The organism is Pseudomonas sp. ADAK13, from assembly GCF_012935715.1.
Classification (GTDB): Bacteria; Pseudomonadota; Gammaproteobacteria; order Pseudomonadales; family Pseudomonadaceae; genus Aquipseudomonas.
In genome coordinates, this window is record NZ_CP052860.1 from 115,343 (window position 1) to 230,685 (window position 115,343).

A 115,343-nucleotide genomic window follows, 5' to 3' on the forward strand; every position below is an offset into this window, starting at 1 on the left:
CTGGCCCGCGACCTGTCGGCGGCGTTGACCGTGGAGCAGATCAGCGAAGTCGCGCTGCGCACCTTCAGTGGCGTGTTCGAGGCGCGGGTCGGCCTGGCCCTGCCGGACGCCGCCGATGGCGTGCACAGCGTGGGCGCAGGCGGCTTACCGATCGACGACAGCATCGCCCAGTGGACCTACGACCACGGCCAGTCCGCCGGCCAGGGCACCGACACCTTATCCGCCGCCAAAGGCTGCTACCTGCCGCTCAAGGCACCGATGCGCGTGCGCGGCGTGCTGGTGCTGGAACTGGCACAAAGCGAACGCCTCAACGAGCCCGAAGAACGCCGCCTGCTGGAAGCCTGCATGAGCCAGTTGGCGATTGCCCTGGAGCGTGTGCACTTCGTCGAAGTAGCCCAAAGCACCCTGGTGCAGATGGAAGGCGAGAAGATGCGCAACACCCTGCTCGCGGCGATTTCCCACGACTTGCGCACACCGCTGACCACCCTGATCGGCGCCGCCGACACCGCCCTGCCCCATGCGCCGCCAGGACCGCTGACCGAGCTGCTGCAGGGCATTCATGAGCAGGCCACTTCCATGCAACGCCTGATCGAAAACCTGCTGGACATGGCCCGCATGCAAGAGCGTGGCGTGCGGCTCAACCGGCAATGGCACTTGCTGGAAGAAATCGTCGGCAGCGCCTTGCGCCAATTGCGCGAACCGCTGGCCCGGCATGTGCTGCACACCACATTGGACCCGCAGTTGCCGCTGGTGGAAGTCGACGCGCTGTTGATCGAACGGGTGCTGGTCAACCTGCTGGACAACGCTGCCAAGTACACCCCGCCCGGCACCGTCATTACCGTGGCCGCCCGCGCAGTGTCGGACAGCATCCTGCTGGAAGTCAGCGAGACCGGCCCGGGCAGCGCGCCGGCCAATCTGTTCGAACCGTTTGCCCGTGGCCAGCAGGAGTCTTCCGTCGCCGGCATCGGCCTGGGGCTGGCCCTGGCCAAGCGCATCGTCGAAGCCCACGGCGGGCGCATCGAAGCCAAGCCTGGCCGCGAGCGCGGCATGCATTTCGTCATCACTTTACCGGCGGGCACCCCGCCCTCAATGGACGCCCTATGAGCACTGCACGCATTCTGATTGTTGAAGACGAGGCCAATATCCGCCGCTTTGTCGGCATCGCCCTGCAGGATGAGGGCTTCCAGGTGTTCGAGGCCGACAGCGTCAAGCGCGCGTTGATCCACGCCTCCAGCCGTCAGCCAGACCTGGTGATCGTCGACCTCGGCCTGCCGGACGGCGACGGCAAACAGTTGATCAGCGAGCTGCGGGGTTGGCTGGCGGTGCCGATCCTGGTGCTGTCGGCGCGGGATCGCGAGGAGGAAAAAGTCGCAGCCCTGGATGCCGGCGCCGATGACTACCTGACCAAACCTTTCGGCGTGCCCGAGTTGCTGGCGCGCATCCGTGCGCAACTGCGTCGACACGGGCAAACCGGCACGGTGGCGGCCACCAGCAAGGTGGCATTTGGCGAGATTGAAGTAGACCTGGCGACCCATGAAGTGTGGCGCCAGGGCCTGCCGGTGCACCTGACGCCCATCGAATACCGCCTGCTCTGCGCGATGATTCGCGGGCAAAGCCGGGTACTCACCCATCGCCAATTACTGCTCGAAGTGTGGGGCCTGGATTACGTGGACCGCGCCCACTATTTGCGGGTGCATATGGCCCATCTGCGGCAAAAGCTGGAGGCGGACCCGGCCCAGCCGCAGTACTTCATTACCGAGTTGCAGGTGGGCTACCGGCTGGTGGGGTTGTGAACAGATGGGCGGCGGCGAAGTCGACAAACACGCGGATCTTCGGTGACAGGTGCCGGCTGGAAGGCCACAGCGCCCAGAACTGGCCCTGGTCATCGGAATGGCCGTCGAGCACAGTTTCCAGCTGGCCTTGGGCGAGGGCCTCGCGGGCCAGGAAGTCCGGCACGTAGGCAATGCCATGGCCATCCATCGCGGCCCTGAGCATGGCCTCCATGTTGTTCAAGGTCAGCGCGGTGGGCAGGCGCAATTGGGTGATGGCCGGGTTGGCGGACAAGGTCCAGTCCATGATTTTTCCGGTGGTGGCGAAGCGGTAACGCAGACACGGGTGGTGCTCCAGGTCGCCCAGGGAGTGCGGCCGACCGTTGGCGCGCAGGTACTCGGGCGACGCACACAACACAAACCTGAACGGCCCCAGCCTGCGGGCCATCAGGGTCGAATCCGCCAGGCCGCCGCTGCGGATGACCACGTCGAAGCCCTCCTCGATCACGTCCACCAGGTGGTCGTTGAAATCCAGCTCCAGTTCGATCTCCGGGTAGGCTTTGCGGAACGCCATCATGTGGGGAAAAAGAAAGCGATAGCCGATGGTGGGCAGGCTGACCCGCAACTTGCCCCGGGGCGCCTGCATGGCATGGGAGAGCATGGCGCGGGCGTCTTGCAGGTCGTCGAGAATTTTCCGGCAGCGCTCATAGAACAGTTGGCCTTCGGCGGTCAGGCTGACCTTGCGCGTGCTGCGGTGCAACAGCCGCACATTCAACGACGCCTCCAGCTTGACGACGTTCTTGCCCACCGCCGAGGCGGAAATCCCCATCGCGCGGGCCGCACCGGTGAAGCTCAGGGCTTCGGCCGTTTTTACAAAGGCGATCACGCCGCTCAGGTTATCCATCACGCCATTACATCCATAGGGTCCGTTATGAACGGAATGTAAGCCCGTTTATCCACAATTGCATCCTGATTAGAGTCTTTACATCTTCAGACCTGCGGGAATAACCCATGAACATCACACCCGAACCTGTGCCCGCCCCTGGCCGATATTCCATCCTGGCCGCGATTTGCCTGGCCGCCCTCGTATTGCCCATGAGCTTCACCGGCGGCGCCGTCGCCACGCCGTTTATCGGCCAGGCGTTTGCCGCCCAGCCCAGCCAACTGGCGTGGATCACCAACGCCTTCATGCTGAGTTTCGGCAGCCTGCTGATGGCCGCCGGCACCCTCGCTGATCTGTATGGGAGAAAGCGCCTTTTCTTGTGGGGCATGACACTGTTCACCGTGGTCTCCGTGCTACTGGCAATGGTACCGGGGATTTTCTGGCTGGATATATTGCGTGGCGTGCAGGGCGTCGCGGCGGCCACGGCGCTGGCCAGTGGCTGTGCCGCGCTGGCCCAGGAGTTTGACGGCCACGCGCGCACCCGAGCCTTCAGCTTGCTGGGCACCACGTTCGGTGCAGGCCTGGCGTTTGGGCCGTTGCTCTCGGGGTTGATGATCGAGCACTGGGGCTGGCGCGCGATTTTCCTCGGCACCGCCCTGCTCGCCGGCCTCTCGCTGCTGTTTGCCGCGCCCAAAATGCGTGAAAGCCGCGACCCGCAGGCGCTGCGGTTGGATACCACCGGCGTACTGACGTTTTCGGCCATGCTGGTGGCCCTGACCACGGCGGTGATCCTCGCCCCGGAACACGGTTGGACGTCGCCGCTGGTTGATGCCCTGCTGGTGGCAGCGGCAGTATTTCTGCTGGTGTTTATCCTCGTCGAAAATCGCTCAAGCCAACCGATGCTGGACCTGCGGCTGTTTCGCTTCCCACGCTTTCTTGGCGTGCAGTTGCTGCCGATCGGCACCTGTTACTGCTACATCGTGCTGATCGTGTTGCTGCCCCTGCGTTTTATCGGTGTGGAAGGCGCCAGCGCGCTGGATGCGGGTTTGATGATGCTGGCGCTGTCGGCACCGATGCTGGTGGTGCCGATGATCGCCGCCACCCTGACGCGCTGGCTGTCGGCGGGTGTGTTGTGTGCCATTGGCTTGCTGATCGCGGCGGCGGGCTTGTGGGGGTTAAGCCTGGCCGGGCAGCCCGGGCAAACCGTCGCCGCGATGCTGGTGATCGGGATCGGCACGGGGTTGCCGTGGGGCCTGATGGATGGCCTGGCGATCAGCGTGGTGCCGAAGGAGCGCGCAGGAATGGCGGCGGGGATTTTCAATACGACCCGCGTGGCCAGTGAAGGCGTGGCGTTGGCGATCACCATGGCCGTGCTGGGCGCCTTGGTGGCGCACCACTTGCGGGGTAGCGCTGCGGCGGATGTTTCAGTGATTGCACAAGCGCTGGTGATGGGTGATGTCCTGCAGGCCGGCACGGCGATTCCACTGGCCGAACTGCGCGCGGCCTACCTCGCAGGCTTTAACACCCTGCTGCAATTGCTCGCAGGATTCACCCTGCTGACGGCGATGGTGGTTTTTGCGTTTCTGGCTCGGCGGGCCCCCGCACGGGTCCAGGCAGAGTCGGCACTCAGTCGCTGACCTGAATCCCAGGCACAAAAAAGCCCGCTCAATGAGCGGGCTTTCCGTGGCACCTGGCGTTCAGCGTTCCAGGTAACCTAAATATGGCGCAGCGGACGGGACTCGAACCCGCGACCCCCGGCGTGACAGGCCGGTATTCTAACCGACTGAACTACCGCTGCGCGTAACACTAAGAAGCGAATGGTGGGTGATGACGGGATCGAACCGCCGACCCTCTGCTTGTAAGGCAGATGCTCTCCCAGCTGAGCTAATCACCCTTCACTTTCGGTGTGGGGCGCATTCTATAGCATTTTTCCGTAATGTCATGATTTAAATGCAATTTATTTAAAATATTTTGCCTTCCCCCACGCGCGCCCCGCAAAACCGGTGCTTTGGGTGCAAACGCGAGTCTATTGCGTTTGCCCAAGCCTTGGCCCCACAATTAACAATTATTCTCAATAACACCTGGGTCGCGCCTTATGTCTGTGGGTGAACCGCCGTTCCAACGGGAGATTACCGAGCTGTACAGCGAGCATCACGGCTGGCTGTTCACTTGGTTGCGCCGAAAACTGGGCTGTACCCACAACGCCGCCGACGTGGCGCAGGACACCTTCGCGCGGATTCTGCACGCGCGGGAGTCCGTGACGGGCATTCGCGAACCCCGCGCCTATTTGAGCACCACTGCCAGGCGGCTGATCATCGACCAGGCCCGGCGCAAGCAGATTGAAAACGCCTACCTTCAGGAACTGATGCTGACGGTGGAAACCCTGGAAGGTTTTCAGTCGCCTGAACAGCTCCACGCCACCCTGGAAGCCCTTGAACACATCGCGTTTATTCTTGAAGGCATGCACGACAACGTGCGTCAGGCGTTTGTGCTGTATTACCTCGAAGACCTGACCCAGCAGCAAATCGCCCGCCAACTGAAACTGTCGGAGCGTACGGTCCGCAAATACTTGATCCAGGCCCTGCTGCATTGCAGCCACAGCGTGGACATCTGAGCCGCGCATGCCTGACTCCCGCCAACAGATCGACGAACAAGCCGCCGAATGGATGCTTCGCCTGCACGAAGGCGAATTGACCGAAGCCCAGCGCCAGGCATTCGAACGCTGGAAGCAGCAAGGCCCACAACACGCCGCTTCCGCCGCGCGCATGGAAGACGTGGTCGCACGGATGCAGGCCCTGCGCGGGCAAAAAGCCCCGGCGCGGGCGGCCTTGAACGCCGCGTTTCCACGGCCCGGGAAAACCCGCAAGCACTACGGCCGCGCGCTGGTATTGGCGTGCAGCCTGGCCCTGCCCGCTGTGGCGCTGCTCTACAGCCCTTACCCACAACAGTGGATGGCCGATGTGCACAACGGCCCCGGCGAGTGGAAAACCCTGCGCCTGGCGGACGGCTCCACGCTGACGTTGAACGGCATCAGTGCGGCGAACCTGTATTTCGACAACCGGCAGCGCCGCATCGAACTGCTGCAAGGCGAGATCTTGGTAGAAGTGGCTCACGATCGCGAGCGGCCGTTTGTGGTGCAGACCGCCCAAGGTACCCTGCGCGCGTTGGGCACGCGGTTTGTGGTCAAGCGCGAAGGCGATGTAACGGTGCTGAGCATGCTCGAATCCCGCGTGGCGGCAAAAAGCGCGAATGGCCAGCAGACGCTGGAAGTTGACGCCGGCTCGCGGGCGCAGGTCAGTGCGGACGCCGTGCGTTTGTCTGGCAGCATCGACCCGGCGAGCGTCAACGACGCCTGGCACCGCCATCAACTGGTGGTGGATAACCGGCCGTTGCCGGAAGTGCTGGACGAGATCGCCCGTCACCGTTCGGGCCGCTTGCAGTTTGATCGAGCCGCACTGGCGAATCTCAAGGTCTCGGCCGTACTGCCTCTGGACGACACCGACCGCACCTTGCAGATGCTGGCCCAAACCCTGCCCATCAAGCTGAGAACCTTTACCCCGTGGCTCGTGATCGTCAGCCCGGGCACCGAAAGTAAAAAATAATTATTCGCATTGCTTCCGCTTTTTTCCGGGCTGCCCGTCAAGGAAGGTATATCGATCAACTAAAGGACTGCCTTCACCATGCCCATCCCTTCCCACCCACGTCGGCGCCTGTTGAGTTGCGCGCCGCTGACGCTCACGCTGCTCACGACGACATTGCTGAATATCCACTTGGCCCAGGCCGACACGGTCAACGTCGCGGCACAAGCCTACGACATTCCTGCAGGGCCACTGGGTGCCACACTCAACCGGTTTGCCCAGCAAGCAGGCGTGGCCATTGTGTTCCAGTCCCAGAACCTGGAGGGGCTGAATGGGCCGGGGCTGAAGGGCACTTACAGTGTGGACGCGGGGTTCGACAGGTTGCTTCAAGGCAGTGGCTACCGGGTGATCAAAGGCAATCAGGTGTACGCAGTGGAAGCCATTCCTGCGGCTACTGGCGCCATGGAGCTGGGCCCGACGCAGGTCAGCTCCAACCAGTTGGGCAACGTTACTGAAGGGACTGATTCCTACACTCCAGGCAGCATTGCGACGGCGACACGACTGGTGTTGACCCCCAAGGAAACCCCGCAATCGGTGACCGTGGTCACCCGCAAACACATGGATGACTTCGGCCTGAATAACGTCGACGACGTGATGCGCCACACCCCGGGCATCACCGTGTCGGCCTTCGACACCGACCGCACCAACTACTACGCCCGCGGTTTCTCCATCAACAACTTTCAGTACGACGGCATTCCTTCCACCGCGCGCAACGTTGCCTATTCGGCGGGTAATACCCTGAGCGACATGGCGATCTATGACCGGGTCGAGGTGCTTAAAGGCGCCACCGGCCTGCTCACCGGTGCAGGCTCGCTGGGGGCCACGATCAACCTGGTGCGCAAGAAACCCACGGCAGATTTCCAGGGCCATGCCAGCCTCGGCGCGGGCTCCTGGGATAACTACCGCAGCGAACTGGATGTGAGCGGCCCGATGACCGAAAGCGGCAACGTGCGTGGCCGAGCGGTCGCGGCCTACCAGGACAAGCGCTCGTTCATGGACCGTTACTCACGCAAAAGCCCGGTGTACTACGGCATCATGGAGTTCGACCTGTCCCCCGACACGATGCTGACCGTGGGTGGCGACTATCAGGACAGCTTGCCCACCGCATCGAGCTGGTCCGGCAGCTTCCCGCTGATCAACGCCAATGGCGATCGCAATAGCGTAAAGCGCTCGTTCAACAACGCCGCGAACTGGAGCAGTTGGGAGCAATACACCCGTACCGCCTTCGCCATGCTTGAACATGACCTCGGCAACGGCTGGGTCACCAAGCTGCAACTGGACCACAAGATCAACGGCTACCATGCGCTGATGGCTTCGATTCAGGGTGACGAGCCACGGGCAGACGGCACCGCACAGATCACTTCGCAAAAATACACCGGGGAAACCGTCAGCGACTCCGCCGACCTGTACGCAAGCGGCCCCTTCAGCCTGGGCGGCCGTGAGCATGAACTGGTGGTGGGCGGCTCCATCGGCATTTCCGACTGGAACGGCAAGGGCTACTGGAACCTCGCCCCCAACCTCGTCGACTTCAATAACTGGCACGGTCACGCCCCCCAACCCTACTGGGGCGCGCCGCAGCAATACATCGATGACACCATTCGCCAGACCGGCGCCTATATGACCACGCGCCTGAACCTGGCCGATGACCTGAAGCTGCTGCTCGGGGGACGGGTGGTCAATTATCACCTGACCGGCAATAACCCGTCCTACCGCGAGACCGGACGCTTTGTGCCGTATGTGGGCGTGGTGTACGACCTGAATGAAACCTACTCGGTCTACGCCAGCTACACCGATATCTTCATGCCCCAGGAAAACTACAACCGCGACCGGCAGAACCAATTGCTTGAGCCGGACGAAGGCCAGAACTATGAACTGGGCCTGAAGGCTGATTTCTTCGACGGCCGGCTGAACGCCAGCGCGGCGTATTTCGAGATCCACGAAAACAACCGCGCCGTTTCCGACGACGACTACAACAACCTGAAACCTACGCCGCAGAACTACGCCTACAAGGGCACCAAGGCCGTCACCAAGGGCTATGAGCTGGAAGTGTCCGGCGAACTCAGCCCGGGCTGGCAGATTCAGGCCGGCTACACCCACAAGGTGGTGCGTGACGACCAGGATCTGAAGATTTCCACGTTCGAGCCTGAAGACCAGGTCAAGCTGTACACCACCTATAAGCTCAAGGGAGACCTGGACAAGCTGACCGTCGGCGGTGGCGTGCGCTGGCAGAGCGTGGGCTGGCAGGACATCTACAACACCCCCCATGGCGGTTATGAAGAGTTTTCCCAGGAAGCGTACTGGCTGGTGGACCTGATGACCCGCTACCAGATCACCAAGAACGTGTCGGCGACGCTGAACGTCAACAACCTCTTCGACAAGTCCTACTACACCAACATCGGCTTCTATAACTCTGCCGCTTATGGTGAGCCACGCAACTTCATGGTCACCACCCGCTGGGATTTCTAAACGCATAAAAAAACGCCCCCGATCACGGCACATGATCGGGGGCGTTTTTTTGACCGGCGGTTTTATAAACCCCAGACAGCAAAAAGCCCGCTCAATGAGCGGGCTTTCCGTGGTACCTGGCGTTCAGCGTTCCAGGTGACCGAATATGGCGCAGCGGACGGGACTCGAACCCGCGACCCCCGGCGTGACAGGCCGGTATTCTAACCGACTGAACTACCGCTGCGCGTAACACTAAGAAGCGAATGGTGGGTGATGACGGGATCGAACCGCCGACCCTCTGCTTGTAAGGCAGATGCTCTCCCAGCTGAGCTAATCACCCTTCACTTTCGGTGTGGCGCGCATTCTACGGAGCGACCCAGGGTCTGGCAAGCACTTTCTTAAATAATTTTTTTCAGGCCTTCCAATGGCTTAGCGAGGGTTGGCCTATGGCGCCATGAGGAGAATAATGCCCCCCTTTGTATATAAGGAGAGACTCACCCCATGTGGTTCAAAAACCTGCTTATCTATCGCCTGACCCAAGATCTGCCTGTTGATGCCGAGGCGTTGGAAACTGCACTGGCCACCAAACTGGCGCGCCCTTGTGCAAGCCAGGAGTTGACCACTTACGGTTTCGTCGCCCCTTTCGGTAAAGGTGAAGACGCGCCCCTGGTGCACGTCAGCGGTGATTTCCTGCTGATCGCGGCGCGCAAGGAAGAACGCATCCTGCCGGGTAGCGTGGTGCGTGATGCGGTGAAGGAAAAGGTCGAAGAGATCGAAGCCGAGCAAATGCGCAAGGTCTACAAAAAGGAACGCGACCAGATCAAGGATGAAATCATCCAGGCCTTCCTGCCGCGTGCGTTTATCCGTCGCTCGTCGACCTTCGCCGCCATCGCGCCGAAACAGGGCCTGATCCTGGTGAACTCGGCCAGCCCGAAACGTGCCGAAGACCTGCTGTCCACCCTGCGTGAAGTGATCGGCACCCTGCCGGTACGTCCGCTGACCGTGAAAACCGCGCCAACCGCCATCATGACCGACTGGGTCACCACCCAGAAACCGGCCGATGACTTCTTCGTCCTCGACGAATGCGAACTGCGTGACACCCACGAAGACGGCGGCATCGTGCGTTGCAAGCGCCAGGACCTGACCGGCGAAGAGATCCAGCTGCACCTGACCACCGGCAAAGTCGTGACCCAATTGTCCCTGGCCTGGCAGGACAAACTGTCCTTCATGCTGGACGACAAAATGACCGTCAAGCGCCTGAAGTTCGAGGACCTGCTGCAGGATCAGGCTGAACAGGACGGCGGCGATGAAGCGCTGGGCCAACAGGACGCCAGCTTTACCCTGATGATGCTGACGTTTGGCGACTTCCTGCCGGCGTTGGTTGAGGCCTTGGGCGGTGAAGAGACCCCACAGGGCATCTAAGTCTTAAGTGGGCACAGTCAATGTGGGAGCTGGCTTGCCTGCGATGCGGGCACTTCGGTTTATCCGTTACACCCGGGTGATGCTATCGCAGGCAAGCCAGCTCCCACAGTTGATCGGGTTAGCACTTCCAGCATTCTAATAACAAGGACCATCCCCATGCGCGCACTCGCCGCCTTGAGCCGTTTCGTCGGCAATACCTTCGCCTACTGGGTGCTGATTTTTGCCGTGCTCGCGTTCCTGCAACCGGCCTGGTTTATCGGCCTCAAGGGCGCCATCGTGCCGCTGTTGGGCCTGGTGATGTTCGGCATGGGGCTGACCCTCAAACTTGAAGATTTCGCTGAAGTCGCGCGTCATCCGTGGCGCGTGGCATTGGGCGTGGTCGCGCATTTCGTGATCATGCCGGGCGTCGCCTGGCTGCTGTGCCAGGTCTTTCACCTGCCACCGGAAATTGCCGTCGGTGTGATACTCGTCGGCTGCTGCCCGAGCGGCACCTCCTCCAATGTCATGACCTGGCTGGCCCGGGGCGACCTGGCGCTGTCGGTGGCCATCGCCGCCGTCACCACCTTCCTCGCCCCGCTGCTGACGCCCGCGCTGATCTGGCTGCTGGCTTCGGCCTGGTTGCCGGTGTCGTTCATGGAGTTGTTCTGGTCGATCCTGCAAGTGGTGTTGCTGCCGATCGTGCTTGGCGTGGTAGCGCAACGATTGCTGGGCGCCCGTGTACGCCATGCCGTAGAGGTATTGCCGCTGGTGTCGGTGGTCAGCATCGTGGCGATCGTGGCCGCCGTGGTGGCGGCCAGCCAGGCGAAGATTGCCGAGTCGGGCCTGCTGATCATGGCCGTGGTGATCCTGCACAACAGCTTTGGTTTCCTGCTGGGCTACTTCACCGCCCGTGTGTTCGGGCTGCCGCTGGCGCAACGCAAATCCCTGTCGCTGGAAGTGGGCATGCAGAACTCCGGCCTGGGCGCCGCATTGGCGAGTGCGCATTTCTCGCCGCTGGCGGCGGTGCCGAGCGCGCTGTTCAGCGTCTGGCACAATATTTCCGGGGCGTTGCTGTCAACGTACTTCCGGCGGATGAGCGAAAAGGAAGACCGCGAACTGCTGGCGAGCAAGTCCGAAACTTGATCACCTGATCAATATTCGGCACTCTATCGGGCTTCGCGTGGACGACCTCGCGACGCTATCGCGCGATTAATTCAGGGGACGACCCCGCCTTATAGAAGCGAGGTCATCATGTCCTGGATCATTCTGTTTTTTGCCGGACTGTTTGAAGTCGGCTGGGCCGTGGGATTGAAGTACACCGACGGTTTCAGCAAGCCACTGCCTACGGCCCTGACGATTGCCGCCATGGCCATCAGCCTGGGGTTGCTGGGGCTGGCCATGAAGGAGCTGCCGCTGGGCACCGCCTATGCCATCTGGACCGGTGTCGGTGCAGTGGGCACGGTGATTGCCGGGATTATCCTGTTCGGGGAATCCATGGCGCTGTTTCGACTGGCCAGTGTCGCGTTGATTATCTGTGGGCTGATCGGGCTCAAGATCAGCGCTTAGGCTACTACCGCCTTCGCGAGCAAGCCCGCTCCCACACTTGACCGAGTTGCTCAGTAGAACGCGGTCACCTGTGGGAGCTGGCTTGCCTGCGATGAGGCCGTCAAACACAGCAGAAAACTACCTGACACCCCCACGCAATTCCCCCACAACCCCATGCAAAGCCTCGGGCGTCGCCGCCTCCACCGTCACCGGCGCGCCAGCCACCAACGTCACCCGCGACCAGATCCGATGAAAGAACCCCTTGTTCGGATCGCGACTGAAGAAACTCCCCCACAACCCCTGCAGCGCCATCGGAATCACCGGCACTGGCGTCTCTTCAAGAATCCGCGTGACACCGCTCCGGAACTCGCTCATCTCGCCATCGGAGGTCAATTTGCCTTCCGGGAAGATGCACACCAGCTCGCCGTCTTTCAGGTAGTGGGCAATACGCTGGAACGCCTTTTCGTAGATCTGGATGTCCTCATGCCGCCCGGCAATCGGAATCGCCCCGGCGGTACGGAAGATGAAGTTCAACACCGGCAGACGATAGATCTTGTAGTACATGACAAAGCGAATCGGCCGACGCACCGCGCCGGCGATCAGCAGCGCATCGACAAACGATACGTGGTTGCACACCAGCAGTGCCGCGCCTTCGTCCGGGATCAGGTCGAGGTTTTTATGCTCGACGCGGTACATGGAATGGCCCAGCAGCCAGATCATGAAACGCATGGTGAACTCGGGCACGATCTTGAAGATGTAGGCGTTGACCGCGATGTTCAGCAGCGACACCACCAGGAACAACTCGGGGATCGACAGCTTGGCCACGCTCAGCAGCACAATCGAGACAATCGCCGAGACCACCATGAACAGTGCGTTAAGGATGTTGTTGGCCGCAATCACCCGCGCACGCTCTTTCTCGGCGGTACGCGACTGGATCAGCGCGTACAGCGGCACGATATAGAAGCCGCCGAATACGCCGAGGCCGAGGATATCGAACAATACCCACCACGCCTGGCCATAGCTCAGCACCGCGATCCAGTCGTTGGCCTGGACGTTCTGCGGGAAACCGCCGGAATGCCACCACAGCAACAGGCCGAACACAGTGAGGCCGAAGGAGCCGAACGGTACCAGACCGATTTCCACCTTACGCCCGGACAACTTCTCGCACAGCATCGAGCCCAGGGCGATACCCACCGAGAACACCGTGAGGATCAGCGTGACCACCGTCTCATCGCCATACATCCATTCCTTGGCGTAGGCCGGGATTTGCGTCAGGTAGATCGCGCCGACAAACCAGAACCACGAGTTACCGACAATCGAGCGCGACACCGCCGGTGCCTGACCCAGGCCCAGTTTCAAGGTGGCCCAGGACTGGCTGAAGATGTTCCAGTTCAGGCGCATCTCCGGGCTGGAAGCCGCTGCGCGAGGAATGCTGCGACTGGCCAGGTAACCCAGCACCGCGATGCCGACGATGGCGGTCGACACCACCGGCGCGTAATGGGTGGAAGACATCATGATCCCGGCGCCGATGGTGCCGGCAAGGATCGCGAGGAACGTGCCCATTTCCACCAGGCCGTTGCCGCCCACCAGCTCATCTTCGTGCAACGCCTGGGGCATGATCGAGTACTTCACCGGCCCGAACAGGGCCGAATGCGTGCCCATGGCAAACAACGCCAGCAGCATCAACTCCAGGTGGTTGAACATGAAGCCCACCGCCCCCACGGACATGATCACAATCTCGCCGATCTTGATCACCCGGATCAGCGCGTCCTTGTTGAATTTCTCGCCAAATTGCCCGGCCAGGGCCGAGAACAGGAAGAACGGCAGGATAAACAGCAAGGCGCACAGGTTGACCCAGATCGAGCGGTCGCCCTCGATGGTCAGCTTGTAGAGAATCGCCAGGATCAACGACTGCTTGAAGATATTGTCGTTGAACGCCCCGAGGGACTGGGTAATGAAGAACGGCAGGAAACGCCGTTTGCGCAGCAAAGTGAATTGCGAGGGGTGGCTCATCGTCCGTGTTCCTGCGTGGCCTGAGACTGTTATCGCCTTTAGGCTGTTATAGAAAGTCAGGCCACGACTTTACCTAATCCCGATTACTTATTCGCTAGTCCCGCAATGCAAGGCGATACAAAAAGCTCGCCTTTATAGGCGCCCTGCACGGTGCGCTTGGCCACGATCAGCCACATCAGCGCCAGCGCCGCCACCAGCACACTGCCGACGATACTGAAGAAGCCCAGGTGCAAGGTGCTCGCCAGTTTCAGCGTGGCCAGCGAGTACACGCCCAACGGGAAGGTGAAACCCCACCAGCCAAGGTTGAACGGAATCCCGGCCCGCAGGTAACGCACGGTGATCAGCACCGCAATCAGCATCCACCACAAACCGACCCCCCACAGGGTGATACCGGCGATCAGACCAATACCGTTGGCCATTTCACCGACGCCGGGCAAACCGTTGGCGGCGAAGATGGCAGGCGCATCACCGCCCAACACCAGCATGCCCAGAGCACCAGTGCCGATGGGGCCAAGCGCCAGCCAGCTCGACGCGGCCATATTGGCGTGGGGCAGTTTATGCAGGGCCATGCGCAGCATGAGGATGGTCAGGATGCTGAACGCCACCGGCAGGGAAAACGCCCACAGCACGTAGCTGGTCACCAGCATTATCAATTGCGAATGGGCGTCGGCCAGGTGCGGCGCCAGCAAGCCACCGCTGGCGGCGGCGACCTCGGCCGCCACCACCGGCAACAGCCACACGGCGGTCATCTGGTCGATGCTGTGTTCCTGGCGGGTGAACATCATGAACGGGATCAACACCCCGCAGGCCAACGCCATCGCCACGTCCAGCCACCACAGCACTTCGGCCAGGTGCACCACGCCATCGCCCCAGCGCGGCAAGCCGAACAGCAGAAAGCCATTGATGATGGTCGCCAGGCCCATGGGGATGGTGCCGAAAAACATCGACACCGTGGAATGCCCGAAAATGCGCCGTGCTTCGTGGAAAAACATCACCCAGCGGGCCGCGTACAGCACGCTGAACAGCACAAACAGGCCGATGGCAAACAGCCACAGCCCTTCGGCGATGGCATGCAACCCCGGCACGTTGACCGGCAATTGTGCCAGCGCCAACGCCAGCACCCCGGTGCCCATGGTGGCGGCAAACCAGTTGGGGGTGAACTGGCGAATCACTTCCCGGGGACGGGTCAGGTGACTGAACGGTTTCAAACGGCTTTGAAGGGTATTGGGGCAAGTCATGGTGAAATCCTCTTCCTCGCATGAGGTTGAGACCATGGTAGAACCGAGTCGAATATCTATATAACGGGTAATATCTCTAACTGTTATCTATTTTGCAGATATATAGCTAAACGCTGCCCTCGGATTCAATCACCAGGATCCGCGCCGGGCCCTGTGGATGGGCCACGTGCTCGGTGCCGACGCTGGCGTAGAAGATGTCGCCGACCTGCAACAAAACAATCTGTTCGGTTCCGTTTTCGCGGTAGTGCATCTGAACCTCGCCATCCAGCACCACGAACACTTCTTCCCCGTCATTGATGTGCCAGCGGTAGGGCTGGTCGGTCCAGTGCAAACGGGTGGTGATGCCGTTCATGTTGGCGATGTCCAGCGCCTCCCAGGCGCGGCTTCCGGTGAAGTCCTTGCTGTGGATGATCTTCATGCGTGAATCCCAAGGCGTACTACGGGTGGCGGATTATTACCGAATCAATTGCCCGCCGTCGCCCTGCTCCTCGCCAAATCCTGCAACAGCAGCGCAACCAAAGCGCCGAGCGCCAGTACGATCAACACCACGCCATAACCGTCCGTGGTGGCGATCAAGCCAAAGCTGCGGGTGAGGTTGCCCGCCAACAGCGATGGCACGCAGAACGCCAGGTAACTCAGCACATAGAACGCCGACATCAAACCGGCCCGTTCATGGGGCAAAGCCAACGGCAAGACGCTGCGCAGTGCGCCGAGGAAACCCGAGCCAAAGCCGCCGCCGGCAATCAGCGTGGCGACGAAAAACAACGGCAGGCTGGCGCTGTGGACGGCTGTAAGGATCAGCGCGACACCCACCGCCAACAGCGCGGCGCCCAAGCGCAGGACCTTGTCCGCCGGGCGGTTGCGCAGGCTGAAAATCATCACCGCGCCGCTCAGGGTCAACACCGCGACAAGCCCGCCACCGATCAGGTTCGAGGTAGACCCGGTCGCCGCTCGCACCAGCGAGGGCGCCAGGGACAGGTAGAAACCGCCCATGGCCCAGACCGCCACATCCACCGGCAGCGAGATCCACAACGCGCGCCGCGCCTGGGGCGGTACATGCAAGGTGGGCCACAGCGAGGCCAGCGCGCCCGGGATCCGGCTGACCGTTTCCGGCAGGCGCCACACGTAGATCGCCTGCGCCAGCATCAAGCCGAGCAAGGTCCAGTAAATCAAGGTGGTTGGCATCGGCGCGAACTCCACCAGCAGGCTGCAGCCCATGGCGCCGCAGGCCATGCCCAGCAAAGGCGCTACGCTGTTGATCAGCGGGCCTTGCTGACGGTCAGTGTCGAGCAATGCGGCGCCCAATACGGCAGTGGCCATGCCGGTGGCAAAGCCTTGTACCGTGCGAGCCGCAATCAACCAGCCGACGCTGTCGGCATTGATAAACAGCAGCATCGCCAGCATATCGAGGAGCAGCGCAGCAAAGATCACCGGCTTGCGCCCCAGGTGGTCCGACAGTGAACCCACGGTCAACAGGGCCGCCAGCAGGCTCAAGGCGTAGATACCGAACACCAGGGTCAGCATGGCTGCCGAAAAATGCAGGCCTTCCTGATAGAGGTGGTACAACGGCGTCGGCGCGCTGGAGGCGGCGAGGAACGTCAGCAAGGTGATCGCCAGGAACACCAGGCTGGAACGATGGGAAGTAACGCTGGACATGGGCACGCTCCGCTAAAGCTAATATTTTGCTTTTGCGAAGTGTGCTACTGGATGGCGCTTAAAGCAAATTCTTTGTGTTAAGGTTTTACGCATGGCGATAAAAGAAGGCCTTCGCCCGGGGGGCCGTAGTGCCCGGGTACAAGAATCCGTTCATTCGGCGGTGCGCGAATTGCTCGACGAGCAGGAGCGTTCCAGCGTGACCGTGCCGCAGATAGCCGCCCGTGCGGGTGTCACGCCCTCGACCATCTACCGCCGCTGGGGTGACCTTGCTGCGCTGCTGGCTGATGTCGCCATGGCTCGTCTGCGTCCGGACAGTGAGCCGGCTAACACTGGCAGCCTGCGCGGAGATCTGCGGGCCTGGGGTGAGCAATATCGCGATGAAATGAGTTCGGATCTTGGCCGGGAGATGATGCGCAATGTGCAATGCAGCCAGGCGCCGGGGTATTGCGTGGGGATTCTCACCGGGCAGCTGGAAATCATTCTGGATCGCTATCCGGGCGACGCTGAAACTGCCCCCAGTGTGGATCGGCTGATTAACCTGATCGTCGCGCCTACCGTGTTTCGCAGTCTGTTTTCTACCGTGCCGCTGCAGGTGGAAGAGCTGCATGAGTTGATTGAGTTGGCTTTGCAGCCGTAAGGTGGTTTGTGGGTTTGGGTGTATATCCGTTATTTGGGCTGTTGCTGATATGGGTTCCGCTCTTACAGCGGCTCACTTTTGAACAGCGCAAAAGTAAGCAAAACGCTCTTGCCCCACCACTCGGCACCTCGCTCAGGCTCGGTGTGCCCGCACTCCGGCAGCACGAAGCGGGCCGCCGCGACGGGGCGTCCCTGCCCCGTCGCGGCTAAACCGGCGTCCTGCCGGTTTACCCGCTCCGTACTACCTGCGTTCGGCCAGCGTGGTTTAACGGGGCGCCTAAAATCAAGATCAAAAGCAGATCAACAGCACAGCGGCGTACAGGCCGGCTGGAGTGGTGTGAAGCAAAAGCAAAATCAAAATCTAAAGCGGCCACGATCCCCTGTAGGAGCTGGCTTGCCTGCGATGGCATCAACTGGATGTACCTGAAAAACCGAGTTGTCTGCATCGCAGGCAAGCCAGCTCCCACAGAAAAGCAGAGCCGCAGCAGTTTCAGATTTGGTTTTCGCTTTGGCTTTTGATCTGGCTTCTACCACTCAAGCCGGCCTGTAGGCCGCTGTGCTCTTGCTTTTGATCTTGATCTGGCTCTGACTGCCCCAATAAGCCCGAGGCCGAACGCAGGGATTGAGGAGCGGGTAAACCGGCAGGACGCCGGTTTAGCCGCGACGGGGCAGAGACGCCCCGTCGCGGCGGCCCGCGGAGCAATGCCGGAGTGAGGGAACACCGAGCCTAGGCGAGGTGCCGACAGGCGGGGCAGAGCCCTTTGGTTACTTTGGGCTGGGCCGGCATTCCGGCTTTTCCAAAGTGACCCGCTGTAAGAGCGGAACCATAAGCCGCCGTTACCGAAGAAACGGATATGCCCCCAACCAAACGCAAAAAAAAACGGCCTCATCTGAAGGCCGTTTTTCATTACATCTCAACGCTTAGGTGCGCATCCCACGCCCACTCACCAGCAACCGCGCGCAACCCACATACAGCACCACAGTCGCCACCAGCATAAACGTGATCGCCACACTGATCTTGATATCCGACACGCCCAAGATGCCGTAACGGAACGCGTTAACCATGTGCAAAACCGGGTTGGCCAACGACACCGTCTGCCAGAACGGCGGCAGCAAGGTGATCGAATAAAACACCCCACCCAGATACGTCAGCGGCGTCAGCACAAACGTCGGAATAATCGAAATGTCATCAAAGTTACGCGCAAACACCGCGTTGATGAACCCCAGCAACGAAAAGATCGTCGCCGTCAGCACCACCACCAGCAAGGTGATCCCTAGGTGATGCACCTGCAAATGGGTAAAGAACAACGACAGCAGCGTCACGATCACCCCGACCATCAACCCGCGCAGCACACCACCCAGGGTGTAGCCGATCAGAATCGTATGGGGCGACACCGGCGACACCATCAATTCCTCGATGGAACGCTGGAACTTGCTGCCAAAAAAACTCGACACCACGTTGCCGTAGGAGTTGGTGATCACCGACATCATGATCAACCCCGGCACGATGTATTCCATATAGGTGAAACCACCCATATCACCAATCTGCCGACCAATCAGGTTGCCGAAAATGACAAAGTACAAAACCATGGTGATCGCCGGCGGCAGCAGGGTTTGCGGCCAGATCCGGGTAAAGCGCTTCACTTCGCGGTAGACGATAGTCTGCAGCGCGACGAGGTTGGGTTGCAGTTCCGAACTCATACCGCCACCTTCGCCAGATTTTTCTCCACCAGGGACACGAACAACTCCTCAAGGCGATTGGTTTTGTTACGCAGGCTCAGCACTTCGATGTTCTGGGTGGCCAGTTGGCCGAACAACGCGGTGATGCCCACGGCTTTGTCTACCTGTACTTCCAGGGTGTGGCTGTCCACCAGGCGGTTCGGGTAACCGATCAACTGCGGTGGCACCGACATGTTGTTCTTCAGGTCGAGCAGGAAGGTCTCGACGTGCAACTGGCTCAGCAAGTTACGCATGCTGGTGTTTTCGACGATGGTGCCGTGGTCGATGATGCCGATGTTGCGGCACAGCTGCTCAGCCTCTTCCAGGTAGTGCGTGGTGAGGATGATGGTGATGCCTTTCTGGTTCAGCTCGGTGAGGAACGTCCACATCGAGCGACGCAGCTCGATGTCCACACCCGCCGTGGGTTCGTCGAGGATCAGCAGGCGCGGTTCGTGAACCAGGGCACGGGCGATCATCAGGCGGCGCTTCATGCCGCCGGACAGGGAACGTGAAGGCACGTCGCGTTTGTCCCACAGACCCAGCTGGGTGAGGTATTGCTCGGCGCGTTCCTTGGCGATCTTCGGCGGGATACCGTAGTAACCGGCCTGGGTCACGACGATGTCGAAGGTCTTTTCAAACTGGTTGAAGTTGAACTCCTGGGGCACCACGCCGATGCTGCGCTTGAGCGCCGCCGGGGATTTGTCCAGGTCGTTGCCAAAGATATTCACCGTACCGGTGGTCTTGTTGACCAGCGTCGAGAGAATACCAATGGTGGTGGATTTGCCGGCGCCGTTGGGGCCGAGCAAGGCGAAGAAATCACCTTCGGCGACGTCCAGATCGATACCACTCAGGGCCTGGAAACCGTTGCCGTAGGTTTTGGTTAGCTGCCGGATGGACAGAGCGGAACTCATATCGGATTACGCACCAAAGAAGAGGAATAGAATTGTTACATGAGGGCAGACCGCACGGAATACAACGGCTGCGCGTGACAAGCATGGTGCTTGTCCGCGCCGCACAAGTACAGTCACCCGTATTAATAGTGGGTATCAGGTCAACGCGGTCATGACCGATTTCTGATAGGCCGGACGCTGGCGCAGGCGCTGGTACCAGGCCTCCAGGTTCGGCATCGACGGGCGCTCGATGGGCATTTCGAACCAAGCATAAATGAAACTGCCCAAGGGGATATCGCCCATGCCGATCTCGCTGCCGGACAGGTAAGGTTGCGCGGCCAAGGCCTGATCCACCGTCTGCAAGACATCGATGCAGGCCTGGCGACCGGCGTTGATGGTGTCCCAGTTCTGCTTTTCAGCCGGCGTCCGCAGCACGCCCCAGAATACGGTCTTGAATGGTTCGGCCAGGGTCGAGGTGGTCCAGTCCATCCACTTTTCGGCGTTGGCCCGGGCTTGCAGGTCGCTGGGGTACCAATTCGAATCCGGCGCATGTTTGGCGGCCAGATAACGCACGATGGTGTTGGATTCCCACAGCACAAAGTCGCCATCTTCAATCATCGGCACCCGGCCGTTGGGGTTCAGTGCGCGGTATTGCGGCGTGTCGACCACACCAAAAGCCCCGCCCGCATCAATTGCCTCATAGTCCAGGCCGAGTTCCTCGGCGCACCACAGTGCCTTCCTGACATTTGACGAATTTTTACGACCCCAGATTTTCAGCATGACCGCCCCGATTTTGAAAAAGATGGTTGGATGAATGCCGGGGCAGCATACGCCGGATCACGTCCGGCTTAAATCACTCTGCATGTCCCCCAACAGGATCGGCATCTGCTCGCCAAACAGGTGCGGGTAACATTTCTGAATGTGGGCGAAGAAGAATTCCTCGGGTACCTCGGCAAATTGCCCATGGTCCACCACGTATTCCATGGAGCGCAGGCCCTTGCGATTGAAGGCGTGGAAAACGCTGTCGTGGATGCCGTCGAAATCCAGCGGCGGCACATCGAACAGTTCGCACAGTTGCTGGTTGAATGCGGGCGTAGCCTTCACCCAACGGCCGTCCAGATACAGCTCGGTATAGCCATGCATGGCAAATACGTCACTTCTGAGCAGCTCGATCAAACGCGGCGTGGACAGGTGATTGCGCACGTCGGCCAGACCGATGCGCGCCGGGATCCCGCAGTGCCTTGCACACGCCGCCAACAGCGTCGCCTTGGGCACGCAATAACTCTCGCCGGCGGCCAATGCAAAGCTGCCGCTGAGGGTTTGCGGGTCGCGGCTGAAGGTGTAGGGGTTGTAGCGCACCGCCTCGCGCACGGCGTAGTAAAGACTGACTGCCTGGTCACGGGGCGCGGTACTCGAACCGCGATGTTTTTCGGCGAACTCCACCACCGCAGGGTGGTCACTATCGATGAAGCGGCCGGGATTCAAGTACGCATTCATGAGGTTAATCTCCGAGGCAAGCCTGGAGTCTAACCACAGGCCTGACCCAGGGATAACGACGATTCGGCCAAATGTCGGCGCCTGGTGGTGATCGTCCCCGGCACACCACGTAACACCCTCGTCACCCTGCTTTTTCGGATGCCGACTAAGCTCAGAGGTGATTTCGCACCTGGTTTCACGGAGGATTGAATATGCTGTTGTTGTGGATACTGGTTCTGGTGGTCGGCGTTGCCTACCTGGCACACCGGCGCACTGCGCCCCTGCCCGCCATTGGCGTGGTGGCCGTCTACCTGCTGGCGATGGGCGCCTTCAGCCACGCACCAGGCTGGTTGCTGCTGATCTTCTGGGTGCTGATCGCCCTGGTGGCCGCCCCGCTGCTGCTGCCCGACCTGCGCCGCAAGTACTTCACCGCACCGCTGTTCAACTGGTTCCAGAAAGTCCTGCCGCCGATGTCCGAGACCGAGCGCGACGCCATCGACGCCGGCACCGTGTGGTGGGACGGCGAGCTGTTCAGCGGCCGCCCCGACTGGGACAAGCTGCTGGCCTATCCCAAAGCGCAATTGACCGAAGAAGAACAAGCCTTCATCGACGGCCCCACGGAAGAACTGTGCGCCATGGTCACCGACTGGGAAATCGGCCAGGCCATGGACCTGCCGCCCGCCGCCTGGGAACACATCAAGCAGCACGGCTTTTTCGCCCTGATCATCCCCAAGGAGTTCGGCGGCAAGGGTTTCTCCGCCTACGCCCACTCCCAGGTCGCGATGAAGCTGGCGACCCGCAGCGGCGACCTCGCCTCCACCGTCATGGTGCCCAACTCCCTGGGCCCCGCCGAATTGCTGCTGCATTACGGCACCGATGAACAACGCAACCATTACCTGCCCCGCCTGGCCCGTGGCGACGATATCCCGTGCTTTGCCCTGACTGGCCCGCTGGCGGGCTCCGATGCGGGCTCCATGCCCGACACCGGGGTGATCTGCAAAGGCGAATGGGAAGGCAAGGAAACCCTTGGCCTGCGCCTGAACTGGGAAAAACGCTACATCACCCTCGGCCCGGTAGCGACCTTGCTCGGCCTGGCGTTCAAGGCCCATGACCCGGACCACCTGCTGGGCGACGAAGAAGACCTCGGCATCAGCCTCGCGCTGATCCCCACCGACACCCCGGGCGTTGAAATCGGCCGCCGCCACCTGCCCCTGGGCGCCGCGTTCATGAACGGCCCCAACTCCGGCAAGGACGTGTTCATTCCCCTGGACTTCCTGATCGGTGGCCAGGAGATGCTCGGCAAGGGCTGGATGATGTTGATGAACTGCCTGTCGGTAGGCCGTTCGATTTCCCTGCCTGCCGTCGGCACCGGCGCGGCCAAGTTCACCAGCCTGGTGACAGGCCAATACGCCCAGGTGCGCGAGCAGTTCAACGTACCGCTTTCGGCCTTCGAAGGTATCCAGGAAGCCCTCGCCCGCATCGGCGGCAACGCGTGGCTGATGGACAGTGCCCGGATGCTCACCGCCAACGCGGTCGACCTGGGGGAAAAACCCTCGGTACTGTCGGCGATCCTCAAGTACCACCTGACCGAACGCGGTCGCGAGTGCATCAGCCATGCGATGGACGTGCATGGCGGCAAGGGCATCATCATGGGCCCCAACAATTACCTGGGCCGCAGCTGGCAAGGCGCACCGATCTTCATCACCGTGGAGGGCGCGAATATCCTCTCGCGCAACCTGATGATCTTCGGCCAGGGCGCGATTCGCTGCCATCCGTTCGTGCTCAAGGAAATGGCCCTGGCCGGTCGTGAGGACCATGACCAGGCGCTGAAGGAATTCGACGGCCTGCTGCTGCAACACATCGGGTTTGCCGTGAGCAACGCTGCCAGCACCCTGGTGCTGAACCTCGGCTTTGGTCACTTCGAAAAGGCCCCGGGCAACCGTTTGAGCCAGGGCTATTTCCGCGCACTCAACCGCCAGGCCGCTGCGTTTGCAATGCTGGCGGACCTGAGCATGATGCTGCTGGGCGGCGAATTGAAACGTCGCGAACGCCTGTCGGCACGCCTTGGTGATGTGCTGAGCCACATGTACCTGGCATCGGCTGCGCTCAAGCGTTATCACGACCTGGACTCGCCAGACCACCTGGAACCACTGTTCGCCTGGGCCATGGAAGAGAGCCTTGGCCACTCCGAGCGTGCACTGGATGAACTGCTGACCAACTTCCCGAGCAAGGTGTTGGGTTGTCTGTTGCGGGTGATCGTGTTCCCGTTCGGCCGCCGTCATAAAGGCCCGTCCGATGCACTGGATGCCGAGGTGGCCGCAGTGCTCGGTCGCGCCAAGGGTGACCCGACACTGGAAGCGGTGCTGGCGGGCTGCTATCGCCCACAGTCCGCAGAAGATCCGGTGGGCGCCTTGCAACATGCATACGACCTGCTGGCCGACAGCCATCCGTTGCAGAAAAAACTCCACGAGGGCCTCAAGAGCGGCCAGGTCAAACCGACCGCTGGCGAACACGCCATCGACGCCGCGCTGCATGCCGGCGTGCTGCAACCGGCCGAGGCGCAGACCCTGCGTGACGCTGAAGCGGCGCGACGCAAGGTGATCGACGTGGATGATTTCAGCAAGGAAGAGCTGAGCCAGGCTGAGGGAAAAGTCCGCTGAACCCAGCGGTCATATAAAAACGGGCGCTTGAGCTATATACTCTCGCGCCCGTTTTGCTCTTGAGGACTTATCTCGTGTCCAATGTCGTTGCCGATCATCTCGTCTTGCTCGACCACCTGCGCAGCATCCTGGTTGCCGTCGGCGAAGCCGAACAGGTTCCCGAGGAAAGCCACCTTCTGTTCCTGGAGCGCTTCGATGAACTGCGCGCCCTGCTGCCGATCGACCCGATCGAAAGCCAGTACCTGGGCCAGGACATGATGAGCCAGGTCATCCTGCGCTACCCGCAAATTGCTCACCTGGTGCCGCGCGACCTGCTGTGGTTCTTCGGTGGCGATTGCCTGCACTTTATGCCCGACGACGAACTGGACCTGTACCAGGCCCTGGAAGAGCGTCGCTTCGAAGCTGAACAAAACGACGAACCGTTCGACTGGAACCAGGAAAAGCAGTTGTTGGCCATGTCCAACGACCAGCCCAAGCACTGATCTGTAATGTGCTGAGGGGCTTACTGTGGTGAGCGGGCTTGCCCCGCGCTGGGCTGCGAAGCAGCCCCCCATCAAGATCACATCATTCTTTCAGACAGATCGAGGCGGCAGGCTTTAGGGCCGCTTCGCAGCCCAGCGCGGGGCAAGCCCGCTCACCACAAAAACCGCCTCATCACAAAAAGCCGCCTCGGCACCTACCGCTTATGCAGCGTCGGCTCTTTAGCCATGCACTCCACCAGATAATCAATAAACACCCGCAACTTCGGCGGCAAATACCGCGTCGGTGAATGCAGCAACCACGCATCCCCGTGGTACGACGCAATAAAATCCCACCCCGGCAACACCTGCACCACGTCCCCCGCTTCCAACGCATGCCGCGCCGTGAAATACGGCAAGCTACCCATTCCCACATGCTGCAATACGGCATCCAGCCGCACCCCGGTGTGATTGGCTGCATAGCGCCCGCGCACGCCCACCGTCACCGCCTTGCTGCCCTGACGAAATTTCCAGCGCGCATCTCCGGGCGTCTCCCCGAGGTAGATGCAACTGTGCTCCAGCAAATCATGGGGATGCTCTGGCGTACCGTGCTCAGCCAGGTACTGCGGCGTGGCGCAGACCAAGTGGTCGATGGGCAGCAGTTGGCGCCCCACCAAGCCCGGCGGCGGGCTGTCGGTGATGCGAATGCTCAAGTCGACATTGTCATCAATCAGGTCCACATGCCGGTCCTCAAGGATCAACTGCACATCAACCTTGGGATAACGCCGCAGAAACTCCGGCATATGCGGGTGCACCACAAAGCGCCCCACCGCCTTGGGCACGCTGACCCGCACCAGCCCTTCGGCCTCGTGGGTGTATTGCCCGCTGATTTCCATCACCGAGCGCGCAGCACTGACCATTTCCTGGCAGCGCTTGAACACTTCCTCCCCGCCTTCGCTGAGGCGCAATTTGCGCGTGGTGCGTTGCAGCAGGCGCGTCGCCAGGGCCTTTTCCAGGCGCGAGATGCTGCGGCTCACGGAGGACGGCGATGCCCCCAGTTGCCGCGCGGCTTCGGAGAAGCTGCCGGTTTCCACCACCTTGACGAAAATCGCCATTTCGCCCAGCAGCGGCAAGGGAAGATTGATGCTCATGACGCACAAGTCCATTGAGATTTGAACGGATTATCACCCATTGGCGCACTTCTTATACTGCCCGATAGAAACCCTGATGCGGATGTAAATGATGACCCAGCGCCTGTTCTTTACCCATGACCACCTGAATGCCGAACTTGAAGTGCTGGGATGCACACCCTTTGATGACCAGTTTGCGGTGATCCTGCAGTCCACGATCTTCCATCCCCAAGGTGGCGGCCAGCCATCCGACACCGGCTGGCTGGGGGAAAGCCAGGTATTGAAGGTGGTGCAGGAAGGCGATCGTGTCGTGCACTACGTCGACCGCCCCGTGGCAATCGGCCCCATACCGGCACGCGTCGATGAAGAGCGCCGCACCCTGCACACGCGCCTGCATTCGGCCGGGCATCTGATCGGCAATGCCGGCGAAACCCTGGGCTGGATGCCGATCAAGGCCCATCACTGGCCGGGCGAAGGCAAGATCACGTTTATTCGCGGTACCTCGGCTCAAGCGATGGACGCCGAGGCGATTCAACAGAAAGTTGATCAATGGGTCGCGGCCAACCTGCCACGCCATATGACACTGGATGAAGGCACCCGGAAAGTGGGTTTTGGCGAGCTGCCGGCCTATGCCTGCGGCGGGACGCATGTGCAGGCCTTGGGGGACGTAGGCCAGGTGAAGATCCTGGCCCTGTCCGAGAAAAAAGGGGCGCTGTCGGTGCGCTACAGCCTGGACTGACTAAACCGCAATAGCCCCCGCCCTGCCCGGCTCCACCGCAAATGACTTGAGGGTCGAGACACTGGCATGTGGATCCCGGGGATCGGAAATCACCCGGAAGTTCGTCAGCATATTCGTCTCCTCGAGTGCCACCGACACGTAGCCGCGCTGGCGGCTGTCGAAGAACTTCACATGAGGGTTCAACGGCAAAATTGAGTTGAACGCCTCAAACGGCGGCCCGTCGGAGGTCACCGACGTGCCGACGAACTCGGTGGCGATAACTCGTGAGTCGGGGTTATTGGCATAGGCGTGCAGGTCGGTGGTCCAGAATGAGTGAATATCGCCGCCCCAGAACACCGGGTTACTCACGCGCCTGCGCTCGATAGACGCCAGCACCCGCTCGCGGGTTGCGATATAGCCATCCCAGCCATCTGTCCAATGGCCCAGTGCCTGGCTCTGGGGGTCACGCTGAATCAGCGGCGCCACCAGCAGGTCCTGGGCGATCACGTTCCACTGTGCCCGGGACTGCGCAAACCCTTGGTCCAGCCACGCCTCTTGCTCCCAGCCAAGCATCGTGCGCCGGGGATTGCGCAGGTCAATGCAGCTGTCATCCGCGATATGCCCCTTGCGACTCCCGTTCGCCGAAATACACGGCTGCTCGGAACGATACTGCCGGCCGTCCAGCACGTGGAAACGTGCCAACCGCCCGTAGTCCAGGCGCCGATACACACGCATGTCCGGCCCTCGCGGCAGGCTGCTCGCCCGCAGCGGCATATGTTCATAGAACGCCTGGTAGGCCGCCGCCCGCTGCTTGAGAAACGCCGCCACGGGGACGTTCGGGTCCTGGGACCACTGGCTGGCGTAGTCGTTTTGCACTTCGTGATCGTCCCAGGTCGCCACGCTGGGCGCCGCGGCATGCAGCGCCTGCAAATCCGGATCGGTCTTGTAGAGGGCGTAGCGGTTGCGGTAATCCGCAAGGCTCAGCGCATTGCCGCTGCCGTGGGAGCGAATGACCTTGCCGGAATCAGCCGCGTAGGAACTGTCGTAGATGTAGTCACCGAGGAAAAACACCAGGTCCGGCTGCTCGGCGGCCAAATGCCGATAGGCGCTGAAGTAGCCGCGCTCCCAATGGGAACAGGAGACAAAACCCAACCGGGCCGACGCCATGGCATGCACCGCTGGCGCCGTGCGCGACTGGCCTACCGGGCTTTGCGCGCCGAGGCCTTCAAACTGGTACCAGTAAGGCCGGCCTGCTTCCAACCCGGCGACTTCCACATGCACCGAGTGGGCGAAACGCTCGCTGGCCATGACCTCACCCCGGCGCACGATCCGCGTCATCGCCGCATCACTGGCCACCTTCCAGCGCACCGGCACCGCGCGACCCAATCCACCACGGCCGTCTGCGGCATTGAACAAGGGCGCGAGGCGCGTCCAGATTACGAAACCGTCCGGCAATGGATCGCCGGAAGCCACACCCAGGGTGAAGGGATAGTCGATGCCCGCACTGCGGGCGAACGGGCTGAGAATCGAAAACGCCGTGGCAACCGCCAGGCCGCCCAGGACCCGACGGCGACCTGGGTCTGGCAGATGACTCATAGCGGGTACTCGCGGGAGTCGAGCGGGTTCTGCCAATCCTTGCGCACTACGCCGAACAGCGACAGGTCTTCATAAACCCCATTCTTGAGGAAGGCGCCTGGCTGGCAGCCCTCGTAACGCAAACCGATTTTCTCCATCACCCGGGCCGACGCTCTATTACGGGTAAAACACTGCCCTCCGATACGGTGCAGCGCCAATTCGCTGAAGCCAAAGTGCATCAGCCCACAGGCAGCTTCGGCAGCGTAGCCACGGTCACGGCAGTCCGCCGCCACCCATCCACCCAGCAGCCCACTGTGATGATTGGCAGACAGGCGAATGCTGACCATCCCCACCAACCCCTCGGTTTCCCGCAGGTGAATGCCGAGGCCCAGCGCCGTCCCCGAACGATACTTTTCTTCAAGTTCACCGATAAAAGCGTGGGCCACTTCAAGGGTATAGGGCGACGGGATGGTCGCGGTATTTTCGGCAATCAGCGGCCCGCTGGCCAGGGTGCAGAGCACCTCGGCCTGGTCCTTGTGTAACGCTTTCAACACCAGTCGCGGGGTGGATAAAAAAGGCAGCGCAACGCTCATGACAGAGGGCTCGGGAAATAAATTCTCCCAGAATGTACGCGCTCCGTGTCAGTTTAATTACGTACATAAATAATCCGAATGTCCGCTTAGGAGTGCCGTAATAGAGCCTTAAAAGCTTAAATTAATGTTAACCATTCGGTCATTTTTCGTTGCTAGCGTGTCGCCCCTAATCAACAACGGGGTAGCGGCATGAGAACTTGGGATGAACCCAAAAAGCGCAAGGCACACATCGAACTGATCCCGATGATCGACGTGATGATGTTTCTTTTGGTGTTTTTTGTACTGGTGAGTTTGAACGTGATTCCCGCCCTGGGCATGAAGACACAATTGCCGAGCGCCAGCAGTTCGCAGCAGCTCAAGCCACAAAATAAATTCATCTTGACCCTGGGCCTGGAAGGTCAGCTGCAGCTCGACGGCAAGGAGATCACCGTCGACGCGTTGGTGCCTGCGCTCAAGTCGGCAGAGAAGCCTGATACCAAGTCGACCATCATCGTCAACAGCGACAAAGGCGTGGAAGTGGCCCGCCTGGTTGAAGTCATGGACACCCTGCGCCTGGGTGGCTTTACCTCCGTCTCCATCGCCACGAAAAAGTCCTGATCATGTATGCCTTGTTTCGTGCGCGTCGGCTGCTGGGCAGTGTCCCGGCCCTGATCGCCCTGGTGCTGATTGCACTGGGTATCCAGTCCCAACCCCTGAAAATCCAGCCGCAGTACGACGAGTCGGCGGTTGAACTCGCCCTGGTCGAGCCCGAGCCGGAAGTGGTCCCCGAGCCTGTGGTGGAAGAGCCACCGCCACCACCGCCGGTGATCGAAGACGAAGAGGCCGAGCCTGCCCCGCCGCCTCCACCACCCAAGCCGGTGCCAAAACCACTGCCAAAACCGGAGCCCAAGCCTAAACCCGTGCCCAAGCCGGTGGCCGCCAAGCCAACACCAACGCCTGCGCCAGCCCCGGTTATCGCCAAACCTGTGCAAGCGCCCCCCGCCCCGACACCGGCACCCGCCGCGCCACCGGCGCCGCCAAAAGTCGATGGCCAGGCACTGGAAGGCGGTTACCTCAAGGGTTTGCGCAACGAGCTGGACACGTACAAGCAATACCCCACCGGGCGCCAGGCGTCCCTCGAACGCCCGAGTGGCGAGGTGGTGGTCTGGTTAATGGTGGACCGCCAAGGCCGCGTCCTCGACTCCGGGATCCAGACCCCGGCGCCGAGCATGCTGCTCAACCGGGCCGCCACCAACAGCCTGCGCCGTATCAAGCAGGTGAAACCGTTCCCCGAACAAGCCTTCGGTGGACGTAACGAGCAGCGCTTCACCGCCACCTTCAACTACAGCGTGCAATAAGCACACACCACCAGGACGACAGTGATGAAGTTCACCCGGATTCATCTGGCACTCGTTGCCGCGACGAGCATGACCCATGGAGTGGTCATGGCAGACACCAGCGACAGTGACGTCGGGACCATTGGGGTACAGGGCAAGGCAACCGCGGGGGGCGGTTACATGGTCCAGGAAGAGAGCGCGAAGGGCCGCTCGACCATCACCAAGGAAGCGTTGGACAAACAGACCGCCACCGGCAACGCGATCGACAAGCTCAAGTACACCCCGGGCCTGAACATCTCCAGCGAAGACAACACCGGCCTCTCGGGTTTCCGCTTCACCATGCGCGGCATGAACTCCGACCAGGTGGGCATGTCGGTGGACGGCATGCCGATCAACGACTCCGGCAACTACGCGCTGTACTCCAACCTGTTGGGCGACCCGGAAAACATCGACCAGATCTTCGTGACCCAAGGCTCGTCGGAAGCCGACGGCCCGCACATCGGTTCCAGCGGCGGCAACATCGGCATCGTGACCATTCGCCCCACCAAGGAAACCGGCGCCTTCGTCAAGCAAGTGGTCGGCAGCAACGCCACCCGCAAGACCTTTGCCCGCCTCAACACCGGTGAAGTCAACGGCCTGAGTAACTGGCTGTCGGCCTCCCACACCGAAGGCCAGATGTGGCGCGGCTCGGGTGCCGTGCGTGCCGACAAGGTGGAGTGGAACAGCTTCTTCGACGCCGGCAACGGCAACACCGCCAACCTGATCCTCAAGTACCACGAGCAGGACAACAACAGTTACAGCCAGTTGACCAAGGCCCAGTTCCAGCAGTACGGCCGCAAGTACGACCCGTACCCGGCGACACCGGCAGTGGGCGCCAACGGCAAGGTCAGCAGCTACTACGACCTGGCACAGAACCCGTTCCAGACCTTCACCGCCGTGCTCAACACCCAGTACAAGCTGAGCGACAACCTGTCCCTCTCGGTGATCCCGTATTACTACTACGGTAACGGCAGCGGCGTGGGCTCCTCCGCCTATGCGCTGAACAGCGGCTCGAACAAGGGCGGCGTGTTCGACCTCGGCAACCTGCCGACGCAGGCTCAATACAACGCCGACGGCTCCTCCACCACCGGCGTCTACTACCGCCCTTCGCGCACCCAGACCTGGCGCCCGGGCATCACCACCAAGCTGAACTGGGACCTGGGCGACCACAGCCTGCAATTCGGCTACTGGTACGAACGCGCCCGCCAAAGCCAGACCCAACCGTTCATTGCCCTCAAGAACAATGGCAAGCCGAGCGACACCTGGCCTGATGGCAACTCCGTAGTCGACGCCAACGGCAACACCGTGCAGGGTCGCGACCGCTACACCGTCACCCCGGCGCAAAAAGTCTGGACCCAGGACACCTGGTACATCAACTCGGACTGGACGCTGATTGCCGGTATCGCCTACATGAACGTCGAGCGTGACGGCACCAACCACGGCAGCCTCACCGAACAACCGGGCAAGGCCAGCCAGACCTACAACAAATTACTGCCCAACGCCGGCCTGAAATACCAGCTCGACGAGCGTGACCAGTTGTTCTACAGCCTGTCGCGCAACATGCGTATTCCGCAAAACTACGTGCTGTACGACAAAGGCGTCGGCTCCCTCGACTCCAAGCCGGAACTCAGCTGGAACCAGGAACTGGGCTGGCGCTACACCGGCGAAGACAGCACCCTCGCCGCCACGCTGTTCTACATGCAGTTCAAGAATCGCCAGCTCACCTCCCTGGACAGCAACGGTGATTCCGCCGACATCAACGCCGGCACCGTCATCAACAAAGGCCTGGAGCTGGAGTGGAGCGGCAAGCTGCCGCACAACTTCAACTACTACACCTCCTACACCTACACCAGTTCCAAGCAGCAGGATGACCTGACCGTCTACAGCGCCGGCAAGCCGATCGTATTGCCCACCAGCGGCAAGCAGTTCGCCAACGTGCCGACCAACATGCTCGCAGCGAACATCGGGTATGACGACGGGCGCTTCTACGGCACCTTCGGCGGCAAGTTCACCAGCAAGCTCTACGGCGACCTGACCAACGACGAAGCCATCTCCGCCCGCACGATTTTCAACCTCGGCGCCGGTATCTACCTGCCGGTGGACAAAAAAGTGGTCAAGGACGCAACCCTGCGCCTGAACGTCGACAACCTGTTCGACAAGAAGTACCTGGACGGCGTGTACACCACCAAGACCAACTCGGCGAGCTACAGCGGTTTCCGCGATGGCGACCCGGCTTACATCGTTGGCCTGGACCGTACCGTCACGGTTTCCCTGGAAGCGAATTTCTGATTAATCACCTGAGAGGAAAACACTCATGGACATGAACCTGCTTCACCAAATCACCTTTTATGTGATGTACGCCGCGCTGGCGATTGCGATCTTTATCACCATCGAACGGGGCATCTACTTCGCCTACGTGCGTCGCCAGGCCCGCGCGCTGACCGAAGTGCTGGGGGCCAACGTGCACAGCGAACGCGACCTGCCGGAAAACCTGACCCGCCGCGACAGCCTGCCGCTGAGCATGGTGCTGCCGATCCTCGCGCAGAAGGCTTCCCATGGTTCGCGCAAAGACCTGGACGACGAAATCGAAACCCAGTACCTCAAGACCCGCGCGCCGCTGTCCCGCAGCCTGTGGATCATCGAAACCATCACCACCGCTGCACCGCTGCTTGGCCTGCTGGGCACCATCCTCGGCATCATCGACACCTTCAAGGCGCTGGCCAGTGCCGGCGTGTCCGACCCGGGCCAGATTTCCGGTGGTATCGGTACGGCCTTGTTCGCCACCGGCCTGGGTATTGCCATCGCCCTGTTCTGCGTGGTGTTCCACAACTTCTTCCAGGACAGCCTGGAACGCATCAACGACCAGCTGAAAATCCTGCTGATCCGCGCCGCAACCGGTGCCCGCGTCCAAGGTGAAGTGCCGCATCTGGTGCCGACCCCGCTGCACAGCCGCACTGCGTGACCTTTCAGGGCGGGCGCCGTTTGCGCCCGCCCTTTCTTTTTGCCCGATGAGACGCCTATGTCCATATCGCTGAAGCTACGTATCGCCGGCCTCGCAGGCCTGCTCCTCAGTCCGCTTGCCCAGGCGGACTTTTCAATTCCGGGGTTTGAGTTGGTGCACACCGTGCCGGTGGACACCCAATTGGGGACGGCGGACCTGCGCCAACCCGGCCCCGTGTGGATCGAGCTGTTCGACGGCGCGAAAAGCCGCATCGACATCGGCCAGTTTTACGCGGCGGACCATCCTGGCTCGGTGATGGACACGGTGATTGAACACCTGGAAGCCGCCGGCAAACGCGGGGTGAAAATTCGCTTCCTGCTGGAAGAAAAAGGCGTGCGGCTGTCGGAAGCTTCCACCCTGGAACGTCTGAAAGCCATTCCCAACCTGACCTTCCGCATTCTGCCCTACGGCAAGCTGAGCGGTGGGATCATCCACGCCAAATACATGGTGGTGGACGGCAAGCAGGCGTTTATCGGCAGCCAGAACTTCGACTGGCGCTCGCTGGAGCATATCCACGAAACCGGGCTGCTGATCAGTGATGCCAACGTCGTCGCCCAGACCCAGGCGATCTTTGACCAGGATTGGCAGGCCCAGGCGGCGCTGACCGATAACAAACCCGTCGCCCTGCCCGCCGCAGGCGCTCTACCTGCGCGCACCGGCAACTATCTGGTAGCCAGTCCCCAGCGTTACAACCCGCCTGGCGTGGGCGACTCACAACTGGAACTGCCACGCCTGCTCGGCGAGGCGAAAAAGGAAGTGCGGGTACAACTGCTGGACTACGCGCCGCTGTCCTACGGGCCCGACAGAACCCGGCCTTACTATGCGGTGATCGACAACGCGTTGCGTGCAGCGGCGGCGCGCGGGGTGTCGATCAAGTTGATGGTGTCCAACTGGAACACCGAAGCGCTGGAATTGCCGTACCTGAAAAGCCTGGCAGTGCTGCCGAATGTCGAGATCAAGATCGTCACCCTGCCCGAGGCCAAGCAAGGGTTCATTCCCTATGCGCGGGTGATTCACAGCAAGACCATGGAGATTGACGGGCAAGTGGCATGGGTGGGTACCAGTAACTGGCTGGGGGGTTATTTCGATAACTCGCGCAATCTGGAAGTGGTGATGCGCAGTGAAGCAATGGCCAAGCGTGTGGGAGATTTACACGAGCAGTTGTGGGATGGGCCTTATGCCAAAGCGCTGGACGTGACGAGCGAGTACCCGCAGCCGCATCCGGGCAAACCTTGAACCCTTGCCCGCAAACGGCATGACTTTGCGGGCAATGTCACATTGCCAGATATGAATGTTGCACTTTTCCGCCATTACGCTGACCAACCCTGCATATTCGCCGATCAATACTCAGGGATGGAGAGCAGGGAATGAACAACACACGCAATGGACTGTGCGGTGCCGCGCTGGCTTGGGCGGCCCTCGGGCTCGGCGGCTGCGCCAACTCGATGACCACCACCGGTGAACCGGGGGTAAAGATGGGCGACAGCTATGAGCAGGTGCTTGCCGTGGTCAGCCGCAACAATACGGTGACCAGGCAAGTCGACGGGAAGGGATTCCGGGCCGAGGGGTATTCGGCGATGTTCAAGGATTGCCGCTCCAAGTACTTCATCTTCCAGGGCGCCGACGGCCTGCAACAAGTGCGCTTTGAACCGGCGCCGCAGTTGTCGCCCAGCCAGAACTGCCGCCCGTCATGAGGGCGTTACGAGTTGCCCCCGCCCTGCTCCTGATACTGCTCACCGGCTGTGGCCAGGTGTATAACGTCCGCTCCCTCAACACCGCGTATACCGCGCCGCCGTCCGCCGAGACGGCGCGCTTGCGCATTATCAGTGACGGCATGGTGCGCGCGGTGCCCGGACGTGATTGCCTGGACTGGAATGTGCCGGGCGCTGGCGTGATGGTGTCCGCCAAATCCGGCTTCGCCGATCGCAATGGCGCAAGCCTGGGTATGCCGGGGCCGATTTATACGTGGGACGGTGCAGTGTCGTCCGAACTGGTGATCCCGGCGAATACGCCCATCGCCTTTCATTACCTTGGGTTACCGAACGTTGGGCGGCAATGTTTCAACACCATGACCTTTATCCCCAAGCCCGGCATGGATTACATGGTGCGCGCATCCCTGTCCCGCAGTTGTGCGTTCGAGCTGGCGGAACTGCCGAAGGGCGCCGAACGATGGAGTCCGATTGAACCGACGCCGTCGGGAAGGCTGTCGATGTGCCACGCGATGGATAACTTCTAGGGATTCAGGTGCGACGTGGCTCCAGGCGTTGCGCCCCGGCCCATAAAAAACCCACAAACAAAAACGCCGATCATTGCTGATCGGCGTTTTCGTTAAATATGGAGCGGGAAACGAGACTCGAACTCGCGACCCCGACCTTGGCAAGGTCGTGCTCTACCAACTGAGCTATTCCCGCAAATGGCGTCCCCTAGGGGACTCGAACCCCTGTTACCGCCGTGAAAGGGCGGTGTCCTAGGCCACTAGACGAAGGGGACACGCTACTGAAACACATGGTGTGTATTTCAGTGCCCAGAGATTAAATCCGAAGATTATGCCCTGGTTTCACTCAGTGCCGCCCGAGAGCAACACTGCTTAAATTTGGAGCGGGAAACGAGACTCGAACTCGCGACCCCGACCTTGGCAAGGTCGTGCTCTACCAACTGAGCTATTCCCGCATATGGCGTCCCCTAGGGGACTCGAACCCCTGTTACCGCCGTGAAAGGGCGGTGTCCTAGGCCACTAGACGAAGGGGACACACGTACAACATTCACTCCCTACCGCGTTTCGCTGTGTGCTTTACGCTGTAAGTGGCGCGCATTCTATGGATGGATTGGGAGGTCGTCAACCCCCAAGGATAAATTTATTTAAATCAATGACTTCGCCGTGGTTTACGGGGGTTGCAAGGGTTTCTCGCCGTCCAGGCTTTGACGCCTATATTCTGGCGTTCGACAAGGCGCTATAGTTCGCCACAGCAAATGATGGCAATGTGCATCTACGCAGGGACTGCCCAGCTATATAGAAGAAACTACTGACGCAACTGGTCGCTCAGTCCTATCCGGCCAGTGCCCCAGTCACTACACTTCAACGCAAACCCTATAAAGAGGTCACACCGGTGACACCACTCATGATCACCCTGCTGGTAATAGCCGGGATCGTAATACTGATCGCCATTGGCTACATGAACCACGTGGTGGAAAACAATAAGCTGGAAAAGAACCGGACCCGGATCGAACTCAATGACCGGCTGCGTCGCTGCGGTGAAATCACCGAGACGTTCCCAGGCCAGCTGATGACGCCGCGACTCAAGTTGCTGCTGACCCGCCTGGAGCTCAACGTCAACCAGCGCCTGCTGAACCTCGACAGGTCCAATGCCACCCTCAAGGCACGCATCACCGAACTCAACGCGCTGGTGGCCCAGGGCGAATCGATCCCGGTGAACAATCCGCCGGCCCCGATCCAGACCGAAGCCAAGGCCAAGGATGTGCGCTTCCTGCTGGAAGCCTTGCATGGCCAGGTCACCCGCGCGGCCCAGGACGGTTTCCTGCCGACCAATGAAGCCAAGCACTGGATCAAGGAAATCCGCCATATCCTGGTGCTGCTGCACATCGAGTTCTTCAACAACCTGGGCCAGCATGCGCTGCAACAGGGCCAGCCGGGCCAGGCACGCCTGGCGTTCGAGCGCGGTGTGCAATACCTGCGCAAGCAGCCGGAGCCGGTGGTGTATAGCCAGCAACTGCAACTGCTGGAGAAACAACTCGCGCGCGCCAACTCCATGGTGCTGACCAACATCCAGCCAGCTGAAGACGAGGTCAATGAATTGACCGAAGGCCTGAAAGTGGTCGATGCAGATGCCGATTGGAAAAAGAAAGTCATCTACGACTGATCCCCTGCCAGTGTGGTGAGCAGGGCAAGCCCGCTCACCACATGCCATCACTCTGCACCTATCCCCCGCCCCATGAATAGCGTAAAAAAGGCCCCCTCTCTCCGTTAACGAAAAGGGCTTTGCCATGCCTGTCGCGCTTATCGATGGACAACCGCTGCACTACCTCGACCAGGGCACCGGCCCGGCCGTTCTCCTCGGTTCCAGCTACCTGTGGGACAGCCAGATGTGGGCACCGCAGATCGAAGCCCTTTCGCAACAGTACCGGGTGATCGTCCCCGAGTTATGGGGCCACGGCGAGTCCGGCCCGCTGCCTGCAAACACCGCATCCCTGGACGACCTCGCGCGCCAGAACCTGGCCCTGCTGGATCATCTGGACATCGCCCAGGTCAACCTCGTGGGTTTGTCGGTCGGCGGCATGTGGGGCGCACGCCTGGCGCTGCTCGCACCCGAGCGGGTCAACAGCCTGGCGCTGATGGACACGCACCTGGGCGCCGAGCCGGAAGCCACTCGCCAGTACTATTTTTCGCTGTTCAAGATGATCGAAGACGCCGGCGCCATTCCGGAACCGCTGCTGGATGTGGTTGCACCGATCTTCTTCCGCCCCGGCATCGACCGGGAATCGGCCCTGTATCAGGACTTTCGCAACACACTGAAAGCCTTCCCCAAAGAGCGCCTGCTGCAAAGCATCGTGCCCCTGGGCCGGATTATCTTCAGCCGCGCGGATGTGCTGGAACAGCTTTCGCGCCTCGACGCCGACACCACCCTGGTGATGTGCGGTGAGCAAGACAAGCCACGCCCACCGGCCGAGTCAGAAGAAATGGCGGCCTTGATCGGCTGCACACTGACGTTGATCCCGGACGCCGGGCATATCTCCAGCCGGGAAAACCCGGACTTCGTCAATGAAGCCCTGCTGACCTTCCTCGCCAACCACGCCTGACCGCCCTGCCCTTTGATCACCGCAGGCGCGCGGTGGTCAAAGGCGGAAGTGCCCGACCATCCCTTTAAGCTCCGTGCCCAACTGCGCCAGCTCAATGCTCGACGCCGCATTGCCCTGCATGCTCAACGCCGATTGATCGGCACTCGCCCGGATGCTGGTGACGCTGCGATTGATTTCTTCGGCCACCGAGCTTTGCTCTTCCGCCGCCGCGGCAATCTGCTGGTTCATCTGCTGGATCAACGACACCGCTGCCGCAATGCTGCCCAGGGCGCTTTCCGTTTCCAGGGCATCACTGACCGCCAGCTTGACCAGCTCGCCGCTCTGTTTGATCTGCTGCACCGAAGACTGCGCCGCGCTGCGCAGGGTGCTGACCAGCCGCTCGATTTCCTCAGTGGATTGCTGGGTACGCTTGGCCAGCGCCCGCACCTCGTCGGCCACCACCGCAAAACCACGGCCCTGCTCGCCCGCCCGCGCCGCCTCGATGGCCGCATTCAGGGCCAGCAGGTTGGTTTGTTCGGCCACGCTTTTGATCACCTCGAGCACAGTACCGATATTCTGGATTTCCGCACTCAGGCTTTCGATGCTGGTACTGGCAGAGGTGGCCGAACTGGCCAGCAACTCGATACGCTGCAAACTCTGGCGCACCACCTGCTGGCCGCTGTCGACTTTGTCATCCGCCGTCTGCGCAGCCTGGGCCGCTTCCTCGGCGTTGCGCGCCACATCGTGCACGGTAGCGGTCATCTGGTTCATCGCCGTCGCAACCTGCTCGGTCTCTTCCTTCTGATTGCTGACCTCGACGTTGGTCTGCTCGGTCACGCTGGACAGCGAATGAGCGGAACTGGCCAGTTGTTCGATACCCGCCTGCAACCCGCTGACCATGCTGCTCAGGCCACCGCTCATTTGCTGCATCGCGAGCATCAACTGCCCCATCTCATCCCGACGGCTGACCTCCATGCGACCACTGAGGTCACCGGCAGCAATCTGCTGGGCTACTGCAATCACACTGCGCAGCGGGGCGACGATCAACCGGGTAATGATCCATGCGGCAATCAGCCCGACCAGCAAGGCCAGGGCTGAAGAGCCAATGATCAGCAGCGCGCTTTTCTTCAACTGCGCCTGCATCGACAGGTCTTCTGCGTCATACGCCTGGTTGACCCGGGTCACCACCTCGGCGGCACGCTCGTGCAACTGCTTGTAGACGACCTTTTCCTGAGCCAGCAGGCCGGTGTACTCGCCGAGTTTTTCGCTGAAGGCCGCGATATGCCCCGACACTTCGTTCAACACGGTTTGATAGCCGGGGTCCTTGACCGTGGTTTTCAGTTGTTCAACCTGGGCCAGGGCCTGGTCGGCCTGCTCGATCTTGCCTTGCTCGGCGTTCTCGTCATCGCCTTTGCGGCTTTGATCCAGGCGCACGTGCGCTTCGTTCATGGCTTGCAGCATCAGGCGCGAGACCTGGCTGACCTGCCCGGCCTGCTCGATAAATTCCGCGCCTTCCTTGCCCTGGCTTTCCTTGAGGCCATAGGCGCCGTCGTCCGCCAGGCCGGCCTGCAACACATCGAGGTTGTTGGCCACACTGGAGACCGACCAACTGGCCATTTCCAGCGCCAGGTCCTTGGTCTGGGTCAGTTCGACAAACTCGTCGAACGCCTTGCGATAGGCCGCCAGCGCCTGCTCGACATCATTCATCACTGGGACATTGGCGGGCGGCTGGCCCTTGAGAATCACCGCCTGGGCGGCCAACGCGTCGACGCTTTCGTGCAAGGCGTCTACCGACTTGGGGTCGGCATGCAGCGCGTAGTCCTGCTCGATCAGGCGCACCTTGAGCAGGCCGCTGTTGAGCGCCGACATGGCTTTAAGGCCCTCGAAACGCTGGCCGACGGTTTGCAGCGACCACACGCCAATCGCGGCCACCAGCGCCGTCAACAGCAGCACCAAGGCAAAACCCAAGCCCAGTTTCTTTGCCATACCGAGGTTGGCAAAACGTCGTTGCACGGCAGAAATCATTGCACTTGAGTCCTCTTGCAATGGCGAATGCCATCAAGCACGGTTTCGATGCCGCGAGATTCGCAACCCCGGGGCACTGAACACAAGCGTTTGGCGCCACAATAATGGCAAAAAGCTACATCCTCGTCGTTTTCAGAATGGTAGAGGTCGATCCTGCTGGGCCCATCGCCCTGAACAACGCGAGGGCACGTTGATCAGCAGCATAGGCCACGTTGATGCGCAGCCAGTCACTGTATTCGCCCGTCGGGCTGAAAAGCGCCCCCGGCGACAGCAGCACCCCCAGCCGACGAGCCCGCGCCTGCAGCGTCGAACGGTCGCCCACCCCAGGGCGGGCCCACACAAACATGCCACCCGCCGGCGCCGCAAACACCTCCCACTCCTCGTCTTCCAACACCTGCAGGGTCATGGCCATTTCCGTACTCAAGCGCCGCCGCAGGCGTTGCACCCACTTGCGGTAGGTGCCATTGGCCAGCAACGTGGCCACCACCGCCTCGGCAAACCGCGACGTGCCGATGCCAGTCAAGGTCTTGACCCTGACCAACTGCTCGATGATTGCCCCACTGGCCGTGAGATACCCCACGCGCAAGGCACTGCTGAGGGTCTTGGAGAAACTCGAGATATAGATCACCCGGTCCTCGTGTGGCAACGCCGACACCCGGGTGCAAGTGGCGGGTTGCAGATCGCCATAGACGTCTTCCTCGACAATGAAGAAGTCCTGGGAATGGGCCAGTTGCAGCAAGCGTTCGGCCACGTCCAGGGACAGGCTGGTGCCAGTGGGGTTGTGATACAGGCTGTTGATGAACACGCACTTGGGCCGATGCCCGCGTAACAGCGCCTCGAGTGCCGGCATGTCCGGGCCGCGGCGCGTGCGCGGCACTTCCAGCAGTTTGACCCCGTGAAAGGCCAGTAGCCGGTACAGGTTGCCGTAACCCGGGCTTTCCACCACCACGGTGTCGCCGGCCTTGAGCAGCGTACGGATCAGCAGGTCCTGGGCGTGGCTCGCGCCCTGGGTGGTCAGGATATGGTCGACCCGGGTCGCCACGTGGATGTGGGACAGACGCTTGAGCAGTTGTTCACGCAGGGCCGGCAGCCCCAGCGGCGTACTGTAGTTGAAGACGGCGGCGGTATCGGTGCGGGTGACTTCACGAATCGCGTAGCTGATGTCATCGCTCTCGCGCCAGGTATCCGGCAGCCACCCGCAGCCCAGTTTCAATTCACCCAGTTGATTATCGATGAAAGTGCCCCACCCCGACTCGGCGCCCTCATACCATGGGTTTTCGCCACTCAGGCCGGGTTCGGCAGGTGGCTGGGCCACAAAGAAACCCGCGCCTTGCCGTGAGGCCAGAACGCCTTGCGCAACCATCCGCTCGAACGCTTCGATGACGCTGGACTGGCTGAGCAGGTTCTCGTGGGCCAGTTGCCGAACCGAGGGCAACCGCGTCCCGGGGCTGACCCCGCTTTCGCGAATCCAGGCGGCCAACGCGCTGACGATTTGCTGCACTACCGGTACAAGGGCTTGTCGATCGATCCCTAAATCCATGAGCCACTCACTTAAACTGTTGTCATTTAACCCAATCCAGTTAAGCACAGAAGCTCGGCAACAGCCGTCGCCAAGTTTTATTAAATCATTGATTTAATTGAATTATTTACCTACTGATACACATTCAGCCAAGGCATCTGGCCACCTGCGGAAAAGCCCCACAGCGCCTCCAACGCTTTTCTGAATGGCATCAGCGTCAGTTCCTAAATAGCGGTCGCACCACCGTCTATCGCCAAGGCCTGGCCCGTGGTAAATGCGGCGCCGTCGCTGCACAAATAAAGCACCGCACTGGCGATTTCCTCGACCTTGCCAATACGCCCGACTGGGTGCATGGCGGCGGCAAATTCAGCTTTGCGCGGGTCGGCTTCATAGGCACGGCGGAACATATCGGTGTCGATCACGGCCGGGCACACTGCGTTGACGCGGATTTTCTTTTTCGCGTACTCGATCGCCGCCGACTTGGTCAGGCCGATCACCGCGTGCTTGGACGCGGCATAGATGCTCATCTTCGGCGCCGCCCCAAGGCCGGCCACCGACGCGGTATTGACGATGGCGCCGCCGCCCTGGGCCAGCAGCAACGGCAATTGGTACTTCATGCACAACCACACGCCCTTGACGTTGACGCCCATGATTGCGTCGAACTCGTCCACGCTGCCGTCGGCCAACTTGCCCTTTTCGATCTCGATCCCGGCGTTGTTGAAGGCATAGTCCAGCCGGCCGTAGGTGGCCACGGTCTGCTGCATCAACTGCTGCACATCCGCCTCAAGAGTGACATTGCAACGCACAAACACTGCCTCGCCACCGGCCTGATGAATCTGCGCGACGGTGCCCTCGCCGCCCGCCACGTCCAGGTCGGCGACTACGACTTTCAAGCCTTCAGCGGCGAATGCCAGTGCAGTGGCGCGGCCAATGCCGGCGGCTGCACCGGTCACCAGGGCGACCTGGCCGGAAAACGTCATGCTCATGGGGATGTCCTTCGATGGGGATGCTGGATGACCTCAGTCTAGCCAGAGCGATGACGGGCGCGTCAGCACTATCAAACGCCCGGTTGGCGAACCATGAGCCGCAGTGATAACGCCACCAGCCTCACTATCATCACAGTGGATCGACGGGCATTCGCAGGTGCCCCGGACCTTGCCGGTGCGGCCTTAAGGGTCTATCACTCAAGGTCCACTTCTCAAGAGTCCCTGCCATGACTGCCCAGACCAACCGCCAATTCCTGCTCGCCAAACGCCCGGTCGGCGCTGCCACGCGGGACACCTTCACCTACCAGGAAGTACCGGTGGGCAAGCCCCAGGACGGGCAGGTGCTGGTGCACAACGAATACCTGTCCCTGGACCCGGCCATGCGAGGCTGGATGAACGAGGGCAAATCCTACATTCCGCCGGTGGGTATCGGCGAAGTCATGCGCGCCTTGGGCGTAGGCAAGGTCATCGCCTCGAACAACCCGAAATTTGCCGTGGGTGACTACGTCAACGGCGCCCTCGGCGTGCAGGATTACTTCCTCGGCGAGCCGCGAGGTTTCTACAAGGTCGATCCGAAACTGGCACCGTTGCCACGCTATTTGTCGGCGCTGGGGATGACCGGCATGACCGCCTACTTCGCCCTGCTGGACACCGGCGCGCCCAAGGCCGGCGACACGGTGGTGATTTCCGGCGCGGCGGGTGCGGTGGGCAGCATTGCCGGGCAAATTGCCAAGATCAAAGGCTGCCGCGTGGTGGGCATTGCCGGCGGTACCGACAAATGCAAGTTCCTGGTGGATGAGCTGGGTTTTGATGCGGCCATCGACTACAAGAACGAAGACGTACATGCCGGCCTCAAGCGCGAGTGCCCAAAGGGCGTGGACGTGTATTTCGATAACGTTGGCGGTGACATCCTTGATGCCGTGCTCAGCCGCCTGGCGTTGAAAGCGCGGGTGGTGATCTGCGGTGCCATCAGCCAGTACAACAACAAGGAAGCCATCAAAGGGCCGGCCAATTACCTGTCATTGCTGGTCAATCGTGCGCGCATGGAAGGGTTTGTGGTGATGGACCACGCGGCGAACTTCGCCGCTGCCGGGCAGGAGATGGCCGGCTGGATGGCTCAGGGCAAGCTCAAGAGCAAGGAAGATATCGTCGAAGGGCTGGAGACGTTCCCGGAAACGTTGATGAAACTGTTCAACGGCGAGAACTTTGGGAAGCTGGTGTTGAAAGTCAGCTGACACACCGCAGATCGTTCTGTGACCACTATCAATGTGGGAGCCGGGCTTGCCCGCGATAGCATCGCCTTGGTGTCAAAGAAACACCGAGTCGCCTGCATCGCGGGCAAGCCCGGCTCCCACATTTTTACCGCGCCTGGTTTCAGGCGATCTCGGCAACCACCGCCGCCAGCGCCTTGGCCGGGTCGGCCGCCTGGCTGATCGGGCGACCGATCACCAGGTAATCGGAACCGGCGTCCAGGGCCTGGCGCGGGGTCAGGATGCGACGCTGGTCGTCCTGGGCGCTGCCCGCCGGGCGAATCCCCGGGGTCACCAGTTGCAGCGACGGGTGGGCGGTCTTCAGCGCCTGGGCTTCCAGCGCCGAGCACACCAGGCCGTCCAGGCCGGCCTTTTGCGCCAGGGCGGCAAGGCGCAGCACTTGTTCCTGTGGCTCGATGTCCAGGCCGATGCCGGCCAGGTCTTCACGCTCCATGCTGGTCAGCACGGTCACGCCAATCAGCAGCGGTTTGGGGCCAGTGCGCTGATCGAGCACTTCACGGCACGCAGCCATCATGCGCAAACCGCCGGAGCAGTGCACATTGACCATCCACACGCCCATTTCGGCGGCGGCCTTGACCGCCATCGCGGTGGTGTTGGGGATGTCGTGGAATTTCAGGTCGAGGAACACCTCGAAGCCCTTGTCACGCAAGGTGCCGACAATTTCTGCGGCGCAACTGGTGAACAGTTCCTTGCCGACCTTGACCCGGCAAAGCGTGGGGTCCAACTGGTCAGCCAGCTTCAGTGCGGCGTCACGAGTGGGGTAATCCAGGGCGACGATGATAGGAGTCTGGCAGACGGACATTGGAATGGGCTCTCAGGCAAGTCGAAATCGGCGCGGATTGTAGCGCAAGCAGCGCGTTTGCGGGATCCGATGATCGGTAATTCGCGATTTACCCGCCAGATTGCGGGCTCCCGGGCAATTGTGTCAAAACAGATACATTCCCGACATGCCTGCAATACCCCCGAAGACTAGCCTCGCACACGTGAACCACCGTACAGAACTTCCAGCCCCGGGGCTGGGCGCCTATGCTGAACGCAACAACCTCGCCGCCGACCTTCGGCCCGGCGGCCCACCAGGTAGATGATCGCACCATGCAAACCCTGACTCCTGTGCTGAATGACGATCAAAAAGGCTCGCTTGTGGGTGACGACAAGCGCTGGAACACCCGCGCACTGATCGTCGACGACGACGTGCCGATCCGCGAACTGCTGATCGATTACCTGGCGCGCTTCAATATTCTCGCCAGCGGCGTGACCGATGGCGCGGCCATGCGCCAGGCCATGCAAGCCGAAACCTTCGACGTAATAGTGCTCGACCTGATGCTGCCGGGTGAAGACGGCCTGTCGCTGTGCCGCTGGCTGCGGGCTGAATCGGACATTCCGATCCTGATGCTCACCGCCCGCTGCGAACCCACCGACCGCATCATCGGCCTCGAACTGGGGGCCGACGACTACATGTCCAAGCCCTTCGAGCCCCGCGAGCTGGTGGCGCGTATCCAGACGATCCTGCGTCGGGTGCGGGACGACCGCACCGAGCAACGGGCGAACATCCGCTTCGATAACTGGCGCCTCAACAGCGTACTGCGCCAACTGGTGGCCGACGATGGCCTGGTGGTGCCGCTGTCCAACGCCGAGTTCCGTTTGCTGTGGGTATTTATCGAGCGCCCGCGCCGGGTGCTGAGCCGCGAACAACTGCTGGACGCGGCCCGCGGTCGCTCCATTGAGGCCTTTGATCGCAGCATCGACTTGCTGGTCTCGCGCCTGCGCCAAAAACTCGGGGATGACCCCAAGGCGCCGCAGTTGATCAAGACCGTGCGCGGTGAAGGCTACCTGTTCGACGCCCGGGATATCGGCTGATGCGCAACGCCTTCAACACCCTGTTCGGGCGGCTGTTCGGTGTGTTGCTGGTGGCGATTGTGCTGGCCCACGTGCTGGCATTTTTCTGGTTTCACCACTACGGCCCGCCGCCGCCACCGCCCCACGAGACGTTCATCGAGCAACCGGACGGCACCCTGACGCCCATGCCCAAGGAGCATCGTCGCTCCTGGTTCGGCGGGCCGGTGGTGCCGCTGACCTTCCAGTTCTTCTCGCTGATCATTGCGGCCTGGTACGGCGCCAAGCTGCTCAGCCGGCCGATCCAGCGCCTGAGCGCCGCGGCCGAGCGGCTGAGCCTGGACCTCGACAGCCCGCCGCTGAACGAGTCCGGCCCGCGGGAAGCACGGCAGGCAGCGTCGACCTTTAACCTGATGCAAAAGCGCATCCGCGAACAGGTCACCCAGCGCGCCCGCATGCTCGGTGCGGTGTCCCATGACCTGCGCACGCCGCTGTCACGGCTCAAGCTGCGCCTGGAGCAGATCGAAGACACCAAGCTGCAGGGCCAGATGCGCCAGGACCTGGACGACATGATCGGCATGCTCGACGCCACCCTGAGCTACCTGCACGAACAACGCACCAGCGAAACCCGGCATTGGCTGGACGTTCAGGCGCTGGTGGAATCCCTGAGTGAAAACGCCCAGGACCGCGGCTCCGACGTGCAATGCAGCGGTGAATGCGCGCCGCTGCAGGTGCAGCCGATGGCCCTGCGTTCGTGCCTGAACAACCTGATCGACAACGCCCTGCGCTATGCCGGCACGGCACGCATCGAACTGGCGGACACCCCACAGGCACTGGTGGTCAAGGTGATCGACCATGGCCCTGGAATTGCGGCGGATAAACGTGAAGCGGTGTTTGAGCCGTTTTATCGGCTGGAAGGCTCACGCAATCGTAATTCCGGCGGCGTGGGGTTGGGGATGACCATTTCCAAGGAGGCGGTTGAGCGCCTCGGTGGACGGCTGAGCCTGGAGGAAACGCCAGGCGGTGGCCTGACGGCGGTGATGTGGTTGCCGAGGGCGTAGGCATCATTCCTGCGCCCTGTTTCCCCCGTTACTGTTCGGCTTTATCTTCCCGCCGCACCTGAGCCTGGCTGGCGCTCCAGTCCGTCAACAGGCTATACGCCACTGCCAGCAATGTCGGGCCGATAAACAGGCCGATAAAACCGAACGCAATCAACCCGCCAAACACCCCCAACAGCACGATCACCAGCGGCAGGTTGCCGCCACGGCTGATCAGGTACGGCTTGAGCACGTTGTCCACGCCACTGATGATGAACGTGCCCCACACCCCGAGGAACACGGCGTAGGTGTAGTCGCCCTTCCACGCCAGCCACGCCGTGGCGGGAATCCACACCAACGGCGGCCCCATGGGAATCAGGCTCAGCAGGAACGTCACGATGCCCAGCACCAGCGCCCCCGGCACCCCGGCAATCAGGAAGCCAATCAGCGCCAGCACCGCCTGGGCAGCCGCCGTACCGATCACGCCATTCACCACGCGTTGCACGGTGCCCGCCACCAGTTCGATGTAATAACCGGCGCGCTCGCCGATCAAGCGCTCCAGCAAGCGATGCACAAACATCGCCAGTCGCGGGCCGTCACGGTAGAAAAAGAACACGAACACCAGGCTCAGGGTCAGCTCCAGAATCCCGCCGCCGATCTGCGCACTGCGGGCCAGCAACCAGTTGCCCACCTGCCCCAGGTACGGCTTGAGGGTGACCATCAGCGCCGCGCCTTGCTGGTCGATGCTGTCCCACATCGCCACTAACCGCTCGCCGACAAAAGGGATGGAGCCAAGCCAGGCCGGCGCTTCGGGCAAACCATCCACCTGGATATCCTTGATCAGGCCCACGGCATCGCGCACATGATCTGCGAGGTTGAAGCCCAGCCATACCAGCGGCAACGCCACCAACAGCATCCAGACCAGGGTCAGGATTCCGGCAGCCAGGGACTCACGCCCGCCCAGCCAGCGGGTGAGCAAACGCATCACCGGCCAACTGGCAAACGCCAGCACCGCGCCCCAGAACAGCGCCGACCAGAAAGGCGCCATCACCCAGAAGCTGGCACCGAACAACACCAGCAGCAGGATTTGCACCAGCAGGCGATCGTTATTGAGCATGTGGTTTCTCGAAAAGAAGTCTGTAAGAGGAAGAGCTTAGGCGAACGGCACGGGTCCGTTCGCCCTGGAACGGTCAGCGTATCAGATGCAGGTGCAAACCCTTGGCTTCGGCGGTGCCGGTTTCCAGGCGGGCCGCGCGTACGCCCTGATCGATCAAGCCCTGGCGCCATGCCTCAGCGGTAGGCCCGGTCAAACTGACCCGCAAGGTGGCGTCCAGGTTCAATCCACGGGAAATCAGCGTGAGCCAAGTGGCGTCAGGTTCGGCACCGAGCTTGGGGAAGTCCAGCTCGCCGGTGCTTTTCAGCTCCCGCAGCAGCGTGGCGGAAGTCGGCAGCAAGTCGCCCAGCGGTGCGCTGGCGTCCAGTTGCTCCACATGCAGATACGCTCGACGGTTGCCCCGGGTGATGCCGTACAGCGCGACCAGGGAATTGTCCTGAGGCGCCGCCAGGCGCAGCAACAGGTATTCCTGTTGGCCATCGGCACCTACCAGCTTGGCGTTGCCAAACACTTCGTTGGCCCACAGGCTGCTTTCGCCGCAATCCCGGGCCTGGCACCAGAACAGCAATTGCGCGCCCTGGGCCTGCAAGGCTTCGCGGGTGGCGGTAAAGGCGGCGCTGGAGGTGTGTTCGGCAGGCAGTTCGTAGGTAATGGCCGTATTCAGCCCACGGGCGGTGGCCTGGCCTTCATAGCGCAGTTGGCCGCTGATCTTGCGGATCGAGCCCAGCGGGTAGATGCGTTCTTTTTCTTCGGCGGGGCGGTAGTCGACGATCTGCGCGTCGACCTGACGGGCCACGGCGGGCAAGTCCTGGCTACCCGGTACGTCGGCGGCGAACACCAGCGGGCTGAAACAGCACAGCCCCAGAATACGGATAAATCCCTTCGGCATACTCATCGGATCAGTGCGCCCTGGCCATTGGGGTGCGCTGCGGTGCTGAGATCGTTCATGGTTGACTCCCTTTCGATCCGCCCAGCCTCGGCAGTTGACCCCGCCAAGTCAAGGCGTGGAGAAGAACCGATTGAAACAGTCTGCAACAAGGGTAGCGCCCGGCTCGTCATTCAGGTGCAAATGATGGCCACCGGGCAACGTCGTCACCTGGAACGGAAGCCCGGAAAGCAATTCGGAATGTTTCGCCAGCATGCCGTCTTCAGCCACCACCAGCTGTGTCGGACAGCCGACCCTGCGCACGAAGGCCATCGCCTGTTCTTCGGTCAGACGCATGGGGGAAGCCAGGGTCAGACGGCTGTCACTGCGCCAGGTGTAACCGCCCGGCACCGGCATAAGGCCACGCTGGGCCAGCAATTCCGCTGCTTCGCGACTGACTGCCACCACGCCTTTCATCCGCGCTTCCACCGCACGATCAAGGGTGCTGTACACCGGTTTGCGCTTGTCTTGCAGGGCCAGTTGCGCCTGCAACGCCATGCCAAGGCGTTCGGCGGCGTTATCGGCGGTGCCGGTCGGCGGGATCACCCCATCGATCAATCCCAGGTGCGTCACCCGCTCCGGCAAGGCACCGGCCAACACCAGGGAAACGATGGCGCCGAGGGAGTGACCAAGTAATGCAAAACGTTTCCAGCCCAGTTGTTCGGCCACTTGCAGCACATCGTGGACGTAATCCCACAGGGAATAACCCGCGCCGACGGGGCGATGAGCCGAGTGACCATGGCCGGCCATGTCCAGGGCGACAATGCGCAGGCCATTAAGCTTCGGCGCCAGGCGCGCGAAGCTGTTGGCGTTGTCCAGCCAGCCATGCAAGGCGATAACCGGCAGGCCGTCTTCGGGGCCAAACAAATGCGCCGCCAACTCGATGTGCGGCAGGGCCAGGCGGACTTCTTCGACGGGCGCGGTCATGCGCAACTGCGCTCGCGCTGGCGGGCTTCCCAACGGGTAAACAGGTTTTTGATCAAGGTGGCGGTGTCCTGGGGGCGCTCAAGGGGAAACATGTGGCCGCCGGGCATGGTCAGCATTTCGCCCATGGGCATGCGCCCCACGCCGCTGGCATGGTGACGCATCACCACCCGGCTCTGGCGGCCGCGCACTACCGCCAGCGGCACCTTCAATTGCCGGACCTGGCCTGGGCTGGTGTGGGGCACGCCACGGTAGATGCTGATTTCGGTGGCCGGATCAAAGCGCAGGCGCAGGCGATCGCCCACCGGCTCCAGGCCATGTTGCAGGTAAGCGTCGAAACATTCGGGATCAAAGCCGCGAAACAGGGTTTTGCCGGCAAAGTACTGGCGCGCTGCCGCAAGGTCGGCGAACTCTTCACGACGGCCGAGGGTGCGACCCGCCGGGGTCAGCCGGTCGATAAAGCCAAAGCGCTTGGCCGCGCGAATCACCCAGCGATCGGCCAGGGTGAGTACCGGCGAATCGAGCATCACCACGCCGCGATACAACTGCGGGCAGCGCATGGCCGCGTGCAGGTGCAGCACGCCACCCAATGAATGGCCTACGCCCCACACCGGCTCCGGCTGTTGTTCAAGGTGGTGGATCAGTTCGTCCACCAGGTTCTGCCAGTTGTCATCCACCGGAAACCGGGGGTCGTGGCCGTGCTGCGGCAAATGCGCGACGGCGTACTCCGGGGCCAGGGCGGCAAACAATTTGCCGTAGGTCGCCGAAGGGAAGCCATTGGCGTGAGCAAAAAACACGTGCTGCGACATACCTGATCCATCACCGTAAACAGAGCGTTGATTCTCCCCAGACCGGGCAGTCACGGCAATGACTGTAACTGCCAGGAATGATGACACTCACGCCATGCCTATCGCGCCGGCGGGTTCTCGCCCAGCGGCACCACGGCCATGGTCAGGCGCGATACGCAGCTGGCCTTGCCTTCATCGCTGGTCAGGCGGATATCCCACACATGGGTGGTGCGCCCGATGTGAATCGGCTTGGCCACCGCCGTCACCCGCCCGCTGCGCAAACCGCGCAGGTGGTTGGCGTTGATTTCGAGGCCCACGCAGTAGAACTTGCTGGCGTCGATGCACAGGTAACTGGCCATGGAGCCCACGGTTTCCGCCAGCACCACCGACGCGCCGCCGTGCAGCAGGCCGTAGGGTTGATGGGTGCGGTGGTCGATCACCATGCTGGCGGTCAGGGACTCGTCGTCAGCGCTTTCAAAGCGAATATCCAGCACTTCACCAATGGTGTTTTTCTGGATCGCATTGAGTTGTTCGATATTGGGTTGGGTGCGCCACAGGCTCATTGATCAGTCCTTATTGGTGTTATGTCAGTGCTCAATCCTGCCACAGCACGGCCTCGGAGCGCTCGCTCCAGGCCTGAAACTGCGACCCGTAAACGGATTCGATCACGTTGCGCTTGATCTTCAAGGTCGGCGTGAGAAAACCGTTTTCCACCGCCCAACTGTCTTTCACTACCACCAGTTGGCGCAAGCGTTCATGTTTATCCAGCACCTGGTTAACCTCTTCCAGCAAGCGCTCAAGACTGCCCTGCAACGCCTGGCGCCCGTGGCCTGTCGTATCTTGCAAGCCTCCTGCGGATAACACGCACAAGCCTATGGGCGCGCTCAAGCCATCGCCCACCACGCACACCTGCTCGATGCGCACATGCTCGGCCAAACGGTTTTCAATCGGCGCCGGGGCCACGTATTTGCCTTTGCTGGTCTTGAAGATCTCCTTGAGCCGCCCGGTCAGCCGCAAACGCCCATCGGCGCCCTGCTCGCCTTTGTCACCGGTACGCAGGAAGCCGTCCGCAGTGATGGTCTCGGCGGTTTTTGCGGGGTCCTTGAAATAGCCGAGCATGGTCGCGCCGCTGCGCACCTGGACTTCACCGTCATCACCGATGCGCACTTCAACGTCCGGGCATGGCGGGCCGATCCAGCCGAGTTTCTGTTGGCCGGGGCGGCATACGTGGGAATAGCCGCAGCTTTCGGTCATGCCATACACCTCCAGCACATCCAAACCCAGCCTGCGGTACCAGAGCAACAGCGCTTCAGGCACCGGGGCCGCGCCGGAGATTGCTACACGCACTGCGTCCAGGCCCAGCCCGGCGAGGACCTTGTGCCCGACGCGCTTGCCGATAAAGGGCAGGCGCAGCAGGGTGTCGAGGCGGCTCGCGGGCATTTTGCTGTAGACGCCCATCTGGAATTTGGTCCAGATGCGCGGTACGCCGAACAACGCCGTAGGCCGTGCCCGCTTGAGGTCGGTAAGAAAGGTGTCGAGGCTCTCGGCGAAAAATACCGTTTGCCCGGTGTAGATCGAGGCCATTTCCACAAACATGCGCTCGGCCACGTGGCACAGCGGCAGGTAGGAGAGCAAGCGATCGCCCTCCCCCAGGCCGAACAACTCTGTGCCGCGGATGGCTGCAAAGGCCAGGGCGCCAAAGCTGTGCATCACGCCCTTGGGCAGCCCGGTGGTACCGGAGGTGTAGATGATGGTGGCCAGGTCGGACGCAGCCGGTGCGGGATTGTCCTGGATGGGGGAGCAGGTTTGCAGGTCGGCCCAGGTGAAATCGAACTCACCGTCGGGGCACAGCGGCAGGCTGATGGTCGGCAGATCGGCCTTCACTCCGGCAGACATGGCCGGCCAGTCGTCCAGCTTGCCGATAAACGCCAGGGCGGCTTCGGAGTGCTCCAGTACGTGGGCTACGGAGTCGGCGGTGAGGTTGGGGTAGAGCGGCACCGAGACGTGGCCGGCCATCCAGATCGCGAGGTCGGCGATGATCCAGTGGGCGCAGTTTTTCGAGATCAGGGCAATGTGGGAGCCCTGGGGCAGCTCACGGGCTCGCAACCAGTGGGCGGCGCAGCGGGCCTGGTGGCCGGCTTCGGCCCAAGTGAGGGTTTGCACCTCCCCGCCCTTGATGGGTTGCACCAGGAACCGTTGGCGCGGGTGTCGCGCTTCACGTTCGAAGAAGACCTGCAACGGCAAACGAAAAGCGACAGACATGGACGCGCTCCTGTGTGTTCCGATGGTAGCCAACCAAGCACTTGCTTGGGTGGACTATTTCATGGGAGCGCAGGGGGTGCAAGTTCTGAAGTTTCGGGGGTATATCCGTTGCTGCGGTCAGGACTGATATGGGTTCCGCCCTTACGGCGGGTCACTTTTGAAAGGAGCCCAAAAGTAACCAAAACGCTCTTGCCCCTCCACTCGGCACCTCGCTAATGCTCGGTGTGCCCGCACTCCGGCATTACTCCGCGGGCCGCCGCGACGGGGCGTCCCTGCCCCGTCGCGGCTAAACCGGCGTCCTGCCGGTTTACCCGCTCCGTACTACCTGCGTTCGGCCAGCGTGGTTTAACGGGGCGCCTAAGATCAAGATCAAAAGCAGATCAAAAGCAACAGCACAGCGGCCTACAGGCCGGCTTGAGTGGTGTGAAGCAAAAGCAAAAGCAAAAGCAAAATCAAAATCTAAAGCGGGCACGGTCCAACTGTAGGAGCTGGCTTGCCTGCGATGGCATCGCCTCGGTGTACCTGAGAGACCGAGTTGTCTGCATCGCAGGCAAGCCAGCTCCCACAGAAAAGCAGAGCTGCATCAGTTTCAGATTTGGTTTTCGCTTTGGCTTTTGATCTGGCTTCTACCACTCAAGCCGGCCTGTAGGCCGCTGTGCTCTTGCTTTTGATCTTGATCTGACTGCCCCAATAAGCCCGAGGCCGAACGCAGGGATTGAGGAGCGGGTAAACCGGCAGGACGCCGGTTTAGCCGCGACGGGGCAGGGACGCCCCGTCGCGGCGGCCCGCGGAGCAATGCCGGAGTGAGGGAACGCCGAGCCTAGGCGAGGTGCCGACAGGCGGGGCAGAGCGTTTTGGTTACTTTTGCGCTTTTCAAAAGTGACCCGCTGTAAGAGCGGAACCAATAGCAGCCGTTACCGCAGCAACGGATATGCACTCAACCCCAATCCCCACCTAAGGATTCCGAACCCCCAAAAGGCTCATCAACCCCGCCAGCGGAAAATCCCCCTCCAGCTCAGCCAGACTCGCCGTACTCATAGGCTGCGGCTGCCGCAAATGCCCATGCTGCAAATAACTGATCAACCCGCCCACAAACGGCTGATGGCTAACCAGCAACACATCATCGTCATTGTCGAGATGCTTGAGCACCTCCAGCGGATTACTCTCCGGCGTCAACCAGGGCACCGTCCGAATCTCCGGCTCAAACCCCAACGCCTCACGCACCAACTGCGCCGTCTGCTGCGCCCGCACATACGGGCTCGCAATAATCGCCCGAATCGGCTGCCCGATCAGATGCCCCGCACTGCGCAACACCTCTTCGCGCCCATGGGCCGTCAAATTACGCTCGGCATCCGTGCGCGCATGCCCCTCGGCTTCACCGTGACGCAATACCCACACCTTCATAGTTTCGGTTCCTCATCACGGGCAGGATGCGGCGCGGGCGGCACGCTGTGAGCAGCCTCACCTTCAGGCGCACGGGGCGTCGGCCAATCAGCAAACGGCCAAGGCTTCTGGTCACTGTGAAAACTGCCAAACCGCCCAATCTGCGCCAAAAACTGACTCAGGCTGTCACCAAAATTCATCAGCCCAAGGTTCGGCGCGCCGTACACCAGCCGGTAAACCAGTTGCACCACCACCAGAGCGCCCAGCAGAAACTGCGCCACTTGCCACACCAGGGCAAACACCAGCATCCACAGGACACGCAGGCCGATGGATTCGTATTTGGGTGCTGCTTTCGGATCGTTCATCGCGCGTTCCTCAGTTGAAACCACTGGTGGAAATAAAGTCGACATCGGTCTTCGGCTCGGCCCGCATCAGCAACTCGATGACCTGGTTCAAGGTGCGCCCTTCAAACAGGATCGCGTGCAAACCCGCGACCAGCGGCATGTACACCCCGACTTCGTGGGCCTTGGCCTTTAACACCTTCAGGGTGTTGACGCCTTCGGCGACTTCCCCCAGCCGGGTGACGGCATCTTCCAGGCTCAGGCCCTGGCCGAGGGCAAAACCGACCTGATAGTTGCGGCTTTTCGGTGACGAGCAGGTGACGATCAGGTCGCCAACACCCGCCAGACCGAGGAAGGTCATCGGGTTGGCGCCCTGGTTGACCGCAAACCGCGTCATCTCGGCCAAGGCGCGAGTGATCAACATGCTCTTGGTGTTTTCGCCCATCCCCAGCGCAACGGCCATGCCGGCGATGATCGCGTAGACATTTTTCAGCGCGCCGCCCAGCTCGACGCCGAAGCGGTCGGCACTGGCGTACACGCGGAAGGTGCGACCGTGCAGCACTTCCTGCACCCGCTCGCAGAGTGCTTCGTCTTCGCTGGCGATCACGGTGGCGGTCAGTGCGTGCTCAGCCACTTCCCGCGCCAGGTTCGGGCCGGACAACACGCCAATACGCGCCTCGGGGGCGATTTCTTCAAGGATTTCACTCATCAACTTGAAGGTATGCGCCTCGATGCCCTTGGTCAGGCTGACCAGCAACTTGCCCGCCAACCGTTCGGCGTGGGGCGCAAGCACCGAACGCAAGGCACTGGACGGCAGCGCGACGAAGCACAGGTCGCACTCGGTCAGCGTCGCCAGCAAATCGGTGACCGGCTCGACGGCCGGGAGAATCTTGATGCCTTTAAGGTAACGGGGGTTTTCCCGGTTGACCCGAATGGCCTCGGCTTGCTCGGGGTCACGCATCCATTGACGCACCCGGTGACCATTTTCAGCCAGCAGATTTGCCACGGCGGTACCAAAACTTCCGCCTCCCAGGACCGCAATAGGGCGCTGTTCAGTCATATGCAATCCGTTAATCCATAGCAGTGGCGATGGCCGCATTATACGGAGCGACCCGCCTGCGGCCAGCCCCCGCGTCAATTCAAACGCTCGTCGGAAAATGCGACATTTAAGCGAAGTAATTACAGGGGCGACGACTGGCAAAAGGCCCCACCTCAGTTAACATGGGCGGCTATCCGTAATTATCAAGGCCGTGCCGTGTATTTGGGCCCTCCTCCTCGCTCATCCCTTTTGCTGACGCTGTTGTGCATGCCGTTGTGCAGTGCTCCGCTGCTGGCCGACGATCTGTTCCTCGACAGCCAACCGCTGCCGCAGGTGCTGACCGCTACCCGGCTCAAGCAATCGGCCGCGGCCGTGCCCGGCAGCATGACGGTGATCGACAGCGAGCTGATCAAGGCCAGCGGCGCGCGGGACATCCCCGAACTGCTGCGCCTGGTGCCCGGGATGATGGTCGGCTACACCACCGGCAACCAGGCCGCCGTGAATTACCACGGCACCCAGGCGGGCGACGCCCGGCGCATGCAGGTGCTGATCGATGGTCGCTCGGTGTACCGCGCGGGCCTGGCGACGGTGGACTGGAGTGATATCCCGGTAGCCCTGGAAGACATCGACCGCATCGAGGTCTTCCGCGGCCCCAACACCGTCAGCTACGGCGCCAACGCGCTGATGGCCGTCGTCAACATCCTCACCCGCTCGCCGGCCAACAGCCACGGCACCCGAATGAAACTTACCCAGGGCGGCCGCGGGATCAACGACTGGTACGCCAGCCAGGGCATGGGCTGGGAAACCGGCGACCTGCGCCTCTCGCTCTCCGGGCAACAGGACGATGGCTTTGACAGCGACCGCGTCGGTGCCGACCGCCGCGACAGTCGCCGCCTGAGCCGCTTCAGCCTGGCCGTGAGCCAGACACTGAACGCGCAACAAAGCATCGACTGGCAACTGGACGCCAAGGAAGGCACCAACCAACGCCCGTACACCTACCAACCGGTGTTCGACGGGATTACGGAAGGTGGTACCAATTCCGACGTCAGCGCCAAGGACTATGCTGGCTCCCTGCGTTGGAATTTCGATTTCAATCCCGATCACAGCCTGTATATCCAGGGTTCGGCCCAGCAGTGGGATCGCCGGCAGATCTGGCGCGCCTGCGACGCTAAGGTCTCGTTCAGCCCGGAGTTGACCCAGCTGTGGCAGCTCAATCCCAACTATGCCGAGAAACTGGCCCGGCATATGGATGCGTTCAGCAAGGGTTCGGCGCCGCCCGGCAGTGCCGCCGAACAGGCATTGGGCAATCAGGTACTGGATCAATGGCGTAATGGCGCGAACCAGAGCGTCTGCGGCAACATCGACCAAAGCACCAAGGAAAGCCGCTACGACCTGGAGCTGCAAGACACCCTCAGCCTGTCCGACAGCCTGCGCCTGGTCAGTGGTATGAACTACCGCTACGACCGCGCCGACTCCGACACCTACTTCAACGGCACTATCGACGACACCACCTGGCGCCTGTTCGGCCACCTGGAATGGCGCGCCAGCGAACACTGGCTGCTGCAGGGTGGTGCGATGTACGAAGACACCCACCTGAGCGGCAACTCGCTGACGCCCCGGGTGGCCGTCAACTACCTGATCAACCCGCGCCACGGCCTGCGCGCGGTGTACTCCGAAGCCATCCGCTCGCCGGACATGTTCGAGAACAACGTCAACTGGAGCTACCGCGTCACCAACCTCAGCTCGCCGACCTACGGCCAGAACTCCGGTCAATACTTCGTGGTGACCCGCGGCCCGGGCAACCTCGACAAAGAGCTGATGCGCTCCCGGGAACTGGGCTACAACGGCTTTTTTGCCGACATCGGGCTGAACGTGGACGTAAAGCTGTTCTACGACGAAATCAGCGACATGGTCAGCGAGCCGCTGCGCAACAACCAGTACATCGCCAGCAACTCCAACAGCTCGCGTTTTACCGGCACCGAAACCCAGCTCGACTGGCACATGAGCACCGCCGACCGGCTGCGTGTCACCTATGCTTATGTGGATGCCAGCGCCACCAACCCGCTGGACAAACAGCAAACCGCCCGCAACAGCGGCTCGGCCGGCTGGATGCGTGAATGGGGCCATGGCTGGTCGAGCGCGGTGTTCTACTATGGCGACGACGCGCTCAACCAATATCGCTTCGAACGGGTCGACCTGCGAGTGGCCAAGCGCATTGCCCTGGGCAAAGCCAACGTGGAGCTGGCCGGCATGTTGCAGCAACGGCTCGACAATCAGCCCACCACCTGGCCCGACAATAACTATGACCAGCGCCACGTGCTCTACTTCAGCGCGGAGTTAGAGTTCTAGCATGAACCGCGCCCCGTCACGGATGACCCTCTCCTTTACCGCCCGACTCTGGCGGCGCTGTGTGCTGCTCGGGATTTTATTGTTTGCCGCCCCGGCATGGGCGGCGGACATCCTGCTGACCGCCGAAGAAGACGGCCCGGGGGTACAAACCTTCGTGCAGGCCCTGGCCCAAGAGCGCCCCGAAGACCGCGTGACGTTCACCCCGCTCAAAGACCTCCCCACCCCCGCGCACTTGCCGGCCAGCACCCGTCTGATCCTGCTGGACCTGCCCAGCCTCGACTGGCGCCTGCAAGACACCCAGGGCCCGCCGACCCTGGTGCTGCGCATCAGCCGCCTGCAAGCCCGCCAGCGTCTGGGGGACAGCGTGCCACCGAAGATCAGCCTGTTGTGGAGCGACCCACCGCTGGACCGCCAACTGCGCCTGATCACCGGCATCCTGCCCCAGGCCCGGCGTATCGGCGTGCTCTACGGCATCGACAGCGAGTTCCTGCTGCGTGAGCTGCGCCAATACGCGGCGCCCATGGGCCTGGAGATCGTGCCCCAGCTCTGGGACAACATTAATGACAGTCGTCCGCTGCAAAGCCTGTTCAAGAGCAGCGACGTGCTACTGGGGCTGGATGATCCCCAGCTGTACAACCCGAAAACCGCAAAAAACCTGCTGCTCAGCAGCTACGCCAGGCAATTGCCACTGGTCGGGCCCAACGCCGGGTTCGTCAAGGCCGGCAGCCTGGCCAGCACCTACAGCGATCAGGCCGACTGGCTGAACGTGCTCGACCGGCTGCTGGACCATACCCCGTCCGGCTGGCCGCGCTCGTTGTACCCGGACCGTTTCAAAGTCGTGGGCAACCCACAGGTTGCGCGCTCACTGGGGATCGAACAGGTGGACGAAACCAACGTCGCCACCCGCCTGGCCGAAGGAGAAAAACGTCCATGACCTTTCGTCGCCGTTGGGACATCAACACCCGAACCCAGCTCATTACCCTGGGCCCGGCACTCCTGCTGACGCTGTTGCTGATCAGCTTCTTTACCTTCGTGCGGATCCAGGATTTGCGCCAGGAGCTGGACCACACCGGCCAATTGATCGCCAACCAACTGGCGCCGGCCACCGAATACGGGGTGATTTCCGGCAACAACGACGTGCTCGAAAGCCTGTTGCGCGCCACCTTGGCCACGCCACATGTGCGCTTCCTGGAGATTCAGGACAGCTCGGAAAATATCCTGGTGTACGTCGAGCAACCGTCGGAAAAGCACGATCGTTCTCTGTCGGTGAAAGTGTTCCAGGCGCCGATCCGCCTGCAGCATATCCAGTTGGGCAACGACTTCTTCCAGGACAGCACCGCAGAGCCCAAGGCGCCCCGCGCGGACTACCTGGGGCGGGTGATTGTCGGCATGTCCAACGATGCGTTCAGCCAGCGCCAGCAGGAAATCCTGTTCAAGGCCGGGATTCTCGCGCTGTTCGCCCTGCTGTTTACCTTCCTGCTGGCCCGGCGCCTGGCGGCCAGCCTGTCACAGCCGATCAGCGCCATGGGGAATGCGGTCAAGGCGATCCAGCAGGGTGACTACCAGACGCCACTGCCCATCGTCGACGATTCGGAGTTGGGCGACCTGTCGCGCCACATCAATAACCTGGCCGACGGCTTGAACCAGGCCAGCCGCGAACAGCACCAGGCCATGGCCCAACTGATCCAGACCCGCGAAGAAGCCGAGCGGGCGAACAATGCCAAGTCGGACTTCCTGGCAATGATGAGCCATGAACTGCGCACGCCGATGAACGGAGTGCTGGGCATGCTGCAACTGCTGGAAACCACCGACATGACCGAGGAGCAGACCGAGTACGCGGCGCTGGCTTCGGAGTCCACCGAACACCTGCTGAAAGTGATCAACGACATCCTCGACTTCTCGCGTATCGAGCGCGCCGCCCTGGAGCTTGAGCACATTCCGTTCGACCTGGTGGAGCTGATCAGCAGTTGCGCCCAGGCCTTCCAGCATGCGGCCCAGCAACGCGGGCTGGTGCTTGACGTGCCAATCCCCACGGGCCTGGACTCGCTGCAAGTGCAAGGCGACCCGACCCGCATCCGGCAGATTCTGGTGAACCTGATCGGCAATGCCCTCAAGTTTACCGAGCACGGCACCGTCACCGTCGAACCTCACTGGCAGACGCTGGACCATGAATTGCTGTGGTTCACCTGCACCGTGCGCGACAGCGGGATTGGCATTTCGGCCGAGCGCCTGGAACTGATGTTCGATGCGTTCCAGCAAGCCGACAGTTCCATTTCAAGACGTTACGGCGGCACAGGGCTTGGCTTGCCTATCGCGCGCACCCTGGCTGAACGCATGGGCGGCACCCTGCGCGCCCAGAGTGAAGAAGGCCAGGGCTCGGTGTTCACCCTGGAAATCCCCCTGGCGATCTACCAGCAGAGCCTGCCGGTGCTCGCGCCAAACGCCGAAGGCAATGCCAGCGCGGGTGAAGGGCGCAACGTATTACTGGTGGAAGACAACCCGGTCAATCGCACCGTGGTCGAAGCCATGCTGCGCAGCCTGGGGTTCGAGGTGAGCATCGCCACCGACGGCGCCGAGGCGATCCGCAGTGCCGAGAGCCTGATTTTTACCGCTATCCTGATGGATTGCCGGCTGCCGGGCATCGATGGCTACGAGGCCACCCGGCAGATTCGCCAGTTGCCCGGCTGCGCCGACCTGCCGATCATTGCCCTCACCGCCAACGCCTTGCAGGGCGACCGCGAAGCCTGCCTTGCGGCCGGAATGAACGATTACCTGGCAAAGCCGTTCAAACGCACGGATTTGCAGCAAATCCTACAACGATGGGTGCAGTAACACGGTGCCATCAGCCAACTGCGACTGGCGTGAAAGACGAAAGTGCGGCAGTCTTAGGCACCCGAACGGGCCCGTAAACCGGCCCGGTTTATAATTTCAGTGCACAAGTGTACATTCATGACCTTGACGCTGTGACTTTCACTACAACGCAATAGTCTATGTGTAGGCTGCCGATATGAGGCATGAACGCTTCAGTCGGCCGGGAAGATTTGCCCTGCCCTGCCGCATGGGATTATTGAGGAGCTCGCATGACCAAACAAAACGCCTTTACTCGGGAAGACCTGCTGCGCTGCAGTCGCGGTGAGCTGTTCGGCCCAGGTAACGCGCAACTGCCCGCCCCGAACATGCTGATGGTGGATCGCATCACCCATATCAGCGAAGAGGGTGGCAAGTACGGCAAAGGTGAATTGGTCGCCGAGCTGGATATCACCCCTGACCTGTGGTTTTTCGCCTGCCATTTCGAAGGCGATCCGGTAATGCCGGGCTGCCTGGGCCTCGACGCCATGTGGCAGCTGGTTGGCTTCTACCTCGGCTGGCAAGGCCTGCCGGGCCGCGGTCGCGCCCTGGGTTCGGGCGAAGTGAAGTTCTTTGGCCAGGTCTTGCCGACCGCCAAGAAAGTCACCTACAACATTCAAATCAAGCGCGTCCTCAAGGGCAAGCTGAACCTGGCCATTGCCGATGGTTCGGTGACTGTCGACGGTCGCGAGATTTATACTGCCGAAGGCCTTCGGGTCGGCGTATTCACTTCCACTGACAACTTTTAAGGGTTATCCGCATGCGCCGCGTCGTTATCACTGGTCTGGGCATCGTTTCGTGCCTGGGCAATGACAAAGAGACCGTCTCCGCTAACCTGCGTGCAAGTCGCCCTGGCATCCGCTTTAACCCGGAATATGCCGAAATGGGTCTGCGTAGCCAGGTTTCCGGCTCCATCGACCTGCCCCTCGAAGAACTGATTGATCGCAAGATCTATCGCTTCGTCGGCCACGCCGCCGCTTACGCCTACCTGGCCATGAAGGACGCAATCACCGATTCCGGCCTGAGCGAAGACCAGGTGTCCAACGTGCGCACCGGCCTGATCGCCGGTTCCGGTGGCGCGTCGACCTTGAACCAGATGGAAGCGCTGGACATCCTGCGCGAGAAAGGCGTCAAGCGTGTCGGCCCGTACCGCGTCACGCGGACCATGGGCAGCACCGTTTCCGCCTGCCTGGCCACGCCATTCAAGATCAAGGGCGTGAACTACTCGATCTCCTCCGCTTGCGCCACCAGTGCTCACTGCATCGGTACTGCGGTAGAGCAGATCCAGCTGGGCAAGCAAGACATCGTGTTTGCTGGCGGCGGTGAAGAAGAACATTGGAGCCAGTCGTTCCTGTTCGACGCCATGGGCGCCCTGTCGACCCAGTACAACGAAACCCCGGAAAAAGCCTCCCGTGCCTACGACGCCAAGCGTGACGGTTTCGTCATCGCCGGTGGCGGCGGCATGGTGGTGGTCGAGGAGCTGGAACACGCCCTGGCCCGTGGTGCGAAGATCTACGCGGAAATCGTCGGCTACGGCGCCACTTCCGACGGCTACGACATGGTTGCGCCAAGCGGCGAAGGCGCCATCCGCTGCATGCAGATGGCCATGGCTACCGTTGATACCCCGATCGACTACCTGAACACCCACGGCACTTCGACTCCGGTCGGCGACTCCAAGGAAATGGAAGGCGTGCGTGCGGTATTCGGCGACAAGGCACCGGCGATCAGCTCTACCAAGAGCCTGTCGGGTCACTCCCTGGGCGCCGCCGGCGTTCACGAAGCGATCTACTGCCTGCTGATGATGGAAGGCAACTTCATGGCAGGTTCTGCCAACATCGAGGAACTGGACCCGGAAGTGGCTGACATGCCGATCCTGACCAAGACCCGTGAAGATGCAAGCATCAACACTGTGATGAGCAACAGCTTCGGCTTTGGTGGCACTAACGCTACCCTGGTGCTGAAACGCTGGCAGGGCAAGTAAGCCCGCAGCTTGATCACCTGAAAACGCCCCGACTGGTTCGGGGCGTTTTTTTTTGCGCCCTGAAAAGCACCGGTAGTGCAGGGGGGTTGGGGGCTTATCCGTTGCTGCGGTCAGGGCGGCTATGGGTTCCGCCCTTACGGCGGCTCACTTTTGAACAGCGCAAAAGTAAGCAAAACGCTCTTGCCCCACCACTCGGCACCTCGCTTAGGCTCGGTGTGCCCTCTCTCCGGTACTACTGCGCGGGCCGCCGCGACGGGGCGTCCCTGCCCCGTCGCGGCTAAACCGGCGTCCTGCCGGTTTACCCGCTCCGTACTACCTGCGTTCGGCCAGCGTGGTTTAACGGGGCGCCTAAGATCAAGATCAAAAGCAGATCAACAGCACAGCGGCCTACAGGCCGGCTTGAGTGGTGTGAAGCAAAGGCAAAATCAAAAGCCAGAGCGGGCACGGTCAAATGTAGGAGCTGGCTTGCCTGCGATGGCCTCGCCTCGGTGCATCTGAAAAACCGAGTTGTCTGCATCGCAGGCAAGCCAGCTCCCACAGAAAAGCAGAGCCGCATCCGTTTCAGATTTGGTTTTCGCTTTGGCTTTCGCTTTTGATCTGGCTTCTACCACTCAAGCCGGCCTGTAGGCCGCTGTGCTTTGGCTTTTGATCTTGATCTGGCTCTGACTGCCCCAATAAGCCCGAGGCCGAACGTAGGGATTGAGGAGCGGGTAAACCGGCAGGACGCCGGTTTAGCCGCGACGGGGCAGGGACGCCCCGTCGCGGCGGCCCGCGGAGCAATGCCGGAGTGAGGGAACACCGAGCCTTAGCGAGGTGCCGACAGGCGGGGCAGAGCCCTTTGCTTACTTTGGGCTGGGCCGGCATTCCGGCTTTTCCAAAGTGAGTCGCTGTAAGAGCGAAACCCTAAGCCGCCGTTACCTAAATAACGGATATGCCCCCTCCAAAAGCCTAAACCGAAAACCTAGCCACCATGGTGTTGAGATCCACCGCCAACCGCGACAACTCCTGACTCGCCGCACTGGTCTGATTCGCCCCCGCCGACGTCTGTTGCGCCAGATCACGGATATTCATCAAATTGCGATCCACCTCCCGCGCCACTGCCGCCTGCTCTTCCGAGGCACTGGCAATCACCAGGTTGCGCTCATTGATCAAGGTAAACGCCGAAGCAATCTCCTCCAGCGCCGTACCCGCCGACTTGGCGATATCCAGCGTCGAACGCGCCCGCGTGTTGCTCTGCTGCATAGAGCTGACAGCCTGATCAGTCCCCTGCTGAATCCCGCTGATCATCTGCTCGATCTCCTGGGTCGACTGCTGCGTACGATGCGCCAACGCCCGCACCTCATCCGCCACCACCGCAAACCCACGCCCCGCATCCCCGGCCCGCGCCGCTTCAATGGCAGCATTCAGCGCCAGCAAATTGGTCTGCTCGGCAATCGAGCGAATCACATCAAGCACCTTGCTGATGCCATACACCTTCTGCGCCAGGTCCTCCACCTGCGTCGCGTTGGCCGTCACATCATCGGCCAGGGACTCAATCGACAACACCGTCTGATGCACCTGCTCACGACCATGCTGGGCGATCCGGTCAGACTCACGCGACGCCTGGGACGTGGCCACCGCATTGCTCGCCACCTCCTCCACCGCCGCCGTCATCTGATTCACCGCAGTGGCCGCCTGTTCGATTTCCTGACTCTGCTGATGCAGCCCACGGGTCGCGTCTTCCGTCACGCAACTGAGTTCTTCGGAAGCCGACGCCAATTGGCTGGACGAATCGGAAATACGCCGGATGGTTTCCCGCAGGCTCTCCTGCATGCTTTTCAGCGCCTGCTGCAAACGCGCCGGCTCGTCCTTGCCGCTGACCGTAATCACGCCAGTCAGGTCGCCGCTGGCCACGCCCTGTGCGACTTTCAGCGACTGGGATAACGGCAGCACGATGCTGCGGGTCAGCAGCAACGCCAGGCCAATGGTGATCAGCGCCGTCACGGCAATCATGCCGACTACCCAGCTGCGCGATTGGGCGAACACGCTTTGGGCCTGGCTCGCCGCCTGATTGGCACTGACCTTGTTCAGCGTCACCAGCTCCCGCAAGGTGCCAGCCAACTCGTCGGCCAACTGGTTCATCTCACCGTTAACCACCTTGATCGCGTCTTCCAGCTGATTGGCCCGGGAAAACCCCATGACCTGCTCCTGGCGTTGCAGGTAGCGCGCTTCCTCGGCTTTGAAGCGATCGAACAACACCCGCTCTTCAGGCAGCACGATCAACCCCTCGTAGAGGGACTGAGCCTTGTGCAAGCCGCTTTTCAGCTCGGTGATTTTCTGTTCATTCTGCGTGATCGCCTGCGGGTCGCGGTTGAGCAACAAGCGTAACGTCAGGGCCCGCACCCGCAGCAGGTCCTGATTCATTTCACCGACCGCCATCACGCTGGGCAGCCAGTTGTTTTCCACCTGGTCCGACTGCTGGCGCATATTGCCCATCTGCAACAGGGCAAAACCGCCCAGGGCAAACACCATCAGCGCCAGCAAACCAAACCCCAGGCCGGCGCGAGGGGCAATATTCAGACTTCTGATATTCATGTTCGGAATCCTTCCAAAAGCGCTGCATCCACCTGCAGCGGGCTCTTGAAAGGTATCGGCGAGAAACGGGGTTTGCGTAAGACGAAAACGCGATATCAAAACGCCTTATGATCGCCCCGCCCCGGCTGTAGCGATTCAGCGTACGGTAAAGCTCTTTTGCGTCAGCAGGCGGTCGCCCTGGAACACCATGAAACGCCACTCCCCGGGCACGACTTCGTGGTGCTCGGTGAACTCGAACGCCATCACCTCCTGCGGCGCACCGGGAACCAGCTTCTGGGTCACTTCGAGTTTGTCATGACGCACACCGTCCGGCGTGCGAATGCCCGGGGTGAAGTAGAGCAAGGTCAGTGGCGTGTCTTCGGCAGCTTTGCCAAGCAATTGATAGCGCAGCCCGAACTTGGTGCCCAGCGTCGCCGGCACCACGGTGGTGGCCTGGATCTGTTCGTTGCTGCGGCGCAGCACGCGCTCCCCGGCTTGCAGATCGGCTTTAGGGCCATCAAACACGCCGAACTCCACTGGGCCTTCGATACGCACTTCGGCACTGGCCAGGCTGCTGATCATCATCAGCGCCGCCAGGGCGCCTGAACGGGTGAATTGCATGCTGCACTCCTTGTTTGAGAAGGCCGCAGCTTATGACGCAGGGATGACGACAGGATGACAAACCCCATCACTTGGGCTTGGGCAAAATCGCCAGGAAATTGTCCCGCGCGACCTTTCTGGCCACGTCTTCAGGCAGCGCATCGAGGAACGGGTCGAAGCTGCGCATTTCCTTACCGAGCTTGTTGAAGCGCCCTACCACGTCTGAACCGAGCATGAAGCGGTCCGGGAAGCGCTCCACCAGCTTTACCCACTCAGGACGTGGCGTTCCAGCCTCATCCAGCAAGTAAGGCGTGAGCACGCTCCAGGACAGGTCGACGTACAGGTTCGGGTAAGCCTCCAGCAGGCGCGCCAGGGTGGGCAGCAAGAAATCCATCTGCGTCTGGTGCCGGTGGATTTCCATGCTGCTGCCCGCATGGGCCCAGATGAACCGGGTGTGCGGGTGGTTGCGCAGCGGCTCTTCCATTTCCGCCAGATACAACGGATTTTTCTCACGCTTGGAGGTGATGTTGGAGTGCACCATCACCGGCAAATCGTTCTCCGCTGCCAGGTGATAGATGCGGGTCATCGCCTCGTTATTGGCCCTTGGCGTGTCGCCGGAGGTCAGTGCGGTCAGGTCATCGTGACGGGTGAAGACTTCGCCGATGCCTTGCCACAGCCCCGGATTGAGGTCGAGCATGCGCTGGATGTGGGACGCCGCGTTTTTGTCGTTGGGGTTGAAACCGCTGAGGAACGGATGAAAGCGCTGACGTTGCTCCGGGCTAAGTTTATTGACCGCGTCGGCGACGAACACGTCGGTGGCGCTGTACCAATAGGCGTCGGCGTCATCCCCGGCGTAATAGCGCGGGCGCTTGGGTTCGTCTTCGTGCCACTTCTTGGCCACGGGAATCCCGGAAATCATCACATGCTCGATGCGATTATCGGCCATGGCCTTGAGCAACTTGTCCATGCCCGCCGACTCCTGGAAGAAGTCGACGTAATGCAGGTGCGCATCGCTGTAGGCATAGTCGCGGGCCTGTACCGCAAAGCTCGCGGCGGCCAACAACAGGGCAATACTCAGGCGGGTCCGGCGCACAGGGGCATCTCAAACAAGGGCTAAAAAAGGTAGACCTCAAGCCGCGCCTGCGGGTTCAGCGGTAAACAACAGGGAACACCAAGGTGCCAGCATGCTCTATAACTGCATGACCTTCTTCCTGCCACCCTGTGAGGTTTGCCATGCCTGTTACCGTGAATACGCTGAACGCCGAAAACTTCCGCCACAGCGTCAATATCAATAACCACGAGCTGTTTACCGACCTGCCCAAGAGCCTGGGCGGCGACGACTCGGCGCCCTCTCCCCACGATTACTTCGATGCCGCGCTGGCTTCGTGCAAGGCCCTGACCGTCAAGCTCTATGCCCAGAAAAAAGATATTCCGCTCACCGGCGTCACCGTGGAAGTCACCCATGACAGCACCGAAGAGCAAAAGGGCAAATACACGCTCAACGTCAAACTCACCCTCAAGGGTGTACTCACCGACGAGCAGCGCGATGAGCTGCACCGTGTGGCGGATCGCTGCCCGGTGCACAAGCTGATGACCACGGCCGAAGTCACCATCGAGACCCGGCTCTCGGAAGGCGCCTTCAGCCAGTAGCGGCAACCTCCCGTCGAGCGGGTTATGCTCAGAGGCATCTAACCCGCTCAGATTGGGACGCACCATGACCACAGTGACCGTGATCCGCCCCCGCGCCGAAGACGTTGAAGGGCAACCGATCCTGCGCCCGTTGCCCTCCCGGCAATGCCGCAGCGTCGGGCCGTTCGTGTTTTTCGACCATATGCTGCACACCCGCTATGCCCCGGGCACCGGCATGAATATTCGCCAGCACCCGCATATCGGCCTCTCCACCCTGACCTACTTGTTTGAAGGCGAACTCCTGCACAAGGACAGCCTGGGTTCCGACCAGGTTGTAAAGGCCGGGGACGTCAGCTGGATGACCGCCGGCAGCGCCATCGCCCACGTTGAACGCAGCCCCGAAGCACTCAAGGCCAGTGGTTTTGGCCTGCACGGGCTGCAAGTGTGGCTGGCCTCGCCCAAGGAACATGAGCAAGGGCCTGGGCATTACAGCCATCACCCCGCCGCCAGCTTGCCGGTGAGTGAGAACCTTGGCGTGCAGATTCGCCTGATTGCCGGCAGCGGCTTTTGCCTGGAATCGCCGGTGCCGGTGCTGTCGCCCACCCTGTATGCCGAGGTTCGAATGCAGACGGCCACCACGCTGCTGATCCCGGATGAACATGCGGAACGGGCGGTGTATGTGCTGGAGGGTGAGGCGCAGTTGGAGGGCGAGGTGCTGGAGGTGCACAGCCTGGTGGTGTTACCGGAGGGCGAAAGCCTAGCGCTGTTTGCCGAGACGGATTGCCATCTGGTGGTGTTCGGCGGCGCGGCGCTGGACGGGCCACGGCGGATCAACTGGAATTTTGTCGCGAGTGACCCGGTGTTGATCGAGCAGGCTCGCCAGCGTTGGGCGGCCGGGGATTGGCCGACGGTGCCGGGGGAAAGTGAGCGGATCGAGTTGCCTGGAGGCAAGGCTTAAGCGCTTTTATTTCCCGTTAAATAGCCATCGCGAGCAAGCCCGCTCCCACATTCGACCGCGTTCCTTCAGTGGGAATGCGGTCGAATGTGGGAGCGGGCTTGCTCGCGAAGGGGCCAGTTCAGGGAACCGCGCTATCAGCCCTTGAACACTTCATCCAGCAAGTTATGCATCGACTGGAAGGCCCGTGCGGCGGTCTTCGCGTCATACATCATCTTGCCCGGCACGTTCGCGTGCGGGTCGGTAAACGAGTGCACTGCACCGCCGTAGCTCAGCAATTGCCAATCCACACCGGCAGCGTTCATTTCGTCTTCAAACGCCGGCAGTTGCTCTTTCGGCACCAGCGGGTCGGAAGCGCCGTGCAACACCAGCACTGAACCCTTGATGTTTTTCGCATCGGCCGGGTTCGGTGTGTCGAGGCTGCCGTGGAACGAAACGGCGGCTTTCAACGGCGCACCGGTACGCGCCAGCTCCAGGGAGCAGCAGCCGCCGAAGCAGAAACCGAAGGTTGCCAGCTTCGAGGTATCCACCGCCGCTTCGGTCTGGGTCTTCAGGTGATCAAGCGCGACTTGCATGCGCTTGTTCAGCAGCGGCCGGTCATTCTTCAACGGCATCATCGCCGCACCTGCTTCATCGCCATTCGAAGGGCGAACAGTTTGCCCGTACAAGTCGGCAAGCAAGACCACGTAGCCCTTGCTGGCCACGCTCTTGGCGATCTCTTCAGCGCCGGCACTGACACCCATCCAGTTCGGCGCCATCAACAACCCTGGCAGCGGGCCCTTATGACTGGCATCAAATGCCAGGCGGCTTTCATAAGACTGGCCATCAATCTGATAGACCACGGAACGCACGGTGATTTGGCTCATCATTTACTCCAGGTGAAAGGCTCTAGAACGAAAAAACCCGCCGAAGCGGGTTTTTCTACAACGGTGTTAAACCGACAGTTCAACCAACAGCTTGTTCAGTCGGCGCACATAAGCGGCCGGGTCTTTCAGGCTGTCGCCGGCAGCCAGGGCTGCCTGGTCGAAGAGGATGTGCGACAGGTCGCCAAAGCGCTCTTCGCTCTGCTCGCCGTCGAGTTTCTCGATCAGCGGGTGAGCCGGGTTGAATTCGAAGATCGGCTTGGAATCCGGAACCTTCTGACCGCTCGCTTCCAGGATCTGACGCATCTGCATGCCCAAGTCCTGCTCGCCGATGGCCAGAATCGCCGGGGAATCGGTCAGACGGTGGGAAACCCGCACTTCGCTGACGGCATCGCCCAAGGCGGTCTTGATGCGCTCAACCAGGCCTTCTTTGGACTTGGCCACTTCTTCAGCGGCTTTCTTGTCTTCTTCGGAATCCAGGTTGCCCAGGTCCAGGTCGCCACGGGCGACGTCAACAAAGCTCTTGCCGTCGAAGTCGCTGAGGTAGCTCATCAGCCACTCGTCGATGCGGTCAGTCAGCAGCAGCACTTCGATGCCTTTCTTGCGGAAGACTTCCAGGTGCGGGCTGTTCTTGACCTGAGCGTAGGTTTCGCCGGTCAGGTAGTAGATCTTGTCCTGACCTTCCTTGGCGCGCGCCAGGTATTCGGCCAGGGAAACGTTCTGCTCGCCGTCGTCACCGTGAGTGGATGCGAAACGCAGCAGGCCGGCAATTTTTTCCTTGTTGGCGAAATCTTCTGCCGGGCCTTCTTTCATGACCTGGCCGAAGTTTTTCCAGAAGCCCTTGTATTGCTCAGGCTCGTTCTTCGCCAGTTTTTCCAGCATGTCGAGGACACGCTTGGTCAGCGCCGACTTCATCGAGTCGATGATCGGGTCTTTCTGCAGGATTTCCCGCGACACGTTCAGCGACAGGTCGTTGGAGTCGACCACGCCCTTGATAAAGCGCAGGTACAACGGCAGGAACGATTCCGCCTGGTCCATCACGAACACGCGCTGCACGTACAGCTTCAGGCCTTTCGGCGCTTCACGCTGGTACAGGTCGAACGGAGCACGGCCCGGTACGTAGAGCAGCGAGCTGTATTCCAGCTTGCCTTCGACCTTGTTGTGGCTCCAGCTCAGCGGGTTTTCGTAGTCGTGAGCGATGTGCTTGTAGAACTCCTGGTATTCCTCGTCCTTGACTTCGGTACGAGGACGGGTCCACAGGGCGCTGGCGCGGTTGACGGTTTCCCATTCCAGCGCAGGCTTTTCTTCGCCTTCCGCAGCGGCTTGTTCTTTCGGCAACTCGATCGGCAACGCAATATGGTCGGAGTATTTCTTGATGATATTGCGCAGGCGCCAGCCATCGGCGAATTCGTCTTCACCGGACTTCAGGTGCAGGACAATGCGCGTACCGCGGTCAGCCTTGTCGATAGTGGCGATTTCAAACTCGCCCTCGCCCTTGGAAGACCAGTGCACGCCTTCGCTGGCGGCAAGGCCGGCGCGGCGGCTGAAGACTTCAACCTTGTCGGCAACGATAAAGGCCGAGTAGAAGCCCACGCCGAATTGGCCGATCAGGTGCGAATCTTTCTTCTGGTCGCCCGACAGGTTCTTCATGAAATCAGCAGTGCCGGATTTGGCGATGGTCCCCAGGTGGGTGATCGCATCGTCACGGCTCATGCCGATACCGTTGTCTTCGAGAGTGACGGTTTTCGCGTCTTTGTCGAAGCTCACACGGATTTTCAGTTCCGCGCCGCCTTCCAGCAACTCAGGCTTGGACAGGGCTTCGAAACGTAATTTGTCGACAGCGTCAGAGGCGTTCGAGATCAATTCGCGAAGGAAAATTTCCTTGTTGGAATACAGCGAATGGATCATGAGGTGCAGCAGTTGCTTCACCTCGGTCTGGAAGCCCAGGGTTTCCTTTTGAGTTTCCACACTCATGGTCATCAAACTCCAATTGGATGGCAGTGGCCGCGCCCTTGAGGGTTGGCGGCGGGTTGTCATCAAAGTTGGGGGCTAAGACCAGGATTTCAAGGGCGAGCCGGTTCCTCAATCTTGAAATGCGCACGGGCGGTGGCAATCGGTTCAGCCTGGGTGCTTTGCCACGCAGTAATCGCCACATTGGCCACCCGCCGCCCCTGGCGCCACACCTGGCATTTGGCGTAGGTGTCGCGAAACTGGCCGGCGCGCAGGTAATCCAGGGAAAAATCGATGATCTTCGGCACACCCGGTGCACCGGTGAACACCAGCAGATGCAAGGCGGCGGACAGCTCCATGAAGCCTGCAATCACCCCGCCGTGGATCGCCGGCAATATCGGGTTACCAATGTTGTCTTTGTTGGCCGGCATGCGGAACAGCAATTCATCCCCCAGGCGCGTGCATTCGATGCCGATCAGCTTGGCGTAGGGAATCAGGTTGAGCAGCGCGTCGTAGTTGCCGCGCTCGTGGGCCTGCTGCAGTCGGGTCTTGAACTGATGCTTCATGGCTGCTGCTCTCCCTTGATCGTATTACCCAGGCCCTGGCTGCCCTTGAGGCGCTTGCCCATGCGCATGAACGTGCCCACCACATGGGCAATCGGCTGCTGCGGGTCATCCTGGTAGGCGAAGCCACGGGTGAAGATTACGTCGGTGGTCACCCGGTAGCACTGGGCGAAACCGAACACCGGCCTGTGGGGTTCGGCCGGGTGCATGTAGTCGACACGCAGGTCCAGGGTCGGGCAGACCTCGAACTCCGGCAATACACACAGGGTGGCCATGCCGCAGGCGGTGTCCATCAAGGACGTCAGCGCGCCGCCATGGATCACTCCGGTCTGCGGATCACCGACAATATGCGGACCATAGGGCAATACCAGGGTCATGCCGTCTTCACTGGCGGCATGCACCTGGATACCCAGTACCTGGCAGTGACGCAAGGCCGAAACAAAACGCGTGGCACGGGATAAAAGAGGATTTTCGGTCATTCGTTAAAGACTCTTATTAGTGTGAATCCGGCGGTGTAGACAACCTTGGTGAAAGTTCCCTGGGAAAACGTCTTATATATCTGTGAGATTTAAGGAACTAAGCGTTGGGCATAGGCTCGAAAGGCCAGTAGATATCTTCAATAAGGAGAAACACCCCATGCGCAAGACTTTAGCTATTTCCTTGATGTTGGCCGCTGCCCTCGGCCTCGCTGCCTGCGATAAAAAATCCGAGGACAAAGCTCAGGACGCCAACCAACATGCTGAACAAGCTCAAGAAAAAATGAGTGAAGCTCAGGATAAAGTGAACGACGCTGCAAAAGAAAACGCTGAAGCTGCCAAAGCCCAGCAGGAATCGAACAACGCAGCCGCAAAAGAAGCAGCACCTGCAACCGGTTCTTGAGTCTGACGACTTGAACACCGTGGCTTGAAAAGTCATGTTGCAAAAGAAAGCCCGCCAAGTGCGGGCTTTACTTTGTCCGCTGCTTTTATCTGGGCAGCAAAGTGCGAAAAGTCGGACTAAGCCCCGCTCCTGACGCTGAATAACAGCCATAAAAAATGCCCCGAATCGTTTGATACGGGGCATTTTCGATTACAACGTTTGGCCAGAAGCTTTAAGCAATCGCTTCGCTGCGCTTGCCCAGCAGCCGATCAATAACCACGGCGACCACCAGGGTCATCACCGAAGGCACCAACCACGCCAGGCCCTGCTCGCTCAACGGCAGGTGAGCCAGTTGCGATGGCATCCAGTCCGCCAGGCCTGCGCCCTTCAGCGCATCAATGCAGCCAAAGATGAACGACACCAGCATCACAGGGCCCACGATACGGCCCTGCTCCTGCCAGAAGTCCTTACAGAAGCTCAGGGCCACCAGCACGATGCACGGCGGGTAGATCGCGGTGAGTACCGGGATCGAGAACGCAATCAGCTTGGTCAGGCCCAGGTTGGACACAAACAGCGAGAACACCGCCAGGATCACCACCAGGGTCTTGTAGGACAGCGGCAATACACGGCTGAAGTACTCGGCGCAGGCGCAGGTCAGGCCCACCGCGGTCACCAGGCACGCCAGGGAAATCAGCACGGCGAGGAAGCCGCTGCCCAGGGAGCCGAAGGTGTGCTGGACGTAAGCGTGCAGCACGGCGGCGCCGTTGGCGGCACCGGCGGCCACTTCATGGCTGCCCGAGCCAAGGCGGAACAGGCTGATGTACACCAGCGCCAGGCCCACGCCGGCAATCAGCCCGGCAATGATCGCGTACCGGGTGATCAGCTTCGGCGACTCGACGCCACGGGAGCGAATCGCATTGACGATCACGATGCCGAACACCAGGGCACCGAGGGTATCCATGGTCAGGTAACCATTGATAAAACCCTGGGAGAACGGAGCAGCCACATACTCAGGGGTGGCGACACCCACATCACCGGCTGGCAGGGCGAAGGCAGCGATGCCCAGCACGGCCAGGGCGATGATCTTCAACGGCGCCAGGAAGCGACCGACGGTATCCAGCAGACGGCCCGGGTACAGGGAGATGAAGAACACCAACAGGAAATACACCGAGCTGTAGAGGAACAGCGCCAGCGGGCTTTCACCGGTCAGCGGCGCCAGGCCCACTTCAAAGGAAACGGTGGCGGTTCGCGGGGTGGCGAACAACGGGCCGACTGCGAGGTAAGCAGCCGCTGCCAGCAAGCCACCGGCGATCTTGCCGATCGGGCTGCTCAACGCGTCCATGCCACCACCGACCTTGGCCAGGGCGACGACAGTGATCACCGGCAAACCGACCGCGGTGATCAGGAAGCCCAGCGCCGCCATCCAGACATGAGGCCCGGACTGCAAACCGACGATAGGCGGGAAGATGATGTTGCCGGCGCCCACGAACAGGGCAAAAGTCATAAAGCCCAACGCCAGGATGTCCTGGCTTTTCAACACTTTCATTTGAGGAAATACCACACTACTGAATCGGAATTTAGAGAGGGCTTCCCTATGGATGAGGGAAATACTGCCGGTCCTGATGGGGACTGACGGGTCTAGCGCGGGGCTTCCTTTTGGGATGCGCACGCATAAAGAGGCGGCTAGCCTAACGAATTTGCGGGTCAAACGCACTGTTGCGGGGCGAACTGTCCGATAAGCGACATTTTTATGTCGCGTTTTCATATCTAAATTTTGAAATACGATCAAATGTGGGAGCAAGTCCGCCCCCACATTTTGATCTCCACCAACCTTCAGAATGCACAAAGGCCACCCGAAGGTGGCCTTTGTGGGGTGAAGCGTCAGTTAAGCGCGAGGCTTACTTGACAGCCCAACCGGTCAGCTCGGACAAAGCCTTGCCGATGTCTGCCAGCGAACGCACGGTTTTAACGCCTGCGTCTTCCAGGGCAGCAAACTTCTCGTCTGCAGTACCCTTGCCGCCAGAGATGATTGCGCCAGCATGGCCCATGCGCTTGCCAGCAGGGGCAGTCACACCAGCGATGTAGGAAACAACCGGCTTGGTCACGTGTGCCTTGATGTAGGCAGCCGCTTCTTCTTCAGCCGAACCGCCGATCTCACCGATCATCACGATCGCTTCGGTCTTCGGGTCTTCCTGGAACAGCTTCAGGATGTCGATGAAGTTCGAGCCTGGGATCGGGTCACCGCCGATGCCGACGCAAGTCGACTGACCGAAACCGGCGTCAGTAGTCTGCTTGACAGCTTCGTAGGTCAGGGTGCCGGAACGGGAAACGATACCGACTTTGCCTGGCAAGTGAATGTGACCTGGCATGATGCCGATCTTGCATTCGCCTGGAGTGATCACGCCTGGGCAGTTAGGGCCGATCAGGGTAACACCCAGCTCGTCGCACTTAACTTTAGCGTCCAGCATGTCCAGGGTAGGAATGCCTTCGGTGATGCAAACGATCAGCTTGATGCCGCCGAATGCTGCTTCCAGGATGGAGTCCTTGCAGAAAGGAGCTGGAACGTAGATCACGCTGGCGGTGGCGCCAGTGGCAGCTACAGCATCTTTCACGGTGTTGAACACTGGGAGGCCCAGGTGCTCGGTGCCGCCTTTGCCCGGAGTCACGCCACCGACCATCTTGGTGCCGTATTCGATGGCTTGCTGGGTGTGGAAACTACCTTGCGAACCGGTAATACCCTGGCAAATAACCTTGGTGTCTTTATTGATCAGGACGCTCATTATTTGCCCTCCGCAGCTTTGACAACTTGTTGAGCAGCGTCGGTCAGGCTGGTAGCAGCGATGATGTTCAAACCGCTTTCTGCCAGTACTTTAGCGCCCAGTTCAGCGTTGTTACCTTCAAGGCGAACAACCACCGGGATTTTAACGCCGACTTCTTTCACTGCACCGATGATGCCTTCGGCAATCATGTCGCAACGAACGATGCCGCCGAAGATGTTGACCAGTACTGCTGCGACGTTGGAGTCGGACAGGATGATCTTGAACGCTTCGGTAACGCGTTCTTTGGTGGCACCGCCGCCTACGTCGAGGAAGTTGGCTGGTTTGCCGCCATGCAGGTTGACGATGTCCATGGTACCCATGGCCAGGCCAGCACCGTTGACCATGCAACCGATGTTACCTTCCAGGGCTACGTAGTTCAGTTCGAACTTGGCAGCGTGCGCTTCGCGCGGATCGTCTTGCGACGGATCGTGGAAAGTCTTCAGCTTAGGCTGACGGTACATGGCGTTGGCGTCGATGTTGATCTTGGCGTCGAGGCAATGCAGATCGCCGTCAGCCTTGATCACCAGCGGGTTCACTTCCAGCAGGGCCAGATCGTGATCCTGGAACAGTTTGGCCAGACCTACGAAGATCTTGGCGAACTGGGCAACTTGCTTGCCTTCCAGACCCAGCTGGAAAGCCAGCTCGCGACCCTGGAATGGCTGAGCGCCAACCAGTGGATCGATAGTGGCTTTCAGAATTTTTTCTGGGGTTTCTTCGGCGATCTTCTCAATGTCCACGCCACCTTCGGTGGAGGCCATGAACACGATGCGACGGCTCGAACGGTCAACGACAGCGCCCAGGTACAGCTCTTTAGCGATATCAGTGCACGATTCAACCAGGATCTTGGTGACTGGCTGGCCATTGGCATCAGTCTGGTAAGTCACCAGACGCGTGCCCAGCCACTGCTGAGCGAAGGCTTTGGCGTCTTCTTTGCTGCGAACCAGCTTGACGCCGCCCGCTTTACCGCGACCACCAGCGTGAACCTGGGCTTTGACAACCCACTCGGTGCCGCCGATTTTGTCGCAAGCTTCTGCTGCTGCTTCCGGGGTGTCTACTGCGTAACCCTTGGATACTGGCAGGCCGTATTCAGCGAACAGCTGCTTACCCTGATACTCGTGAAGATTCATGCTTATTACCGTCTTCGTTAGGTACTGCGCATTCGGCGCTGCGCTCTTTATTGAGTGCCGCGCCACCTGTGACTGCTGCTTGCACAGTCAAACCACCAAAAGCCTGAACCCTGGGTGGTGAAACTGCGCAAGACTGCGTCCAGCGGATATTCCGCGGTGAGTCTTGCGCACAAGGCTCACGACGGGCAACCGCCGTGGTTTCTTATTATCTCGCTTAGCGCTTCTTCTTGTTGGCGATGTGGATGGCATGGCCATTCACTGCCAACGCGGCTTCGTGCAGCGCTTCGGACAGGGTCGGATGGGAGAAAACCATCATGCCGATGTCTTCGGCGCTGGTGCCGAATTCCATACCGATTGCGCCTTGCTGAACCAGTTCTGCTGCGCCTGGGCCAATCACGTGGACGCCCAATACGCGGTCAGTCTTGGCATCAGCGATGACTTTGACAAAACCACCGGTGTCGTTGGCTGCCATGGCACGGCCAGAAGCGGCAAACGGGAAGGTGCCGACGTTAACTTCAACGCCTTCAGCTTTCAACTGCTGTTCGTTCTTGCCGACCCATGCAATTTCCGGGTGGGTGTAGATAACCGACGGGATCAGGTCGTAGTTCATCTGGGTTTTGTGACCCTTGATGCGCTCGACAACCATGATGCCTTCTTCGGAAGCCTTGTGCGCCAGCATCATGCCGCGAACCACGTCGCCAATGGCGTAGACGCCCGGCACGGTGGTAGCGCAGTGATCGTCAACGTGGATGAAACCACGCTCGTCGATGTTCACGCCGCTGTCGGAAGCCAGCAGATCAGTGGTCACTGGACGGCGACCAACGGCTACGATCAGCTTGTCGAAAGTGATGGTCTGTTCGCCATCCTTGTCGGTGTAGGTCACGACTACTTCGTCGCCGTTAACCTTGGAACCAGTAACGCGAGCGCCCAGCTTGATGTCCAGACCTTGTTTGGTCAGGGTTTTCAACGCTTCTTTGGACACTGCGGTGTCGGCAGCCAGCAGGAACGTGTCCAGGGCTTCCAGCACGGTGACTTCGGAACCCAGACGGGACCAGACCGAACCCAGTTCCAGGCCGATCACGCCAGCGCCGATCACGCCCAGACGTTTTGGAACCGATTGGAATTCCAGGGCGCCGGTCGAATCAACGATTACGTTCTGGTCAACTGGAGCCGGTGGAATGTCGATTGGACGCGAACCTGGAGCCAGGATCACGTTTTCGGCTTCGATGACTTCTACCGAACCGTCAGGCTTGGTGATTTCAACTTTCTTGCCGGCCAGCAGTTTGCCGTGGCCTTGCAGGGAAGTAACGCCGTTGGCCTTGAACAGGGTAGCAACGCCGGAAGTCAGGCCTTTAACGATGTTGGCCTTGCGGCCGACCATTGCTGGCACGTCCATGGTCACGCCAGCGTGGTTGATGCCGTGGATGGCAAAACCGTCTTGCGCTTCGTGGAATTTCCAGGAGCTGTCCAGCAGCGCCTTGGAAGGAATGCAGCCAACGTTCAGGCAAGTACCGCCCAACGCCAGTTTGCCTTCCTTGTCGGTGTATTTTTCGATGCAAGCAGTCGAGAGGCCCAGTTGTGCGGCCTTGATGGCGGCAACGTAGCCGCCAGGGCCCGCACCAATCACTACAACGTCAAATTTCTGCGACATGAAAAAAAATCCTCTTTAGCTAAAAGCTTCAAGCCGTGAGCCGCACTCCGGCCTGCCTTGCGACAGGGTGGGTGGTGCGGCTCACCGCCGCTTTATCAGATATCCAGCAGCAGACGAGCCGGGTCTTCCAGCAGGTTCTTGATGGTCACCAGGAAAGTCACGGCTTCTTTACCATCGATCAGGCGGTGATCGTAGGACAGCGCCAGGTACATCATCGGGCGGATAACCACTTGGCCGTTGATCGCCATAGGACGCTGCAGAATGTTGTGCATGCCCAGGATCGCAGCTTGTGGCGGGTTGACGATCGGAGTCGACATCATCGAACCGAAAGTACCACCGTTGGTGATGGTGAAGGTACCACCGGTCATCTCGTCGATGGTCAGTTTGCCGTCACGGGCTTTCTTGCCGAAGTTGGCGATGCCGCCTTCGATTTCAGCCAGGCTCATCAGTTCGGCGTTACGCAGAACCGGTACTACCAGGCCACGGTCGCTGGATACGGCAACGCCGACGTCAGCGTAGCCGTGGTAAACGATGTCGCCGCCGTCGATGGAAGCGTTGACTGCCGGGAAGCGTTTCAGCGCTTCGGTGGCGGCTTTCACGAAGAACGACATGAAGCCCAAACGTACGCCGTTGTGGCTCTTCTCGAAGAGATCCTTGTACTTCGAACGCAGGGCCATGACTTCGGTCATGTCGACTTCGTTGAAAGTGGTCAGCATCGCCATGTTCGACTGTGCTTCAACCAGGCGCTTGGCCACGGTGGCACGTACGCGGGTCATCGGTACGCGCTTCTCGGTGCGGTCGCCAGCGGCGAACACAGGCGCAGCGGCAGCCGGGGCAGCAGCCTTGGCAGGTGCGGCAGCCGGAGCGTTTTTCTTGGCTTCAACTGCGGCAACCACGTCTTCCTTGGTCACACGGCCGTCTTTGCCGGTGCCTTTGATGGAAGCCAGGTTGATGCCGTTCTCGTCAGCCAGCTGACGCGCAGCCGGTGCAGCGATTGGATCTTCAGCGCCTGCAGCCGGTGCAGCAGCTGGAGCTGCGGCAGCGGCCGGTGCAGCAGCGGCAGGAGCGGGAGCAGCGGCAGCAGCACCGCCCTCTTCGATCGAGCCCAGTACCTGGTTCGACAGAACGGTAGCGCCTTCTTCGGCAACGATTGCGCCCAGCACGCCGTCAGCTTCAGCCAACACTTCCAGAACGACTTTGTCGGTCTCGATGTCGACGATCAGATCGTCACGCTTGACGGCCTCGCCTGGTTTCTTGTGCCAGGTGGCAACGGTGCCATCGGCAACCGATTCCGGGAATGACGGGGCTTTGATTTCGATAGCCATTATCTGTGGGTCCTTAAAATTCGGTTTCAGTCAGCGCGAAGGCGTTAAACAGTGAAAGCATCTTGCAGCAGTTTTTCCTGCTGCTCGGCGTGCATCGATGCATAACCACAAGCAGGTGCAGCAGAAGCATCACGACCGGCATACTCCAGGCCCAGTGCCTGTTTGTGGTTGCCGATGCTGCGACGCAGGTGATGCTGGCTGCTGTACCAAGCGCCCTGGTTCATCGGTTCTTCCTGACACCACACCACGTTGGTGAGGTTGGTGTAAGGCGCGATGGCCTCCATCAGGTCGTCTTCCGGGAACGGGTAAAGCTGCTCGATCCGCACGATGGCGATGTCTTCGCGGCCTTCGGCACGGCGTTTTTCCAGCAAGTCGTAATAGACCTTGCCGCTGCACAGGATCAGGCGAGTGACCTTGGCGGCGTCGAGGGTGTCGATTTCTGGAATAACGGTCTGGAACGAACCATCAGCCAGATCTTCCAGGGTCGAGATGGCCAATTTATGACGCAACAGCGATTTCGGCGTCAGCACCACCAGCGGCTTGCGCAGCGGGCGGATCACCTGGCGACGCAGCAAGTGGTAGATCTGGGCCGGGGTAGTCGGCACGCACACCTGGATGTTGTGCTCGGCGCACAATTGCAGGTAACGCTCCAGACGGGCCGAGGAGTGCTCCGGACCCTGACCTTCATAACCGTGTGGCAGCAGCATGGTCAGACCGCACAGACGGCCCCACTTGTGCTCGCCGCTGGTGATGAACTGGTCGATAACCACCTGGGCACCGTTGGCAAAGTCGCCGAACTGGGCTTCCCAGATCACCAATGCCTGAGGCGTGGTGGTCGAGTAACCGTATTCGAACGCCAGTACGGCCTCTTCGGACAGGAACGAATCGTACAGGTCGAAACGTGGCTGGCCTTCGTACAGGTTCTGCAACGGGATGTAGGTGCCCGCGTCTTTCTGGTTGTGCAGCACAGCGTGACGGTGCGAGAACGTACCACGGCCGATGTCCTGGCCGGTCATGCGGATCGGGTGACCTTCGAACGCCAGGGTCGCGTACGCCATGGTTTCGGCGTAACCCCAGTTGATCGGCAGGCCGCCGGCTTGCATCTTCTGACGGTCTTCGTAGATCTTCGCAACCTGGCGCTGTACGACGAAACCGTCTGGAATTTCCAGCAGCTTGGCAGACAGCTCCTGCAGGGTTTTCAGATCGAACGAGGTGTCATGACGCGCCGTCCAGGCGTGGCCCAGGTACGGACGCCAGTCAACGAACAGCTCTTTGTTCGGCTCTTTGACCAGGCTTTTTACAACGTGCAGACCGTTGTCCAGCGCGTTGCGGTATTCATCGATCTTCGCCTGAACACGTGCATCGTCCACTACGCCGGCCTTGATCAGGCTGTCGGCGTACAGCTCACGGGTGGTGCGCTGCTTGGTGATTTGCTGGTACATCAACGGTTGGGTGCCGCTAGGCTCATCCGCTTCGTTGTGACCGCGACGGCGGTAGCAGACCAGGTCGATGACCACGTCACGCTTGAACTGCATGCGGTAATCAATGGCCAGTTGGGTCACGAACAACACGGCTTCCGGATCATCACCATTCACATGGAGGATCGGCGCCTGGATCATCTTGGCCACGTCGGTCGCGTACTCGGTAGAGCGTGCGTCCAGCGGGTTGCTGATGGTGAAGCCCACCTGGTTGTTGATGACGATGTGAACGGTACCGCCCGTCTTGAAGCCGCGGGTCTGCGACATCTGGAACGTTTCCAGGACCACGCCTTGACCGGCGAATGCCGCGTCACCGTGGATGGAAATCGGCAGGACCTTCTCACCGGTGGAGTCGTTACGACGATCCTGGCGAGCACGTACAGACCCCTCGACCACTGGAGAAACGATTTCCAGGTGGGATGGGTTGAACGCCATGGCCAGGTGAACTTCACCGCCGGTGGTCATTACGTTGGACGAGAAGCCCTGGTGGTATTTAACGTCACCGGAACCCAGCTCAACCTTTTTCTTGCCTTCGAACTCGTCGAACAGCTCGCGCGGGTTCTTGCCGAAGGTGTTCACCAGCACGTTCAAACGGCCACGGTGGGCCATGCCGATCACGATTTCCTTGGTACCGTAGGAGCCGGAACGCTGGATCAGCTCGTCGAGCATCGGAATCAGGCTTTCGCCGCCTTCCAGGCCGAAACGCTTGGTGCCCGGGTATTTGGTACCCAGGTATTTTTCCAGGCCTTCCGCTGCGGTGACGCGCTCGAGCAAGTGGCTCTTGACGTCCGCAGACAGCACTGGACGGCCACGCACGCCTTCAAGACGGTGCTGGAACCAGTGGCGCTGCTCGGAATCAGTGATGTGCGTAAATTCGGCACCGATGGTGCGGCAATATGTCTGCTGCAACGCTTCGTGAATTTCGCGTAGGCTCGCTTCCTCTTTGCCGATGAACAGGTCGCCGGCACGGAAGGTCGTATCAAGATCGGCATTGGTCAAGCCGTAATGATTGATCGACAGGTCTGCAGGTGCAGGACGCTGCCACAGCCCCAGCGGGTCAAGCTGGGCTGCCTGGTGGCCACGCATACGGTAGGCCTGGATCAGTCGCAGTACTTCAACTTGCTTCTTCTCGTGCTCACTGCTCACGCTTCCGGCGGAAACCGGCTGGGCGCGGCGCTGGTTCTTTGCCAGCAGCACGAACTGATCGCGAATTGTTGCGTGCGATACATCGGTGGCAGCGTTGCCGTCTGAAGACAACGTCTGAAATTTGGTGCGCCATTCTTCTGGCACAGCGTTAGGGTCGTGCAGGTAGAGCTCATAAAGCTCTTCCACATAGGCAGCGTTACCACCTGAAAGATAGCCGCTGTTCCACATGCGCTGCATCACGCTTTCTTGCATGCTTGGTCACCCTCGATTTGGGGACACCACCGGCGAAAACACCGAGTTTGCTTGCAAAAGGCCAAGTGCAGCGACCAAAACAAGCCACTTAGGATCACGCTGATAGTTCGGGTACCAACCCGAATGCCCCTGCTTGTCTCATTTCTTCAAAATAAGAGCCGCGGCTTTGTAAGTCGCTGCTCAAGTTAAAACTACGGCGCCGGTTGAAGCCTGCGCCGTAGCATCTACGGGCACAACGGTCCTGCTTTTACTACAACGTCGGTTACACGCCGCTTTGCAGCAGCATGCTACGTACGTGACCAATGGCCTTAGTCGGGTTCAGGCCTTTGGGACATACGTTGACGCAGTTCATGATCCCGCGGCAGCGGAATACGCTGAACGGGTCATCCAGCGAAGCCAGACGCTCGGCAGTCTTGGTATCACGGCTGTCTGCCAGGAAGCGGTACGCTTGCAGCAGGGCAGCCGGGCCCAGGAACTTGTCCGGGTTCCACCAGAAGGACGGGCAGGAAGTCGAGCAGCAAGCGCACAGGATGCACTCGTACAGACCGTCCAGCTTCTCGCGCTCTTCCGGGGTCTGCAGACGTTCGATGGCCGGAGCCGGCGTGTCGTTCTGCAGGAATGGCTTAACCTTTTCGTATTGCTTGTAGAAGATGCTCATATCGACGACCAGGTCACGGATAACCGGCAAACCTGGCAGTGGACGAACGATCAGCTTGTTGCCTTTAACCACGGCAGACAGCGGCGTGATGCACGCCAGGCCGTTTTTGCCGTTGATGTTCATGCCGTCGGAACCGCAGACACCTTCACGGCAAGAGCGACGATAGGAGAAACCTTCGTCCTGCTCTTTAACCAGGGCCAGTACGTCCAGCACCATCAGGTCTTTACCACCGGTATCGACCTGGAATTCCTGCATGAACGGCGCGGCGTCCTGATCAGGGTTGTAGCGATAAACACTGACTTTCAACATGGCAGCCACCCTTAGTAAGTCCGAATCTTCGGTTCAAACGTCGGAACCGTCTTCGGCGAGAAGTTCACGGCACGCTTGGTTACGCGCTTGTCACCCGGGAAGTACAGGGTGTGGCACAACCAGTTTTCGTCGTCGCGGTCTTCATAGTCTTCACGAGCGTGAGCACCACGGGATTCTTTACGAACCTCGGCAGCAATCGCGGTCGCTTCAGCCACTTCCAGCAGGTTTTGCAGCTCAAGGGCTTCGATACGAGCGGTGTTGAACGCCTGGCTCTTATCGTTGATCTTGACGTTGGCGATGCGCTTGCGCAGGTCGGCCAGCTGGGCAATACCCTTCTGCATGTATTCGCCGGTACGGAACACACCGAAGTAGTTCTGCATGCAGCTTTGCAGCTCTTTACGCAGGGAAGCGACGTCTTCGCCTTCGGTACGCGAGTTCAGGCCATCCAGACGTGCCAGGGCAGCGTCGATGTCGGACTGGCGTGGACGAGCGTAATCAACGCCTTCCTTCAGGGTCTGCTCAAGGAACAGGCCGGCAGCGCGACCGAATACCACCAGGTCGAGCAGCGAGTTACCGCCCAGGCGGTTGGCACCGTGAACCGATACGCAGGCCACTTCACCGACCGCGAACAGACCAGGGATGATCTGGTCAACGCCGTCGGCGTCCTGGGTGATCGCCTGGCCATGAATGTTGGTGGCAACGCCGCCCATCATATAGTGGCAAGTTGGAACAACCGGGATCGGCGCAACAGCCGGGTCAACGTGAGCAAAGGTCTTGGACAGCTCCATGATGCCTGGCAGACGGCTGTGCAGAACTTCTTCACCGAGGTGATCGAGCTTCAGCATTACGTGGTCGCCATCAGGACCACAGCCGTTACCGGCGATGATCTCTTTAACCATGGAACGGGCTACAACGTCACGACCGGCAAGGTCTTTGGCGTTCGGAGCATAACGCTCCATGAAACGCTCGCCGTTCTTGTTGATCAGGTAACCACCTTCACCACGGCAACCTTCTGTAACCAGTACACCGGCGCCGGCGATGCCGGTCGGGTGGAACTGCCACATTTCGATGTCCTGTACCGGGACGCCTGCACGCAGGGCCATGCCGATACCGTCACCGGTGTTGATCAGGGCGTTGGTAGTAGAAGAGTAGATACGGCCTGCACCGCCGGTCGCCAATACGGTGGCGTTAGCCCGCACGTAAGAGGTTTCGCCGGTTTCGATGCAGATAACGATCATGCCTACAAAGGCACCGTCTTCGTTCTTCACCAGGTCGACGCCGTAGTATTCGTTGAGGAATACGGTGCCGGCCTTCAGGTTGGCCTGGTACAGGGTGTGCAACAGCGCGTGACCGGTACGGTCGGCTGCGGCGCAGGTACGGGCGGCCTGGCCACCTTTACCGAAGTCTTTCGACTGACCGCCGAACGGACGCTGGTAGATGCGGCCCTGTTCGGTACGGGAGAACGGCAGACCCATGTGTTCCAGCTCGAAGACCGCTTCCGGGCCGACGGAGCACATGTATTCGATAGCGTCCTGGTCACCGATATAGTCGGAACCCTTGACGGTATCGTACATGTGCCAGCGCCAGTCATCGTTTGGATCGGCAGAGGCGATGGCGCACGTGATGCCACCCTGGGCCGAAACGGTGTGGGAGCGGGTCGGGAACACCTTGGTGATTACGGCAGTCTTGTGACCGCCCTGGGCCAGCTGCAGCGCAGCGCGCATGCCGGCACCGCCGCCGCCAATGATAATGGCGTCGAATGAAAGCGTATTAACTGTGTTAGCCATGAATCAGATACCCCAAAGAATCTGCACACCCCAGACGAAGTAAGCGAACATCGCGACGCCGCATACTGCCTGGAAGAGAAACCGTACTGCTGTCGCGGACTTGCCCAGCGCCATTGGCGTCAGGTAGTCGGTCGCGATGGTCCACATGCCAACCCAGGCGTGAGCGCCCAGGGCTACAAGGGCCAGCAGACTGAAGATGCGCATCCCGTTGTGAGCGAACAGGCCGTGCCATTGGGCGTAGCCAATGCCAGGGTTCGCCGCGAGGTACCCGATCAGGAAAATGAAATAAGCCGCGAGAACAACCGCAGACACACGTTGCGCCATCCAGTCATAGAGGCCCGAACGCGACAGGTTCGTAACGCTGGTTACCATATCCAAACTCCCGCCAGAACGATCAGCACCACGGAAATGGCGATGACGATTTTCGAGCCCAGCTTGCCGCCTTCCAGCGTCTCACCGATACCCATGTCCATGATCAAGTGGCGAATACCGGCCACGAGGTGATAAAGCAGAGCGGACAGGAGGCCCCAGGCGACGAATTTGGCCAGCGGACTGGTCAAGCATGCCTTCACCTCGGCGTACCCTTCTTCCGAACCCAGGGATTTGCTCAATGCATAAAGCATGATGCCCAGGCCAAGAAACAGGATGATGCCGGATACACGGTGCAGGAACGACGTTACGCCGGTGATGGGGAGTTTGATGGTCCTTAGGTCTAGGTTTACAGGTCGTTGGCTATTCACGGCTTTTTTTCACACTGAAGAGCCCCTAACAATCAGGGCAAAGTTGTTGGGGAGTGCACTGGTCAGGTAACCACCACCCAGGGAGTGCGACCCCCATCAAAACGGGCCCAAAAGCCCCTGGCGGTCGGAGGCCGAGTATAGACAGTTAGGCAACTAATGACAACGCGCACTCCTCACCCTAATAGCGCATTGCGCTGGCGGCATAAAAGGCGTAAATGGCAGGTAATTTCGAGGAAAAAGTACGGTTAAAGCCTTCTGGCGCAAGACTTTAGGCAAATTGACATCTGGATTTATATCAATATAGTGGTGCGGGCCCTGCGTGGGGGGTCTGTCTGATGATTTGAAGCATAAATAGGAGGCCACATGGCTGACAAAAAAGCGCAGTTGATCATCGAGGGCGCAGCCCCCGTCGAGCTGCCCATTTTAACCGGCACCGTTGGTCCCGATGTTATCGACGTACGGGGCCTGACGGCCACGGGCCGTTTTACATTCGACCCAGGCTTCATGTCGACCGCCTCATGCGAGTCGAAGATCACCTATATCGACGGTGATAACGGTATCTTGCTGCACCGCGGCTACCCGATCGAACAGCTTGCTGAACAGTCGGACTACCTGGAAACCTGCTACCTGCTGCTTAATGGCGAACTGCCAACAGCTGAGCAAAAGGCCCAGTTCGTCAGCACCGTGAAGAACCACACCATGGTTCACGAGCAGTTGAAGACCTTCTTCAACGGCTTCCGTCGCGACGCCCACCCGATGGCCGTCATGTGCGGTGTAGTCGGCGCCCTGTCGGCCTTCTATCACGACTCCCTGGACATCAATAACCCGCAGCATCGCGAAATTTCCGCGATCCGCCTGGTTGCCAAGATGCCGACCCTGGCCGCAATGGTTTACAAGTACTCCATGGGCCAACCCATGATGTACCCGCGCAACGACCTGACGTACGCGGAAAACTTCCTGCACATGATGTTCAACACCCCGTGCGAGATCAAACCGATCAACCCGGTGCTGGCCGCCGCGATGGACAAGATCTTCATCCTCCACGCCGACCACGAACAGAACGCCTCGACGTCCACCGTGCGCCTGGCAGGCTCTTCGGGTGCCAACCCGTTCGCCTGTATCGCCGCCGGTATCGCCGCACTGTGGGGCCCTGCCCACGGCGGTGCGAACGAAGCCGTATTGACCATGCTTGATGAAATCGGCGATGTCTCGAACATCGACAAGTTCATCGCCAAGGCCAAGGACAAGAACGATCCGTTCAAGTTGATGGGCTTCGGTCACCGGGTCTACAAGAACCGCGACCCGCGTGCCACCGTGATGAAGAAGACCTGCGACGAAGTACTGAAGGAACTGGGGATCAAGAACGATCCGCAACTCGAACTGGCCATGCGCCTGGAAGAGATCGCCCTGACCGACCCGTACTTCATCGAACGCTCGCTGTACCCGAACGTCGACTTCTACTCGGGGATCATCCTCAAGGCGATCGGCATTCCAACCAGCATGTTCACCGTGATCTTCGCCCTGGCGCGCACCGTAGGCTGGATCTCCCACTGGAAAGAAATGCTCTCCAGCCCGTACAAGATTGGCCGCCCGCGCCAGCTGTACACCGGCTACGAGTCGCGTGACATCACCAAGCTGGAAGACCGCAAGTAAGCTGACTGCTACTTGGCTACACCGAAAACGGCCTCCTTTGATAGGGAGGCCGTTTTTATTTGTGCCGGATTTGAGAAACAGTTTTGTCGTATCCGTTACCAATAAAGGCAAAAAAAAGCCCCGATCTCACGACCGGGGCTTTTTTTGTAACGCTTACAGCTTAATGGCTAACCGCCCCACTCGCCCCCAGGCCCGTCTGCGAACGGACAAACTGCGGGAAGTACAGCGCACGTTCCTTCTCTGCCGCCGCCGACTTGTCGGTGATGGAGAAGAACCAGATACCGATGAACGCAATGATCATCGAGAACAGCGCCGGGTACTCGTAAGGGAAGATCGCCTTCTCATGGTGCAGGATCGAGACCCAGATGGTTGGGCCGAGGATCATCAGGCCAACGGCACTGATCAAGCCTAGCCAGCCACCAATCATTGCACCGCGGGTGGTGAGGTTTTTCCAGTACATGGAAAGCAGCAGCACCGGGAAGTTACAGCTGGCAGCAATGGAGAACGCCAGGCCCACCATGAACGCGATGTTCTGGCTTTCAAACAGGATACCCAGACCAATGGCCAGCACTGCCAGGGCGATGGTGGTGATCTTCGATACACGAATCTCATCCTTCTCGTTGGCCTTGCCTTTCTTGATCACGCTGGCGTACAGGTCATGGGAGACCGCCGAAGCACCCGCCAGGGTCAAACCGGCAACCACTGCCAGGATGGTGGCAAATGCCACGGCCGAGATGAAGCCCAGGAAGATACTGCCGCCCACCGCGTTGGCCAGGTGCACCGCCGCCATGTTGTTACCGCCGAGCAAGGCACCTGCAGCATCCTTGAACGCCGGGTTGGTGCTGACCAGCAGGATCGCGCCGAAGCCGATGATGAAGGTCAGGATATAGAAGTAGCCGATGAAGCCAGTGGCATACAGCACGCTCTTGCGAGCTTCCTTCGCGTCACTCACGGTGAAGAAGCGCATCAGGATGTGCGGCAGGCCGGCGGTACCGAACATCAGTGCCAGGCCAAGGGAGAACGCCGAAATCGGGTCTTTCACCAGGCCGCCCGGGCTCATGATCGCCTCACCTTTAGGGTGAACCTTGATCGCCTCGGCAAACAGCATGTTGAAGTCGAAGTTGACGTGTTTCATCACCATCAGCGCCATGAACGAGGCACCGGACAGCAGCAGCACTGCCTTGATGATCTGCACCCAGGTGGTCGCCAGCATGCCGCCGAACAACACATAGAGGCACATCAGGATGCCCACCAGGATCACCGCTACGTGGTAATCAAGGCCGAACAACAGCTGGATCAGCTTGCCCGCGCCAACCATCTGCGCGATCAGGTAGAACGCCACCACCACCAGGGAGCCACAGGCCGACAGGCTGCGGATCTGGGTTTGCCCTAGGCGGTAGGACGCCACGTCGGCAAACGTATATTTACCCAGGTTCCGCAGGCGCTCGGCGATCAGGAACAGAATGATCGGCCAGCCCACCAGGAAGCCGATCGAGTAGATCAGGCCGTCGTAGCCGGAGGTGAACACCAGCGCGGAAATCCCCAGGAAGGACGCTGCCGACATATAGTCACCGGCAATCGCCAAACCGTTCTGGAACCCGGTGATCTTGCCGCCGGCCGCATAGTAGTCGGCCGCCGACTTGTTGCGCTTGGACGCCCAGTAGGTGATGCACAAGGTCGCGCCGACGAAGGCCACGAACATCAGGATCGCTGCGATATTCAGCGGTTGTTTATGCACTTCGCCGGTCAACGCATCTGCCGCCCAAACGGCAGGTGCAAAGGCCGAGGCGCCGAGTACAGCCAATAGACGACGGATCATTGCGCAGCCTCCTTGAGAATCGCATTGTTCAGGTCGTCGAATTCGCCGTTGGCGCGTCGTACATAGATGCCGGTGAGGATGAAGGCCGACACAATCAGCCCGACCCCGATCGGGATCCCCCACGTGATGGACGAACCGGGACTGATCTTGGCCCCCAGTATTTGCGGCCCATAGGCAATCAGAAGAATGAAAGCGGAGTACAGCCCAAGCATGATTGCCGAGAGAATCCAGGCGAATCTTTCCCTTTTTCTTACCAGCTCCTTGAAGCGCGGGCTGTTTTGAATCGAGAGGTAAATGCTGTCGTTCATTGTTTTTATCCTCGCAGCACAGCTTTTTATTATTGGAACATATCCACTGTATGCGGCTGAGGAACAGGTTCCAGACGACCTTAGTAGTAGAAGGAGTGTAGCGAGGGATATTGAAGGCGCAGGAATAATTGCTGGGGCGAAATAATGTGGGAGCCGGGCTTGCCCGCGATGGGATCACCTCGATACATCAGGCGCACCGAGGCGTCTGCATCGCAGGCAAGCCAGCTCCCACAAGGGGCTTATTTAGCGGTCCATTCGGCGACACGCTCAGGGTGCTTGGCCACCCAATCCTTGGCCGCGGCTTCAGGCTTGGCGCCCTCTTGAATGGCCAACATGACTTCGCCGATTTCATCCTTGGAGGCCCACTGGAATTTCTTCAGGAACGCCACGACTTCCGGGGCTTTCTTTTCCAGGCCTTTGCTGCCGATGCTGTTGACGGTTTCAGCAGCACCATAAATTCCTTTTGGGTCGTCCAGGAAACGCAGTTTCCACTTGGCGAACATCCAGTGTGGCACCCAACCGGTGACCGCAATGGATTCCTGTTTGTCTTCGGCACGGGTCAGCTCGGCGATCATCGCCGCGCCCGAACTGGCTTGCAGCTTGTAGTCCAGGCCGTAGGCCTTGATCGCTTCGTCGGTCTTGAGCATTACGCCTGAACCGGCGTCGATGCCGACGATTTTGTTCTTGAAGGTGGTGTCGGTCTTGAGGTCTTCGATGGATTTGGCTTTCACGTACTCAGGCACGATCAGGCCAATCTTGGCGTCCTTGAAGTTGGGGCCGTAGTCGACCACCTTGTCCTTGTTCTTGGACCAGTATTCGCCGTGGGTCACGGGTAGCCAGGCAGAGAGCATGGCGTCGAGTTTGCCGGTGGCCACGCCTTGCCACATGATCCCGGTGGCGACCGCTTGCAGTTTCACGTCATAACCGAGCTTCTGCTTGATCACTTCTGCCGCCACGTGGGTGGTGGCGACACTGTCCGACCAGCCATCCACATAGCCGATGCTCAGGGTTTTGCTGTCGGCGCTGGCCAGTGTGGAGCTCATCGCAACTACCAGAGTGGCAGCTGCGCCCAAGAGTCGTCGCATCTTCATAGTGCTTCCCCGAAAGTGCTGCGCCCGGCGGATGCCGAGCGACGTCAACCTGTTGTTATGTGGTGCACCGCGCCCCCTTCACGCGCATCGATCACGTGGGTGCCTCATCAGTGGAGGGCTGACACTTCGATCATCAACCTGCTGCCGCAACCGACCTGCTCTGACTGCGACCTCAGGTAAGCAAGAAACGACATCACATCGCCAGCAGGACGATTTGTAGGACATTCACCGACGATCCCGCCCGAACTTTGCATGTCAAAATTATGCTGCCCCACTGGGACGGCACAAATCCGGGTAAGATGCGCGCCTTTGCCCCCAGACGGCCTGATCATGCCCGCGACTGCACGCTTCCCGCTCCTGCCCTATTTATTTGCCCTGATCCTCGGTGTGCTGGCCCTCGGCGGCTACTGGTATGGCCTTGGCCAACCGGTGGTGCTGCCGGACGTGGCGAGTGCCAGCCACAAGCTGCAATGTGCGTCCTACACGCCCTTCGACAAAGACCAATCCCCATTCGACCAGCCGTTCACACTGCGCCCCGAGCGCATGGACGCCGACCTGGCGTTGTTGGCCACCCGTTTTGAGTGCATCCGCACCTACTCCCAGACCGGCCTTGAAGCCTTGCCGGAACTGGCGCGCAAACACGGCCTGAAGCTGATGAGCGGCGCGTGGGTCAGCAGTGATCCGGTGGCCACCGCCAAGGAAGTCGAGGCACTGATCGCCTCGGCCAACGCCAACCCCGACGTCATCACGTCAGTAATCGTGGGTAACGAAACCCTGCTGCGCAAGGAAGTCACCGCCAAGCAGTTGGTGACGCTGATCCATCACGTCAAAAGCCATATCAAGCAGCCGGTCACCTATGCCGATGTGTGGGAGTTCTGGCTGCAACACCCGGAAATCGCCCCGGCGGTGGATTTCCTGACCATCCACCTGTTGCCTTACTGGGAAGATGACCCGTCGGGCATCGACCAGGCGCTCAAGCATGTGGGCGATGTTCGCCAGACCTTCGGCAACAAGTTCGCCCCCAAGGACGTGATGATCGGCGAGACCGGCTGGCCGAGCGAAGGCCGGCAGCGGGAAACCGCGGTGCCGAGCCGGGTCAACGAAGCGAAATTCATGCGCGGGTTCGTGGCCATGGCTGAAGCCAACGGCTGGCATTACAACCTGATCGAAGCCTTTGACCAGCCGTGGAAACGCGCCAGCGAAGGTGCCGTAGGCGGTTACTGGGGTTTGTTTGATGCCGACCGCCAGGACAAGGGCGTGCTGGCCGGCCCGGTGACCAACGTGCCGTACTGGCCGCTGTGGCTGGGGGTTGGCGGGATTATCCTGCTGGGCACGCTGCTGCTGGGCGGTCGCGTGCGCACCACCCGCGCTGCCTTGTTGTTGCCATTGCTCGGTGCGGTGGCGGCCTGCTCGATTGGCACCTGGGCCGAATTGAACCGGGTAACGGCGCGCTTCACGGATGAGTGGGTGTGGGCGGGATTGCTGGTGGCCTTGAACCTCGCCGTTCTGGCCCACGCGGCCCTGGCCTTGAGTGCACGTGAAGGCTGGCGCGAGCGCGCGTTCAACTGGATCGAGCAGCGCGCCAGCTGGCTGGTGGCAATCGCCGGGTTTGCCGGGGCTGTCATGATGCTGGCCCTGGTGTTTGACCCGCGGTATCGCAGCTTCCCGAGCGCCGCGCTGGTGCTGCCGGCGCTGGTGTACCTGGTGCGCCCGGTAAGCGGGCTGCGTCGGGAGATCGCGTTGCTGGCGTTCATCATCGGTGCCGGCATTACGCCGCAGCTGTACCGTGAAGGATTGATGAACCAGCAGGCGTGGGGTTGGGCGGTGGTGAGCCTGCTCATGGTTGCAGCCTTGTGGCGTTGCTTGCGGGTGCGCAAGGCTTAAGACCGCTTTCGCGAGCAAGTCCGCTCCCACATTTGGATCTGTGAACACGGTCAAATGTGGGAGCTGGCTTGCCTGCGATGAGTCCCTCTCAGGCTGCCCGAGGCGCCCTGACCAACCGCAACCCCGCAATCACCACCGCAAACACCGCAAACGTCGTGTTGTACAACGCCAACGCCGGAAACCCGAACACCAGCGCCAACACTGCCAACCCCCACCCTGCCCGGCCCGGCACAAAAAACGCCAGCACCGCAGTGACCAACGCCGCCCAGCCCATCACCTTGAAGTGAATCATCAACCCCAGGCTGGAACGCACCTGGCATTCCCAGCGGCTGGCTTCGTCAGCACAAATGCCCACCCAACGGCCATCCTCCATGAATCCGTAACGCGCGCCATAACTGGCGGCCAGCCAAAGTGGCAGGGCAATAAGCAGCAGGATCAGCGGAAAACGGCGGGACATGGGGCACTCCGATAGGCGAAAACGGCGCCCAGCTTAATCCCCCGGCAGCCGTTGGCAAGGCTTGTAAACAGATAAGTGTTCGTCAATGCGTGCCAAAGTGTATCGTCTGGCTACTATTACCCCGATTCCCACGTTTTTTTCCGACTTTTCGTGCCGAAGGCTGGCACTTCGGAAGCAACGCGGTGGTCATAGCCTGCGAACTCCAACCCAGCACGTTTTCCTCTTAGGGATTTAGTCATGCTCCGTTCCTTGCGCTGTGCGGCCCTGTTGGGCAGCCTTTTTCTGAGTGCGTCAGCACTGGCGGTCGATATTGACCAGGCCAGCTATGGCTACCCTTTGACCAACCCGTTTGAAGCGACCATCGCGACCACCCCGCCCAACCTGCGGCCGGAGTTGCCGTCCGACGATGAAATCAATCAGTCCGACTACACCCTGACGATGCGCCCCGAGCGTGAGTTCAGCCTGCCCGACAACTTCTGGGCGGTGAAGAAACTCACCTACCGCATCGCCAAGCAAGACCGCGCCGCACCGCTGATCTTCCTGATCGCCGGCACCGGTGCACGCTTTGACAGCACCATCAACGAATACCTGAAAAAGCTGTACTACAAGGCCGGTTACCACGTCGTCCAACTGTCGTCCCCGACCAGCTTCGACTTCATCGCCGCCGCCTCGCGCTTCGCTACCCCCGGCATCAGCCAGGAAGACGCCGAAGACATGTACCGCGTGATGCAGGCCGTACGCGCGCAAAACCCGACGCTGCCGGTGACCGACTTCTACCTCACCGGCTACAGCCTGGGCGCCCTCGACGCAGCCTTCGTCAGCAAGCTGGATGAAACCCGTCGCAGCTTCAACTTCAAGAAAGTCCTGCTGCTGAACCCGCCGGTCAACCTCTACACCTCGATCACCAACCTCGACAAGCTGGTGCAAACCGAGGTCAAGGGCATCAACAACAGCACCACCTTCTATGAACTGGTGTTGAACAAACTGACCCGCTACTTCCAGCAAAAGGGCTACATCGACCTGAACGACGCCCTGCTCTACGACTTCCAGAACTCCAAGGAACACCTGACCAACGAACAGATGGCGATGCTGATCGGCACCTCGTTCCGCTTCTCGGCGGCCGACATTGCCTTCACCTCGGACCTGATCAACCGCCGCGGCCTGATTATCCCGCCCAAGTACCCGATCAGCGAAGGCACCAGCCTCACGCCATTCCTCAAGCGTGCGCTGCAGTGTGACTTCGACTGCTACCTCACCGAACAGGTGATCCCGATGTGGCGCGCCCGTTCCGACGGCGGCAGCCTGTTGCAACTGGTTGACCAGGTCAGCCTGTATGCGCTCAAGGACTACCTGCACGACAGCCCGAAAATCGCCGTCATGCACAACGCCGACGACGTGATCCTGGGCCCTGGCGACCTTGGCTTCCTGCGTAAAACCTTCGGCGATCGCTTGACCGTCTACCCCCTGGGCGGCCATTGCGGCAACCTCAACTACCGCGTCAACGCCGACGCCATGCTGGAGTTCTTCCGTGGCTAAATATCTTCTGCTGCTCGCCGCCCTGATGTGCGCGGGCGTGGCCAATGCCGACAACAGCAAGGCCCACACGCCGACCGTAGTGGACTCCGACGGCTTCAAGGAGCCCCTGAGCCATCTCAAGTTCAACCCTGGCCTGGACCAGCGTGAGTTCGAGCGTTCGTCGGTCAACGCCCTGAATGTCTACGACCCGCTGGAGTCGTGGAACCGCCGGGTCTACCACTTCAACTACCGCTTCGACCAGTGGGTGTTCCTGCCGGTGGTGGACGGTTACCGCTACGTCACCCCGAGCTTCCTGCGTACCGGCGTCAGCAACTTCTTCAACAACCTGGGGGATGTGCCCAACCTGTTGAACAGCCTGCTGCAACTCAAGGGCCATCGTTCCCTGGAAACCACCGGGCGCCTGCTGCTCAACACCACCATCGGCATTGCCGGCCTGTGGGACCCGGCCACCGCCATGGGCCTGCCGCGCCAGAGCGAAGACTTCGGCCAGACCCTGGGCTTCTACGGTGTACCGGGCGGCGCCTACCTGGTGCTGCCGCTGTTTGGTCCGTCGAACCTGCGGGACACCACCGGCCTGCTGGTGGACTATGGCGCCGAGACCGAGATCAACTTCCTGAACGTGTCCAAGGTCAGCGAAAACCACCCGGAAATCTGGGCCCTGCGCGCCGTCGACAAGCGCTACCAGACCAGCTTCCGCTACGGTCAGATGAACTCGCCGTTCGAGTACGAAAAGGTGCGCTACGTGTACACCGAAGCGCGCAAGTTGCAGATCGCCGAGTAACGTCCCGTGTAGGCGCTGGCTTGCCAGCGCCTACAACGCGGCTCCCCGCCTGCACCACCTGCGCCACGTAAACTGCAATTGCAGCACCGCCGCCCTGGCCATTTCCCGATCCTGCTCCGCCAATCCCGAAGGCGGCTCCAGCACTTCCAGCAACGCCGCACCCGGTGCATCCAGCAGTGACTCATTCGTCACGCTCGGGCCGCCCTCTTCCAGCGCCGCCTCCAACGCCCGCAAATAGCGATCGCGCTCACTCGCCAACGCACCCCGGCTGCCCGCCAGGCACGCGCGCAGCTCCAACAACTCGTCCCCCAGATCCAGCCCGAGCAAACCGTTGTCCCAGTGGGCACGCCGATCAGCAGGAAAGGTTTCGCTGTAGCGCGACAGGCGAATCAGCCGGTCCGCCATGCGCCCGCCAAACCAGCTTTCGGCCTGCTCCAAAGGGCGGGAGGTCAGTTGCGCCAGGTCGAACAACGACGTCTTGAACATCCGCCGATAGTGATGCTCGCCGGGATTCAGCTGAATCAGGCGAAACACCACCACGGCAATGCCCACGCCCACCAGCGTCGCGATAGCCTTGTTGAGAAACGCGGCGAAGTCGTAGGTCATCACATTGCTGGGCCCGACGTTGTTGACAAAAAAGATGCAGAACGCCGACGCCGTGGCCGCCAGTGTGGGGCGACTCATGCACAGCGACGCCACGAACAGCGGCACACCCAGCGCCAGGCACAACAGCGGAAAACCCTCGAACCCCGGCAGCAACGCAAAGCGCACAACCCCGGCCACGGGGATCGATAGCGCAATGCCCTTGAGGAAATTCAGGCTGGAGGCGGACGGGTTTTCCCGCGCCGCAAACAGGCTCAACACCACGCCACAAATAGACACCGCGCCCAGCCCAGAAGGCCATGCCGTAAAAATCCAGAACGCCGCAACCGCCAGAAAAGCCAGTGCACTGCGCAACCCGCCGAGCACGCCCTGCTCGATGTCTCGGTGCCAGGACATCGCCCCCGGCGCGCCAGGCGGCACCCTGCCCTCTTCGACCGCGACCAGCGTCAATGCACCCAGGTCAATCAAGCGCAGCACCTGTGCCAGTTGCATCAGGCAAAAGTGCGCTTCCTGGCCAAGACGCGGATCCTGCAACGCCAGGCCAAGCCGCTGCGACAGTTCGGACAGGTCTTCGAGGCGCTCTTGCTGCAACGCGCCCGCCACCGCTTCAATCAATGGCACCACGGCGGCCGTCTCATCAAGCATCATCCGCTGGCGCGCCACGCCCCGCGCTGCCCGCAGCAGGCCAAGCAGGTCACGGCTGAGCACCCGCAAGGCCTGGGAGCGGCGCCGGCCCTTGGGCCCTTCAAACCAGGCATGGTCACGCTGGCTGTCCACGGCTACGAGGCGGCTCAACGCTTCGAGCAGGCCTTTACGCTGATCGTTACCCAACAGCTCCGACGCGGCGGCACGTATCCCGGCCTGCCACGCGGCGCGTGCCTGGACTGCCAGCACCTGCTCGACCCGGCGCGGCCACAAAATCGTGCTGGCGATAGAGGCGCAGAGGATCCCCAGGCTGATCTCCTGGCAGCGCGCCACCGCCTCATCGAACACCCCCAAAGGTGCGGCCGTAGCGGGCAACGCAATAATCGCCGTGGTGTAACCCGCCAGCACAAAACCATAGGACGCGTGATTACGCAGCAAGGATGCGCCCGTGGTGCAAAACGCCAGCCACAGCGCCATGCACAGCAGGAACAACAGCGGTGCCTGGCCCAACACGCCGATCATCGCGATGGAGACCATGGCCCCGACAAACGTGCCCACCAGCCGATAGGCGCCTTTGGCCAGGACCATGCCACTGGTGGACTGGCCCACGATAAACACCGTGGTCAACGCCCATTGTGGTTGCTGCAGGTCGAAACAAAAGGCCAGGTACAACGCGACCCCGCCGGCGATCATGTTGCGCAGGGCAAACAGCAGATCGTTGCGGGACGGGGTCAGCGTCGCTTGCCAGAAATCAGGGAGCTGAAAGGTGGAGGATTTCATGAAACCCGCACATAGATAGCAAGCTAATGATTAGCATCGTATCTATATTTGCCGGGAATGCCAATCTCCCGGCTATTTGACCAACCGCTTTTCCTTGGACGGCCTGTACCCGAAGTACGCGCTGTAGCACTTGCTGAAATGGCTTGGCGAGACAAACCCGCAGGCCACCAGCACGTCCACCTGGGACAGCTCGGTGTGTTGCAGCAGCCGGCGGGCCTCGGTGATGCGCAGTTCCAGGTAGTAACGCTGAGGCGTGGTGCCCAGTTGCTCCTTGAACAAGCGCTCCAACTGACGCCGGGAACGGCCCGCGTATACCGCCAATTGCTCAAGCTCCAGGGGCTCTTCAAGGTTGGCGTCCATCAGCTTCACCACCTCACGCAGCGGTGCGCTCAAGCAGATGTTTTCCGTCGGTTTCACCCTCCGGTAACGCGACTCCTCAAACGCCAGGATGTCCTCGATGCCTTCGACCAAGGCTTTGCCGTACAGACCCTTGATCCAGTCCAGCGCCATATGAAACGCGCCGGACGGACTGGAAGCCGTCAGCCGGTCGCGATCAATCACATACGGCTCGCTGCTGACCTGCGTCGCCTTGCAGAACTCGGCCAGGGCCGGGCGATGTTCCGGGTGCACGGCGCACCGGTAGCCGCCAAGCAAACCCGCACGCCCCAGGAACCACGCACCGTTCCACAACCCGGCCAGGCTCACGCCATGCTCCGAGGCGCTTTTCAGCAGGTGGATGAATTCGTCCGTGGCCTTCAGTTCGGTACGGTAGCCACCGCAGATCACCAGCAGGTCCAGCGCTTTAAGCACTGAATGCTCAAGCCGCGCATCAGGCCGGATCACCAACCCCAGGTCGCTGGTCACCTCGCCTTCCTGCAAGCCAAACGTTGACGTGGCAAACGACGCCGGCCGCAGCAGGTTCGCGGTGATCAGCGCATCCAGCGCCTGGGTAAACGCCGGCAGCGAGAAATGTTCGAGCAACACAAACCCCACGCGCACCGTCTGGCGGGCCTCGCCGGGGTTTTCATTCAGGTAGCGCAGGTTCTTGCCTTTCATGCCCCCGCTGAATTGCCGTCGCTCGATCAATTGCCTATGCCCTCGCACGCGTCAAGAGCTTGCCCACCACGCTGACAACCACCAACACCACGGCCCCGGCAATGATCCCCGCCACCGCATTGAGCAACGTCGGCACCAGCCACGCCAGGCCACCGGTGCTTTGGCTCACGGTCTCGATCCAGTGGTGCACCACCGGTACGCCATGGGTCAGGATACCGCCGCCCACCATGAACATCGCTGCCGTGCCGATCACCGACAGGCTTTTCATCATATACGGCGCCGCCCGCAGGATCGCCCCGCCAATGCTGCGCGCCGCCTGGCCGGGCTTTTGGGTGAGCCACAGCCCCAGGTCATCGAGCTTGACGATGCCGGCCACCAGGCCGTAGACGCCGATGGTCATGACGATGGCGATGCCCGACAGCACAATCACTTGCTGCATCAGCGGCGCATCCGCCACGGTGCCGAGGGTGATGGCGATGATTTCGGCCGAAAGAATGAAGTCGGTACGGATCGCGCCCTTGATCTTGTCCTTCTCGAACGCCACCAGGTCAGTGGCCGGGTCCGCCACGGCTTCCACCAGGTGTGCCTGTTCTTCGGTGCGCTTGTGCAAGAAGGTATGGGCGAGCTTTTCGAAGCCCTCGAAACACAGATACGCGCCGCCCAGCATCAGCAACGGCGTGACCGCCCACGGCGCAAACGCGCTGATCAGCAAGGCCGCAGGCACCAGGATCAGCTTGTTGACAAACGAGCCCTTGGCCACCGCCCACACCACCGGGATTTCCCGCTCGGCGCGCACCCCGGAGACTTGCTGGGCATTCAGCGCCAGATCGTCCCCCAGCACGCCCGCGGTTTTCTTCGCGGCCATCTTGGTCATCAAGGCCACATCGTCGAGCACCGCAGCGATGTCGTCGATCAATACCAGCAAACTGCTTCCTGCCATGGCTCGGGCTTCCCGTGATTCAAAGTGCGCCGAGAATAACGCGGCGCACACCGGGTTAGCGAGCCGTTCAGTGCGCCGGGGTTTGCCAACCGCCGCCCAGGCTCTGGATCAATGCCACACTGCCCTGGCTGAGCTGACCCTGGGTGTCACGCAGGTTCTGCTCGGCTTGCAGCAACACCAGTTGCTGGGTCAGCACATTTTCCTGGCTGACAGTGCCGGCACGCAGTTGCGCCTCCTGGCTGCCGAACAGTTGCCGGTTGCGCTGGTACACCTGCTGGAAGGCGTCGGCCTGGGTTTGCAGGTGGTTGATCGCCGACAGGTTGTCTTCGACGTTCTGCAGGGCGCTGAGCACCGTGCCACGGTAGGTCGCGGCGATCTGGTCGTAGCTGGCCTCGGCCTGCCTGACCGCCGCCTCACGGGCGCCGCCGTCGAACAGGGTTTCCGCCAGCGCCGGGCCCAACGTCCAGATGCGATTGGGCAGCGAGAACAACCCGCCCAGCGCGCTGCCGCGATAGCCGGCCTCGGCGGTGAGGTCCAGGGTCGGGAAGAACGCGGCTTCAGCCACGCCGATTTTCGCGTTGGCCGCCGCGGCCGAGCGCTCCGCCGCCACCACGTCGGGACGCCGTTGCAGCAAGGTTGACGGCAAGGTCAGCGGCGGGCGCGGCAGCACGAAGGTGTAGTCATCCCGCGCCGCCACGGCAAACTCGCTCGGTGCCACGCCCACCAGCACCGCCAGTGCGTGCTCGTATTGCTCGCGGTCGCGCAGGGAGGTTTGCAGGTCGGCAATCGAGGTGGTGAGCTGGTCCTGGGCCACCAGCAACTGGTCGTTGGTGGCGACGCCCTGGGTGAACTGCACCTGGATCATGTCCAGCAGTTGCTGGTTGATCTTCTGTTGCTGTTGGAGCAGGCGCACGTCGATATCCATCTGCCGCAGGGCGAGGTAGTTGCTCGCCACGCTGGAGCTGATGGACAATCGCACCCCGGCCAGCAACGCGTCGGATTGCTGGGCCGTGGCCTGGCTGGACTCTATCCCGCGCCGTACCAGGCCCCACAGGTCCGGCTCCCAGCTGGCGGTCAAGGTCGCGCTGACGCTGTTCTCGACACCGCCCGAGGTAGTGCTGGATGTACTGCTGCCGCTGCCGCCCACACCCCGCGAACCCGACAGGCCTACGCCGACAGTGGGCCACAACCCGGCCCGGCTGGACGCCACCTGCGCCTGGGCCAGGCGGTAAGCCGCCTCCGCCGCGATGATCGACTGGTTGGCCTTGGCCGAACGCGCCACCAGGTCGTTCAACACCGGGTCCTGATAGGCCAGCCACCACTGGCTGTCCATCGCCCCTTGGGGGTTGGCCGCCGCGCGCTGCCACTGGGCGCCTTCCTTGAAAGTCTGCGGCAGCTCCATGGCGGGCTTCTGGTAATCGGGCCCGACCATGCAGCCGCCGAGCAGCAGGCTGATGCAAAGCACGCTGTATTTCACGTTCATAACCTTGCTTCCTTACGCCGACCCAGGCGCTGTGACGCCCGGTCGAGCCACAGGTAGATCACCGGGGTGGTGTACAGCGTCAGCACCTGGCTGAACAGCAGGCCACCAATAATCGAAATCCCCAACGGCCGGCGCAGTTCCGAACCGTAGCCGGTGCCCAGCACCAGCGGCAGCGCGCCAAGGATCGCCGCCAGGGTGGTCATCATGATCGGCCGGAAACGGATCAGGCACGCCCGGCGAATAGCTTCCTTGGCCGTGAGGCCGAACTCCCGCCGCTCGGTGATCGCGAAGTCGATCATCATGATCGCGTTCTTCTTCACGATACCAATCAACAGAATCACCCCCACCAGCGCAATGATCGACAGCTCGGTGCCGGTCAGCAGCAAGGCGATCAACGCACCGACACCGGCCGAGGGCAAGGTCGAGAGAATGGTCAGCGGGTGCATCAGGTTTTCGTAGAGGATGCCCAGCACGATATACACCGACAGCAACGCGGCCACGATCAGCAACGGCTCGCTGGCCACCGACGACTGGAACACCTGGGCCGTACCGGCAAACTGGCCCACCACACTGGCGGGCATGCGCAGTTGCTTCACCGCATCGTCCACCAGCGCAGTCGCCTGGCCGATGGATGTGCCGGGCGCCAGGTTGAACGAGACCGTCACCGCCGGGAACGTGCCCTGGTGGCTGATGGAGATCGCCGTGCGCGCCACGGTGTTATCCGCCAGCGCCGACAGCGGCACCAGGGTCTGCTCGGTAGTCAGGCTGGGCGCCGCCGTAGTGCCTTTGGTGGTCGTGGCCTGGGTGCCCGTCGGCACATAAATGCCTTTGAGCGCCGAAGGGTCGGTCCAGTATTCCGGGGCGATTTCCATCACCACGTGGTACTGGTTGGCCGCGCGATACAGGGTGGCGACCTGGCGCTGGCCAAAGGCGTCGTACAGCGTCTGGTCGACCGCCGAGACACTCACCCCAAGGCGTGCCGCCGTGTCGCGGTTGATCTGCACATTGGCCAGCAGGCTGTTGTCTTGCTGGTCGGTATTGAGGTCGGTGAGTTGCGGTAACTTACGCAGCACCGCCACCACCTTGGGCACCCATTCATCCAGGGACTCCTGGTCATCGGCGGTCAGGGTGTACTGGTACTGCGCGCCACTTTGCCGGCCACCCACGGTGATGTCCTGGGCCGACTGCAAATACAGCTTGGTGCCGGGCATGGCGCCGAGGCTGCGGCGAATCTGCCCGATGATGTCGGTGGCATTGTCCTTGCGCTCGCCCAGGGGCTTGAGCAATACAAACATCTGCGCACTGTTGACCGCCCCGCCGCCGCCTCCACCACCGCCGACAAACCCGGCGACGGTTTCGATATTCGGGTTTTTCATCACCTTGCGGTTGATCTCGGTGAAGTCCTTCTGCATCGCCCCGTAGGAAATGCTCTGGTTGGCCTGGATGCTGCCCTGCAAGCGCCCGGTGTCTTCCTGGGGAAAGAAGCCCTTGGGCACCAGCACGTACAGCACACCGGCAAGCACGATCACCAGCACCGTGACGAAGCCCATCAGCACCGTATGGTCGATCACCCAACCCAGGGTGCGATCGTAGAAGCGGTGAAAGCGCGAATCCGGGTGTTCGTTGCCTGCGTGAATTTCTTTCGGCGCGCGCAACAGCACGCTGGCAAGCATCGGCGTAACGGTCAGGGAGATCAGCATCGAGATCACGATGGCCACCGACAGCGACACCGAGAACTCGCGGAACAGCCGCCCGACAATCCCGCCCATCAGCAGCAGCGGAATAAACACCGCCACCAGGGACACGCTGATGGTCAGTACCGTGAAACCCACCTCCTGGGCGCCGGCCAGCGCGGCTTCCACCCGGGTCTTGCCGCGCTCCAGGTGACGCATGATGTTTTCCACCACCACGATCGCATCGTCCACCACAAAGCCGGTGGAAATGGTCAGCGCCATGAGGGACAAGTTGTTCAGGCTGTAGCCGAGGAAGTACATGGCGCCAAAGGTGCCCAGCAGCGATAGCGGCACCACGATCGCCGGCACCAGGGTGCTGCGCCAGTCGCGGAAGAAGCCGAACGTCACCAGCGTCACCAACAGGATCGACACCAGCAACGTCACTTCCACGTCGTGCAACGAAGCGCGAATGGTGGTGGTGCGGTCCATCAGCAGGTCGAGCTTGATCGTCGCCGGTATCGAGCTTTGCAAAAACGGCAGCGAGGCTTTCACCGCGTCCACCGTTTCGATCACGTTGGCGCCGGGCTGCTTGAACACCACCAGCAACACCGCCGGCTTGCCGTTGGACAGGCCGAAGTTGCGCAGGTCCTGCACGTCTTCACGCACGTAGCCGAGGTCGGCGATATGGATCAGGTCGCCGTTGCGCGCCTTGACCACCAGCGGCCCGTAGTCCTTTTCATCGAGCAACTGGTCGTTGGCGGCAATCCCGTAGTTGCGGTCGCCGATGGCCACGTTGCCCTTGGGCAGGTTGACGTTGGACGCGTTGATCACCTGGCGCACCTGCTCCAGGCTGACGCCGTACTGGTTGAGCCGGTCGGGGTTCAATTCCACCCGCACTGCCGGCAACGCGCCGCCGCCCACGGTTACGTCACCGACGCCGGTGGTCTGCAACAGCCGCTGCTCCAGCAGGGTCGAAGCCACGTCATACATCTGCCCCGGCGTGGCGCTGTCGGAGGTCAGGCTGATGATCAAGATTGGCGAGTCGGCCGGGTTGACCTTGCGGTACGTCGGGTTGCCGGACAGGTCGCTGGGCAGGTTGCTGCGGGCGGCGTTGATCGCGGCCTGAACGTCCCGGGCAGCACCGTCGATGTCGCGGTTCAGGTCGAACTGCAGGATGATCCGCGCCGAGCCAAGGCTGCTGGACGAGGTCATCTGCGTGACCCCGGCAATCTGGCCGAACTGCCGTTCCAACGGCGTGGCCACCGAACTGGCGACGGTGGTCGGGTCGGCGCCGGGCAACGAGGCGCTGACGCTGATGGTCGGGAAATCCACCTCCGGCAGCGGCGCCACCGGCAGCAGCATAAAAGCCAGTGCGCCAAACAACGCGAGGCCGGCTGCCATCAAGGTGGTTGCAATGGGACGGCGAACAAACGGCGCGCTGAGGTTCATCGCCATCAGACCGCTTCAGCCGGGCGGCGGCTGAAACGCTGCCCCAGGCCGTGCATGGCGAGGAAGATCACCGGCGTGGAAAACAGCGTCAGCAACTGGCTGAGCAACAGCCCGCCGATAATCGCGATACCCAGCGGATGGCGCAGCTCCGAGCCGATCCCCGTGCCCAGCGCCAGCGGCACCGCGCCGAACAGCGAGGCCATGCTGGTCATCAGGATCGGCCGGAACCGCAACTCCGCCGCCTGACGGATCGCCGCCACAGGGCTCAAGCCACCCTCACGCAAGAGTTCCAGGGCGAAGTCGACCATCATGATGCCGTTTTTCATCACGATGCCGATCAGCAGCACAATGCCGATCAGGCCGATAATGTCGAACTGTGTACCGGTCACCAGCAGCGCCAGCAAGGCCCCGAGCGCCGCCGAGAGCAGCGTCGAAAGGATCGTCACCGGGTGCACGAAGCTCTCGTACAGAATCCCCAGCATCAGGTACACCACCACAATCGCCGCCACCACCAGGAACACCTGGTTCGACAGCGACTGCTCGAACGTCGCCGCCGCGCCTTCAAGGTTGGCCTGCACCGACAGCGGCAGACCGACCTTGGCCTCGATGTCCTTGAGCCGCGTAACGGCCGCGCCAAGGGTCTGGCCGGGGGCGAGGTTGAAGGATACGTCGGCATACGGAAACTGGCCCAGCCGGTTGATGGTCACGGGGGCACGTACCACCTGCATGGTGGCCATGCTCGACAGCGGCGCGACACCGCCACCGGGAATATCCACGTACAACCCCGTGAGCAAGTCCGACAAGTTGCGCGGCGGATGATCGGTGGCGATCACCACGTGGTACTGGTTGAGCTGGGTATAAATCGTCGAGACCTGGCGCTGGCCGAAGGCGTCGTACAGCACATCGTCGATGGCCTGTGGCGTGATGCCCAGGCGTGAGGCGGTGGCGCGGTCAAACGTCAGCTGGATCTGGTTGCCGAACTGCATCGCCTGGCTTTGCACGTCGGTGAACATCGGGTCTTGCTTGATCGCCGTCAGCAGCCTGGTGGTCCACTGTTCCAGTTCGTCCGGGTCGGTGGCTTGCAGGCCCAGGCGGTAGCTGGTGGTGGACACCGTCGCGTCGAGGGTCAGGTCCTGCACCGAGTGCAGGTACAGGCGGATGCCGGCGTCGTCGGCGTTGGCATCGGAGAGCCGGCGGATCACTTCGGTGGCGCTGTCACGCTCGCCCCGGGGCTTGAGGTTGATCAACAGGTTGCCCTGGTTGATGGTTGGGTTGGTCTGGTCGATCCCGACAAACGACGACAGGCTTTGCACCGCCGGGTCCTTGAGGATCCGGGCGGCGAGGCGCTGTTGTTCGGTCTGCATCTGCTGGAACGAAACCGTCGGCGCCGCCTGGGAAATGCCCTGGATCAGGCCGGTGTCCTGGTCCGGGAAAAAGCCCTTAGGCATGATCACCAGGGTCACCAGGGTCAACGCGGCAGTGAGCACCACCGAAATCAGCGTGAGCGTGCGGTGCGCCAATACCCAGTCCAGGCCGCGCACGTAGTGGGTGTTGATGCGGTCGAAGAAATCCGCACGGCGTTCTTCGTGCTTATTCTTGAGCATCCGCGCGCACATCATCGGCGTCAGGGTCAGGGAGATGAACGCCGAGATCACGATGGTCAGGGCCACGGTCATGGCGAATTCGCGGAACAAGCGGCCGACCACATCGCCCATGAACAGCAGCGGGATCATCACTGCGATCAGCGCAATCGACAGCGAAATAATCGTGAACCCGATTTGCTCCGAACCCTTGAGTGCAGCCTCCAGCGGTGAGTCGCCGGCCTCGATATAGCGCGTGATGTTTTCGATCATCACGATGGCGTCATCCACCACAAACCCGATGGCAATCGTCAGTGCCATCAGCGTCAGGTTGTTCAGCGAGAAGCCCAACGCATAGGCCACCGCCAGGGTGCCCACCAGCGTCAGCGGAATGGTGACGGCAGGAATGATCGTGGCCGGCACGTTGCGCAGGAACGCGAAAATCACGATCACTACCAGCGCGATGGCCATGGCCAGTTCGTACTGCACATCGGTGACCGAGGCGCGGATGGTTTGGGTGCGGTCGGTCAGCACAGCGACCTTCAAGGTACCCGGCAAACTCGCCCGCAGCTTGGGCAGCAATTGCTGCACGCGGTCAACCACTTCAATCACGTTGGCGCCGGGCTGGCGCTGGATATTCAGCACAATCGACGGCGTGCTGTTGGTCCACGCGGCCTGGCGCGGGTTCTCTGGGCCCTGGGTGGAACTGGCGATCTGCGACAGGCGAATCGGCGCGCCGTTTTTATAGGCGATTACCAGGTCGCGGTATTCCTCGGCCGATTGCAGCTGGTCGTTGGCACCAATGGAATAGGCCTGGAACTTGCCATCGATATTGCCCTTGGCCTGATTGACGTTGGCCGTGCCGAGGGAGCTGCGCAGGTCATCGATGGACAGCCCCAGGCTATTGAGCGCCGAAGTGTTCGCCTCGACCCGTACCGCCGGGCGCTGGCCGCCGCTGATGGTCACCAGGCCGACGCCGGTGATCTGCGAGATTTTCTGCGCCAGGCGTGTGTCCGCCAGGTCTTCGACCTTGGTCAGCGGCAACACGTCGGAGGTCAGGGACAGGGTCAGCACCGGCGCATCCGCCGGGTTGACCTTGCTGTACACCGGCGGGTACGGCAGGTTGGCCGGCAGAAAGGTCCCGGCAGCGTTGATCGCGGCCTGTACTTCCTGTTCGGCGACGTCCAGGGACAGCGACAGGTCGAATTGCAGGGTCACAACCGAAGCGCCGTCGGAGCTGGTGGAGTTCATGGATTTAAGGCCCGGCATCTCGCCGAGCTGGCGCTCCAGCGGTGCGGTGATGGAAGAACTGACCACGTCCGGGCTGGCGCCGGGGTATTGGGTGAAGACCTGGATGGTCGGGTAATCGACTTCGGGCAATGCCGACACCGACAGCAAGTGATACCCCAGCATCCCCAGCAACAGCACCGCGACCATCATCAAGGTAGTGGCGACGGGACGTTCGATAAAGGGCCGCGAAATGTTCATGCTCGGCAGCTCCTCACTGGGCGACGACCTTCACGGCCGAACCGTCATCCAGCTTGTCGGCGCCTTCGGTGATCACCTGTTCGCCGGGTTTGACCCCGCTTTCGAGCACCGCCGAGATGTCGCCCATGGACGGGCCGGTCTTGATGTTGCGCAGGCTGGCCTTGTCGCCGTTCACCACGAACACGAAATCACCCTTGCTGCCATGCTGGATCGCCCGGGTGGGCACCACGGCAACCTGGGTCAGGGTGTCGGCTTTCAGGCGCGCATTGACGAACTGGTTGGGGAACAGCGCATTGCCCGAATCGTCGAACTGCGCCTTGACCTTGATGGTGCCGGTGGTGGTGTCCACCTGGTTGTCCAGGGCCAACAGGCTGCCGGTGGCCAGCAAGGCTTTTTTATTGCGGTCGTAGGCCAGCACCGTCACGGCGCCACGGCCCAGGGCTTGATTGATTGCGCCCAAGTCATCCTCGGGCACCGCAAACACCACCGTGGCCGGGTTCATTTGGGTGATCACCACAATGCCGGTGGTGCTGGTGGTAGTGACATAGTTGCCCGGGTCTACCAGGCGCAGGCCCACCACGCCGTCGACGGGCGAGGTGATGGTGCAGTAGCCGACCTGCACTTCAAGGTTCTGCACATTGCCCTGGTCGGCGGCCACGGTGCCCAGTTGTTGCTGGACCAGCGAGGCCTGGGTATCGACGGTTTGCTGGCTGGTGGAGCCGGCCTTGACCAGTTCGCGGTAGCGCACCAGATCGCGCTGGGCATTGCTCAATACCGCCTGGTCGTGGGCCAGGGTGCCCTTGGCCACGGCCAACTGGGCCTTGAGGGCACGGTCATCGATTCGCGCAATCACCTGGCCCTTGGTGACGTGCTGGCCTTCCTTGAACGCCACGCTGCTGAGGATGCCATCGACCTGGGTGACCACCGTCACACTGCGGGTCGGGGTGACGGTGCCGAGGGCATCGATGTACACCGGTACGTCCTGCAACACCACCGGCACCACGGCCACCGGTTCGCCGGTGGCGGGCGGCCTGCCTTTGTGCCCACCTGCAAAGAAGTGCAAACCCAGGGCAATCAACACCGCTACCAGTAACAACGTGCCAACTACCCAGGCGAACGTACGTCGTCTGCTTTTCTCCACGGGTTTCTCTCTCGAACGCCGAAATCAGGAAGGGGCGGCCCGGCTAAATGGCCGCTCGCTGCCTGAACTCTAGCAGCGCGCTCGGGCCGTGCCTGTACGACCGTGAATGCGTTCAGCATCAAGACAGACAAAGTCAGCTGGGCGCCCCACCGTGCAAGGGCTGCAGCACGATTCTTGAGCCCTGCGCAAAGCCGGTGCTACCATGCCCGACCGCCTGTCTTGGCAAGGAACGACCTGGTCTATGAGCACCATTCGCGAGCGCAACAAAGAACTGATCCTGCGGGCTGCCAGTGAGGAGTTTGCCGACAAGGGCTTCGCCGCGACCAAAACCAGCGACATCGCCGCCAAGGCCGGGCTTCCCAAGCCCAACGTCTACTACTACTTCAAGTCCAAGGACAACCTCTACCGCGAGGTGCTCGAAAGCATTATCGAGCCGATCCTGGCCGCCTCCACGCCGTTCAATCCCGAGGGCGACCCTTCGGCCGTGCTGAGCGGCTACATCCGCTCGAAAATCTGCATCTCCCGGGATTTGCCGTTTGCCTCGAAAGTGTTCGCCAGCGAAATCATGCACGGCGCCCCGCATTTGAGCCCGGAGCAGGTGGACCAGCTGAATGCCCAGGCCAAACACAACATCGACTGCATCCAGAGCTGGGTGGACCGGGGGCTGATTGCGCCGATTGACCCGCATCATCTGATGTTCAGCATCTGGGCGGCGACGCAGACCTACGCGGATTTTGACTGGCAGATTTCAGCGGTGACCGGGAAAGCCAAGCTGGATGAAGCGGATTATGAGGCGGCGGCGCAGACGATTATCCGGTTGGTGCTTAAAGGGTGTGAGCCGGACTGAAGAGCATCGCAGGCAAGCCAGCTCCCACAGTGGATTTGTGCCAGACACAGAATGTATGAACGACAGAGATCCACTGTGGGAGCGGGCTTGCCCGCGATAGCTATCTCCAGGACACATCCTGCCAAAACCTGGAACACCCCTTAAAACATTCCCATCTAGCCTTTCAGAACTCACTTCTGCAAAGGGGCAACGGAATGCCTGATCTACCCGCATCATGTCGTCTGCGCACAGGGCGCTATAACGAATCCAACCGCATTTATCTTCTGACCAGCAACACACTGCATCGCGAGCCCATATTCAGCGACTTCAAGCTGGGCAGACTGGTGGTACAGCAGTTCAGAATTGCCCAAAACCAACGTCTGGCAACCTCATTGGCCTGGGTGGTAATGCCTGATCATTTCCACTGGTTGATTTCACTGGAAAACGGTTCTCTGGCTGACCTGATGCGCCAGGTCAAATCCAAAAGTACTCGAATCGTAAATGCTGTTGCCGGGCGTCAAGGGCGCCTTTGGCAACCGGGCTTCCATGACCATGCCGTGCGGCGTGAAGAAAGCCTTGAGGGCATCGCCCGGTACATCGTGGCCAACCCCCTGAGAGCGGGTCTCGTGAAGAAATATGGCGACTACCCTCTGTGGGATGCGATCTGGCTTTGACTGTAGCCCGGGTCGCCGCCATCGCGGGCAAGCCCGCTCCCACATTTTGATTTGTGAATACATTCAACTGTGGGAGCGGGCTTGCCCGCGATAGCTATCGATCAGTCACCTCACATCAAGCAGTAACCCCCGCATCCGCCCATAACCCCTGCCCCTCGATCGCACTGATCGCACACTGTTCATCAATATCCGACGTATCCCCGCTGATCCCGATCGCGCCCAGCACCACACCCTCCTGATCCCGAATCAACACCCCGCCCGGCGCCGGCACCACGCTGCCTTGCCCCAGGCTGTTCAACGCCGCAATAAACGCCGGCCGCTGCTGCGCATCCAGCGCCAGCAAGCGCGAGCCCTTGCCCAGGGCAATTGCGCCCCAGGCCTTGCCGATCGCGATCTGCGGGCGCAGCAGGCTCGCGCCATCTTCGCGCTGCAACGTAATCAAATGCCCGCCGCTGTCGAGTACCGCAACGGTCAGCGGCGCTGCCGAAATGGTGCGGCCTGCCGCGATGGCGTGGCTGGCCAGGTTGACTGCGACTTTCAAGGTTAAAGCGCTCATGGGTGCCGTCCTTATCTTGTTATGGGAAAGCCGTGGGGCTCTGTCTGATCAGAAGCTCGATCAAACAAATAGAACACAATAGATTTATTTTTTGTATACAATATTTCGAAACATACGCACCACACATCGAAATATTCCTGTCCAGAAGGCTTCCGACGAACGTAAAGGCCACCCAAGAAAATGGATTGACCTGCCCCGCTCGCCGTGAATACACTTCGGACCAACACAACTTGTATACAATTACAAAACGCAAGAGGCACCAAAACCATGAGCAAAATGAGAGCAATCGAAGCCGCTGTCCTGGTGATGCGCCGTGAAGGGGTCGACACCGCCTTCGGTATCCCGGGCGCCGCGATCAACCCGCTGTATTCGGCCTTGCAGAAGGTCGGTGGCATCGATCACGTCCTTGCTCGCCACGTTGAAGGCGCCTCGCACATGGCTGAGGGCTACACCCGCACCAAGGCCGGCAACATCGGCGTGTGCATCGGCACTTCGGGCCCGGCGGGCACCGACATGGTCACCGGCCTGTACAGCGCCTCGGCCGACTCGATCCCGATCCTGTGCATCACCGGCCAGGCGCCGCGGGCACGGATGCACAAGGAAGACTTCCAGGCCGTCGACATCACCAGCATCGTCAAGCCGGTGACCAAGTGGGCGACCACCGTCCTGGAACCCGGCCAGGTGCCGTATGCCTTCCAGAAAGCCTTCTATGAAATGCGCTCCGGCCGCCCGGGTCCGGTGCTGATCGACCTGCCGTTCGACGTACAAATGGCCGAGATCGAATTCGACATCGACGCCTACCAGCCGCTGCCCCTGGCCAAGCCACTGGCCACCCGCATCCAGGTGGAAAAAGCCCTGGCCCTGCTGGACCAGGCCGAACGCCCCTTGCTGGTGAGCGGTGGCGGCGTGATCAACGCCGACGCCAGCGAGCTGCTGGTGGAGTTCGCCGAGCTGACCGGCATCCCGGTGATCCCGACCCTGATGGGCTGGGGCACGATCCCCGACGATCACCCGCAGATGGTGGGCATGGTCGGCCTGCAAACGTCCCACCGTTATGGCAACGCGACGATGTTGAAATCGGACGTGGTGCTGGGCATCGGTAACCGCTGGGCCAACCGCCACACCGGTTCGGTGGAGGTGTACACCGAGGGCCGCAAATTCATTCACGTGGACATCGAGCCGACGCAAATCGGCCGCGTGTTCACCCCGGACTTGGGCATCGTGTCCGACGCCGGTTCCGCCCTGACCCTGTTCATAGAAGTAGCCCGCGAGTGGAAAGCCGCCGGCAAGCTCAAGGACCGCAGCGCCTGGCTCCACGATTGCCAGCAGCGCAAGGCCACCCTGCACCGCAAGACCCACTTCGACAACGTGCCGGTCAAGCCGCAGCGGGTGTACGAAGAGATGAACCAGGTATTCGGCAAAGACACCTGCTACGTCAGCACCATCGGCCTGTCGCAGATTGCCGGCGCACAGTTCCTGCACGTCTATAAGCCACGCCACTGGATCAACTGCGGCCAGGCCGGCCCGCTCGGCTGGACCATTCCGGCCGCGCTGGGTGTGGTCAAGGCTGATCCGACCCGCAAGGTTGTCGCGCTGTCGGGCGACTATGACTTCCAGTTCATGATCGAAGAGCTGGCCGTGGGCGCGCAGTTCAAGCTGCCGTACATCCACGTGGTGGTGAACAACTCTTACCTGGGGCTGATCCGCCAGGCCCAACGCGGTTTTGAAATGGACTACTGCGTGCAGCTGTCCTTCGACAACCTCAACGCGCCGGAACTCAACGGTTATGGCGTCGACCACGTGGCCGTCGCCGAAGGCCTGGGTTGCAAGGCCCTGCGCGTGTTCGAGCCGGGTCAGATCCAGCCTGCGTTGCGCAAGGCTCAGGAGATGATCGAAGAGTTCAAGGTGCCGGTGATCGTTGAAATCATTCTGGAGCGGGTGACCAATATTTCCATGGGCACCGAGATCAACGCCGTCAACGAATTCGAAGATCTGGCACTGGTGGGCAACGACGCGCCGACCGCCATTTCACTGCTCGATTAAGGAGAACCCCATGCCGCGTTTCGCCGCCAACCTGTCCATGCTGTTTACCGAACAGGACTTTCTTGCCCGTTTCAAAGCCGCCGCCGACGCGGGGTTCAGTGGTGTGGAATACCTGTTTCCCTATGAATTCAGCTCGGCTGAAATCAAGGCGCAACTCGATGCCCACGGCCTGACCCAAGTGCTGTTCAACCTGCCGGCCGGTGACTGGGCCAAGGGCGAACGCGGCCTGGCGTGCCACCCGGACCGGGTCGAGGAGTTCCGCGCCGGGGTCAACCTGGCCATCGCCTACGCCCAAGTGCTGGGCAATACCCAGATCAACTGCCTGGCGGGGATTCGCCCGGCCGGCGTGGATGACGCGACGCTGGAAAAAACCTTCGTCGCCAACCTCAAGTACGCCGCCGACAAGCTGCAAGCGGTGGGCATCAAGCTGGTGATGGAAGCCATCAACACCCGCGACATCCCGGGTTTCTACCTGAACAACACGGCGCAGGCCCTGTCGATTCGCGAGCAGGTGGGCAGTGCCAACCTGTTCCTGCAGTACGACATCTATCACATGCAAATCATGGAAGGCGACCTCGCCCGCACCATGGCGAACCACCTGGATGAGATCAACCACATCCAGCTGGCGGACAACCCGGGGCGCAACGAGCCGGGCACCGGTGAGATCAACTACCGCTTCCTGTTCGAACATTTGGACCGCATTGGTTATCAGGGTTGGGTCGGCTGTGAGTACAAGCCGTTGACCACCACCGAAGCGGGTTTGGGTTGGTTGAAAACCCACAACGCCATCTAACCCACAACACAGAACCCTGTGGGAGCCGGGCTTGCCCGCGATGCAGGCAACTCGGTTTCTCAGCTGCACCGCGGTGATGCCATCGCGGGCAAGCCCGGCTCCCACAAAAACAATAAGAGGATTTTAATCATGGCTAAAATCGGATTTATCGGCACCGGCATCATGGGCCAACCCATGGCCGCCAACCTGCAAAAGGCCGGGCACCAACTGTTCCTGTCCGAGCATCACGGCAAGGCCCCGGCTGAACTGATCAACGCTGGCGCGGTGGCCCTGGCCAACCCGCAGCAAGTGGCCCAGGAAGCCGAATTCATCATCGTCATGGTGCCCGACACCCCGCAGGTCGACGACGTGCTGTTCCGTGCCGACGGTGTGGCCGCAGGCCTGGGGCCGAACAAAGTGGTGATCGACATGAGCTCGATCTCGCCCACCGCCACCAAGGCCTTCGCCGCGAAGATCAACGAGACCGGCGCACGCTACCTTGACGCCCCGGTGTCCGGTGGTGAAGTCGGCGCCAAGGCCGGCACCCTAAGCATCATGATCGGCGGCGACCCGCACACCTTCGAACGCGCCCTGCCGCTGTTCCAGGCCATGGGCAAGAACATCACCCTGGTGGGCGGTAATGGCGATGGCCAGACCGCCAAGGTGGCCAACCAGATCATCGTCGCCCTGAACATCCAGGCGGTGGCCGAAGCGCTGCTGTTCGCCTCGAAGAACGGTGCCGACCCGGCCAAGGTGCGGGAAGCCCTGATGGGAGGGTTTGCTTCGTCGAAAATCCTCGAAGTGCATGGCGAGCGCATGATCAAGGGCACCTTCGATCCGGGCTTCCGCATCAACCTGCACCAGAAGGATCTGAACCTGGCCTTGGCCGGTGCCAAGGAGTTGGGGATCAACCTGCCCAACACCGCCGGCACCCAACAGGTGTTCAGCACCTGCACGGCCATCGGTGGCGGCAACTGGGACCACTCGGCGCTGATCAAGGGCCTGGAACATATGGCGAATTTTTCGATTCGCGATAAGTAACGCCCGCCCTTCCCTGTAGGAGCCGGCTTGCCGGCGATGAGGCCACCCGCCTCACCGCCAGCCTTCAGGCCGCCATCGCCGGCAAGCCGGCTCCTACAGTTTTTGCATTGCCTCTAATAACAAGAATCCCCGGGAGCCCGCTTATGTCGGTCGATCCGCAACACCTGCTTCGCGAGCTGTTTGCCACAGCCATCGACGCCGCCCACCCCCGGCAAGTCCTCGAACCCTATCTGCCCACCGACCGCAGCAGCCGTGTCATTGTGATCGGTGCCGGCAAAGCCGCCGCCGCCATGGCGCTGGTGGTGGAAAACTGCTGGCAAGGCGAAGTCTCGGGCCTGGTGGTCACCCGCTATGGCCACGGTGCACCCTGCAAAAAAATCGAAGTGGTCGAAGCCGCACACCCGGTCCCGGATGCCGCCGGCCAAGCCGTAGCCAAGCGCGTGCTGGAGTTGATCAGCAACCTCAGCGAAGACGACCGCGTGATTTTCCTGCTCTCCGGCGGTGGCTCTGCGCTGCTCGCCCTGCCCGCCGCAGGCATCACCCTGGCGGACAAACAAGCGATCAACAAAGCCCTGCTCAAATCCGGCGCCACCATTGGCGAGATGAATTGCGTGCGCAAGCACCTCTCGGCAATCAAGGGTGGCCGCCTCGCCCGGGCAAGCTGGCCGGCCACGGTCTACACCTACGCGATTTCCGATGTGCCGGGCGACCAGGCCACGGTCATCGCGTCGGGCCCTACCGTCGGCGACCCGAGCACTTCGCAACAGGCGCTGGCGATCCTCAAGCGCTACCAGATTGAAATCCCGGCGTCCGTGCGCACCTGGCTGCAAAGCCCGGAGTCGGAAACGGTCAAGCCCGGCGACCCGGTCCTCGCCCGCAGCCATTTCCAGTTGATCGCCCGCCCCCAACAATCCCTGGAAGCGGTGGCAGTAAAAGTCCGCCAGGCCGGTTTCAGCCCGCTGATCCTCGGCGACCTGGAAGGCGAGGCGCGGGACGTGGCCAAGGTGCACGCCGGTATCGCCCGGCAGATCATCCAGCATGGCCAGCCGCTGGCGGCGCCTTGCGTGATCCTTTCCGGCGGCGAAACCACCGTCACCGTGCGCGGCAATGGCCGTGGCGGGCGCAATGCCGAATTCCTGCTGAGCCTCACCGACAGCCTCAAGGGCCTGCCCGGCGTCTACGCCCTGGCGGGTGACACCGACGGAATCGACGGCTCCGAAGACAACGCCGGGGCGATCATGACGCCCACCAGCTACGCCCGCGCCGAAGCCCTGGGCCTGAGCGCCAGCGACGAGCTGGACAACAACAATGGCTATGGCTATTTCGCGGCCCTCGACGGCTTGATCATCACCGAGCCGACCCGCACCAACGTCAACGATTTTCGCGCCATTCTGATTCTTGAAAGCCCTGAAAGAGAGTCCCCCGAACATGACGCCTGACAAGAAGGTCAAAATCCTCGCCACGCTGGGCCCAGCCACCGACAGCATTGACGACATCCGTGAGCTGGTGGAAGCCGGGGTGAACATCTTCCGCCTGAATTTCAGCCACGGTGATCACGCCGATCATGCCCAGCGCTACCAGTGG

General features: G+C 61.0%; 98 protein-coding genes, 8 tRNA genes and 1 pseudogene (2 of these 107 running past the window's edge). 44 read left to right on the plus strand and 63 right to left on the minus strand.

Features of this window, described 5'->3' with window-relative positions; all coding sequences use genetic code 11:
* Together HKK54_RS00475 and HKK54_RS00480 are read left to right on the plus strand one after the other, a co-directional pair.
* Positions 1-1,104: the 3' portion of a sensor histidine kinase gene (locus HKK54_RS00475; RefSeq protein ID WP_169385888.1), read on the plus strand. 1,548 nt of this gene lie to the left of the window's left edge; 1,104 of the gene's 2,652 nt are visible here — the last part of the coding sequence; its start codon lies off the left edge, out of view; it ends in the stop codon at positions 1,102-1,104.
* Positions 1,101-1,793 (plus strand): response regulator, encoded by a 693-nt coding sequence (locus tag HKK54_RS00480; RefSeq protein WP_010166411.1) that lies wholly within the window; start codon positions 1,101-1,103, stop codon positions 1,791-1,793. The genes HKK54_RS00475 and HKK54_RS00480 overlap by 4 nt, the downstream gene beginning before the upstream one ends.
* Here the strand turns inward: HKK54_RS00480 and HKK54_RS00485 are convergent.
* On the minus strand, positions 1,753-2,673 hold the full coding sequence (locus tag HKK54_RS00485; RefSeq protein ID WP_010166409.1) for a LysR family transcriptional regulator: 921 nt from the start codon (positions 2,671-2,673) through the stop codon (positions 1,753-1,755). The two genes, HKK54_RS00480 and HKK54_RS00485, sit on opposite strands and share 41 nt — an antisense overlap.
* Positions 2,674-2,780: 107 nt before the next feature.
* Between HKK54_RS00485 and HKK54_RS00490 the strand changes: the two genes are divergently transcribed.
* Complete coding sequence (locus tag HKK54_RS00490; RefSeq protein ID WP_169385889.1) at positions 2,781-4,289, plus strand: MFS transporter; 1,509 nt, start codon at positions 2,781-2,783, stop codon at positions 4,287-4,289.
* Positions 4,290-4,373: 84 nt separating this feature from the next.
* Here HKK54_RS00490 and HKK54_RS00495 read toward each other — a convergent pair.
* Both HKK54_RS00495 and HKK54_RS00500 read right to left on the minus strand, forming a co-directional pair.
* A tRNA-Asp gene (locus HKK54_RS00495) sits at positions 4,374-4,450 on the minus strand.
* A 20-nt stretch (positions 4,451-4,470) separates the two neighbouring features.
* Positions 4,471-4,546: transfer RNA gene (locus HKK54_RS00500), tRNA-Val, on the minus strand.
* Between the two features lie 201 nt (positions 4,547-4,747).
* On the opposite strand from HKK54_RS00500, the gene HKK54_RS00505 reads away from it, so the two are divergent.
* The 3 genes from HKK54_RS00505 to HKK54_RS00515 all read left to right on the plus strand — a co-directional run bounded on the left by HKK54_RS00505 (position 4,748) and on the right by HKK54_RS00515 (position 8,756).
* A complete protein-coding gene (locus HKK54_RS00505; protein WP_010166405.1) occupies positions 4,748-5,266 on the plus strand; it encodes a sigma-70 family RNA polymerase sigma factor in 519 nt (172 codons plus the stop codon).
* Positions 5,267-5,273: 7 nt separating this feature from the next.
* Positions 5,274-6,254, plus strand: coding sequence for a FecR family protein (locus tag HKK54_RS00510; protein WP_169385890.1), 981 nt, complete (start codon positions 5,274-5,276; stop codon positions 6,252-6,254).
* A gap of 78 nt (positions 6,255-6,332) precedes the next feature.
* Positions 6,333-8,756: a TonB-dependent siderophore receptor gene (locus HKK54_RS00515; protein WP_169385891.1), complete on the plus strand. Its 2,424-nt coding sequence runs from the start codon at positions 6,333-6,335 to the stop codon at positions 8,754-8,756.
* 146 nt (positions 8,757-8,902) lie between these two features.
* Here the strand turns inward: HKK54_RS00515 and HKK54_RS00520 are convergent.
* Together HKK54_RS00520 and HKK54_RS00525 are read right to left on the minus strand one after the other, a co-directional pair.
* A tRNA-Asp gene (locus HKK54_RS00520) sits at positions 8,903-8,979 on the minus strand.
* Between the two features lie 20 nt (positions 8,980-8,999).
* Positions 9,000-9,075: transfer RNA gene (locus HKK54_RS00525), tRNA-Val, on the minus strand.
* A gap of 161 nt (positions 9,076-9,236) precedes the next feature.
* Between HKK54_RS00525 and rdgC the strand changes: the two genes are divergently transcribed.
* The 3 genes from rdgC to sugE all read left to right on the plus strand — a co-directional run bounded on the left by rdgC (position 9,237) and on the right by sugE (position 11,702).
* The gene (rdgC, locus tag HKK54_RS00530; protein ID WP_008430455.1) at positions 9,237-10,157 is read left to right on the plus strand and encodes a recombination-associated protein RdgC; all 921 of its coding nucleotides are present in this window, start codon (positions 9,237-9,239) and stop codon (positions 10,155-10,157) included.
* A 156-nt stretch (positions 10,158-10,313) separates the two neighbouring features.
* Positions 10,314-11,279, plus strand: coding sequence for a bile acid:sodium symporter family protein (locus tag HKK54_RS00535; protein ID WP_010166398.1), 966 nt, complete (start codon positions 10,314-10,316; stop codon positions 11,277-11,279).
* Between the two features lie 108 nt (positions 11,280-11,387).
* Positions 11,388-11,702, plus strand: coding sequence for a quaternary ammonium compound efflux SMR transporter SugE (gene sugE / locus HKK54_RS00540; RefSeq protein ID WP_010166396.1), 315 nt, complete (start codon positions 11,388-11,390; stop codon positions 11,700-11,702).
* A gap of 117 nt (positions 11,703-11,819) precedes the next feature.
* Here the strand turns inward: sugE and HKK54_RS00545 are convergent, their stop codons facing one another.
* From HKK54_RS00545 to HKK54_RS00560, 4 genes are all read right to left on the minus strand, one after another.
* Positions 11,820-13,694, minus strand: a complete 1,875-nt coding sequence (locus tag HKK54_RS00545) for an MFS transporter (RefSeq protein WP_169385892.1) — start codon at positions 13,692-13,694, stop codon at positions 11,820-11,822.
* Between the two features lie 83 nt (positions 13,695-13,777).
* Positions 13,778-14,932 (minus strand): TDT family transporter, encoded by a 1,155-nt coding sequence (locus tag HKK54_RS00550; protein WP_169385893.1) that lies wholly within the window; start codon positions 14,930-14,932, stop codon positions 13,778-13,780.
* A 106-nt stretch (positions 14,933-15,038) separates the two neighbouring features.
* Positions 15,039-15,350, minus strand: a complete 312-nt coding sequence (locus HKK54_RS00555) for a cupin domain-containing protein (RefSeq protein WP_010166390.1) — start codon at positions 15,348-15,350, stop codon at positions 15,039-15,041.
* A gap of 44 nt (positions 15,351-15,394) precedes the next feature.
* Positions 15,395-16,588: an MFS transporter gene (locus tag HKK54_RS00560; protein ID WP_169385894.1), complete on the minus strand. Its 1,194-nt coding sequence runs from the start codon at positions 16,586-16,588 to the stop codon at positions 15,395-15,397.
* A 91-nt stretch (positions 16,589-16,679) separates the two neighbouring features.
* On the opposite strand from HKK54_RS00560, the gene HKK54_RS00565 reads away from it, so the two are divergent.
* The gene (locus HKK54_RS00565; RefSeq protein ID WP_169385895.1) at positions 16,680-17,225 is read left to right on the plus strand and encodes a TetR/AcrR family transcriptional regulator; all 546 of its coding nucleotides are present in this window, start codon (positions 16,680-16,682) and stop codon (positions 17,223-17,225) included.
* Between the two features lie 920 nt (positions 17,226-18,145).
* Here the strand turns inward: HKK54_RS00565 and HKK54_RS00570 are convergent.
* From HKK54_RS00570 to HKK54_RS00585, 4 genes are all read right to left on the minus strand, one after another.
* Positions 18,146-18,925, minus strand: a complete 780-nt coding sequence (locus HKK54_RS00570) for an ABC transporter permease (RefSeq protein ID WP_003217229.1) — start codon at positions 18,923-18,925, stop codon at positions 18,146-18,148.
* Positions 18,922-19,854, minus strand: a complete 933-nt coding sequence (locus tag HKK54_RS00575; RefSeq protein WP_010166381.1) for an ABC transporter ATP-binding protein — start codon at positions 19,852-19,854, stop codon at positions 18,922-18,924. Before HKK54_RS00575 ends, HKK54_RS00570 begins: the two co-directional genes overlap by 4 nt.
* 135 nt (positions 19,855-19,989) lie before the next feature.
* Complete coding sequence (locus HKK54_RS00580; RefSeq protein WP_169385896.1) at positions 19,990-20,613, minus strand: glutathione S-transferase family protein; 624 nt, start codon at positions 20,611-20,613, stop codon at positions 19,990-19,992.
* 57 nt (positions 20,614-20,670) lie between these two features.
* Positions 20,671-21,330, minus strand: a complete 660-nt coding sequence (locus HKK54_RS00585; RefSeq protein WP_169385897.1) for a transglutaminase-like domain-containing protein — start codon at positions 21,328-21,330, stop codon at positions 20,671-20,673.
* Positions 21,331-21,521: 191 nt separating this feature from the next.
* Between HKK54_RS00585 and HKK54_RS00590 the strand changes: the two genes are divergently transcribed.
* Positions 21,522-23,969 (plus strand): acyl-CoA dehydrogenase, encoded by a 2,448-nt coding sequence (locus tag HKK54_RS00590; protein WP_010166374.1) that lies wholly within the window; start codon positions 21,522-21,524, stop codon positions 23,967-23,969.
* 74 nt (positions 23,970-24,043) lie between these two features.
* Positions 24,044-24,451 carry a PA2817 family protein gene (locus HKK54_RS00595; protein ID WP_003217220.1) on the plus strand — a complete coding sequence of 136 codons (408 nt, stop codon included), beginning with the start codon at positions 24,044-24,046 and terminating at the stop codon, positions 24,449-24,451.
* A gap of 194 nt (positions 24,452-24,645) precedes the next feature.
* Here the strand turns inward: HKK54_RS00595 and HKK54_RS00600 are convergent, their stop codons facing one another.
* Positions 24,646-25,578 (minus strand): LysR family transcriptional regulator, encoded by a 933-nt coding sequence (locus HKK54_RS00600; protein ID WP_010166367.1) that lies wholly within the window; start codon positions 25,576-25,578, stop codon positions 24,646-24,648.
* Between the two features lie 91 nt (positions 25,579-25,669).
* On the opposite strand from HKK54_RS00600, the gene HKK54_RS00605 reads away from it, so the two are divergent.
* Positions 25,670-26,296 (plus strand): alanyl-tRNA editing protein, encoded by a 627-nt coding sequence (locus HKK54_RS00605; protein WP_169389227.1) that lies wholly within the window; start codon positions 25,670-25,672, stop codon positions 26,294-26,296.
* Here the strand turns inward: HKK54_RS00605 and HKK54_RS00610 are convergent, their stop codons facing one another.
* Positions 26,297-27,871: an alkaline phosphatase D family protein gene (locus tag HKK54_RS00610; RefSeq protein WP_169385898.1), complete on the minus strand. Its 1,575-nt coding sequence runs from the start codon at positions 27,869-27,871 to the stop codon at positions 26,297-26,299.
* Complete coding sequence (locus HKK54_RS00615) at positions 27,868-28,443, minus strand: GNAT family N-acetyltransferase (protein ID WP_169385899.1); 576 nt, start codon at positions 28,441-28,443, stop codon at positions 27,868-27,870. Before HKK54_RS00615 ends, HKK54_RS00610 begins: the two co-directional genes overlap by 4 nt.
* A gap of 189 nt (positions 28,444-28,632) precedes the next feature.
* Here HKK54_RS00615 and HKK54_RS00620 point away from each other — a divergent pair, with 189 nt between their 5' ends.
* The 7 genes from HKK54_RS00620 to HKK54_RS00650 all read left to right on the plus strand — a co-directional run bounded on the left by HKK54_RS00620 (position 28,633) and on the right by HKK54_RS00650 (position 35,035).
* Positions 28,633-29,040 (plus strand): ExbD/TolR family protein, encoded by a 408-nt coding sequence (locus HKK54_RS00620; protein WP_010166361.1) that lies wholly within the window; start codon positions 28,633-28,635, stop codon positions 29,038-29,040.
* Positions 29,041-29,042: 2 nt separating this feature from the next.
* Positions 29,043-29,780, plus strand: a complete 738-nt coding sequence (locus HKK54_RS00625) for an energy transducer TonB family protein (RefSeq protein ID WP_169385900.1) — start codon at positions 29,043-29,045, stop codon at positions 29,778-29,780.
* Positions 29,781-29,804: 24 nt separating this feature from the next.
* Positions 29,805-32,087, plus strand: a complete 2,283-nt coding sequence (locus HKK54_RS00630) for a TonB-dependent receptor (RefSeq protein WP_010166358.1) — start codon at positions 29,805-29,807, stop codon at positions 32,085-32,087.
* 25 nt (positions 32,088-32,112) lie between these two features.
* Positions 32,113-32,760, plus strand: coding sequence for a MotA/TolQ/ExbB proton channel family protein (locus HKK54_RS00635; RefSeq protein WP_010166356.1), 648 nt, complete (start codon positions 32,113-32,115; stop codon positions 32,758-32,760).
* A gap of 57 nt (positions 32,761-32,817) precedes the next feature.
* Positions 32,818-34,035 carry a phospholipase D-like domain-containing protein gene (locus tag HKK54_RS00640; RefSeq protein WP_010166354.1) on the plus strand — a complete coding sequence of 406 codons (1,218 nt, stop codon included), beginning with the start codon at positions 32,818-32,820 and terminating at the stop codon, positions 34,033-34,035.
* Positions 34,036-34,166: 131 nt separating this feature from the next.
* Complete coding sequence (locus HKK54_RS00645; RefSeq protein ID WP_010166352.1) at positions 34,167-34,493, plus strand: hypothetical protein; 327 nt, start codon at positions 34,167-34,169, stop codon at positions 34,491-34,493.
* Complete coding sequence (locus HKK54_RS00650) at positions 34,490-35,035, plus strand: hypothetical protein (protein WP_169385901.1); 546 nt, start codon at positions 34,490-34,492, stop codon at positions 35,033-35,035. The genes HKK54_RS00645 and HKK54_RS00650 overlap by 4 nt, the downstream gene beginning before the upstream one ends.
* 99 nt (positions 35,036-35,134) lie before the next feature.
* Here the strand turns inward: HKK54_RS00650 and HKK54_RS00655 are convergent.
* The 4 genes from HKK54_RS00655 to HKK54_RS00670 form a co-directional block, all read right to left on the minus strand.
* Positions 35,135-35,210 (minus strand) — tRNA-Gly (locus tag HKK54_RS00655).
* 3 nt (positions 35,211-35,213) lie between these two features.
* Positions 35,214-35,289: transfer RNA gene (locus HKK54_RS00660), tRNA-Glu, on the minus strand.
* A 104-nt stretch (positions 35,290-35,393) separates the two neighbouring features.
* A tRNA-Gly gene (locus HKK54_RS00665) sits at positions 35,394-35,469 on the minus strand.
* 3 nt (positions 35,470-35,472) lie between these two features.
* Positions 35,473-35,548, minus strand: a tRNA-Glu gene (locus tag HKK54_RS00670).
* A gap of 358 nt (positions 35,549-35,906) precedes the next feature.
* On the opposite strand from HKK54_RS00670, the gene HKK54_RS00675 reads away from it, so the two are divergent.
* Together HKK54_RS00675 and HKK54_RS00680 are read left to right on the plus strand one after the other, a co-directional pair.
* Positions 35,907-36,677, plus strand: coding sequence for a hypothetical protein (locus HKK54_RS00675; RefSeq protein ID WP_169385902.1), 771 nt, complete (start codon positions 35,907-35,909; stop codon positions 36,675-36,677).
* A gap of 124 nt (positions 36,678-36,801) precedes the next feature.
* Positions 36,802-37,614, plus strand: a complete 813-nt coding sequence (locus HKK54_RS00680; protein WP_169385903.1) for an alpha/beta fold hydrolase — start codon at positions 36,802-36,804, stop codon at positions 37,612-37,614.
* A gap of 36 nt (positions 37,615-37,650) precedes the next feature.
* Here HKK54_RS00680 and HKK54_RS33870 read toward each other — a convergent pair whose 3' ends face one another.
* The 4 genes and pseudogenes from HKK54_RS33870 to HKK54_RS00695 form a co-directional block, all read right to left on the minus strand.
* The gene (locus HKK54_RS33870; protein WP_442962326.1) at positions 37,651-38,532 is read right to left on the minus strand and encodes a methyl-accepting chemotaxis protein; all 882 of its coding nucleotides are present in this window, start codon (positions 38,530-38,532) and stop codon (positions 37,651-37,653) included.
* A pseudogene (locus HKK54_RS33875) lies at positions 38,512-39,618 on the minus strand (HAMP domain-containing protein); the annotation flags it as partial. The gene HKK54_RS33870 and the pseudogene HKK54_RS33875, both read right to left, overlap by 21 nt.
* Before the next feature lie 115 nt (positions 39,619-39,733).
* Positions 39,734-41,158, minus strand: a complete 1,425-nt coding sequence (locus HKK54_RS00690; RefSeq protein ID WP_169385905.1) for an aminotransferase-like domain-containing protein — start codon at positions 41,156-41,158, stop codon at positions 39,734-39,736.
* A 203-nt stretch (positions 41,159-41,361) separates the two neighbouring features.
* Positions 41,362-42,123, minus strand: coding sequence for an SDR family oxidoreductase (locus HKK54_RS00695; RefSeq protein WP_169385906.1), 762 nt, complete (start codon positions 42,121-42,123; stop codon positions 41,362-41,364).
* Between the two features lie 227 nt (positions 42,124-42,350).
* Here HKK54_RS00695 and HKK54_RS00700 point away from each other — a divergent pair, with 227 nt between their 5' ends.
* Complete coding sequence (locus HKK54_RS00700) at positions 42,351-43,358, plus strand: NADP-dependent oxidoreductase (protein WP_169385907.1); 1,008 nt, start codon at positions 42,351-42,353, stop codon at positions 43,356-43,358.
* 139 nt (positions 43,359-43,497) lie between these two features.
* Here the strand turns inward: HKK54_RS00700 and pyrF are convergent, their stop codons facing one another.
* The gene (gene pyrF / locus HKK54_RS00705) at positions 43,498-44,196 is read right to left on the minus strand and encodes an orotidine-5'-phosphate decarboxylase (protein ID WP_010166337.1); all 699 of its coding nucleotides are present in this window, start codon (positions 44,194-44,196) and stop codon (positions 43,498-43,500) included.
* Between the two features lie 290 nt (positions 44,197-44,486).
* Between pyrF and HKK54_RS00710 the strand changes: the two genes are divergently transcribed.
* Together HKK54_RS00710 and HKK54_RS00715 are read left to right on the plus strand one after the other, a co-directional pair.
* The gene (locus tag HKK54_RS00710; RefSeq protein ID WP_029615736.1) at positions 44,487-45,251 is read left to right on the plus strand and encodes a response regulator; all 765 of its coding nucleotides are present in this window, start codon (positions 44,487-44,489) and stop codon (positions 45,249-45,251) included.
* The gene (locus HKK54_RS00715; protein ID WP_010166333.1) at positions 45,251-46,288 is read left to right on the plus strand and encodes a sensor histidine kinase; all 1,038 of its coding nucleotides are present in this window, start codon (positions 45,251-45,253) and stop codon (positions 46,286-46,288) included. The genes HKK54_RS00710 and HKK54_RS00715 overlap by 1 nt, the downstream gene beginning before the upstream one ends.
* A 28-nt stretch (positions 46,289-46,316) precedes the next feature.
* Here HKK54_RS00715 and HKK54_RS00720 read toward each other — a convergent pair whose 3' ends face one another.
* The 9 genes from HKK54_RS00720 to HKK54_RS00760 form a co-directional block, all read right to left on the minus strand.
* Positions 46,317-47,381 (minus strand): AI-2E family transporter, encoded by a 1,065-nt coding sequence (locus tag HKK54_RS00720; RefSeq protein WP_010166331.1) that lies wholly within the window; start codon positions 47,379-47,381, stop codon positions 46,317-46,319.
* 73 nt (positions 47,382-47,454) lie between these two features.
* Positions 47,455-48,273, minus strand: coding sequence for a DUF4892 domain-containing protein (locus HKK54_RS00725; protein WP_029615735.1), 819 nt, complete (start codon positions 48,271-48,273; stop codon positions 47,455-47,457).
* A gap of 102 nt (positions 48,274-48,375) precedes the next feature.
* The gene (locus HKK54_RS00730) at positions 48,376-49,230 is read right to left on the minus strand and encodes an alpha/beta hydrolase (RefSeq protein ID WP_169385908.1); all 855 of its coding nucleotides are present in this window, start codon (positions 49,228-49,230) and stop codon (positions 48,376-48,378) included.
* On the minus strand, positions 49,227-50,036 hold the full coding sequence (locus HKK54_RS00735; protein WP_010166326.1) for an alpha/beta fold hydrolase: 810 nt from the start codon (positions 50,034-50,036) through the stop codon (positions 49,227-49,229). The genes HKK54_RS00730 and HKK54_RS00735 overlap by 4 nt, the downstream gene beginning before the upstream one ends.
* A 98-nt stretch (positions 50,037-50,134) precedes the next feature.
* A complete protein-coding gene (locus HKK54_RS00740) occupies positions 50,135-50,578 on the minus strand; it encodes a hotdog fold thioesterase (protein ID WP_010166324.1) in 444 nt (147 codons plus the stop codon).
* A 31-nt stretch (positions 50,579-50,609) separates the two neighbouring features.
* Positions 50,610-52,277 carry an AMP-binding protein gene (locus tag HKK54_RS00745; protein WP_169385909.1) on the minus strand — a complete coding sequence of 556 codons (1,668 nt, stop codon included), beginning with the start codon at positions 52,275-52,277 and terminating at the stop codon, positions 50,610-50,612.
* A 954-nt stretch (positions 52,278-53,231) separates the two neighbouring features.
* Complete coding sequence (sixA, locus tag HKK54_RS00750; protein WP_010166312.1) at positions 53,232-53,681, minus strand: phosphohistidine phosphatase SixA; 450 nt, start codon at positions 53,679-53,681, stop codon at positions 53,232-53,234.
* Positions 53,678-54,025, minus strand: a complete 348-nt coding sequence (locus HKK54_RS00755) for a DUF4389 domain-containing protein (RefSeq protein WP_003210547.1) — start codon at positions 54,023-54,025, stop codon at positions 53,678-53,680. Before HKK54_RS00755 ends, sixA begins: the two co-directional genes overlap by 4 nt.
* Before the next feature lie 10 nt (positions 54,026-54,035).
* Positions 54,036-55,061 (minus strand): NAD(P)H-dependent glycerol-3-phosphate dehydrogenase, encoded by a 1,026-nt coding sequence (locus HKK54_RS00760; RefSeq protein WP_169385910.1) that lies wholly within the window; start codon positions 55,059-55,061, stop codon positions 54,036-54,038.
* A 195-nt stretch (positions 55,062-55,256) separates the two neighbouring features.
* On the opposite strand from HKK54_RS00760, the gene HKK54_RS00765 reads away from it, so the two are divergent.
* The 5 genes from HKK54_RS00765 to fabB all read left to right on the plus strand — a co-directional run bounded on the left by HKK54_RS00765 (position 55,257) and on the right by fabB (position 62,217).
* Entirely contained in the window at positions 55,257-57,389 is a 2,133-nt protein-coding gene (locus HKK54_RS00765) for a TonB-dependent receptor plug domain-containing protein (protein WP_336604753.1), read from the plus strand.
* A gap of 1 nt (position 57,390) precedes the next feature.
* The gene (locus HKK54_RS00770; protein WP_081480044.1) at positions 57,391-58,323 is read left to right on the plus strand and encodes an ABC transporter substrate-binding protein; all 933 of its coding nucleotides are present in this window, start codon (positions 57,391-57,393) and stop codon (positions 58,321-58,323) included.
* Positions 58,320-60,221, plus strand: coding sequence for an ATP-binding protein (locus HKK54_RS00775; RefSeq protein WP_010166304.1), 1,902 nt, complete (start codon positions 58,320-58,322; stop codon positions 60,219-60,221). Before HKK54_RS00770 ends, HKK54_RS00775 begins: the two co-directional genes overlap by 4 nt.
* 248 nt (positions 60,222-60,469) lie before the next feature.
* Positions 60,470-60,985: a 3-hydroxyacyl-[acyl-carrier-protein] dehydratase FabA gene (fabA, locus tag HKK54_RS00780; protein ID WP_003210552.1), complete on the plus strand. Its 516-nt coding sequence runs from the start codon at positions 60,470-60,472 to the stop codon at positions 60,983-60,985.
* Between the two features lie 11 nt (positions 60,986-60,996).
* Entirely contained in the window at positions 60,997-62,217 is a 1,221-nt protein-coding gene (gene fabB, locus HKK54_RS00785; protein WP_010166296.1) for a beta-ketoacyl-ACP synthase I, read from the plus strand.
* Positions 62,218-63,165: 948 nt separating this feature from the next.
* Here the strand turns inward: fabB and HKK54_RS00790 are convergent.
* The 3 genes from HKK54_RS00790 to HKK54_RS00800 all read right to left on the minus strand — a co-directional run bounded on the left by HKK54_RS00790 (position 63,166) and on the right by HKK54_RS00800 (position 66,463).
* Positions 63,166-64,791, minus strand: coding sequence for a methyl-accepting chemotaxis protein (locus tag HKK54_RS00790; protein WP_010166285.1), 1,626 nt, complete (start codon positions 64,789-64,791; stop codon positions 63,166-63,168).
* Positions 64,792-64,926: 135 nt separating this feature from the next.
* Positions 64,927-65,391 carry a DUF3859 domain-containing protein gene (locus tag HKK54_RS00795; protein WP_010166283.1) on the minus strand — a complete coding sequence of 155 codons (465 nt, stop codon included), beginning with the start codon at positions 65,389-65,391 and terminating at the stop codon, positions 64,927-64,929.
* A 67-nt stretch (positions 65,392-65,458) separates the two neighbouring features.
* Complete coding sequence (locus HKK54_RS00800; RefSeq protein WP_010166281.1) at positions 65,459-66,463, minus strand: amidohydrolase family protein; 1,005 nt, start codon at positions 66,461-66,463, stop codon at positions 65,459-65,461.
* A 140-nt stretch (positions 66,464-66,603) separates the two neighbouring features.
* Here HKK54_RS00800 and HKK54_RS00805 point away from each other — a divergent pair, with 140 nt between their 5' ends.
* Both HKK54_RS00805 and HKK54_RS00810 read left to right on the plus strand, forming a co-directional pair.
* Positions 66,604-67,020 (plus strand): OsmC family protein, encoded by a 417-nt coding sequence (locus HKK54_RS00805; protein ID WP_010166279.1) that lies wholly within the window; start codon positions 66,604-66,606, stop codon positions 67,018-67,020.
* A 64-nt stretch (positions 67,021-67,084) separates the two neighbouring features.
* Entirely contained in the window at positions 67,085-67,957 is an 873-nt protein-coding gene (locus HKK54_RS00810) for a pirin family protein (RefSeq protein WP_010166277.1), read from the plus strand.
* Between the two features lie 134 nt (positions 67,958-68,091).
* Here HKK54_RS00810 and HKK54_RS00815 read toward each other — a convergent pair whose 3' ends face one another.
* The 4 genes from HKK54_RS00815 to HKK54_RS00830 form a co-directional block, all read right to left on the minus strand.
* Positions 68,092-68,820 carry a dienelactone hydrolase family protein gene (locus HKK54_RS00815; protein WP_008434010.1) on the minus strand — a complete coding sequence of 243 codons (729 nt, stop codon included), beginning with the start codon at positions 68,818-68,820 and terminating at the stop codon, positions 68,092-68,094.
* Positions 68,821-68,886: 66 nt separating this feature from the next.
* On the minus strand, positions 68,887-70,791 hold the full coding sequence (htpG, locus tag HKK54_RS00820) for a molecular chaperone HtpG (protein WP_169385911.1): 1,905 nt from the start codon (positions 70,789-70,791) through the stop codon (positions 68,887-68,889).
* Positions 70,792-70,880: 89 nt separating this feature from the next.
* Positions 70,881-71,333: a PaaI family thioesterase gene (locus HKK54_RS00825; protein WP_169385912.1), complete on the minus strand. Its 453-nt coding sequence runs from the start codon at positions 71,331-71,333 to the stop codon at positions 70,881-70,883.
* Positions 71,330-71,809, minus strand: coding sequence for a PaaI family thioesterase (locus HKK54_RS00830; protein ID WP_010166271.1), 480 nt, complete (start codon positions 71,807-71,809; stop codon positions 71,330-71,332). The genes HKK54_RS00825 and HKK54_RS00830 overlap by 4 nt, the downstream gene beginning before the upstream one ends.
* Positions 71,810-71,966: 157 nt before the next feature.
* Here HKK54_RS00830 and HKK54_RS00835 point away from each other — a divergent pair, with 157 nt between their 5' ends.
* The gene (locus HKK54_RS00835) at positions 71,967-72,209 is read left to right on the plus strand and encodes a hypothetical protein (protein WP_010166269.1); all 243 of its coding nucleotides are present in this window, start codon (positions 71,967-71,969) and stop codon (positions 72,207-72,209) included.
* A gap of 211 nt (positions 72,210-72,420) precedes the next feature.
* Here the strand turns inward: HKK54_RS00835 and brnQ are convergent, their stop codons facing one another.
* The 10 genes from brnQ to sdhC form a co-directional block, all read right to left on the minus strand.
* Positions 72,421-73,734 carry a branched-chain amino acid transport system II carrier protein gene (gene brnQ / locus HKK54_RS00840; protein ID WP_010166267.1) on the minus strand — a complete coding sequence of 438 codons (1,314 nt, stop codon included), beginning with the start codon at positions 73,732-73,734 and terminating at the stop codon, positions 72,421-72,423.
* Positions 73,735-74,086: 352 nt separating this feature from the next.
* Entirely contained in the window at positions 74,087-74,968 is an 882-nt protein-coding gene (sucD, locus tag HKK54_RS00845; RefSeq protein ID WP_010166265.1) for a succinate--CoA ligase subunit alpha, read from the minus strand.
* Complete coding sequence (sucC, locus tag HKK54_RS00850; protein WP_169385913.1) at positions 74,968-76,134, minus strand: ADP-forming succinate--CoA ligase subunit beta; 1,167 nt, start codon at positions 76,132-76,134, stop codon at positions 74,968-74,970. Before sucC ends, sucD begins: the two co-directional genes overlap by 1 nt.
* Before the next feature lie 214 nt (positions 76,135-76,348).
* On the minus strand, positions 76,349-77,785 hold the full coding sequence (gene lpdA / locus HKK54_RS00855) for a dihydrolipoyl dehydrogenase (RefSeq protein WP_010166256.1): 1,437 nt from the start codon (positions 77,783-77,785) through the stop codon (positions 76,349-76,351).
* 95 nt (positions 77,786-77,880) lie between these two features.
* On the minus strand, positions 77,881-79,110 hold the full coding sequence (gene odhB / locus HKK54_RS00860; protein WP_010166254.1) for a 2-oxoglutarate dehydrogenase complex dihydrolipoyllysine-residue succinyltransferase: 1,230 nt from the start codon (positions 79,108-79,110) through the stop codon (positions 77,881-77,883).
* A gap of 44 nt (positions 79,111-79,154) precedes the next feature.
* The gene (locus tag HKK54_RS00865; RefSeq protein WP_010166252.1) at positions 79,155-81,986 is read right to left on the minus strand and encodes a 2-oxoglutarate dehydrogenase E1 component; all 2,832 of its coding nucleotides are present in this window, start codon (positions 81,984-81,986) and stop codon (positions 79,155-79,157) included.
* A gap of 262 nt (positions 81,987-82,248) precedes the next feature.
* Entirely contained in the window at positions 82,249-82,953 is a 705-nt protein-coding gene (locus HKK54_RS00870) for a succinate dehydrogenase iron-sulfur subunit (RefSeq protein ID WP_010166250.1), read from the minus strand.
* Positions 82,954-82,964: 11 nt separating this feature from the next.
* The gene (gene sdhA / locus HKK54_RS00875) at positions 82,965-84,740 is read right to left on the minus strand and encodes a succinate dehydrogenase flavoprotein subunit (RefSeq protein ID WP_010166248.1); all 1,776 of its coding nucleotides are present in this window, start codon (positions 84,738-84,740) and stop codon (positions 82,965-82,967) included.
* Between the two features lie 3 nt (positions 84,741-84,743).
* Positions 84,744-85,112, minus strand: a complete 369-nt coding sequence (gene sdhD, locus HKK54_RS00880; RefSeq protein ID WP_003210573.1) for a succinate dehydrogenase, hydrophobic membrane anchor protein — start codon at positions 85,110-85,112, stop codon at positions 84,744-84,746.
* Positions 85,106-85,480: a succinate dehydrogenase, cytochrome b556 subunit gene (gene sdhC, locus HKK54_RS00885; protein WP_008433998.1), complete on the minus strand. Its 375-nt coding sequence runs from the start codon at positions 85,478-85,480 to the stop codon at positions 85,106-85,108. Before sdhC ends, sdhD begins: the two co-directional genes overlap by 7 nt.
* A gap of 363 nt (positions 85,481-85,843) precedes the next feature.
* On the opposite strand from sdhC, the gene gltA reads away from it, so the two are divergent.
* The gene (gltA, locus tag HKK54_RS00890) at positions 85,844-87,133 is read left to right on the plus strand and encodes a citrate synthase (protein ID WP_169385914.1); all 1,290 of its coding nucleotides are present in this window, start codon (positions 85,844-85,846) and stop codon (positions 87,131-87,133) included.
* Between the two features lie 160 nt (positions 87,134-87,293).
* On the opposite strand, the gene HKK54_RS00895 is transcribed toward gltA, so the two are convergent.
* The 3 genes from HKK54_RS00895 to HKK54_RS00905 all read right to left on the minus strand — a co-directional run bounded on the left by HKK54_RS00895 (position 87,294) and on the right by HKK54_RS00905 (position 90,351).
* Positions 87,294-88,952, minus strand: coding sequence for a cation acetate symporter (locus HKK54_RS00895; RefSeq protein ID WP_003210576.1), 1,659 nt, complete (start codon positions 88,950-88,952; stop codon positions 87,294-87,296).
* On the minus strand, positions 88,949-89,260 hold the full coding sequence (locus HKK54_RS00900; protein ID WP_010166239.1) for a DUF485 domain-containing protein: 312 nt from the start codon (positions 89,258-89,260) through the stop codon (positions 88,949-88,951). Before HKK54_RS00900 ends, HKK54_RS00895 begins: the two co-directional genes overlap by 4 nt.
* A 239-nt stretch (positions 89,261-89,499) precedes the next feature.
* Entirely contained in the window at positions 89,500-90,351 is an 852-nt protein-coding gene (locus HKK54_RS00905; RefSeq protein WP_169385915.1) for a glycine betaine ABC transporter substrate-binding protein, read from the minus strand.
* Between the two features lie 330 nt (positions 90,352-90,681).
* Between HKK54_RS00905 and HKK54_RS00910 the strand changes: the two genes are divergently transcribed.
* A complete protein-coding gene (locus tag HKK54_RS00910) occupies positions 90,682-92,235 on the plus strand; it encodes a glycoside hydrolase family 17 protein (protein WP_169385916.1) in 1,554 nt (517 codons plus the stop codon).
* An 88-nt stretch (positions 92,236-92,323) separates the two neighbouring features.
* On the opposite strand, the gene HKK54_RS00915 is transcribed toward HKK54_RS00910, so the two are convergent.
* A complete protein-coding gene (locus HKK54_RS00915) occupies positions 92,324-92,692 on the minus strand; it encodes a hypothetical protein (RefSeq protein ID WP_169385917.1) in 369 nt (122 codons plus the stop codon).
* Positions 92,693-92,929: 237 nt separating this feature from the next.
* Between HKK54_RS00915 and HKK54_RS00920 the strand changes: the two genes are divergently transcribed.
* Positions 92,930-94,228: a serine protein kinase PrkA gene (locus HKK54_RS00920; protein ID WP_010166231.1), complete on the plus strand. Its 1,299-nt coding sequence runs from the start codon at positions 92,930-92,932 to the stop codon at positions 94,226-94,228.
* Entirely contained in the window at positions 94,221-95,009 is a 789-nt protein-coding gene (locus HKK54_RS00925) for an MlaA family lipoprotein (protein WP_003210582.1), read from the plus strand. Before HKK54_RS00920 ends, HKK54_RS00925 begins: the two co-directional genes overlap by 8 nt.
* 30 nt (positions 95,010-95,039) lie before the next feature.
* Here the strand turns inward: HKK54_RS00925 and HKK54_RS00930 are convergent, their stop codons facing one another.
* The 7 genes from HKK54_RS00930 to HKK54_RS00960 form a co-directional block, all read right to left on the minus strand.
* Positions 95,040-97,037 (minus strand): FUSC family protein, encoded by a 1,998-nt coding sequence (locus HKK54_RS00930; RefSeq protein WP_169385918.1) that lies wholly within the window; start codon positions 97,035-97,037, stop codon positions 95,040-95,042.
* 72 nt (positions 97,038-97,109) lie between these two features.
* On the minus strand, positions 97,110-98,093 hold the full coding sequence (locus HKK54_RS00935) for a GlxA family transcriptional regulator (protein WP_169385919.1): 984 nt from the start codon (positions 98,091-98,093) through the stop codon (positions 97,110-97,112).
* A gap of 34 nt (positions 98,094-98,127) precedes the next feature.
* The gene (locus tag HKK54_RS00940; protein ID WP_169385920.1) at positions 98,128-99,033 is read right to left on the minus strand and encodes a DUF808 domain-containing protein; all 906 of its coding nucleotides are present in this window, start codon (positions 99,031-99,033) and stop codon (positions 98,128-98,130) included.
* 67 nt (positions 99,034-99,100) lie between these two features.
* The gene (locus HKK54_RS00945) at positions 99,101-100,516 is read right to left on the minus strand and encodes an efflux transporter outer membrane subunit (RefSeq protein WP_169385921.1); all 1,416 of its coding nucleotides are present in this window, start codon (positions 100,514-100,516) and stop codon (positions 99,101-99,103) included.
* On the minus strand, positions 100,513-103,638 hold the full coding sequence (locus tag HKK54_RS00950; RefSeq protein ID WP_169389228.1) for an efflux RND transporter permease subunit: 3,126 nt from the start codon (positions 103,636-103,638) through the stop codon (positions 100,513-100,515). Before HKK54_RS00950 ends, HKK54_RS00945 begins: the two co-directional genes overlap by 4 nt.
* Before the next feature lie 5 nt (positions 103,639-103,643).
* Positions 103,644-106,706, minus strand: coding sequence for an efflux RND transporter permease subunit (locus tag HKK54_RS00955; RefSeq protein WP_169385922.1), 3,063 nt, complete (start codon positions 106,704-106,706; stop codon positions 103,644-103,646).
* A 13-nt stretch (positions 106,707-106,719) separates the two neighbouring features.
* Entirely contained in the window at positions 106,720-107,847 is a 1,128-nt protein-coding gene (locus HKK54_RS00960) for an efflux RND transporter periplasmic adaptor subunit (protein ID WP_029615731.1), read from the minus strand.
* 241 nt (positions 107,848-108,088) lie between these two features.
* On the opposite strand from HKK54_RS00960, the gene HKK54_RS00965 reads away from it, so the two are divergent.
* Positions 108,089-108,694, plus strand: a complete 606-nt coding sequence (locus tag HKK54_RS00965) for a TetR/AcrR family transcriptional regulator (RefSeq protein WP_169385923.1) — start codon at positions 108,089-108,091, stop codon at positions 108,692-108,694.
* Between the two features lie 194 nt (positions 108,695-108,888).
* Positions 108,889-109,347 carry an REP-associated tyrosine transposase gene (locus tag HKK54_RS00970; protein WP_169385924.1) on the plus strand — a complete coding sequence of 153 codons (459 nt, stop codon included), beginning with the start codon at positions 108,889-108,891 and terminating at the stop codon, positions 109,345-109,347.
* A gap of 115 nt (positions 109,348-109,462) precedes the next feature.
* Here HKK54_RS00970 and HKK54_RS00975 read toward each other — a convergent pair whose 3' ends face one another.
* Positions 109,463-109,903 (minus strand): GlcG/HbpS family heme-binding protein, encoded by a 441-nt coding sequence (locus tag HKK54_RS00975; RefSeq protein WP_169385925.1) that lies wholly within the window; start codon positions 109,901-109,903, stop codon positions 109,463-109,465.
* A gap of 267 nt (positions 109,904-110,170) precedes the next feature.
* On the opposite strand from HKK54_RS00975, the gene gcl reads away from it, so the two are divergent.
* The 5 genes from gcl to pyk all read left to right on the plus strand — a co-directional run.
* Entirely contained in the window at positions 110,171-111,946 is a 1,776-nt protein-coding gene (gene gcl, locus HKK54_RS00980) for a glyoxylate carboligase (RefSeq protein ID WP_010166214.1), read from the plus strand.
* Positions 111,947-111,956: 10 nt separating this feature from the next.
* Complete coding sequence (hyi, locus tag HKK54_RS00985; protein WP_169385926.1) at positions 111,957-112,739, plus strand: hydroxypyruvate isomerase; 783 nt, start codon at positions 111,957-111,959, stop codon at positions 112,737-112,739.
* 81 nt (positions 112,740-112,820) lie between these two features.
* The gene (locus tag HKK54_RS00990; RefSeq protein WP_336604756.1) at positions 112,821-113,759 is read left to right on the plus strand and encodes a 2-hydroxy-3-oxopropionate reductase; all 939 of its coding nucleotides are present in this window, start codon (positions 112,821-112,823) and stop codon (positions 113,757-113,759) included.
* A gap of 143 nt (positions 113,760-113,902) precedes the next feature.
* Positions 113,903-115,198, plus strand: a complete 1,296-nt coding sequence (locus HKK54_RS00995) for a glycerate kinase type-2 family protein (protein ID WP_169385927.1) — start codon at positions 113,903-113,905, stop codon at positions 115,196-115,198.
* On the plus strand, positions 115,188-115,343 hold the start of the coding sequence (gene pyk / locus HKK54_RS01000; RefSeq protein WP_010166207.1) for a pyruvate kinase. It continues 1,260 nt past the right edge of the window; 156 of the gene's 1,416 nt are visible here — the first part of the coding sequence; the start codon lies at positions 115,188-115,190; its stop codon lies beyond the right edge, outside the window. Before HKK54_RS00995 ends, pyk begins: the two co-directional genes overlap by 11 nt.

Bases quoted from the DNA above. Each gene is read 5' to 3' on its own strand.
- HKK54_RS00585 (WP_169385897.1), bottom strand. From the start codon at position 21,330: ATGAATGCGTACTTGAATCCCGGCCGCTTCATCGATAGTGACCACCCT.
- HKK54_RS00815 (WP_008434010.1), bottom strand. From the start codon at position 68,820: ATGAGCCAAATCACCGTGCGTTCCGTGGTCTATCAGATTGATGGCCAG.
- HKK54_RS00615 (WP_169385899.1), bottom strand. From the start codon at position 28,443: ATGAGCGTTGCGCTGCCTTTTTTATCCACCCCGCGACTGGTGTTGAAA.
- HKK54_RS00480 (WP_010166411.1), top strand. From the start codon at position 1,101: ATGAGCACTGCACGCATTCTGATTGTTGAAGACGAGGCCAATATCCGC.
- HKK54_RS00580 (WP_169385896.1), bottom strand. From the start codon at position 20,613: ATGCTGAAAATCTGGGGTCGTAAAAATTCGTCAAATGTCAGGAAGGCA.
- HKK54_RS00915 (WP_169385917.1), bottom strand. From the start codon at position 92,692: ATGTCCCGCCGTTTTCCGCTGATCCTGCTGCTTATTGCCCTGCCACTT.
- HKK54_RS00970 (WP_169385924.1), top strand. From the start codon at position 108,889: ATGCCTGATCTACCCGCATCATGTCGTCTGCGCACAGGGCGCTATAAC.
- HKK54_RS00535 (WP_010166398.1), top strand. From the start codon at position 10,314: ATGCGCGCACTCGCCGCCTTGAGCCGTTTCGTCGGCAATACCTTCGCC.
- HKK54_RS00565 (WP_169385895.1), top strand. From the start codon at position 16,680: ATGGCGATAAAAGAAGGCCTTCGCCCGGGGGGCCGTAGTGCCCGGGTA.
- HKK54_RS00865 (WP_010166252.1), bottom strand. From the start codon at position 81,986: ATGCAAGAAAGCGTGATGCAGCGCATGTGGAACAGCGGCTATCTTTCA.
- HKK54_RS00920 (WP_010166231.1), top strand. From the start codon at position 92,930: ATGCTCCGTTCCTTGCGCTGTGCGGCCCTGTTGGGCAGCCTTTTTCTG.
- rdgC (WP_008430455.1), top strand. From the start codon at position 9,237: ATGTGGTTCAAAAACCTGCTTATCTATCGCCTGACCCAAGATCTGCCT.
- HKK54_RS00745 (WP_169385909.1), bottom strand. From the start codon at position 52,277: ATGTCTGTCGCTTTTCGTTTGCCGTTGCAGGTCTTCTTCGAACGTGAA.
- HKK54_RS00570 (WP_003217229.1), bottom strand. From the start codon at position 18,925: ATGAGTTCGGAACTGCAACCCAACCTCGTCGCGCTGCAGACTATCGTC.
- HKK54_RS00950 (WP_169389228.1), bottom strand. From the start codon at position 103,638: ATGAACCTCAGCGCGCCGTTTGTTCGCCGTCCCATTGCAACCACCTTG.
- HKK54_RS00630 (WP_010166358.1), top strand. From the start codon at position 29,805: ATGAAGTTCACCCGGATTCATCTGGCACTCGTTGCCGCGACGAGCATG.
- HKK54_RS00735 (WP_010166326.1), bottom strand. From the start codon at position 50,036: ATGTCGCAGCACGTGTTTTTTGCTCACGCCAATGGCTTCCCTTCGGCG.
- HKK54_RS00515 (WP_169385891.1), top strand. From the start codon at position 6,333: ATGCCCATCCCTTCCCACCCACGTCGGCGCCTGTTGAGTTGCGCGCCG.
- HKK54_RS00485 (WP_010166409.1), bottom strand. From the start codon at position 2,673: ATGGATAACCTGAGCGGCGTGATCGCCTTTGTAAAAACGGCCGAAGCC.
- HKK54_RS00810 (WP_010166277.1), top strand. From the start codon at position 67,085: ATGACCACAGTGACCGTGATCCGCCCCCGCGCCGAAGACGTTGAAGGG.
- HKK54_RS00700 (WP_169385907.1), top strand. From the start codon at position 42,351: ATGACTGCCCAGACCAACCGCCAATTCCTGCTCGCCAAACGCCCGGTC.
- HKK54_RS00790 (WP_010166285.1), bottom strand. From the start codon at position 64,791: ATGAATATCAGAAGTCTGAATATTGCCCCTCGCGCCGGCCTGGGGTTT.
- sucD (WP_010166265.1), bottom strand. From the start codon at position 74,968: ATGAGCGTCCTGATCAATAAAGACACCAAGGTTATTTGCCAGGGTATT.
- gltA (WP_169385914.1), top strand. From the start codon at position 85,844: ATGGCTGACAAAAAAGCGCAGTTGATCATCGAGGGCGCAGCCCCCGTC.
- HKK54_RS00770 (WP_081480044.1), top strand. From the start codon at position 57,391: ATGAACCGCGCCCCGTCACGGATGACCCTCTCCTTTACCGCCCGACTC.
- HKK54_RS00600 (WP_010166367.1), bottom strand. From the start codon at position 25,578: ATGAGCATCAATCTTCCCTTGCCGCTGCTGGGCGAAATGGCGATTTTC.
- HKK54_RS00650 (WP_169385901.1), top strand. From the start codon at position 34,490: ATGAGGGCGTTACGAGTTGCCCCCGCCCTGCTCCTGATACTGCTCACC.
- HKK54_RS00560 (WP_169385894.1), bottom strand. From the start codon at position 16,588: ATGTCCAGCGTTACTTCCCATCGTTCCAGCCTGGTGTTCCTGGCGATC.
- htpG (WP_169385911.1), bottom strand. From the start codon at position 70,791: ATGAGTGTGGAAACTCAAAAGGAAACCCTGGGCTTCCAGACCGAGGTG.
- HKK54_RS00590 (WP_010166374.1), top strand. From the start codon at position 21,522: ATGCTGTTGTTGTGGATACTGGTTCTGGTGGTCGGCGTTGCCTACCTG.
- HKK54_RS00505 (WP_010166405.1), top strand. From the start codon at position 4,748: ATGTCTGTGGGTGAACCGCCGTTCCAACGGGAGATTACCGAGCTGTAC.
- HKK54_RS00955 (WP_169385922.1), bottom strand. From the start codon at position 106,706: ATGAACATTTCGCGGCCCTTTATCGAACGTCCCGTCGCCACTACCTTG.
- HKK54_RS00645 (WP_010166352.1), top strand. From the start codon at position 34,167: ATGAACAACACACGCAATGGACTGTGCGGTGCCGCGCTGGCTTGGGCG.
- hyi (WP_169385926.1), top strand. From the start codon at position 111,957: ATGCCGCGTTTCGCCGCCAACCTGTCCATGCTGTTTACCGAACAGGAC.
- HKK54_RS00830 (WP_010166271.1), bottom strand. From the start codon at position 71,809: ATGACCGAAAATCCTCTTTTATCCCGTGCCACGCGTTTTGTTTCGGCC.
- HKK54_RS00940 (WP_169385920.1), bottom strand. From the start codon at position 99,033: ATGGCAGGAAGCAGTTTGCTGGTATTGATCGACGACATCGCTGCGGTG.
- HKK54_RS00905 (WP_169385915.1), bottom strand. From the start codon at position 90,351: ATGAAGATGCGACGACTCTTGGGCGCAGCTGCCACTCTGGTAGTTGCG.
- fabB (WP_010166296.1), top strand. From the start codon at position 60,997: ATGCGCCGCGTCGTTATCACTGGTCTGGGCATCGTTTCGTGCCTGGGC.
- HKK54_RS00755 (WP_003210547.1), bottom strand. From the start codon at position 54,025: ATGAACGATCCGAAAGCAGCACCCAAATACGAATCCATCGGCCTGCGT.
- HKK54_RS00805 (WP_010166279.1), top strand. From the start codon at position 66,604: ATGCCTGTTACCGTGAATACGCTGAACGCCGAAAACTTCCGCCACAGC.
- HKK54_RS00965 (WP_169385923.1), top strand. From the start codon at position 108,089: ATGAGCACCATTCGCGAGCGCAACAAAGAACTGATCCTGCGGGCTGCC.
- sdhA (WP_010166248.1), bottom strand. From the start codon at position 84,740: ATGGCTAACACAGTTAATACGCTTTCATTCGACGCCATTATCATTGGC.
- HKK54_RS00610 (WP_169385898.1), bottom strand. From the start codon at position 27,871: ATGAGTCATCTGCCAGACCCAGGTCGCCGTCGGGTCCTGGGCGGCCTG.
- HKK54_RS00625 (WP_169385900.1), top strand. From the start codon at position 29,043: ATGTATGCCTTGTTTCGTGCGCGTCGGCTGCTGGGCAGTGTCCCGGCC.
- sucC (WP_169385913.1), bottom strand. From the start codon at position 76,134: ATGAATCTTCACGAGTATCAGGGTAAGCAGCTGTTCGCTGAATACGGC.
- HKK54_RS00870 (WP_010166250.1), bottom strand. From the start codon at position 82,953: ATGTTGAAAGTCAGTGTTTATCGCTACAACCCTGATCAGGACGCCGCG.
- HKK54_RS33870 (WP_442962326.1), bottom strand. From the start codon at position 38,532: ATGCTCGCGATGCAGCAAATGAGCGGTGGCCTGAGCAGCATGGTCAGC.
- HKK54_RS00775 (WP_010166304.1), top strand. From the start codon at position 58,320: ATGACCTTTCGTCGCCGTTGGGACATCAACACCCGAACCCAGCTCATT.
- HKK54_RS00695 (WP_169385906.1), bottom strand. From the start codon at position 42,123: ATGAGCATGACGTTTTCCGGCCAGGTCGCCCTGGTGACCGGTGCAGCC.
- HKK54_RS00725 (WP_029615735.1), bottom strand. From the start codon at position 48,273: ATGAGTATGCCGAAGGGATTTATCCGTATTCTGGGGCTGTGCTGTTTC.
- HKK54_RS00740 (WP_010166324.1), bottom strand. From the start codon at position 50,578: ATGAGCCTGTGGCGCACCCAACCCAATATCGAACAACTCAATGCGATC.
- HKK54_RS00690 (WP_169385905.1), bottom strand. From the start codon at position 41,158: ATGGATTTAGGGATCGATCGACAAGCCCTTGTACCGGTAGTGCAGCAA.
- HKK54_RS00795 (WP_010166283.1), bottom strand. From the start codon at position 65,391: ATGCAATTCACCCGTTCAGGCGCCCTGGCGGCGCTGATGATGATCAGC.
- fabA (WP_003210552.1), top strand. From the start codon at position 60,470: ATGACCAAACAAAACGCCTTTACTCGGGAAGACCTGCTGCGCTGCAGT.
- HKK54_RS00545 (WP_169385892.1), bottom strand. From the start codon at position 13,694: ATGAGCCACCCCTCGCAATTCACTTTGCTGCGCAAACGGCGTTTCCTG.
- HKK54_RS00550 (WP_169385893.1), bottom strand. From the start codon at position 14,932: ATGACTTGCCCCAATACCCTTCAAAGCCGTTTGAAACCGTTCAGTCAC.
- HKK54_RS00605 (WP_169389227.1), top strand. From the start codon at position 25,670: ATGACCCAGCGCCTGTTCTTTACCCATGACCACCTGAATGCCGAACTT.
- gcl (WP_010166214.1), top strand. From the start codon at position 110,171: ATGAGCAAAATGAGAGCAATCGAAGCCGCTGTCCTGGTGATGCGCCGT.
- HKK54_RS00620 (WP_010166361.1), top strand. From the start codon at position 28,633: ATGAGAACTTGGGATGAACCCAAAAAGCGCAAGGCACACATCGAACTG.
- HKK54_RS00490 (WP_169385889.1), top strand. From the start codon at position 2,781: ATGAACATCACACCCGAACCTGTGCCCGCCCCTGGCCGATATTCCATC.
- HKK54_RS00995 (WP_169385927.1), top strand. From the start codon at position 113,903: ATGTCGGTCGATCCGCAACACCTGCTTCGCGAGCTGTTTGCCACAGCC.
- HKK54_RS00900 (WP_010166239.1), bottom strand. From the start codon at position 89,260: ATGAACGACAGCATTTACCTCTCGATTCAAAACAGCCCGCGCTTCAAG.
- HKK54_RS00975 (WP_169385925.1), bottom strand. From the start codon at position 109,903: ATGAGCGCTTTAACCTTGAAAGTCGCAGTCAACCTGGCCAGCCACGCC.
- brnQ (WP_010166267.1), bottom strand. From the start codon at position 73,734: ATGAAAGTGTTGAAAAGCCAGGACATCCTGGCGTTGGGCTTTATGACT.
- HKK54_RS00835 (WP_010166269.1), top strand. From the start codon at position 71,967: ATGCGCAAGACTTTAGCTATTTCCTTGATGTTGGCCGCTGCCCTCGGC.
- sixA (WP_010166312.1), bottom strand. From the start codon at position 53,681: ATGAAGGTGTGGGTATTGCGTCACGGTGAAGCCGAGGGGCATGCGCGC.
- pyrF (WP_010166337.1), bottom strand. From the start codon at position 44,196: ATGTCCGTCTGCCAGACTCCTATCATCGTCGCCCTGGATTACCCCACT.
- HKK54_RS00640 (WP_010166354.1), top strand. From the start codon at position 32,818: ATGTCCATATCGCTGAAGCTACGTATCGCCGGCCTCGCAGGCCTGCTC.
- HKK54_RS00710 (WP_029615736.1), top strand. From the start codon at position 44,487: ATGCAAACCCTGACTCCTGTGCTGAATGACGATCAAAAAGGCTCGCTT.
- HKK54_RS00555 (WP_010166390.1), bottom strand. From the start codon at position 15,350: ATGAAGATCATCCACAGCAAGGACTTCACCGGAAGCCGCGCCTGGGAG.
- HKK54_RS00895 (WP_003210576.1), bottom strand. From the start codon at position 88,952: ATGATCCGTCGTCTATTGGCTGTACTCGGCGCCTCGGCCTTTGCACCT.
- HKK54_RS00910 (WP_169385916.1), top strand. From the start codon at position 90,682: ATGCCCGCGACTGCACGCTTCCCGCTCCTGCCCTATTTATTTGCCCTG.
- HKK54_RS00930 (WP_169385918.1), bottom strand. From the start codon at position 97,037: ATGAAATCCTCCACCTTTCAGCTCCCTGATTTCTGGCAAGCGACGCTG.
- HKK54_RS00715 (WP_010166333.1), top strand. From the start codon at position 45,251: ATGCGCAACGCCTTCAACACCCTGTTCGGGCGGCTGTTCGGTGTGTTG.
- HKK54_RS00720 (WP_010166331.1), bottom strand. From the start codon at position 47,381: ATGCTCAATAACGATCGCCTGCTGGTGCAAATCCTGCTGCTGGTGTTG.
- HKK54_RS00730 (WP_169385908.1), bottom strand. From the start codon at position 49,230: ATGACCGCGCCCGTCGAAGAAGTCCGCCTGGCCCTGCCGCACATCGAG.
- lpdA (WP_010166256.1), bottom strand. From the start codon at position 77,785: ATGTCGCAGAAATTTGACGTTGTAGTGATTGGTGCGGGCCCTGGCGGC.
- HKK54_RS00825 (WP_169385912.1), bottom strand. From the start codon at position 71,333: ATGAAGCATCAGTTCAAGACCCGACTGCAGCAGGCCCACGAGCGCGGC.
- HKK54_RS00935 (WP_169385919.1), bottom strand. From the start codon at position 98,093: ATGAAAGGCAAGAACCTGCGCTACCTGAATGAAAACCCCGGCGAGGCC.
- HKK54_RS00635 (WP_010166356.1), top strand. From the start codon at position 32,113: ATGGACATGAACCTGCTTCACCAAATCACCTTTTATGTGATGTACGCC.
- sdhD (WP_003210573.1), bottom strand. From the start codon at position 85,112: ATGGTAACCAGCGTTACGAACCTGTCGCGTTCGGGCCTCTATGACTGG.
- HKK54_RS00680 (WP_169385903.1), top strand. From the start codon at position 36,802: ATGCCTGTCGCGCTTATCGATGGACAACCGCTGCACTACCTCGACCAG.
- HKK54_RS00510 (WP_169385890.1), top strand. From the start codon at position 5,274: ATGCCTGACTCCCGCCAACAGATCGACGAACAAGCCGCCGAATGGATG.
- HKK54_RS00575 (WP_010166381.1), bottom strand. From the start codon at position 19,854: ATGAGTTCCGCTCTGTCCATCCGGCAGCTAACCAAAACCTACGGCAAC.
- HKK54_RS00945 (WP_169385921.1), bottom strand. From the start codon at position 100,516: ATGAACGTGAAATACAGCGTGCTTTGCATCAGCCTGCTGCTCGGCGGC.
- odhB (WP_010166254.1), bottom strand. From the start codon at position 79,110: ATGGCTATCGAAATCAAAGCCCCGTCATTCCCGGAATCGGTTGCCGAT.
- sugE (WP_010166396.1), top strand. From the start codon at position 11,388: ATGTCCTGGATCATTCTGTTTTTTGCCGGACTGTTTGAAGTCGGCTGG.
- HKK54_RS00760 (WP_169385910.1), bottom strand. From the start codon at position 55,061: ATGACTGAACAGCGCCCTATTGCGGTCCTGGGAGGCGGAAGTTTTGGT.